This is a genomic window from Citrobacter sp. Cf136 (assembly GCF_030333815.1).
Taxonomy (GTDB): domain Bacteria; phylum Pseudomonadota; class Gammaproteobacteria; order Enterobacterales; family Enterobacteriaceae; genus Citrobacter; species Citrobacter freundii.
This window is the reverse complement of record NZ_JAOWFE010000032.1, coordinates 401,437-515,945: the sequence shown is the minus strand read 5'-3', so window position 1 is coordinate 515,945 and position 114,509 is coordinate 401,437. Positions and strand designations below refer to the sequence as shown.

117 protein-coding genes, 2 tRNA genes, 3 pseudogenes, 1 riboswitch and 1 other annotated feature (2 of these 124 only partly in view) are annotated in these 114,509 nt (G+C 49.8%); of the genes and pseudogenes, 45 read left to right on the top strand and 77 right to left on the bottom strand.

Annotated features, from left to right (window positions below; translation table 11 throughout):
• Positions 1-473, top strand: a pseudogene (gene fliR / locus OGV98_RS06740) (flagellar biosynthetic protein FliR) (it extends 323 nt beyond the left edge of the window).
• A gap of 278 nt (positions 474-751) precedes the next feature.
• Positions 752-1,375 carry a transcriptional regulator RcsA gene (rcsA, locus tag OGV98_RS06735; protein WP_003030421.1) on the top strand — a complete coding sequence of 208 codons (624 nt, stop codon included), beginning with the start codon at positions 752-754 and terminating at the stop codon, positions 1,373-1,375.
• Between the two features lie 54 nt (positions 1,376-1,429).
• Here rcsA and dsrB read toward each other — a convergent pair whose 3' ends face one another.
• Positions 1,430-1,618: a protein DsrB gene (dsrB, locus tag OGV98_RS06730; protein ID WP_003030419.1), complete on the bottom strand. Its 189-nt coding sequence runs from the start codon at positions 1,616-1,618 to the stop codon at positions 1,430-1,432.
• Between the two features lie 163 nt (positions 1,619-1,781).
• On the opposite strand from dsrB, the gene yodD reads away from it, so the two are divergent.
• The gene (yodD, locus tag OGV98_RS06725) at positions 1,782-2,009 is read left to right on the top strand and encodes a YodD family peroxide/acid resistance protein (RefSeq protein WP_003030417.1); all 228 of its coding nucleotides are present in this window, start codon (positions 1,782-1,784) and stop codon (positions 2,007-2,009) included.
• Positions 2,010-2,215: 206 nt separating this feature from the next.
• Here yodD and OGV98_RS06720 read toward each other — a convergent pair whose 3' ends face one another.
• Complete coding sequence (locus OGV98_RS06720) at positions 2,216-2,401, bottom strand: YodC family protein (RefSeq protein WP_003030415.1); 186 nt, start codon at positions 2,399-2,401, stop codon at positions 2,216-2,218.
• A gap of 77 nt (positions 2,402-2,478) precedes the next feature.
• Positions 2,479-3,393: a DUF808 domain-containing protein gene (locus tag OGV98_RS06715; protein WP_102190573.1), complete on the bottom strand. Its 915-nt coding sequence runs from the start codon at positions 3,391-3,393 to the stop codon at positions 2,479-2,481.
• Between the two features lie 175 nt (positions 3,394-3,568).
• Between OGV98_RS06715 and yedA the strand changes: the two genes are divergently transcribed.
• Positions 3,569-4,489, top strand: coding sequence for a drug/metabolite exporter YedA (gene yedA, locus OGV98_RS06710; protein WP_003844217.1), 921 nt, complete (start codon positions 3,569-3,571; stop codon positions 4,487-4,489).
• On the opposite strand, the gene OGV98_RS06705 is transcribed toward yedA, so the two are convergent.
• The 3 genes from OGV98_RS06705 to OGV98_RS06695 all read right to left on the bottom strand — a co-directional run bounded on the left by OGV98_RS06705 (position 4,481) and on the right by OGV98_RS06695 (position 7,128).
• Complete coding sequence (locus OGV98_RS06705) at positions 4,481-4,948, bottom strand: very short patch repair endonuclease (protein WP_003030411.1); 468 nt, start codon at positions 4,946-4,948, stop codon at positions 4,481-4,483. The two genes, yedA and OGV98_RS06705, sit on opposite strands and share 9 nt — an antisense overlap.
• Complete coding sequence (locus OGV98_RS06700) at positions 4,929-6,359, bottom strand: DNA cytosine methyltransferase (protein ID WP_061548899.1); 1,431 nt, start codon at positions 6,357-6,359, stop codon at positions 4,929-4,931. Before OGV98_RS06700 ends, OGV98_RS06705 begins: the two co-directional genes overlap by 20 nt.
• A 76-nt stretch (positions 6,360-6,435) precedes the next feature.
• Positions 6,436-7,128 carry a phosphohydrolase gene (locus tag OGV98_RS06695; RefSeq protein ID WP_003839062.1) on the bottom strand — a complete coding sequence of 231 codons (693 nt, stop codon included), beginning with the start codon at positions 7,126-7,128 and terminating at the stop codon, positions 6,436-6,438.
• A gap of 441 nt (positions 7,129-7,569) precedes the next feature.
• Here OGV98_RS06695 and ompC point away from each other — a divergent pair, with 441 nt between their 5' ends.
• Complete coding sequence (ompC, locus tag OGV98_RS06690) at positions 7,570-8,751, top strand: porin OmpC (RefSeq protein WP_102190420.1); 1,182 nt, start codon at positions 7,570-7,572, stop codon at positions 8,749-8,751.
• Between the two features lie 102 nt (positions 8,752-8,853).
• Here ompC and OGV98_RS06685 read toward each other — a convergent pair whose 3' ends face one another.
• Entirely contained in the window at positions 8,854-9,186 is a 333-nt protein-coding gene (locus tag OGV98_RS06685) for an EmrE family multidrug efflux SMR transporter (RefSeq protein ID WP_003839058.1), read from the bottom strand.
• Between the two features lie 296 nt (positions 9,187-9,482).
• Here OGV98_RS06685 and OGV98_RS06680 point away from each other — a divergent pair.
• A pseudogene (locus OGV98_RS06680) lies at positions 9,483-9,662 on the top strand (hypothetical protein); the annotation flags it as partial.
• A 27-nt stretch (positions 9,663-9,689) separates the two neighbouring features.
• On the opposite strand, the gene OGV98_RS06675 reads toward OGV98_RS06680, so the two are convergent.
• Positions 9,690-9,779, bottom strand: a tRNA-Ser gene (locus OGV98_RS06675).
• A 93-nt stretch (positions 9,780-9,872) separates the two neighbouring features.
• Here OGV98_RS06675 and mtfA point away from each other — a divergent pair.
• From mtfA to OGV98_RS06650, 5 genes are all read left to right on the top strand, one after another.
• Entirely contained in the window at positions 9,873-10,637 is a 765-nt protein-coding gene (mtfA, locus tag OGV98_RS06670) for a DgsA anti-repressor MtfA (RefSeq protein WP_046670002.1), read from the top strand.
• Positions 10,638-10,769: 132 nt separating this feature from the next.
• Positions 10,770-10,845, top strand: a tRNA-Asn gene (locus OGV98_RS06665).
• Positions 10,846-11,104: 259 nt separating this feature from the next.
• Complete coding sequence (locus tag OGV98_RS06660; protein ID WP_003030303.1) at positions 11,105-12,142, top strand: extracellular solute-binding protein; 1,038 nt, start codon at positions 11,105-11,107, stop codon at positions 12,140-12,142.
• Complete coding sequence (locus tag OGV98_RS06655; RefSeq protein WP_003844223.1) at positions 12,126-13,814, top strand: ABC transporter permease; 1,689 nt, start codon at positions 12,126-12,128, stop codon at positions 13,812-13,814. The genes OGV98_RS06660 and OGV98_RS06655 overlap by 17 nt, the downstream gene beginning before the upstream one ends.
• Positions 13,815-13,824: 10 nt before the next feature.
• Complete coding sequence (locus tag OGV98_RS06650) at positions 13,825-14,508, top strand: ABC transporter ATP-binding protein (protein WP_003844224.1); 684 nt, start codon at positions 13,825-13,827, stop codon at positions 14,506-14,508.
• Positions 14,509-14,532: 24 nt separating this feature from the next.
• On the opposite strand, the gene ldtA is transcribed toward OGV98_RS06650, so the two are convergent.
• From ldtA to pduF, 23 genes are all read right to left on the bottom strand, one after another.
• Positions 14,533-15,462: a L,D-transpeptidase gene (gene ldtA / locus OGV98_RS06645; protein ID WP_003839047.1), complete on the bottom strand. Its 930-nt coding sequence runs from the start codon at positions 15,460-15,462 to the stop codon at positions 14,533-14,535.
• Positions 15,463-15,589: 127 nt separating this feature from the next.
• A complete protein-coding gene (gene cobT / locus OGV98_RS06640; protein WP_003839045.1) occupies positions 15,590-16,654 on the bottom strand; it encodes a nicotinate-nucleotide--dimethylbenzimidazole phosphoribosyltransferase in 1,065 nt (354 codons plus the stop codon).
• Between the two features lie 24 nt (positions 16,655-16,678).
• Positions 16,679-17,422, bottom strand: coding sequence for an adenosylcobinamide-GDP ribazoletransferase (gene cobS / locus OGV98_RS06635; protein ID WP_003844226.1), 744 nt, complete (start codon positions 17,420-17,422; stop codon positions 16,679-16,681).
• On the bottom strand, positions 17,419-17,964 hold the full coding sequence (cobU, locus tag OGV98_RS06630; protein ID WP_088903322.1) for a bifunctional adenosylcobinamide kinase/adenosylcobinamide-phosphate guanylyltransferase: 546 nt from the start codon (positions 17,962-17,964) through the stop codon (positions 17,419-17,421). The genes cobS and cobU overlap by 4 nt, the downstream gene beginning before the upstream one ends.
• On the bottom strand, positions 17,961-19,481 hold the full coding sequence (locus OGV98_RS06625; RefSeq protein WP_003844229.1) for a cobyric acid synthase: 1,521 nt from the start codon (positions 19,479-19,481) through the stop codon (positions 17,961-17,963). Before OGV98_RS06625 ends, cobU begins: the two co-directional genes overlap by 4 nt.
• Positions 19,478-20,293, bottom strand: coding sequence for an energy-coupling factor ABC transporter ATP-binding protein (locus OGV98_RS06620; RefSeq protein ID WP_003839037.1), 816 nt, complete (start codon positions 20,291-20,293; stop codon positions 19,478-19,480). Before OGV98_RS06620 ends, OGV98_RS06625 begins: the two co-directional genes overlap by 4 nt.
• Before the next feature lie 8 nt (positions 20,294-20,301).
• Positions 20,302-20,979, bottom strand: coding sequence for an energy-coupling factor ABC transporter transmembrane protein (locus OGV98_RS06615; RefSeq protein ID WP_202581323.1), 678 nt, complete (start codon positions 20,977-20,979; stop codon positions 20,302-20,304).
• Complete coding sequence (locus OGV98_RS06610) at positions 20,966-21,247, bottom strand: energy-coupling factor ABC transporter substrate-binding protein (protein WP_003030289.1); 282 nt, start codon at positions 21,245-21,247, stop codon at positions 20,966-20,968. Before OGV98_RS06610 ends, OGV98_RS06615 begins: the two co-directional genes overlap by 14 nt.
• A gap of 2 nt (positions 21,248-21,249) precedes the next feature.
• A complete protein-coding gene (cbiM, locus tag OGV98_RS06605; protein WP_003834098.1) occupies positions 21,250-21,987 on the bottom strand; it encodes a cobalt ECF transporter S component CbiM in 738 nt (245 codons plus the stop codon).
• Positions 21,984-22,697 (bottom strand): cobalt-factor II C(20)-methyltransferase, encoded by a 714-nt coding sequence (locus tag OGV98_RS06600; protein ID WP_003839034.1) that lies wholly within the window; start codon positions 22,695-22,697, stop codon positions 21,984-21,986. The genes cbiM and OGV98_RS06600 overlap by 4 nt, the downstream gene beginning before the upstream one ends.
• Positions 22,694-23,488 (bottom strand): sirohydrochlorin cobaltochelatase, encoded by a 795-nt coding sequence (gene cbiK, locus OGV98_RS06595; protein WP_003839033.1) that lies wholly within the window; start codon positions 23,486-23,488, stop codon positions 22,694-22,696. The genes OGV98_RS06600 and cbiK overlap by 4 nt, the downstream gene beginning before the upstream one ends.
• Positions 23,489-23,498: 10 nt before the next feature.
• On the bottom strand, positions 23,499-24,284 hold the full coding sequence (locus OGV98_RS06590) for a cobalt-precorrin-6A reductase (protein ID WP_046670006.1): 786 nt from the start codon (positions 24,282-24,284) through the stop codon (positions 23,499-23,501).
• A complete protein-coding gene (locus tag OGV98_RS06585; protein WP_003030278.1) occupies positions 24,281-25,006 on the bottom strand; it encodes a precorrin-3B C(17)-methyltransferase in 726 nt (241 codons plus the stop codon). Before OGV98_RS06585 ends, OGV98_RS06590 begins: the two co-directional genes overlap by 4 nt.
• Complete coding sequence (gene cbiG, locus OGV98_RS06580) at positions 25,006-26,061, bottom strand: cobalt-precorrin 5A hydrolase (protein ID WP_003030276.1); 1,056 nt, start codon at positions 26,059-26,061, stop codon at positions 25,006-25,008. Before cbiG ends, OGV98_RS06585 begins: the two co-directional genes overlap by 1 nt.
• Positions 26,042-26,815: a cobalt-precorrin-4 methyltransferase gene (locus tag OGV98_RS06575; protein ID WP_003030275.1), complete on the bottom strand. Its 774-nt coding sequence runs from the start codon at positions 26,813-26,815 to the stop codon at positions 26,042-26,044. The genes cbiG and OGV98_RS06575 overlap by 20 nt, the downstream gene beginning before the upstream one ends.
• On the bottom strand, positions 26,808-27,377 hold the full coding sequence (locus tag OGV98_RS06570) for a decarboxylating cobalt-precorrin-6B (C(15))-methyltransferase (RefSeq protein ID WP_003030273.1): 570 nt from the start codon (positions 27,375-27,377) through the stop codon (positions 26,808-26,810). The genes OGV98_RS06575 and OGV98_RS06570 overlap by 8 nt, the downstream gene beginning before the upstream one ends.
• A complete protein-coding gene (locus OGV98_RS06565) occupies positions 27,367-27,972 on the bottom strand; it encodes a cobalt-precorrin-7 (C(5))-methyltransferase (protein WP_003844235.1) in 606 nt (201 codons plus the stop codon). The genes OGV98_RS06570 and OGV98_RS06565 overlap by 11 nt, the downstream gene beginning before the upstream one ends.
• Entirely contained in the window at positions 27,966-29,102 is a 1,137-nt protein-coding gene (gene cbiD, locus OGV98_RS06560; RefSeq protein WP_032936768.1) for a cobalt-precorrin-5B (C(1))-methyltransferase CbiD, read from the bottom strand. The genes OGV98_RS06565 and cbiD overlap by 7 nt, the downstream gene beginning before the upstream one ends.
• Positions 29,099-29,731: a cobalt-precorrin-8 methylmutase gene (locus OGV98_RS06555; RefSeq protein WP_003030267.1), complete on the bottom strand. Its 633-nt coding sequence runs from the start codon at positions 29,729-29,731 to the stop codon at positions 29,099-29,101. The genes cbiD and OGV98_RS06555 overlap by 4 nt, the downstream gene beginning before the upstream one ends.
• A 10-nt stretch (positions 29,732-29,741) precedes the next feature.
• Entirely contained in the window at positions 29,742-30,701 is a 960-nt protein-coding gene (gene cbiB / locus OGV98_RS06550) for an adenosylcobinamide-phosphate synthase CbiB (RefSeq protein WP_106107199.1), read from the bottom strand.
• On the bottom strand, positions 30,698-32,077 hold the full coding sequence (locus OGV98_RS06545; RefSeq protein ID WP_138828677.1) for a cobyrinic acid a,c-diamide synthase CobB: 1,380 nt from the start codon (positions 32,075-32,077) through the stop codon (positions 30,698-30,700). Before OGV98_RS06545 ends, cbiB begins: the two co-directional genes overlap by 4 nt.
• An 88-nt stretch (positions 32,078-32,165) precedes the next feature.
• Positions 32,166-32,340: riboswitch (cobalamin riboswitch) on the bottom strand.
• Positions 32,341-32,672: 332 nt separating this feature from the next.
• Positions 32,673-33,584 carry a transcriptional regulator PocR gene (gene pocR, locus OGV98_RS06540; RefSeq protein WP_003030260.1) on the bottom strand — a complete coding sequence of 304 codons (912 nt, stop codon included), beginning with the start codon at positions 33,582-33,584 and terminating at the stop codon, positions 32,673-32,675.
• A 203-nt stretch (positions 33,585-33,787) separates the two neighbouring features.
• Positions 33,788-34,597, bottom strand: a complete 810-nt coding sequence (gene pduF / locus OGV98_RS06535) for a propanediol diffusion facilitator PduF (protein ID WP_003030258.1) — start codon at positions 34,595-34,597, stop codon at positions 33,788-33,790.
• Between the two features lie 525 nt (positions 34,598-35,122).
• Here pduF and pduA point away from each other — a divergent pair.
• The 21 genes from pduA to OGV98_RS06430 all read left to right on the top strand — a co-directional run bounded on the left by pduA (position 35,123) and on the right by OGV98_RS06430 (position 51,883).
• The gene (gene pduA / locus OGV98_RS06530) at positions 35,123-35,404 is read left to right on the top strand and encodes a propanediol utilization microcompartment protein PduA (protein ID WP_003030255.1); all 282 of its coding nucleotides are present in this window, start codon (positions 35,123-35,125) and stop codon (positions 35,402-35,404) included.
• Complete coding sequence (pduB, locus tag OGV98_RS06525) at positions 35,404-36,216, top strand: propanediol utilization microcompartment protein PduB (RefSeq protein WP_003030252.1); 813 nt, start codon at positions 35,404-35,406, stop codon at positions 36,214-36,216. Before pduA ends, pduB begins: the two co-directional genes overlap by 1 nt.
• An 18-nt stretch (positions 36,217-36,234) precedes the next feature.
• The gene (pduC, locus tag OGV98_RS06520) at positions 36,235-37,899 is read left to right on the top strand and encodes a propanediol dehydratase large subunit PduC (RefSeq protein WP_136346068.1); all 1,665 of its coding nucleotides are present in this window, start codon (positions 36,235-36,237) and stop codon (positions 37,897-37,899) included.
• Between the two features lie 10 nt (positions 37,900-37,909).
• Positions 37,910-38,584 carry a propanediol dehydratase medium subunit PduD gene (pduD, locus tag OGV98_RS06515; protein ID WP_032936764.1) on the top strand — a complete coding sequence of 225 codons (675 nt, stop codon included), beginning with the start codon at positions 37,910-37,912 and terminating at the stop codon, positions 38,582-38,584.
• Positions 38,585-38,598: 14 nt separating this feature from the next.
• On the top strand, positions 38,599-39,117 hold the full coding sequence (gene pduE, locus OGV98_RS06510; protein ID WP_003030243.1) for a propanediol dehydratase small subunit PduE: 519 nt from the start codon (positions 38,599-38,601) through the stop codon (positions 39,115-39,117).
• A gap of 15 nt (positions 39,118-39,132) precedes the next feature.
• Positions 39,133-40,965 (top strand): diol dehydratase reactivase subunit alpha, encoded by a 1,833-nt coding sequence (locus OGV98_RS06505; RefSeq protein ID WP_003839013.1) that lies wholly within the window; start codon positions 39,133-39,135, stop codon positions 40,963-40,965.
• Positions 40,955-41,305: a glycerol dehydratase reactivase beta/small subunit family protein gene (locus OGV98_RS06500; protein ID WP_049002268.1), complete on the top strand. Its 351-nt coding sequence runs from the start codon at positions 40,955-40,957 to the stop codon at positions 41,303-41,305. Before OGV98_RS06505 ends, OGV98_RS06500 begins: the two co-directional genes overlap by 11 nt.
• A gap of 19 nt (positions 41,306-41,324) precedes the next feature.
• Positions 41,325-41,600, top strand: a complete 276-nt coding sequence (gene pduJ / locus OGV98_RS06495) for a propanediol utilization microcompartment protein PduJ (RefSeq protein ID WP_001057752.1) — start codon at positions 41,325-41,327, stop codon at positions 41,598-41,600.
• Positions 41,601-41,624: 24 nt separating this feature from the next.
• Positions 41,625-42,089 carry a BMC domain-containing protein gene (locus OGV98_RS06490; protein ID WP_016150574.1) on the top strand — a complete coding sequence of 155 codons (465 nt, stop codon included), beginning with the start codon at positions 41,625-41,627 and terminating at the stop codon, positions 42,087-42,089.
• Entirely contained in the window at positions 42,089-42,721 is a 633-nt protein-coding gene (locus OGV98_RS06485) for a phosphate propanoyltransferase (protein WP_003030214.1), read from the top strand. Before OGV98_RS06490 ends, OGV98_RS06485 begins: the two co-directional genes overlap by 1 nt.
• Complete coding sequence (gene pduM / locus OGV98_RS06480; RefSeq protein WP_044711266.1) at positions 42,718-43,209, top strand: microcompartment protein PduM; 492 nt, start codon at positions 42,718-42,720, stop codon at positions 43,207-43,209. Before OGV98_RS06485 ends, pduM begins: the two co-directional genes overlap by 4 nt.
• Positions 43,210-43,212: 3 nt before the next feature.
• The gene (locus OGV98_RS06475) at positions 43,213-43,488 is read left to right on the top strand and encodes a EutN/CcmL family microcompartment protein (protein ID WP_003030211.1); all 276 of its coding nucleotides are present in this window, start codon (positions 43,213-43,215) and stop codon (positions 43,486-43,488) included.
• Positions 43,489-43,496: 8 nt separating this feature from the next.
• Positions 43,497-44,504 carry a two-domain cob(I)yrinic acid a,c-diamide adenosyltransferase PduO gene (gene pduO / locus OGV98_RS06470; protein ID WP_003839001.1) on the top strand — a complete coding sequence of 336 codons (1,008 nt, stop codon included), beginning with the start codon at positions 43,497-43,499 and terminating at the stop codon, positions 44,502-44,504.
• Positions 44,501-45,886 carry a CoA-acylating propionaldehyde dehydrogenase PduP gene (gene pduP / locus OGV98_RS06465; protein WP_138828678.1) on the top strand — a complete coding sequence of 462 codons (1,386 nt, stop codon included), beginning with the start codon at positions 44,501-44,503 and terminating at the stop codon, positions 45,884-45,886. The genes pduO and pduP overlap by 4 nt, the downstream gene beginning before the upstream one ends.
• Positions 45,887-45,896: 10 nt before the next feature.
• The gene (locus OGV98_RS06460) at positions 45,897-47,009 is read left to right on the top strand and encodes a 1-propanol dehydrogenase PduQ (RefSeq protein WP_138828679.1); all 1,113 of its coding nucleotides are present in this window, start codon (positions 45,897-45,899) and stop codon (positions 47,007-47,009) included.
• The gene (gene pduS / locus OGV98_RS06455; RefSeq protein WP_003838995.1) at positions 47,006-48,361 is read left to right on the top strand and encodes a cobalamin reductase PduS; all 1,356 of its coding nucleotides are present in this window, start codon (positions 47,006-47,008) and stop codon (positions 48,359-48,361) included. The genes OGV98_RS06460 and pduS overlap by 4 nt, the downstream gene beginning before the upstream one ends.
• Positions 48,362-48,363: 2 nt before the next feature.
• Positions 48,364-48,918, top strand: a complete 555-nt coding sequence (gene pduT, locus OGV98_RS06450; protein WP_003030201.1) for a propanediol utilization microcompartment protein PduT — start codon at positions 48,364-48,366, stop codon at positions 48,916-48,918.
• A complete protein-coding gene (gene pduU, locus OGV98_RS06445; protein ID WP_003030198.1) occupies positions 48,918-49,268 on the top strand; it encodes a propanediol utilization microcompartment protein PduU in 351 nt (116 codons plus the stop codon). The genes pduT and pduU overlap by 1 nt, the downstream gene beginning before the upstream one ends.
• A gap of 4 nt (positions 49,269-49,272) precedes the next feature.
• The gene (gene pduV, locus OGV98_RS06440) at positions 49,273-49,725 is read left to right on the top strand and encodes a propanediol utilization protein PduV (RefSeq protein ID WP_003838992.1); all 453 of its coding nucleotides are present in this window, start codon (positions 49,273-49,275) and stop codon (positions 49,723-49,725) included.
• Entirely contained in the window at positions 49,710-50,924 is a 1,215-nt protein-coding gene (locus OGV98_RS06435; RefSeq protein WP_003030191.1) for an acetate/propionate family kinase, read from the top strand. The genes pduV and OGV98_RS06435 overlap by 16 nt, the downstream gene beginning before the upstream one ends.
• 92 nt (positions 50,925-51,016) lie before the next feature.
• Positions 51,017-51,883 carry a GHMP family kinase ATP-binding protein gene (locus tag OGV98_RS06430; RefSeq protein WP_032936756.1) on the top strand — a complete coding sequence of 289 codons (867 nt, stop codon included), beginning with the start codon at positions 51,017-51,019 and terminating at the stop codon, positions 51,881-51,883.
• A 40-nt stretch (positions 51,884-51,923) separates the two neighbouring features.
• Here the strand turns inward: OGV98_RS06430 and OGV98_RS06425 are convergent, their stop codons facing one another.
• From OGV98_RS06425 to phsA, 7 genes are all read right to left on the bottom strand, one after another.
• Entirely contained in the window at positions 51,924-52,259 is a 336-nt protein-coding gene (locus tag OGV98_RS06425; protein WP_003030187.1) for a DUF496 family protein, read from the bottom strand.
• 238 nt (positions 52,260-52,497) lie between these two features.
• The gene (locus OGV98_RS06420) at positions 52,498-53,556 is read right to left on the bottom strand and encodes an FUSC family protein (protein ID WP_202581177.1); all 1,059 of its coding nucleotides are present in this window, start codon (positions 53,554-53,556) and stop codon (positions 52,498-52,500) included.
• Between the two features lie 107 nt (positions 53,557-53,663).
• Complete coding sequence (gene sbmC / locus OGV98_RS06415) at positions 53,664-54,131, bottom strand: DNA gyrase inhibitor SbmC (protein WP_003838984.1); 468 nt, start codon at positions 54,129-54,131, stop codon at positions 53,664-53,666.
• 123 nt (positions 54,132-54,254) lie between these two features.
• Positions 54,255-55,427, bottom strand: coding sequence for a serine-type D-Ala-D-Ala carboxypeptidase DacD (dacD, locus tag OGV98_RS06410; protein WP_032936755.1), 1,173 nt, complete (start codon positions 55,425-55,427; stop codon positions 54,255-54,257).
• Positions 55,428-55,566: 139 nt separating this feature from the next.
• Positions 55,567-56,334, bottom strand: a complete 768-nt coding sequence (gene phsC, locus OGV98_RS06405; RefSeq protein WP_003838979.1) for a thiosulfate reductase cytochrome B subunit — start codon at positions 56,332-56,334, stop codon at positions 55,567-55,569.
• Positions 56,331-56,909: a thiosulfate reductase electron transport protein PhsB gene (phsB, locus tag OGV98_RS06400; RefSeq protein ID WP_003838976.1), complete on the bottom strand. Its 579-nt coding sequence runs from the start codon at positions 56,907-56,909 to the stop codon at positions 56,331-56,333. The genes phsC and phsB overlap by 4 nt, the downstream gene beginning before the upstream one ends.
• A 14-nt stretch (positions 56,910-56,923) precedes the next feature.
• Entirely contained in the window at positions 56,924-59,197 is a 2,274-nt protein-coding gene (gene phsA / locus OGV98_RS06395) for a thiosulfate reductase PhsA (protein WP_138828681.1), read from the bottom strand.
• A 401-nt stretch (positions 59,198-59,598) separates the two neighbouring features.
• Here phsA and sbcB point away from each other — a divergent pair, with 401 nt between their 5' ends.
• The gene (gene sbcB / locus OGV98_RS06390) at positions 59,599-61,023 is read left to right on the top strand and encodes an exodeoxyribonuclease I (protein ID WP_003838973.1); all 1,425 of its coding nucleotides are present in this window, start codon (positions 59,599-59,601) and stop codon (positions 61,021-61,023) included.
• A gap of 59 nt (positions 61,024-61,082) precedes the next feature.
• On the opposite strand, the gene plaP is transcribed toward sbcB, so the two are convergent.
• From plaP to OGV98_RS06375, 4 genes and pseudogenes are all read right to left on the bottom strand, one after another.
• Entirely contained in the window at positions 61,083-62,444 is a 1,362-nt protein-coding gene (plaP, locus tag OGV98_RS06385) for a putrescine/proton symporter PlaP (protein ID WP_003030167.1), read from the bottom strand.
• Complete coding sequence (gene yoeI, locus OGV98_RS23530) at positions 62,434-62,496, bottom strand: membrane protein YoeI (protein WP_099045591.1); 63 nt, start codon at positions 62,494-62,496, stop codon at positions 62,434-62,436. Before yoeI ends, plaP begins: the two co-directional genes overlap by 11 nt.
• Positions 62,497-62,658: 162 nt before the next feature.
• Positions 62,659-63,643 (bottom strand): annotated as a pseudogene (locus OGV98_RS06380) (LysR family transcriptional regulator).
• 41 nt (positions 63,644-63,684) lie between these two features.
• Positions 63,685-64,509 (bottom strand): SDR family oxidoreductase, encoded by an 825-nt coding sequence (locus OGV98_RS06375; protein ID WP_003030163.1) that lies wholly within the window; start codon positions 64,507-64,509, stop codon positions 63,685-63,687.
• Between the two features lie 174 nt (positions 64,510-64,683).
• Between OGV98_RS06375 and hisL the strand changes: the two genes are divergently transcribed.
• The 9 genes from hisL to hisIE all read left to right on the top strand — a co-directional run bounded on the left by hisL (position 64,684) and on the right by hisIE (position 71,914).
• A complete protein-coding gene (gene hisL / locus OGV98_RS06370; RefSeq protein WP_100250077.1) occupies positions 64,684-64,731 on the top strand; it encodes a his operon leader peptide in 48 nt (15 codons plus the stop codon).
• Positions 64,707-64,829 (top strand) — a sequence feature (His leader region). Its footprint overlaps the gene before it by 25 nt.
• A gap of 45 nt (positions 64,830-64,874) precedes the next feature.
• Positions 64,875-65,774 (top strand): ATP phosphoribosyltransferase, encoded by a 900-nt coding sequence (hisG, locus tag OGV98_RS06365; protein WP_003030161.1) that lies wholly within the window; start codon positions 64,875-64,877, stop codon positions 65,772-65,774.
• A 5-nt stretch (positions 65,775-65,779) separates the two neighbouring features.
• A complete protein-coding gene (gene hisD / locus OGV98_RS06360) occupies positions 65,780-67,084 on the top strand; it encodes a histidinol dehydrogenase (protein WP_138828683.1) in 1,305 nt (434 codons plus the stop codon).
• On the top strand, positions 67,081-68,160 hold the full coding sequence (gene hisC / locus OGV98_RS06355) for a histidinol-phosphate transaminase (protein ID WP_138828684.1): 1,080 nt from the start codon (positions 67,081-67,083) through the stop codon (positions 68,158-68,160). Before hisD ends, hisC begins: the two co-directional genes overlap by 4 nt.
• Positions 68,157-69,224 (top strand): bifunctional histidinol-phosphatase/imidazoleglycerol-phosphate dehydratase HisB, encoded by a 1,068-nt coding sequence (gene hisB, locus OGV98_RS06350; protein ID WP_000080054.1) that lies wholly within the window; start codon positions 68,157-68,159, stop codon positions 69,222-69,224. The genes hisC and hisB overlap by 4 nt, the downstream gene beginning before the upstream one ends.
• Positions 69,224-69,814, top strand: a complete 591-nt coding sequence (hisH, locus tag OGV98_RS06345; RefSeq protein ID WP_202581176.1) for an imidazole glycerol phosphate synthase subunit HisH — start codon at positions 69,224-69,226, stop codon at positions 69,812-69,814. Before hisB ends, hisH begins: the two co-directional genes overlap by 1 nt.
• On the top strand, positions 69,814-70,551 hold the full coding sequence (gene hisA, locus OGV98_RS06340; RefSeq protein WP_016153557.1) for a 1-(5-phosphoribosyl)-5-[(5-phosphoribosylamino)methylideneamino]imidazole-4-carboxamide isomerase: 738 nt from the start codon (positions 69,814-69,816) through the stop codon (positions 70,549-70,551). Before hisH ends, hisA begins: the two co-directional genes overlap by 1 nt.
• The gene (gene hisF / locus OGV98_RS06335; RefSeq protein ID WP_049002716.1) at positions 70,533-71,309 is read left to right on the top strand and encodes an imidazole glycerol phosphate synthase subunit HisF; all 777 of its coding nucleotides are present in this window, start codon (positions 70,533-70,535) and stop codon (positions 71,307-71,309) included. The genes hisA and hisF overlap by 19 nt, the downstream gene beginning before the upstream one ends.
• The gene (hisIE, locus tag OGV98_RS06330) at positions 71,303-71,914 is read left to right on the top strand and encodes a bifunctional phosphoribosyl-AMP cyclohydrolase/phosphoribosyl-ATP diphosphatase HisIE (RefSeq protein ID WP_003838954.1); all 612 of its coding nucleotides are present in this window, start codon (positions 71,303-71,305) and stop codon (positions 71,912-71,914) included. The genes hisF and hisIE overlap by 7 nt, the downstream gene beginning before the upstream one ends.
• A gap of 60 nt (positions 71,915-71,974) precedes the next feature.
• On the opposite strand, the gene wzzB is transcribed toward hisIE, so the two are convergent.
• A complete protein-coding gene (wzzB, locus tag OGV98_RS06325; RefSeq protein WP_138828685.1) occupies positions 71,975-72,958 on the bottom strand; it encodes an LPS O-antigen chain length determinant protein WzzB in 984 nt (327 codons plus the stop codon).
• A 398-nt stretch (positions 72,959-73,356) separates the two neighbouring features.
• Between wzzB and OGV98_RS06320 the strand changes: the two genes are divergently transcribed.
• A complete protein-coding gene (locus OGV98_RS06320) occupies positions 73,357-74,361 on the top strand; it encodes an NAD-dependent epimerase (protein WP_202581175.1) in 1,005 nt (334 codons plus the stop codon).
• 58 nt (positions 74,362-74,419) lie between these two features.
• Here OGV98_RS06320 and ugd read toward each other — a convergent pair whose 3' ends face one another.
• Positions 74,420-75,586 carry a UDP-glucose 6-dehydrogenase gene (gene ugd, locus OGV98_RS06315; RefSeq protein WP_138828687.1) on the bottom strand — a complete coding sequence of 389 codons (1,167 nt, stop codon included), beginning with the start codon at positions 75,584-75,586 and terminating at the stop codon, positions 74,420-74,422.
• 695 nt (positions 75,587-76,281) lie between these two features.
• Here ugd and OGV98_RS06310 point away from each other — a divergent pair.
• On the top strand, positions 76,282-77,019 hold the full coding sequence (locus tag OGV98_RS06310) for an acyltransferase (protein ID WP_003838946.1): 738 nt from the start codon (positions 76,282-76,284) through the stop codon (positions 77,017-77,019).
• Complete coding sequence (locus OGV98_RS06305) at positions 77,020-77,433, top strand: MaoC family dehydratase (protein WP_003838945.1); 414 nt, start codon at positions 77,020-77,022, stop codon at positions 77,431-77,433.
• 381 nt (positions 77,434-77,814) lie between these two features.
• Here OGV98_RS06305 and gnd read toward each other — a convergent pair whose 3' ends face one another.
• From gnd to wzc, 33 genes are all read right to left on the bottom strand, one after another.
• Positions 77,815-79,221 carry an NADP-dependent phosphogluconate dehydrogenase gene (gene gnd, locus OGV98_RS06300; RefSeq protein ID WP_032943921.1) on the bottom strand — a complete coding sequence of 469 codons (1,407 nt, stop codon included), beginning with the start codon at positions 79,219-79,221 and terminating at the stop codon, positions 77,815-77,817.
• Positions 79,222-79,341: 120 nt separating this feature from the next.
• Positions 79,342-80,433 (bottom strand): DUF1972 domain-containing protein, encoded by a 1,092-nt coding sequence (locus OGV98_RS06295; RefSeq protein WP_003838940.1) that lies wholly within the window; start codon positions 80,431-80,433, stop codon positions 79,342-79,344.
• A 22-nt stretch (positions 80,434-80,455) separates the two neighbouring features.
• Positions 80,456-81,475 (bottom strand): glycosyltransferase family 4 protein, encoded by a 1,020-nt coding sequence (locus OGV98_RS06290; protein WP_202581173.1) that lies wholly within the window; start codon positions 81,473-81,475, stop codon positions 80,456-80,458.
• A gap of 86 nt (positions 81,476-81,561) precedes the next feature.
• Entirely contained in the window at positions 81,562-82,134 is a 573-nt protein-coding gene (locus OGV98_RS06285) for an acyltransferase (RefSeq protein ID WP_213747798.1), read from the bottom strand.
• 92 nt (positions 82,135-82,226) lie between these two features.
• The gene (locus OGV98_RS06280; RefSeq protein ID WP_138828689.1) at positions 82,227-83,450 is read right to left on the bottom strand and encodes an O-antigen ligase family protein; all 1,224 of its coding nucleotides are present in this window, start codon (positions 83,448-83,450) and stop codon (positions 82,227-82,229) included.
• Positions 83,451-83,473: 23 nt separating this feature from the next.
• Positions 83,474-84,253: a glycosyltransferase family A protein gene (locus tag OGV98_RS06275; protein ID WP_138828690.1), complete on the bottom strand. Its 780-nt coding sequence runs from the start codon at positions 84,251-84,253 to the stop codon at positions 83,474-83,476.
• A 65-nt stretch (positions 84,254-84,318) separates the two neighbouring features.
• Complete coding sequence (locus OGV98_RS06270; RefSeq protein WP_202581172.1) at positions 84,319-85,743, bottom strand: hypothetical protein; 1,425 nt, start codon at positions 85,741-85,743, stop codon at positions 84,319-84,321.
• A 3-nt stretch (positions 85,744-85,746) separates the two neighbouring features.
• Positions 85,747-87,012, bottom strand: coding sequence for an O-antigen translocase (locus OGV98_RS06265; protein ID WP_032941354.1), 1,266 nt, complete (start codon positions 87,010-87,012; stop codon positions 85,747-85,749).
• Entirely contained in the window at positions 87,009-88,112 is a 1,104-nt protein-coding gene (locus OGV98_RS06260) for a DegT/DnrJ/EryC1/StrS family aminotransferase (protein WP_003842215.1), read from the bottom strand. The genes OGV98_RS06265 and OGV98_RS06260 overlap by 4 nt, the downstream gene beginning before the upstream one ends.
• 16 nt (positions 88,113-88,128) lie before the next feature.
• On the bottom strand, positions 88,129-88,524 hold the full coding sequence (locus tag OGV98_RS06255) for a sugar 3,4-ketoisomerase (RefSeq protein WP_003842218.1): 396 nt from the start codon (positions 88,522-88,524) through the stop codon (positions 88,129-88,131).
• Positions 88,521-89,072 carry a dTDP-4-dehydrorhamnose 3,5-epimerase gene (gene rfbC / locus OGV98_RS06250; RefSeq protein WP_032941356.1) on the bottom strand — a complete coding sequence of 184 codons (552 nt, stop codon included), beginning with the start codon at positions 89,070-89,072 and terminating at the stop codon, positions 88,521-88,523. The genes OGV98_RS06255 and rfbC overlap by 4 nt, the downstream gene beginning before the upstream one ends.
• 414 nt (positions 89,073-89,486) lie before the next feature.
• On the bottom strand, positions 89,487-90,365 hold the full coding sequence (gene rfbA, locus OGV98_RS06245) for a glucose-1-phosphate thymidylyltransferase RfbA (RefSeq protein WP_138828692.1): 879 nt from the start codon (positions 90,363-90,365) through the stop codon (positions 89,487-89,489).
• A 53-nt stretch (positions 90,366-90,418) separates the two neighbouring features.
• Positions 90,419-91,318, bottom strand: coding sequence for a dTDP-4-dehydrorhamnose reductase (gene rfbD, locus OGV98_RS06240; protein ID WP_003841822.1), 900 nt, complete (start codon positions 91,316-91,318; stop codon positions 90,419-90,421).
• Positions 91,318-92,403, bottom strand: a complete 1,086-nt coding sequence (gene rfbB / locus OGV98_RS06235; RefSeq protein ID WP_138828693.1) for a dTDP-glucose 4,6-dehydratase — start codon at positions 92,401-92,403, stop codon at positions 91,318-91,320. Before rfbB ends, rfbD begins: the two co-directional genes overlap by 1 nt.
• A gap of 373 nt (positions 92,404-92,776) precedes the next feature.
• Positions 92,777-93,670: a UTP--glucose-1-phosphate uridylyltransferase GalF gene (galF, locus tag OGV98_RS06230; protein WP_138828694.1), complete on the bottom strand. Its 894-nt coding sequence runs from the start codon at positions 93,668-93,670 to the stop codon at positions 92,777-92,779.
• 165 nt (positions 93,671-93,835) lie between these two features.
• Complete coding sequence (wcaM, locus tag OGV98_RS06225; RefSeq protein WP_210943425.1) at positions 93,836-95,230, bottom strand: colanic acid biosynthesis protein WcaM; 1,395 nt, start codon at positions 95,228-95,230, stop codon at positions 93,836-93,838.
• A gap of 11 nt (positions 95,231-95,241) precedes the next feature.
• Positions 95,242-96,462, bottom strand: a complete 1,221-nt coding sequence (gene wcaL, locus OGV98_RS06220; protein ID WP_139935543.1) for a colanic acid biosynthesis glycosyltransferase WcaL — start codon at positions 96,460-96,462, stop codon at positions 95,242-95,244.
• Entirely contained in the window at positions 96,459-97,739 is a 1,281-nt protein-coding gene (gene wcaK / locus OGV98_RS06215) for a colanic acid biosynthesis pyruvyl transferase WcaK (RefSeq protein WP_003841813.1), read from the bottom strand. The genes wcaL and wcaK overlap by 4 nt, the downstream gene beginning before the upstream one ends.
• Before the next feature lie 22 nt (positions 97,740-97,761).
• Positions 97,762-99,240, bottom strand: a complete 1,479-nt coding sequence (gene wzxC / locus OGV98_RS06210) for a colanic acid undecaprenyl disphosphate flippase WzxC (protein WP_044711319.1) — start codon at positions 99,238-99,240, stop codon at positions 97,762-97,764.
• A gap of 1 nt (position 99,241) precedes the next feature.
• Positions 99,242-100,636 carry an undecaprenyl-phosphate glucose phosphotransferase gene (gene wcaJ / locus OGV98_RS06205; protein ID WP_174500786.1) on the bottom strand — a complete coding sequence of 465 codons (1,395 nt, stop codon included), beginning with the start codon at positions 100,634-100,636 and terminating at the stop codon, positions 99,242-99,244.
• Between the two features lie 54 nt (positions 100,637-100,690).
• Positions 100,691-102,061, bottom strand: a complete 1,371-nt coding sequence (gene cpsG, locus OGV98_RS06200) for a colanic acid biosynthesis phosphomannomutase CpsG (protein WP_016150601.1) — start codon at positions 102,059-102,061, stop codon at positions 100,691-100,693.
• A 135-nt stretch (positions 102,062-102,196) separates the two neighbouring features.
• Positions 102,197-103,633 (bottom strand): mannose-1-phosphate guanyltransferase, encoded by a 1,437-nt coding sequence (cpsB, locus tag OGV98_RS06195; protein WP_202581322.1) that lies wholly within the window; start codon positions 103,631-103,633, stop codon positions 102,197-102,199.
• Positions 103,634-103,635: 2 nt separating this feature from the next.
• Entirely contained in the window at positions 103,636-104,859 is a 1,224-nt protein-coding gene (wcaI, locus tag OGV98_RS06190) for a colanic acid biosynthesis fucosyltransferase WcaI (protein ID WP_003844321.1), read from the bottom strand.
• Positions 104,856-105,335 (bottom strand): GDP-mannose mannosyl hydrolase, encoded by a 480-nt coding sequence (locus OGV98_RS06185; RefSeq protein WP_054528560.1) that lies wholly within the window; start codon positions 105,333-105,335, stop codon positions 104,856-104,858. Before OGV98_RS06185 ends, wcaI begins: the two co-directional genes overlap by 4 nt.
• Before the next feature lie 2 nt (positions 105,336-105,337).
• Complete coding sequence (gene fcl, locus OGV98_RS06180; RefSeq protein WP_003841801.1) at positions 105,338-106,303, bottom strand: GDP-L-fucose synthase; 966 nt, start codon at positions 106,301-106,303, stop codon at positions 105,338-105,340.
• A 2-nt stretch (positions 106,304-106,305) separates the two neighbouring features.
• The gene (gene gmd / locus OGV98_RS06175) at positions 106,306-107,427 is read right to left on the bottom strand and encodes a GDP-mannose 4,6-dehydratase (protein ID WP_286551098.1); all 1,122 of its coding nucleotides are present in this window, start codon (positions 107,425-107,427) and stop codon (positions 106,306-106,308) included.
• A 24-nt stretch (positions 107,428-107,451) separates the two neighbouring features.
• A complete protein-coding gene (gene wcaF / locus OGV98_RS06170; protein WP_202581169.1) occupies positions 107,452-108,006 on the bottom strand; it encodes a colanic acid biosynthesis acetyltransferase WcaF in 555 nt (184 codons plus the stop codon).
• A 9-nt stretch (positions 108,007-108,015) separates the two neighbouring features.
• A complete protein-coding gene (gene wcaE / locus OGV98_RS06165) occupies positions 108,016-108,762 on the bottom strand; it encodes a colanic acid biosynthesis glycosyltransferase WcaE (protein WP_121571860.1) in 747 nt (248 codons plus the stop codon).
• A 5-nt stretch (positions 108,763-108,767) separates the two neighbouring features.
• The gene (wcaD, locus tag OGV98_RS06160; RefSeq protein WP_003841796.1) at positions 108,768-109,985 is read right to left on the bottom strand and encodes a colanic acid polymerase WcaD; all 1,218 of its coding nucleotides are present in this window, start codon (positions 109,983-109,985) and stop codon (positions 108,768-108,770) included.
• Positions 109,960-111,177 (bottom strand): colanic acid biosynthesis glycosyltransferase WcaC, encoded by a 1,218-nt coding sequence (gene wcaC / locus OGV98_RS06155; protein ID WP_003841794.1) that lies wholly within the window; start codon positions 111,175-111,177, stop codon positions 109,960-109,962. The genes wcaD and wcaC overlap by 26 nt, the downstream gene beginning before the upstream one ends.
• Entirely contained in the window at positions 111,174-111,662 is a 489-nt protein-coding gene (gene wcaB / locus OGV98_RS06150) for a colanic acid biosynthesis acetyltransferase WcaB (protein ID WP_003844327.1), read from the bottom strand. The genes wcaC and wcaB overlap by 4 nt, the downstream gene beginning before the upstream one ends.
• Positions 111,663-111,664: 2 nt before the next feature.
• Positions 111,665-112,507 (bottom strand): colanic acid biosynthesis glycosyltransferase WcaA, encoded by an 843-nt coding sequence (gene wcaA / locus OGV98_RS06145; RefSeq protein WP_003036760.1) that lies wholly within the window; start codon positions 112,505-112,507, stop codon positions 111,665-111,667.
• A 72-nt stretch (positions 112,508-112,579) separates the two neighbouring features.
• Positions 112,580-114,509, bottom strand: the 3' portion of a protein-coding gene (wzc, locus tag OGV98_RS06140) for a tyrosine-protein kinase Wzc (RefSeq protein ID WP_286551095.1). The gene runs 233 nt beyond the window's last position; only the last 1,930 of its 2,163 coding nucleotides appear in the window; the start codon falls outside the window, past its right edge; the stop codon is at positions 112,580-112,582.

The following is a 114,509-nucleotide window of genomic DNA, read 5'->3' as shown; positions in this document are numbered from 1 at the left end:
TTCCTTCGCGACATTCTTCGATCCCGGTAGCCGTCTGAATATGCCGGTTCTGGCACGACTGATCGACATGCTCGCCATGCTGTTGTTCCTGACCTTTAATGGTCATTTATGGCTGATTTCGCTGCTGGTAGATACTTTTCATACTCTGCCCATCGGTGGCAATCCGGTGAACAGCAATGCGTTTCTCGCGCTGGCACGGGCGGGCAGCCTGATTTTCCTCAACGGGCTAATGCTGGCCCTGCCGGTAATGACGCTGCTACTCACGCTGAACCTCGCACTTGGTTTGTTAAATCGCATGGCGCCACAGCTGTCGGTTTTCGTCATCGGCTTTCCTCTCACTCTGACCGTAGGTATTTCACTGATGGCGGCGCTAATGCCATTAATTGCGCCATTCTGCGAACGATTATTCAGTGAGATTTTTAATTTACTGGCCGATATCGTTAGCGAAATGCCTGGAAAATAATAACCCTTAATTTTTATCCTGTTTTACTAAGGATTGTCCTAATTTTAAAAAGTGACAACATCCACCAGGATATCTCTGTCGCGGCTTATTTGTTTTTGCCTCACTCACATAACGCAACATTCACTTTACTTTAAGATGTTTCCTGGCAAATTATACGCAACTTTACGGGATAGTAAATTCGCCTGAAAAACAGCGAAAGCGTCATCTTGGGTCGTTATTATTCCGTTTAGTTGTGATGAAATAATCAGGTAAGGGGAATTATCGTTACGCATTGAGTGAGGGTATGCCATGTCAACGATTATTATGGATTTATGCAGTTACACCCGACTAGGGTTAACCGGGTATCTGGTAAGTCGGGGAGTGAAAAAAAGGGAAATCAACAACATTTCCAACGTTGATGAACTCAGTCTCGCCTGTGTCTCTCAACAACCCGCTGTGGTGTTTATTAATGAGGACTGCTTTATCCACGATCCTGCTAATAGCCAGCAAATAAAGCAAATCATTAATCAGCATCCCAGCACATTATTTATTGTGTTTATGGCAATTGCCAACGTGCATTTTGATGAATATCTACTCGTCAGAAAAAACTTATTGATTAGTTCTAAATCGATTAAACCTGACTCACTGGATAAACTACTTGGCGATATTCTGAAAAAAGAAGTAGATATTGCTATTGATGTGAATCTGCCGACATTATCATTAAGTCGAACCGAATCCAGCATGCTGCGTATGTGGATGGAGGGTCAGGGAACAATACAGATATCGGATCAAATGAATATCAAAGCCAAGACGGTGTCATCCCATAAGGGGAATATAAAACGAAAGATTAAGACGCATAATAAGCAAGTTATCTATCACGTTGTGAGGCTTACGGATAACGTCACCAATGGTATCTTTGTGAATATGCGCTAAGACGTTCTGACTGGTGGCGACTCCACCAGTCAGAATCAAACAACGGAACTCATCTCACTCCACTTTTTCCACAAAGATACCATCCTGATGACCTGATTCATTAAAGAACCAGATACCGAGCGGGTAGTCTTCCAGCGAAACCAGGTACATGGTGCCTTCACTAAACTCTTCGATTGCCAGTACCACGCCCGGTCGACGAGGACCGCCGTCCGTTTTGACTGTGACCCGATCATTCACCTTCATAGTTTTCCTCCTGTGGCTTTGTGCCAGTGTAGAACAAATTCCTTTTTCTGGCAGCGCTCTGCACGCGCGATTGCGGGTTTTATCGACGGTCTATACTTAAGTTGTGCGTATCTGATGTTTGGGTACGCTCCCCCGGTATCCTTAACGGTTGAGAGGTATGAGGATGAAAACCGCGAAAGAGTACAGCGATACGGCCAAACGTGAAGTCAGCGTCGATGTCGACGCGTTGCTAAAGGCAATCAACGAAATCTGCGAGAGTGAAATTCATCGCAGCCAGGATGACCCGGAGCGCGTTAGCGTCGACGGCCGAGATTACCATACATGGCATGAACTGGCCGACGCGTTCGAGCTTGATATCCATGACTTTAGCGTATCGGAGATCAATCGCTGACTGAGGGCGAAAAAAATCCCGGCCCTTATCGGGTCGGGATCAAGCTTGCTTATGCAAGAAGCACTTGTAAATTCGTTACACCAGAAAATCTGATGTGAACCAAACCTTATCTGCAATTTTTTTGCCTGACAAGTAAATAATTCTCACCAAAATGATAAATATAACTAATGGGTGAGAGATCACCAGGTTACGGTCGAGTCAAATGTTCAGGCATCCTGACAGAGCTGTCTTCGCTCGCCCGGCACCACCAGTTCATCTTCACGGAATGCTTCCCGTTTAACGCCAAAGCCGTCGTACCAGCGACACTCCACCATTCCGCTGGCATACCCGGTAACGATCATACGTGGGCCACCCTCTTTGGAGGTGACTTCCTCACTGACAGAAAAGACCATACCTGCCTCCTGTATCAAGAGAAACCTTTACACCTTAGATGACAAAGAGGCGTTTTGCATAATCAGTCCTGTAACAATTAGTGCGAAACTCCGCGCAGTTTGGTGACAGCTTTCACCAGCAGAACGACAATCCCACCGATGATAAAGCCGAGCACCAGGTTAAGCAGGGTCGGAAGCATTAGCGAAATCAATGTACTTTGCTGTTGAGCAAAATGTTCAATCGCATGATGCAGCGGTGATATTCCGTGTACCACAATACCGCCCCCCACCAAAAACATCGCCAATGTACCGACCACAGAAAGTGTTTTCATCAGCCAGGGGGCAACCACCAGCAACCCTTTCCCCAGCGACTGGGCAAGTTGGCTACGTTTTTCTGCCAGCCAGTACCCGATGTCGTCAAGCTTAACGATAATCCCGACCAGGCCATACACGCCCACGGTCACCACTAACGCGATACCCGATAACACCAACACCTGATTCAGCAAAGGTGCATCCGCTACAATACCCAGCGTAATCGCAACAATCTCGGCAGACAAAATGAAGTCAGTACGTATTGCCCCTTTGATTTTATCTTTCTCAAAGGTGAGTGGATCCTGTGCGGCCAGAGCAGCCAGACGCTGCTGACGCTCTTCCGGGCTTTCTTTGTGCTTACGCGCCTCCAGGGTATGCAGAACCTTTTCTACCCCTTCAAAACAGAGAAACGCCCCACCTACCATTAATAATGGGGTGATCGCCCAGGGAATAAATGCGCTTATCAATAGCGCCAACGGTACAAGGATAACTTTGTTTACAAACGACCCCTTCGCCACGCTCCAGACCACCGGGAGTTCACGGTTCGCCCGCACGCCCGATACCTGCTGCGCATTAAGCGACAGATCATCTCCCAGCACGCCCGCGGTTTTTTTCGCGGCCAATTTTCCCATCACTGATATATCATCCAGCAGCGTGGCGATATCATCGAGTAAGGTTAGTAAGCTACTTCCTGCCAAAATTTTGACCCTCAATATTATTTTTTTGCAGTCATAAGTATGAAGTAAAACACGCCATGCTGAAACTGACCTTTCTGGTCAACAAGTTTTTAACATCGACACGTAATTATAAATCTCGCCAGTAAGATAGTTTTGACGTTTACTATGTTGCACCTTTTTATTTCTACCGTGAGGGATTATGCGTTTCAGGCAATTGTTACCGCTTTTCAGTGCGCTATTCGCGCTGTACATCATTTGGGGTTCCACGTACTTCGTTATTCGCATTGGTGTTGAAAGCTGGCCGCCGTTAATGATGGCAGCCGTACGTTTTCTCTCTGCGGGAATTTTATTAACAAGTTTTTTACTTATTCGCGGGCATAAGCTCCCCCCCTTACGCTTAATCCTGAACGCCGCGTTAATTGGTATCCTGCTGCTGGCTGTGGGTAATGGACTGGTCACCGTCGCAGAACATCAAAATGTCCCTTCCGGTATTGCCGCCGTGGTGGTCGCCACCGTCCCGCTATTTACGCTGTGTTTTAGCCACTTTTTTGGCATCAAAACGCGCAAACTGGAATGGTTGGGGATAGCGATTGGGCTCGCAGGGATCATCATGCTGAACAGCGGAGGCAATTTAAGTGGCAATCCGTGGGGCGCTATTTTAATCCTGATCGGTTCGATAAGCTGGGCGTTTGGCTCGGTGTACGGTTCACGCATTACGCTGCCCGTTGGCATGATGGCCGGAGCCATTGAAATGTTAGCAGCCGGTATTGTGCTGATGTGCGCATCGTTACTCTCCGGGGAAAAACTGACCACCCTGCCAACATTTTCAGGCTTTATGGCGGTGGCTTACCTGGCCCTGTTTGGCTCCATTATTGCCATTAATGCGTATATGTTCTTGATCCGCAATGTCAGCCCGGCGCTAGCCACCAGCTACGCCTACGTCAATCCGGTTGTTGCGGTGCTGTTAGGTACTGGTCTGGGGGGAGAAAGACTGGCCCCTATCGAATGGCTGGCGCTCGGCGTGATCGTGTTTGCTGTGGTGCTGGTAACGTTGGGGAAATACCTGTTCCCTGTTAAAGCGGATGCCGTCGCGAGTTCGTCGGAAAAAACATTACAGTAAATGAATACCGAGAGTGTCGATCTGCGCGGTGTCGCCACCGCCGCAGATCCACTCGATGACACGTTCAGATAACGCTTCATCATCCAGCTTTTCGCGACCACGCAGGGCGCACTCCCAGACAATCAGTACGCGCCAGCCAAGAGCCTGCAATTTTTCACAATCCCGCGCATCGCGTTGGACATTTTTGCCTATTTTTTCCAGCCAGAATTCCGTTCGTGTCGCGGGAACTTTAAATAAATAGCAATTGTGGTGGTGCCAGAAACAACCGTGAGTAAAAATCACACAATGATAATCATCCACCACAAAATCGGGGCGACCGGGTAACGTCGCATCCTGCACGCGAAACGTTACCCCCTGCTCTGTCAGCACGCTGGCAAGGCGTTTTTCAATTGCGGTATCGCGGGTGGCTATCGCCCGCATATTTTTACTGCGTGTTGCTTTATCGTGAACGTCTGCCATGCAGGTTCTCTTTCTCGCGAATAGCAACTGCCTGCCTGATTTTTGGCTCCAGCAGCCTGGCCACCGCCGCAAATGCCGGAACGACCACCGAATTACCAAACTGGCGATAAGCCTGAGTATCTGACACGGGGATCCTGAACTGATAGCCTTGCGGAGATTCAAACCCCATCAGGCGCGCGCACTCTCTGGGCGTAAGTCTGCGAGGGCGGTGTCTCTGATTCTGAGGATCGTCAAAATCTTTTTCACCCAGCGCCATATCCCAGCCACGGTCAATCAGAATCTCCGCCCCATCCTTATAATAACGCGCAGATAATGTGCGCGTTACGCTATCAGGGTTACCGGGATACACCATGCCATAGCCAAATCCATTTCCCCGCGCCTGATGCTTTTTCGCATAGCGGTAGAGGTATTTCCACAGCACCGGCGTCAGCACATATTTCGCATCGACGGTCGGCTCAAGCAGTTCCGCCAGCGTAGTACGCCGCTGCGGATAACGCGTGGCAATATCCCGCAGCGTGAAGTCTGATTTCAAATTCAGATCGCGTCGGAAGCCGACAAGCACGATACGTTCGCGATGTTGAGGCAAAAAATGTTGCCCATCGATAATTTTCGGATCGTCCGGACCGTTATCTGCCGCATCTGCCACGTCATACCCCAGCTCGTCCAGCGTCTGCATAATGATGCGAAACGTTTTGCCTTGATCGTGACTCTTCAGGTTTTTGACGTTTTCGAGCACAAATATTGCAGGTCGACGAGCGTCGATAATGCGCACCACGTCAAAAAAGAGTGTGCCTTGTGTATCACAGGCAAAACCGTGGGCCCGCCCTAACGCATTTTTCTTTGACACCCCGGCCAGGGAGAAGGGCTGGCAAGGAAATCCCGCCAGCAGTACATCATGTTCTGGAATGTGCTGGCGAATATGTTCTGCCGCCTGCTGGTCGCTCACCCCATCCTGATGGCTCAGCGTGACATCACGAATATCTTCATTAAAGTGATGCTGGAAGGGATCGCAATAGTTGTTCGCTTTGTAGGTACGCACCGCATGCTTGTTCCACTCGCTGGTAAACACGCACTGCCCACCAATTGCCTCAAAGCCGCGACGAATCCCGCCAATGCCGGCAAACAGATCGATAAATCGAAAGGCATAATGCGGATGATGCGCAGGTGGCGTCGGCAGCAAGGAATTCAGATAAGTAAACTCATTGTCGCTGAGGCGATGCCATGTTTCGTTCGCCACCACTCGCTTAAAGATGGCCGGACTCCAGCGGTTCTCGCCAACACCGTTCAGATAAGCAACCAGGGTTTTCACGTCATATATTTCAAGCAACTTAGCCAAAATCACCTGCGCGGCGGCCTTGTTATCATCTGTCATCGGGTTCATGGAGCCTGCTACTGAAAAATTATCCTGCATACATTTAACCGGCCGAAATGGATAACCGACAGATTAACATAAAATAGTGTGGTTGACGTTGCGGCTGTACTGGCGACTAACGTGCTTTAAAGGGTTGAATCGCGTCAAGATCCAGCATTTCATACTCTCCTTTTAACTCCGCACTCAGCTTCGCCATATACGTCAGTAAGAAGTCAGCATTATGCTGCGCTAAATGTCGTCCTTGTTCAGTTTGCATCGTCGACGGCAACGTCAATAACTTGGTCTGGAAGTGATCGAGCGCGTACTGTTTGTCATCAAGGCCACGCTGGCGGGCAAACGGATCTTCCGCATCAAATAGCGCCACGCCTAACGCACCAGACACAGCAAATACGCGCGCTAGACCGATAGCCCCCAGCGCCTCAAGCCGGTCCGCATCCTGCACGATTTTCGCTTCAAGGGTTTCTGGTGCAATTTTGGCGCTAAAACTGTGCGCCTCAATGGCATGGCACACGGCAGGTATTCTTTGTTGTGGAAAATCCGGAAAATCGCGCATCAAAATGCGACGCGTTTCCAGAGCTGCCAGTACCGACGAACGATGACGCTCAGGATGGTTCTTTGGCAGGCTGACGAGATCATGGAAGTAGCACGCGGTCAGCACCACTAGCCAGTCTACAGTAGCATCTGTACTCAGCTTTTGCGCCGTCATCCACACACGACGAAAGTGAAAGATGTCATGCGCGGCATCTTGTCCGGAATGGTTATCAGCTAACCAAGCTTCAAATTGCGACTGCCAGTCGTGCAGTTTCATGCTATCTCCCTTTGTAGAAAGAAAATCACCTTAGCAACAATTTTCATTGCAAACCACTACCTGCCCCATTACATAATTAACTTTTATTATCACACCAAAAACAAAATCCACATGAATTTATAGAAACCATAATATCAATATCAACAACTATATTATATGAATAACAAAAACAAATACTCCGCACAAATAAAATTCAAGTTTCAAATAAATAACTAGATATACATAAAATATTGATTAAAAATGATTTATGTGACAAATAACAATTTATCCAACATATATTTTTAGTTATAAAAACACATCAATGAAACATTTAGAAATATTTTAAATACATTTGTTACATGTTATATTTTAAATTAAATGAACTTCATAGATAGTATCCAAATGTAGTTGCTTGGATAGTACTACATATTCATTTTAATTATCATGCAAAGGGAATACATAATGAAAAGAAAAGTATTGGCACTGCTTCTCCCTGCTTTATTAGCTGCAGGCGCAGCAAATGCGGCTGAAATCTATAATAAAAACGGCAATAAACTGGATCTGTACGGAAAAGTCGATGGTCTGCGTTATTTCTCTGATGATGCAGGCAGCGACGGCGACATGACCTATGCGCGTCTGGGCTTTAAGGGCGAAACGCAGATCAACGATATGCTGACTGGCTATGGTCAGTGGGAATATAACATTCAGGCCAACGGTACCGAAGGTGACAAAGGCGATTCATGGACTCGTCTGGCCTTTGCCGGTTTAGGTTTTGGTCAAAACGGTACTTTCGACTACGGTCGTAACTACGGCGTCGTGTACGACGTTGAAGCATGGACCGATATGCTGCCAGAATTCGGTGGTGATACCTACACTCAGACCGACGTTTACATGCTGGGCCGTACCAACGGCGTTGCTACCTATCGTAATAAAGGCTTCTTTGGTCAGGTTGATGGCCTGAACTTTGCCCTGCAATATCAGGGGAATAATGAAGGTAGCAGCGTAGGTCAGGAAGGTTCCGGTAACAGTGAAAACCGCAAACTGGCGAAAGAAAACGGTGACGGTTTCGGTATGTCCACCTCCTATGACTTCGACTTCGGTTTAAGCCTCGGCGCGGCATACTCCAGTTCTGATCGTACAGATGATCAGGTTGCTCGCGGTTACCAGGACGGTATGAACAAGCGCAATAACTACGCAGGCGGCGAAACAGCTGAAGCCTGGACTGTTGGCGCGAAGTATGACGCTAACAACGTTTACCTGGCAGCCATGTATGCAGAAACCCGCAATATGACCTATTACGGCGGCGGCAACGGCGAAGGTAATGGTGGCATTGCTAACCAAACCCAGAACTTTGAAGTTGTGGCTCAGTATCAGTTCGATTTCGGTCTGCGTCCATCCATCGCTTACCTGCAGTCTAAAGGCAAGGATTTAGGTGGTCAGGAAGTGAGCCATGGTAACTGGCGTTACGTCGACAAAGATCTGGTCAAATATGTTGATGTAGGTATGACTTACTACTTCAACAAAAACATGTCCACCTACGTTGATTATAAAATCAACTTGCTGGACGAAGACGACAGCTTCTATGAAAGCAATGGTATCGCAACTGACGACATCGTTGCCGTTGGTTTAGTCTACCAGTTCTAATTACGACAAAAATACGCAAGCCCGCTTCATACCAAGCGGGCTTTTTCACCGCACAGGGATAAGCTCTGCTAACAGCGCCAGATATCCGACATTCTTTTAGAATTAATGCGGGGAAGATTTTGAAAAAATATTGATAACCAGAACCCCAGCGCAAATCAGGAACATGCCTGCGATCGCCGGGAAATCCAGCTTTTGCCCACTTACCAACCAGCCCAAAAGGCTGATTAATACGATTCCAGCACCTGACCAAATTGCGTACGCAATACCCGTTGGAATCGTCGAAAGCGTCTGAGCGAGAAGATAAAAAGCAGTGCAGTAGCACACAATGGTTGCGACAGATGGCCATAGACGTGTAAACCCGTCAGAGAACTTCATCAGGGTTGTACCTATTACTTCAGCTACAATGGCCCCGGCAAGGAAAATGTATGAATTCAAAATCTGGCCCCATGTGACAATCTAAGATAATTATCGTATCACAAAGGGTTAAGTGAGTTTATCCAAAACAAGTCGTGGGCATAACCCCAACAAATATTGCAATCTTGTCACCGTCTTGTGCGCCCGCTCATCGCTCAAAGATAACTGTCAGATTTATTCTCGAGGCTTGTTGCTAATTTCTCTAACGGCCTGGTTTCTGGGGCTATCTTCTTCTAGCATAAAAGCCAAAATAACGTTAGCTACCCTGCCCCTGGTTTAACTTTGAGCCGCAGGAAAAAAACTTGATAGAAACGAGAAAGGACAAACAACTATTCTCAGATCACAAAACTGAACGCCAGGTTGCGGTTTATGACAGAAAAGTGAAAATTTCCCCCACACTGGATCTTCCAGTATTGGGCAAATCAGAACATGATGATGGCGAGCTTTATACTAAGCGAATATACCGACACTATACCAAGTGTGACATGAGTCGTTGAAAGGAATTGAGCTAAGTGTTTGAATAGTGGCGGAGAGAGGGGGATTTGAACCCCCGGTAGAGTTGCCCCTACTCCGGTTTTCGAGACCGGTCCATTCAGCCGCTCTGGCATCTCTCCGTTTTGGCGGTTGCCATGATGCCAGGTAATTTGGCATTTTAACAGACCCCGTTCCGTCAATTTCGTTCAAGTGACGAGTTTGCGAGCAAAACGATGATTAAGTGGCCCTGGAAAGAGCAAGAAACAACCCGGAGTGACGACTGGCCGTGGGACGACGCCCTGGCTATTCCTCTTCTGGTGAATCTCACCGAGCAAGAACAAGCCAGACTTATCGCCCTGGCCGAGCGCTTTTTACAGCAAAAAAGATTGGTAGCGCTTCAGGGGTTTGAACTTGACCCACTGAAAAGTGCGCGCATTGCGCTGCTTTTCTGTTTGCCTGTCCTGGAATTAGGGATCGAATGGCTCGACGGATTTCATGAAGTTCTCATCTACCCTGCCCCGTTTGTCGTTGACGATGAATGGGAAGACGATATTGGGCTGGTGCATAATCAACGGGTTGTACAGTCCGGGCAGAGCTGGCAGCAAGGTCCGATAATCCTTAACTGGCTCGACATTCAGGATTCTTTTGATGCCTCCGGCTTTAATCTGATCATCCATGAAGTGGCACATAAGCTTGATATGCGTAATGGCGACCGCGCCAGCGGTATTCCGGCGATCCCTCTGCGAGATATTGCCGGTTGGGAGCACGACCTGTATGCCGCAATGAATAACATTCAGGATGAAATTGATCTGGTCGGTGAAACCGCGTGCAGTATAGATGCTTACGCAGCAACCGACCCGGCCGAATGCTTTGCCGTTCTTTCGGAGTATTTCTTCAGTGCTCCTGAATTATTTGCGCCACGTTTTCCGGCCTTATGGCAGCGTTTTATTCAGTTTTACCGCCAGAACCCCATGGAGCGGTTACGCGATACCCGCTAAGATGGTCATTATCGCTCAGCAAATGCGCATTAACGCTGAATTTGAAGATTAATTAAGCAATTGAAATGACGCGCTAATTTTACTATTGACACCTCATGGTGAGGTCAGTAATATGCGCCTCGTTCACACGATTCCTCTGTAGTTCAGTCGGTAGAACGGCGGACTGTTAATCCGTATGTCACTGGTTCGAGTCCAGTCAGAGGAGCCAAATTTAAGAAGCCTGCTTAGGAAACTAAGCAGGCTTTTTGCTTTTTCGGTCGCTATAAAATCCCCTCTGATAAGCACCCTGCCTGCTCCGCACCCCGTTACATGCCGCATCACAACGTTGATTAAAGTTATGTAAATGTAAATCGTTTAAACTTTGCAATTATTGTAAGTGCTAGTGATTATCATTTATTGTACGCGAGCCAAAGGAACGAGCCCTCGCTCGGTTCACTGTACGTTCCAATTACTCTGGGATATAAACGATGAATTCTCTGCCTCGCGCCGGACTGCGCCGTATCACACTTGCCTCTTCCCTGGTCTTCTCAGTTAGCCTACCGGCTTTCGCTCAGGAAACGTTAACGCTCTATACAACCCGTGAACCAGGTCTGATCCAGCCTTTGCTTGATAGCTGGACCAAAACCAGCGGCATCAAAGTCAGTACGGTCTATATCAAGGACGGTATGCTTGAGCGCGTTAAAGCTGAAGGTAAAAATTCACCTGCCGACCTGCTGATGACCGTCGATGCCGGTAATCTCATTGATTTAGTGGAAGCGGGTGTAACTCAGCCAGTAGAGTCAGAAGCACTGAAAACCGCTATTCCGGCTAATCTGCGCGGTGCAGATAATCAGTGGTTTGCGCTATCGATGCGTGCCCGCGTGCTGTATGCCGAGAAGTCACTGCCAATCGATAACTGGCATTACGAACAACTCGCCAGCCCTGAGTACAAAGGTAAAGTCTGTATTCGTTCCGGACAGCACCCGTATAACACGGCGCTGATCGCCGCAATGATTGCTCATCACGGCGAAGCAAAGACCGAAGAATGGCTGCGCGGTGTGAAAGCTAACCTGGCGCGTAAAGCTACTGGTGGCGATCGCGATGTTGCTCGCGATATCCTCGGCGGCATTTGCGATATTGGTCTCGCCAACTCCTATTACGTCGGCCATATGAAAAATGCCAAAGAAGGCAGCGATGCGCGTCAATGGGGCGATGCGATTAAAGTCGTTAAACCTACCTTTGAAAATGGCGGTACACACGTCAACATCAGTGGTGCAGCTGTAGCCCGCTATGCGCCAAATAAAGCCGATGCCGTTAAGCTGATGGAATATCTGGTTTCAGCACCTGCCCAGCAGCAGTATGCGAAAGCGAACTTCGAATACCCGGTACTGAAAGGCGTGACGCTTGACCCGGTTATCAACGCAACTATTGGCGAAATCGACGTCGATAAAACACCATTAACCGAAATCGTTAAATATCGTAAACAAGCTAGTCTGCTGGTAGATAAAGTTGGATTCGATCAATAAACCTCTGCAGTTTCCGACGTTACGCGGCCTGGTTTCCGGGCCGCAGTCATTATTAACGCCGCTACATCTTGGCGCACTGTGCGTAGCGCTTGGCGTTCTGACACCGATCATTGCGCTGATTTGGCAGGCTACCCAGGCCGATTTATCTCACTGGGATAATCTCCTGACGTATGTACTACCTGCCGCACTAAAAAATACCGTGCTGTTATTAGCCGGTGTCGCGGTGATGGTCGGCGTGATTGGCGTAGGCAGCGCATGGGCGGTAACGGCATGGGATTTCCCCGGACGTAAAATACTTAGCTGGGCGTTACTGTTGCCGCTGGCGATGCCGACCTACATTGTGGCCTTTGCGTGGCTTGATCTGCTGCATCCGATTGGCCCCCTGCAAACCTTTATCCGTTTTTTACTGGGTTTTGACAGCCCAAGACAGTTCCGTCTGCCAGATTTACGCTCACTTTCCGGCGCAATCATCCTACTCGGATTAGTGCTTTACCCATACGTGTATCTGACAACCCGCGCCATGTTTATTAGCCAACCGGCCCATTTACTGGAAGCCGCACGCACGCTGGGATGCAGCGCAACCGGAACCTTCTTTCGTGTTGCATTGCCCATGGCCCGTCCGGCACTGGCCGTTGGGATCAGCCTTGCACTGCTGGAAACGCTCAACGATATTGGCGCATCGGAGTTTCTCGGGGTACAGACGTTAACCGTTACCGTGTACACCACATGGATCTCGCGTTCTGATTTATCTGCCGCGGCACAAATTGCCTGCATGATGCTGATGTTTATATTCCTTATTCTGACGCTGGAATTTTATGGTCGCAGAAAACAAGGATTCAGCAGTCGCAGCCTACGGGAAATTCAACCTACGCGCGTGCAGGGCTGGCGTGGCTGGCTGCTTGGTGGCGTTATTTCACTGCCTGTCCTGCTGGGTTTTCTGGCTCCGGTTCTGTTTTTAATGTGGGAAAGCGCCAAACGCATAGGTGATGAGAATCCGCTTTCCTCTTCGTTACTATCAGCATTACAAAATACGCTATCGCTGGCGGCGGGAACCACGCTGGTGGTGGTTTGCGTCAGTATGTTAGTGGCCTGGAGCGCGCGTCATAGCGCCGCCGACAACGCCATGCCAGGATTTCGTCGCGGCGTGATGCGTCTGGCTTCTTTAGGCTATGCGGTTCCCGGCACGATTCTGGCAATTGGTTTTTTGACACCCGCCATGGCGGTCGACCGCTGGCTGGCCGATTTACTGGATGTTCGTGGTCTGCCGCTGATGTCCGCCGGGATCCTGCTGGTAATTTGTTGTGCCATGCGATTCCAGGCGATTGCCATTGGCGCACTAGATTCTGGTCTGGGCCGTATCCCCCCCTCGCTGGAACAGGCGTCTCGTCTGTTGGGTGAGAATGGTGCGGGGACGTTTGCACGGGTCCATTTTCCCCTGCTGCGTCCAGCGTTAGTCAGCAGTGCCCTGCTGGTTTTTGCCGATGCCATGAAAGAACTGCCAACAACGTTGCTTTTGCGCCCGGTCAATTTCGAAACGCTGGCAACATTGTTGTATGCGGAAGCCGCCCGTGGAACCTATGAAGAAGGTGCTATCGCCGCGCTAATGATTGTTTTAGCTGGCACGCTACCGGTTATTTTGTTGGTGCGTCACCAAATGACTCGCCGTGGTTAAGAGAGCAACAATGTCAGAAATTGCATTACGACTCCAGGATGTACACGTTACTTATGGCAACAGCCAGCAATCGGTACTGAGCGGATTTTCAATGTCGGTACGTAAAGGTGAAATCGCCTGTCTGCTGGGCGCCTCAGGCTGCGGAAAAACCACGGTGCTACGCGCAGTTGCCGGATTTGAACGCCTGCAAAACGGAGAGATCTATGTGTCACAGCGCCGTGTTGCCGGTCCCGGCATTCATCTGCCACCGGAAAAACGTCATGTCGGCATGGTCTTCCAGGAATATGCGTTATTCCCCCATCTGACCGCGCAGCAAAATGTGGCCTTTGGATTGCGTCGCATGCCGCGTGAGGAACAACAGGCCAGAGTGACTGAACTGTTGAAAATGGTGGAGTTACACAGCCATGCCAACCGCTATCCGCATGAGCTTTCCGGCGGGCAACAACAGCGTATCGCCCTTGCGCGCGCGTTGGCGCCACATCCGGAAATCCTGTTGCTCGATGAACCCTTCTCCAGCCTTGATAAGCGCACGCGTGAACGTCTTGGCAACGAGGTACGGGATATTTTGCGCGCAGCCGGGCAAACGGCGCTGTTGGTTACCCACAGCGAACACGAAGCTCAACTAATGGCAGACCATATTGGCGTGGTAAAAATGGGGCAGTATCAAATAAAAAAAGCGACCCATCCGACCTGAAGGTCACCAGAGTCGCCCTGAAAATTAATAATGTTTCTGTACCAGGCTGATGTTCACCGGCATACCGGAACGTCTTTCCAGTGCCTGGTTCCCACGGCTCACATCCACGTCATTCCCGCTGATAAAGGTACGCAGAGCGGGAGTGACTGGCAAAGGTACCTTTCTGTCAGACTCGTATTCCGAACGATTTCGCGACAACGGCTCATGCACTTCCACCCAACGACTACCGTCCGGCTCTTCGCTGTATTTCACCGGCCGGTCAATTAATTGTACACGGGTCCCTACAGGCACCGTATCAAACAGGTACTTGATGTCGTCATTCCGCAAACGGATACACCCTTGGCTTACCCGCAGACCAATACCGAAATTGGCATTTGTCCCGTGAATGGCATAAAGCCTGCCGATATAAATTGCATACAGGCCCATCGGATTTTCTGGCCCGGCAGGAACAAATGCTGGCAAGCTTTCCCCGCGAGCGGCGTATTCGCGTCGGGTATTTGGCGTCGGTGTCCAGCTTGGTGCTTCCTGCTTACGCTCTACAGCCGTTACCCAGTTGCGCGGCGTTTCTCTACCCGCCTGACCAATGCCAATGGGTAAAACCTCAACCGTATTGCTGCCAGCAGGATAATAGTAAAGCCGCATCTCGGCGACGTTGATGACAATCCCCTCGCGTACGGTATCCGGTAATATCAGTTGCTGCGGCACAACCAGCGTTGAACCCGATTTAGGCAGAAAAACATCGACGCCCGGATTGGCTTCAAGCATATTGCTCAACCCCTGCCCGTACTGAGCGGCAAATGCCTCCAGCGGCTTGGTATTACCTGGTGGAACCGTAATAGTCAAAGGGCTACCCACCAGGCGACTGCCCTCTGGCGGCAGTGGATAACTCACCGCCTGCGCGCCCTGACTCGCAAGCAACATAATGAGTGAACAAAGCAGTTTTACACGACGCATCTTTTTCCTTTCCTTCGTCGCAGCAGATATCCGTTAATTATAGCTTTTATTATCTGTTTTAGTGGGTTACGACATATTTGCGCATAAAAAAACCTCGCCAACAGGCGAGGTTCAGGTTGAGCGGTAACTACGCTTCCTTACCATCCGGAAGCACGATGTTACTGGCGGCTAACTGCCCCATATTGTTGTACATCGCACAAGCAGCCTCAACAATTGGCATCGCCAACGCGGCCCCACTGCCTTCGCCCAAACGCATCCCCATATTCAGATACGGATCCAATTCAAGATGCGCCAGCGCGGTACGGGCGCCCTTCTCAGCGGAGAAATGTGACGGGATTAGGTAGGGTTTAATTTGTGGTGCAATCTGGCAGGCCGCCAGCGCAGCAGAATAAGAAAGAAAACCATCCAGCACGACCGGCAGGCCGCAGGAGGCCGCCCCCAACATTACCCCTGCCATGCCGACAAGATCGAACCCACCAACTTTAGCCAGCACATCGACACCGTCATGGCGATCCGGCTGATTGACGGCAATTGCCCGACGCACAACGTCTACCTTATTCCCCACCCGAGAAAGAGGAAGGTTAGCGCCAATACCCACGACTTCCTCAGCATCACTGCCGGTAAGCACGCTAACAATGGCCGCCGCAGGTGTAGTATTTGCCATACCAAGCTCACCGACACCAAACAGCGTCACACCGTCTTTGGCCAGTTCATGGGTATAGCGAATGACTTCCAGCAACAGCTCCTCGGCCTGCGAACGGCTCATTGCCGGGCCTTCGGCTATATTGCCGCAGCCGCGTGCCACACGCATATTCACCACGCCGGGAATAGGTTCAGCATCAATCCCCACATCTATCACATGGACCTTCGCCCCCGCCTGAGCGGCGAGGACGCAGACGCCGGTCGTTCCACGCGTCATATTGGCAGCCTGTATAGCCGTGACAACTTTAGGTGAAACGGCAACCCCTTCATCCCACACGCCGTGATCGGCGCACATCACCAGCATCGCTTTGCCATTCACATGCGGCACACCCTTCAGGCCAGGCATCCCGGCCAATTGCACGGCGAGAGATTCGAGTCGCCCCAAACTTCCCGGCGGCTTAAGCAAGCCGTCGATATGCTGCTGCGCGCGCAGCATCGCGGCACTGTCAGGTAATGGGATCGCGCGGAGTAAAGAGGTTAAAGTCTGCATAAGGGTTCCAGTATGTGGGCTGACTCAGAGCAGAGCCAGCAAGAAAATCAACTCGCCAAGTTCAATGGCAGCGCCCAGCGTATCGCCGGTTTGCCCACCCAACGTGCGTTTTAATAACTGCCCAAGAATAAAAATCGCCACCATTGTGACAACCAGCGCTGCCACGCCGCGCATGCCGGGAAGCAGCACGGCGGCAAGGATCGCCGCCAATCCCAACGTAACGCAGGTTTGACGCCCGGTGACTTTACCAATAAAAACGTTGCCCAGCCCTTCTTCGCGGGCATAGCGATGCCGATACATCAGCAACACCGCCGTTCCTCGCCCGGCGACACATGCCGCCGCCAGCGCAGCCAGCATCGGCGTGCCACGCAAAGCCAGTTCGCTCACCACCAGCACCTTCGCCAGTAAAACGAAAATTAACGCCAGTCCACCGTGGGTTCCCAGACGACTGTCGCGCATGATTTCCAGCATCCGCTCGCGTCGGCGCGCCGAAAAAATGCCGTCACAGGTATCCGCCAGACCATCCAGATGAAATCCCCCGGTCAATAACGCCAGCGTCAGCACCGCAAAAAGAGCGGCCAACGGTATACCGCACCAGGTCTGGAGCGCCATGAAGACCAGCCCCGTCAACCCTCCCAACACGACGCCAATCAGGGGAAACATCACAATACCGCGGGAATAGTGCTCGAAATCCAGTCCTTGCGACCAGCGAGCAGGAACGGGCAAGCGACTGATAAAAGAGAGCATTGCCCAGAACAACTTACTCATTTAATTTTGACTCCAATTCCTGATACCACCAGCCAGACCTCATCAGCCGCCGCCGCCAGTCGCTGGTTCACGCGTCCTGCAATATCACGAAAATGCCGCGCCAGACGGTTCTCCGGCACAATCCCCATTCCCACTTCGTTAGTGACCAACACGATCTTTGCCGGGCAGCGCTGACAGGCTGCAATCAGCGAACGGATTTCACCTTCGATAGACTGCTCCATCGCCGCGTAATCCCAGTTGTCAGGATCGCTGTCACCGCCCAGAGCAAACAGCAGGTTGGTCACCATCGTAGTGATGCATTCAAGCAGAATGGCTTCCTGAGGATCGTTCGCGGCCGTGATCAGTTCATCAAGATGTTGCCAACGTTCGGCTGTACGCCAGTGCGCAGGACGTCCATCGCGATGATGCTGAATTCGCGCAGCCATCTCCTCATCAAAAATCTGCGAAGTCGCAATATACAAAACGTTTGGGGAATCAGCGATCAGCGCTTCCGCATGCCGACTCTTACCGCTTCGCGCGCCGCCAGTAACCAGAATCATCATACTGGCTCCCGGTGTTGCTGCATGATGGTATAAATTTTCTCAATATCGATGTGTTGCCGCATCGCATCCGCCAGCAGATCAAACTGCTGCGATTTATATTGCGCGTAATGGAAGGTGGAATCCAGCGGAGCTAACCCTTTACGTTCTCGCAGGCCATTGACCAACGCACGGGTGAAATCATCGCTGTCGAAAAGACCGTGAAGATAGGTGCCGAACGCCAGACCATCCGCAGTGACCGCGCCGTCAACCACGTTGCCGCCGTCTTTGTGCAACGTCATCACCGACTGACATTCATCGGTTAATGCTGTTTCGCCCATATGAATTTCATAACCGCGAACGGATAGCCCCGCCGTGCCCGCCAGCCAGTCAGGCAGCGATGAGGACATTTGCCCCTCAACCAGGGTCGTGGTTTTGTGCTGGGCAAAATGGGTTACGGTATTGAGCAAGCCCAGCCCCGGCAGCGTACCGAGTCCTGACTCCACTTCATCAATGATGGTATCGCCGAGCATTTGATAACCGCCGCAAATCCCCACCACCGGTACGTTATTACGATGCAATTGCACGACGCCATGCGCCATCCCGCTTTCACGCAGCCACACCAGATCGCCAAGGGTATTTTTGCTGCCGGGCAAAATCACCAGATCGGCCCCCGCCAGCTCTTCAGGCTGGCGAACATAGCGCACACGCACATCCGGCTGCGCAGCAAGCGCATTGAAATCCGTAAAGTTAGAAATGTGCGGGATTTGCACAACGGCGATGTCGATGTCGCGTTTATCAGTGCGCAAATACTTGCCCTTTTGCAGTGCAACGCCATCTTCATCTTCCAGATCAACATCCAGCCATGGCATCACGCCCAGCACCGGAACACCGGTCAGCGCTTCAATTTGCTCGATACCGGAGTGCAGCAGCGTCACATCACCGCGAAACTTATTGATGATCACCCCTTTTACGCGTGCGCGTTCGTGATCGTGCAACAGCGCCAGCGTGCCGTAAATGGAGGCGAATACCCCACCACGATCGATATCCGCCACCAAAACGACAGGGCACTGCGCCATTTCTGCCATGCCCATATTGACGATATCGCGATCGCGCAGGTTAATCTCTGCCGGACTCCCCGCACCTTCCAGCACCAGCACATCGAACTCCTGCGCCAGGCTGTTATAAACTGACAGGATCTGTTCCCGCAGACGTGGTTTGTACTCGTGGTAACTCACCGCGTCCATATCAGTCGCTACTTTGCCCATCAGCACTACCTGCGCTTTGCGATCGCTGGTCGGTTTAAGCAGAACCGGGTTCATACGCACATCTGGCGTAATACCTGCGGCTTCAGCCTGAAAAATTTGCGCGCGGCCCATTTCTTTTCCCTCTGGCGTAATGCCAGAGTTCAGCGCCATGTTCTGCGATTTGAACGGTGCGGTATGCAGTCCATCCTGATAAAAAATACGACACAGCCCGGCGACCAATACGCTTTTACCCACATCAGATGCCGTTCCCTGCAACATTATTGCCTGCGTCATGACGCCTCCTTCAGTGCGTTCTCTCGCATACAGCTAAAAAATTCAGCCTCTGTTTTACACAGCGGGAAGCCCAACTCGGTATGCAGCTTCACCAGCCAGGGCTGAGTTAATCCCGCTTGTTCAATAAGATCCGTACGGGCGAAAACGTCACCTGGCGTGCCGTGCGTGAGTACTTCGCCCCGGCGTAAAACGTACACCGCATCGCTGACTTCATAGATAAGATCGATATCATGGCTTGAAATTACGACATGGTTTCCTTGCGCTACGATGCGTTTGATAATCTCAATCATCTGCGTGCGGCCTGACGGGTCGAGGCCCGCAGTAGGTTCATCCAGCAGCAAATACTGCGCCTGCAACACTAACGCCCCGGCTATCGCTACGCGTTTTTTTTGCCCATGGCTTAAACACTGAATGGGCTGATGGCGAAAATGCTGGGCGTCGACCAGCGTAAGCGCATCTTCCACGCGTCGGGCGATTTCAGCCTCATCCACCCCGAGATTGCGCAGGCTAAAGGCGATATCGCTGTCGATATCGGTATAAAAGATTTGCTGATCGGGGTCCTGAAATACCGTTGCCACCTGTTGACGCAGCGCCAGCAGGCCGCGTTTACTGTAATCCAGCGGTTTGCCCTGCCACATCACCGCGCCTTGCTGTGGGCGCAATAAGCCACTCAGGTTCATAAACAGCGTGGATTTCCCGCAACCATTAGCGCCTACCAACCCGGTGACTGCATGCGTAGAAAAATCCAGCGTTAGCCCTTTGAGGATCGGGTCATCCTGATAGCGAAACCAAAGCGCTGAGGTGGCAAGCATACTTTTCCTTACAGGTGAAAATCACCCTGATAAAGTTTGATATCCAGTGTGGTGGTCATTTGCTGGTAGCGGATCAACACGCGAGTGAACAGCAATCCCACCAGCATTGCCAGAGAGCGGTAGCCCAACGGCAAGCTACGATAACCAAAACGCAGCGTTTGTGCGCGGTGAATAGCCAGCGCCTCGTCTAACAGAATAAAAATAAACCGCCAGGTCAGCAGGATCTGCTCAGTTAGCAGGCGAGGAACGTGCGCGCGTTTGAGTAGGATAATTAATTGCGGAAACGGCAGATTCAGTACCAGCCAGAAGGTTGCCGCCAGCGCAGCAAGGCTGCGCCAGAATGTTTCATTCGCTGTCACCAGACCTGGTGCGCTGATCCCCAACCAGTAACTTCCCACAGGTATGCTGGCCAACAGCGTCTGTGGATCGCGGCTGATGCTAAACAGGATGGTCACTACGCCAACCGCCAGAAAACCAAACGGTAATGCCATCCAACGGCACCAGCGCCAGAAGGAAATACGCAGCAGCCAGCAGCTCAGCACGGCAATCAATAACAGCTCAATACCCTGCCCCAACGGGGGCAGGGTAAACGCCAGAATCATCATCACCAGCCAGAGCAGAAATTTCCGCACTGGCGAGACATGAACCCAACGGCTTTGATAGCTAAGCCTGTCAAGCCCGGTCATCACGGCGTTGCCTGCCCTTGGTATAACCCAGAATATAGAAAATCACGGCTGCGCCCAGCGATCCCTGAAGTGTAAACAGCAGACTTTCAATTTCACCGCTTGCCGGTTCATACAGCGGCTGGAACCAGGGTTCATAATGCGGGGCAATAGCCTGAATCTGACTCTCCGCCTCACCGTCTGAACCGCCGTACTCTCCACCGTGGTTGATAAAGAACGGCAGGATCACCAGCGCCACTACCATGCCCAATATAATCAGCGTCTTTTTCATCGTTAATGTCCTTGTGCGGTTATTAACTGGCGTTTGGTTAGCTGATCGTAAATCAGCACGGTGAGTAACCCTTCCGCAATCGCGATTGGGATCTGCGTCAGACAGAAAATCCCCATGAACTTAATGATTGAACCGGTAGCGCCAGCAGAGGGATCCGGGAACGCCACGCCCAGCTGTACCGACGTCACGAAATAGGTGACGAGATCCGCCAGCATCGCGCACAAGAAGACGCAAACATCACGACGCAGCCCTGCACGGCAGGCCATTTTCCACACCATGTAACCCACTACCGGGCCAATTACCGCCATCGACATGCCGTTCGCGCCAAGCGTCGTTAAACCACCGTGTGCCAGCAGCAGTGCCTGGAACAGCAGAACGATCGCCCCGAGGATGGCCACTACGCCAGGTCCAAACAGGATAACTGCCAGGCCTACGCCGGTAGGGTGTGAACAACTTCCGGTAACGGAAGGAATTTTCAGCGCCGACAGCACAAAAATAAAGGCGCCGCACAGTGCCAGTAAAACTTTCTGGTGGTTATCTTCCTGCACGATTTGGCGCAAGCGCACCAGACCGTACCACAGGCAGGGTAAAAACAGCAGCCACCATGCCAGCGCCCACATCGGCGGCAAGAAGCCTTCCATAATGTGCATGGCGAACGCTTGCTCAGGAACAATCATCAGTAATAGCGCCGCAGCCAACCCGCTGAAAGACAGCTGTTTTAGCTGTTGTTCAAGCTTCATTGTGCATACTCCCACTGTTTGTTGACCAGAATGGTCGAGAAATAAGGCAGCGGCTGATCGTCGCTCACCTCATCGAGATGACGCCAGCACTGTTCACCTGGCAGCGTGGCTTCAGACATCATTAATGCGCAGCCCAACAAACCTTCTTGTTGCAGCAGCGCTTTGATACGCGCAAAACGACCGTACACTTTCATCAACACCAGACTGTCATGCTGCTTTAACGCCTGCTGAATTTCAGCTTCCGGCGCGGTACAGGAGACCACTGCCAGCGATTGTTGCTCCATAGCGAGCGGGGTTTTCGAACGCGCGGCAATCGCAGCGAAAGAAGTCACGCCCGGGACGATTTCTAACCAGTCAGGCGAACCAATGCGCTGCAGTAAAAAGACCCAGGTACTGAACAGCATGGCGTCGCCGAGCGTAATAAAGCCTACTTTTTTTCCAGCTTCGACTTCCTGAACCAGCGCGGTTGCAACCTCATCCCAGACGGCCTCTTTTTCCGCGCTGTCGGCACTCATGGGAAAATGGCAGCAGCGGACCTCGGTCTGCTCGCCGATATACTCCCGTACAATCGACAGCGCCAGGCTATCGCCGCCTTTACGCCCGGCAGGCGCATAGAGAATATCCAGCATGCCCAGCGTACGTGCAGCACGTACGGTGATCAGATCGGAAGCGCCAGGTCCGGTGCTTAATGCGTACAGTTTCCCGCTCATGCTGCTTCCTCCAGCGCCACATTAAGCGCCTGCTGTAAATGTGCCACGAACATGGCGCGAACCGCCGGATTCTCACCCAGTCCACTGAGCCATGGCGTAGCCGTTATCCCGGCCGCATTGAACAATGTTTTCCACGAATCATCTTCGTCAGAGGCCATATCATTGATGGCATGGTCACCAGCAACTAACATCAGCGGCATCAGATGCACCGCCGTCACCCCTTCCTGGGATAAACTTTCAATCAGCACATCCACTTCCGGATAGCTTTCCACCGCCCCAACCCGCGCCGGAAAGCGCTGCGCCGTCATCATATGGTCGAGACAGGCATAGGCGGCAAAGGCATGATGGCTGGCGCCGTGTCCCATAAACACCACTTTTTCATTTTCTCTAAGCGTCGGCATTTGCTGTTGCAGCGCCAGCATCAGCTGGGCGTAATCTTCATGGCTGCTCAGTAGCGGTACACCCAGCGTCAGGCGTGAAAACAGCGGACGCATACTTTGCACTTCGCGGACAATTTTTTCGTATTCGTCGCCATTGATAATGTGCAGCGACTGAATAGCCACATCCTGATACCCCTGCTCCGCCAGTTTTTGCAGCGCCTGCAGCGGTGTGTCGATTTCAATGCCGTCACGCTGCTTGAGCTTGCGGATAATCATCCCGGAGGTAAACGCCCGGAACAGGTCGCGGTCAGGGCAACTGGCTGCAAGATCGCGCTCACAGGCCACAATATTTTTCTCACAGGTGTCGTGATAGCTGGTGCCAAAGCTGACCACCAGAAGCGCCTTTTTCATCTTTAACTCCTTAAGCCGCGGCCAGCCAGCGCGTTAAACGCGCCGCAAAGGCGGCCTGACTTTCCAGTAACTCGTCTCCCGTCACCAGCGGTGCCGGACGTGTAATCACGATGCAGGGGATACCGGCATCCAGACAGGGTTGAACTTTTTCCTGATAACCACCTTCAGCGCCTGAAGCCTTAGTGATCACCACATCAGCCTGACACTGGCGATAAAACGCGGCGTTGAACTCGGCGCTAAACGGCCCACACAGTGCGAAGATTTCACCGACGCCAAATCCCAGATCCGCGCATTGCTGAATGACCTCAGGTACAGGCAGAACGCGCGCCAGCAGCGTTTTTTCAGGCAACCCTTCGCGCCAGATGGACAGATCTTTACTGCCAGTCGTCAACAGCACGCGATCGCCGAAGCGTCGCGCCACCTCACAGGCTTGCGGAATACTTTGTACGGTATAAAGCTGCGGGTGAGTTAATCCGCTCAACTGCTCAGGGCGCTGGTAGCGGCTCAGCAGTACGCCCGCCGCTTCGCAGGCATTCATGATGTTGCGACTCACCACCTCGGCGTACGGATGCGAGGCATCGATCACCCAGCGCGTCTGATTTTCCTGTAGCCAGGCAATCATTTGTTCACGTTCCAGACGCCCGCAGCGCACCTGGCCTTTGATGTCTCCCGCCAGCTGCTTTCCCGTCGGGGTCGCAACGGACAGGGTGTAGGCCACGTTTGCCGCATCCAGTTGCTGGCACAGCATGCGCGCGTCGCTGGTGCCGCCCATGACCAGCACATCACCATAATTCACAGCACATAACCTCGTGGCGTGATCATCAGGCCGTCCTGAACATAGGTTGTTTTATTGCCCACGATCACAAGACTGGTCATATCAACCGGCTCAAAGTCCATTTCACCCAGCGTGGTCAGCCATTTTTCCTGCTTTTTACGTCCGGCTGACTTCACAATACCAACCGGCGTTTGTGCGCTCTTGCTGGCAGATAACAGCTCAAATGCGCGCGCCAGATGTCCTTCGCGACCCCGACTGCGTGGGTTGTAGAAACAGATAACAAAATCGGCCTCACCGGCGGCAACGATGCGTTTTTCGATCACCGGCCACGGCGTTAACAGATCGCTTAAGCTGATGTGGCAGAAATCGTGCATCAACGGCGCACCCAGCAAAGAGGCGGCGGCAATGCTGGCGGTCATCCCTGGGATTAGCCTGACCTCAACGTCCAGCTTTTGCTTACTGACCAGCTCGAGCACCAGCCCGGCCATACCGTAAATCCCCGCATCACCGCTGCTGATCAGCGCCACGTTGTGCCCCGCCTGCGCCAGTTCGATCGCCGCCTGACAGCGTTCAATCTCTTTGCACATCCCGGTTTTGATCACCTGCTTGTCGCCAGTGAACGCTTTTACCAGATGGGTGTAGGTTTTATAGCCAACGATGATTTCCGCTGCCTGCAGTGCTTCAACGGCTTCCATGGTCATCATTGCCTGCGAGCCAGGGCCAATTCCAATTACGCTTAACATCAGTGTGAAACTCCCAAAGTGATAGTGACGCCCTGTTCTCGCAGGGTCTCGCCTAACAGTTGTCCGTGGCTCAACAGCCAGGCTGCAGGACCAGAAACGCTTCCTGTACCCACCGTTTTGCGAACAAACGATGAGGCCGGAAAACGGTGCTCATGCTCACGCAGCGCGTCAGCAGTAAAGGTTTCGAAAGGAACGCGGCAGCATGAAGCCAGTTGGATAAGTCCCTGTTCATCTTTTTTCAGCGTGATGCTGCCAATCGCTTTTAGCGCCAGCGGATCGAGCTGTTGGGCTTCGAGTTGGCGGGCAAGCAGCGCAGCCAGCAGCGGGAACGGCGTATCACGGCGACAACCAATTCCGGCCACAACCCGCTGCGGCACCAGCTTCCAGTGCGGAACAGGCAGCTCAGGTAAATTGGTGCGTAAGGTGATGCACACCAAAGCATCCAGTTCAGGGAGTTGGTTGAGATCGGTGACCGTAATAAATCCGCGCCGGTCGCAATGGCTGACATCCTGCGTCAGTTCGTCATCCCACCACAGCCCAACCCGCTTATTGCTGACCAACATCTGATTGACGATCTTCACCGCCGAACGGAAATCACTCATTCGGGCATTCAGTTGAAATGCCAGCGTATCCAGTGCCGCCATATCGTTCACATCCGTCGCGGTGGTGATAACCGGGTCGGCACCCAACATGCCCGCCAGATAACGAGCCAACGCATTAGCACCGCCCGCATGACCGGAGAGCAGGCTGATGACATGCTGGGCACGTTCATCAATGACCACCACCGCCGGATCGCAAAACTTGTCGTTGACCAGCGGGGCCAGTACGCGCACCGCAATGCCGGTCGCCCCGATAAAAATCAGCGCCGAATAATTCGTAAACGCTTCGCGAGCGGTATTCGCAAAGCCGTTTTCGAAGGGAATAAACCCCTCCTCCAGCAGCTTTTCACTGGTAAAACAGGTAACCGGCAGCATAGCTGCCAGACGTTTCGCCAGCACAACGCCGCCAGGAGTCAGGCAAAAAAGCGCAATTGACTCAGGCTTTACGGTATTCATGGCTAAAGTCCGCCGCATAGAGTTTGGAGTAGTGATACTCCGAGCCCAGGAAATTACCGACCAGAATAAGGGCCGTTTTACGGATGCCAGCATCGCGAACCTTGTCGCCAATATCCGCCAGGGTCCCGCGCACGGTCTGGCTTTCCGGCCAGGTCGCTTTATAGATCACCGCTACGGGCGTGGTCGCCGGATAGCCGCCTTCAATCAGACGCTCAGCCACCCGATGAATACGCTGGACGGAAAGATATATCGCCATTGATGTCTGGTGGCTGGCAAAAGACTCCAGCTGTTCACGCTCTGGTACCGGGGTGCGGCCTTCCAGGCGCGTAATGATCAGGCTCTGTGACACTTCGGGCACGGTATACTCAACACCCAGCTCCGCCGCCGCGCCGAGGAACGCGCTGACGCCGGGCACCACCTGCCAGTCAATCCCGCGTTTGGTCAGCTCCTCGCCCTGCTCGCGCACGGAGCCATACAATGAGACATCGCCGGTTTGCAGACGCACAACGGTCTTACCCGCTTTCACTCCGGCTTCCATCAGATCAAGGATCTGCTCCAGATGCAGTTCGGCACTGTCGTGACATTCAGCACCAGCAGGGCAATACTCCAGCAGTTCGGTGTTAATCAGCGATCCGGCGTAGATAACAACCTGCGCCTGTTGCAGCAACCGGTAACCTTTGAGGGTAATCAGCTCGCGATCGCCAGGACCTGCGCCAACAAACCACACGCTACGGGGATCAAAAATCTCAGACATGGTTTCCTTCCTTCTGACAGGCGATAACAAATACGGGGTTATTCGGTTTAAAATAGTGACCACTGCCAAGCGCGGTAAGCGAGGAAACCTGTAGCTGCAGGCAATCCACTCCCTGTACGCCAAGATGGTCCAGATGTGTTAGGGCGGTGTTGAGGTTTTCCTGGAGGATAAATGTCATCACCAAACGCCCTGCGGGATGCAATTGACGCATCGACCAGTCAATCAGGTCGGTCAGATGACCCCCGCTGCCGCCCATAAAAATGGCATCGGCTTTTTCCGCGATGGTCATGGGAGCAACGCCGGGAAAAATATCGATATTTGCGCAGGCAAAATGCTGGCGGTTTTCGTCCAGCAACCTGAGCGCCGCCGGGTTACGTTCGATGGCCGTGACACGTAATCCGGGATATTGCAACGCCGCCTCTATCGACACGCTGCCGGTTCCGGCGCCTATATCAATCAGGTGGCTGGCGCGGTGTAATTCAAGTTTTGAGAGGGCAAGTGCGCGTACCGCTTCTTTGGTCATCGGCACTTTCTCTCCACGCAGAAACAGCTCATCTTTCATCGAGGATCACCACTGCATTCATGTCATAGTCGGCGTTAACTTCACGCACAGGCAGGAAATGGATCTTTTCGTTTTCCATCGCCAGGTTTTCGCCAATCACCATCCAGCGATGCCCCTTGCCTCGGGCAATGAGCTGCTGCGCGATTTCACGCGGGCCACACAGCGCATCAGTCACCATCGCTACCTTGTTATGTCGCGCCAGCTCATCAAAACAGACGCTGCGGCCATGGCTACTGGTCAGCCACATATCGTTCATATCAATACCGGACTGCGCGCACAGGTACTGCACCGCACTAATGCCGGGAATAATCCGCACATTCTCAATACCAAAATGCACCACCATGCGCGTCCCGATGCCGTAAAACAGCGGATCGCCAGATGCCAGTACCACAACATGCTTCTCCTGGTGCGCGCTAATCCAACTCAGGAGTTCCGGGATATTGGCGCCAAGAGCAAACTGTTCACCGGCAAAATCCGGGAATTGCTGCAAATGCCGCTTTCCACCGACCAGAACATCCGCCACCGCGACCGCTTCACGTGCCGCAGGCGTCATCAAATGCAAACCGGCGGGGCCCATCCCTACAACGGTTAACATTGCATCTCCTCAGCAATCTCTGCGACCGGACGATTACTGCCAAGAACCTGATTATCAAAGGAAAACATGATTGCATCGCAGATCGGCGGATTTTTGGTAAAGCGCAATGTTTGCAGAACACGCATACAAATGCGCTGAGCCAGATGGTCATAAATGTGCTGGAAACCGTATGCGTCGATATGCTCCATCGCCGCTTCGGTGGTATCGCACTCGCTGACCAGCGTCAGCAGCTCCAGCGGTGCGCCAAGTAGCGCGAGGTGAGCCACCAGCGTTTCCATGCGGGCATCGGCAATATGGCTATGGGTGTGGAAGATCCCCGCCGCGATTTTGACGAGCTTACCGGGGTGTCCCACCAGTACGATTTGCCGGAATCCAAGACGTACGGCTTCTTCAATCATGTAGCCGACAAAGTTGCTCATGGTGACCACAACCTGGGTGTCGATACCCATCTGCTCGCGCACAAAACGCTCGCCGTGGTTTCCCGGCACCAGTACGACACGCTCCAGCCCAGCCGCCCGCTTAATTTCCAGCTCCAGCGACAGCGAACGTTTCCAGCTCTCTTCCGACATCGGCGTGACAATACCCGTGGTGCCGATAATCGAAATACCGCCCAGAATGCCAAGGCGGGAGTTGTAGGTTTTTTGCGCCCGTTCTTCGCCTTCTGGCGCGAAGATTTCAATCTGCGCCCCACGATTTGGGCCAATCGCTTCGCGGACGGCAGATTCAATGGTCTGGCGAGGTGTACGGTTAATCGCCGAACTGCCGACCGGTAGGCCAATCCCTTTGCGGGTTACCGTACCAACCCCTTCACCGCCCTGTAAGGCAATCACGCCACTATCGTCTAACGTCACGCGCGCAAAAATCAGCATCCCATGTGTGGCGTCCACATCATCACCACCGTCTTTGCGGATGGCGGCTATCGCCTGCTGCCCTTCGATATGTGGCGACTCAACGTTCAGGCACAACGTCACCCCGGAAGGCGTGACGATGGAAACCTGATGGATGAGGTGTTGGCGCAATACCATCAACGCTGCCACTTTTGCCGCCGCCGTGGCGCACGATCCCGTGGTATATCCTTTACGCAGCGCTTTACCGTTGTGCCACACCGGCGTATCGAAGGCCTCGCTCATCGCGCCCCCTGCATGTGATAAAGCATGGCGTTGACGATAGCGGCAGCGACATTACTCCCCCCTTTACGGCCTAACGCGGCAATGGCGGGCAACTTGCTTTGGGTCAATGCATCTTTCGACTCTTCTGCACCAACGAACCCGACCGGTACGCCAACCACACCGCTGACAGCGACATCATGCTCAAGCAGGCGAAACAGCGCTGTTGGCGCGTTGCCAAAGACAAACAGCTTTTCCCCCTCTTCCTTCACCGCAATGTCGACAGCAGCCATGGACCGGGTAATCCCCTGCTCTTTTGCCGTACGCACAACTCTCGGGTCACTGATGTAACAGCGGCATTCACCGCCGAATTTTGCCAGCAGCGTTTTATTGATCCCGGAAAGCGCCATCGTGGTGTCGGTATAAATCACGCTCGAACGGCTAAGCGCCGCACAAAACTGCTCCAGCACATCACTGGAAAACCACAGAATGTCCAGCCAGTCGAAATCTGCCGTCGTGTGAATGACCCGCTTGATAATGGCTTCATGTAACGGACTGGCAAACTGATAGTCCGGACGGGTTTCACGGATGATCTCGCCAATAATGTCGAAACTTTTGGCTTCAATCGCCTGGGGTTGCTGGATATATTGCATTATGTTGTCCTCAGGCTACACCGGCCCACAGCCACCGCAGCGCAATAAACAGCGCCAGTGCCAGCGTCGATGCCACCCACATCAGTCGAATCGTATGGGAAATGTCGTCTACCGAAATGTCGCGTTGCGCATCACCGATCCACGGTTTCTCAACGCGCTCGCCAAAGTAGTCATTAGGACCACCCAGACGAATGCCTAATGCCCCGGCTACGGATGCCTCTGACCACGCACAGTTTGGGCTGCTGTGGTTGTAGCGATCGCGCCAGCCAATCTGTAAAGCTCGCGAGCCGTCTTTACGGCATAAAAATGCCGCCACGCCCAGCAGCAGCCAGCTCAGTCTTGCAGGAATAAAGTTCGCGACATCGTCCAGACGCGCGCTGACCATACCGATAGCGCGGTATTTTTCATGTTTGTAGCCCACCATGGAGTCAAGGGTGTTTACCGCTTTGTAGGCCATCGCAAGGGGCGCACCGCCGAGAAGGAGAAAAAACAGCGGCGCGATAATGCCGTCTACGGTGTTTTCAGCCACGGTTTCCACCACCGCACGATTGATCTGTTGCGGTTGCAGTTGCGAGGTATCACGCCCCACTATCCACGACAGTTTTTCCCGACTCGCAGCAAGGTCACCGGCCCGTAGAGGACGTTCGACATCCTGTGCGGCATTCGCCAGGCATCGCCCGGCCAGCACGGTAAAGATCATCCATACCTCTACCACCCAACCCAACCAGGGATGAACAGATTTTGCCAGTACCAGCACGCCCCAGGACGCAGCCCAGGTCAGACCAACCACCACAATCCACATCACCGCGCCACCAATGCGCAGCGCACGGTCGCTATGACAATAACGCCGAATAACTCGCTGCACGGCAGAAATCAGATTGCCAATCCAGCGCACCGGATGCGGCCAGTTCTGCGGATCACCGATGATAAAATCAAGCAGCCAGGCAACACACCACGCAAGGATCGTCATAGCGCGCTCCTCGCGGCTGTCAGCCAGTGGCTAAGCATCTGCGGACGTTGAGCAAAATGAACGTGTAGATAGCTGGCGAAGGTGTTTCCGACCTGCCAGCCGCCAGACCAGGCTTGCAGCGTTTTACCATCGCGCACTTTGCGACAGTTCATCACCGCTGGTGTTTCAGGGGTAAAATCGGAATAGTGGAATTCATGCCCGCGCAGCACTTCGCCTTCTGCTGCTAACAATGTTTGTTGTGCGGCCTGCGCTTCGCAGTAGCCAAATCGGCTCAGACGTTTTCCCATTTTGCTGTGGCCGGGAATGATATCCGCCATCAGCCAGGTATCGCCGTTACTGTCCTCAAGCGAACTGCCGAGATACATCAGCCCCCCACACTCTGCGTAAATCGCGACGCCACGTTGATGCGCCGCTCGCAGTTGCTTCAGCATCGAGACATTGCGAGCCAGCGCCGCAGCGTGTAGCTCAGGATATCCACCACCTAACCAGATCATCTGACAGTCGGGTAAGCAGGTGTCGTGCAACGGGCTAAAACGAACAATATTAAGCCCCGTACGTTCCAGCAGCGTAATGTTGTCCGGGTAGTAGAAGTTGAAGGCTTCGTCATCGGCAATTGCAAGCGTTAGCCCTGCTCCAGCATCTGCGGCAGGCAGCGCGGGCCATTCGCCAGCAGGAAGATTGGTTGACTGGCTTAATGTCAGCAGTGCGTCAATATCAAGGGTTTGCTCCAGCGTGGCAGCAAACTCCTGCCACGGTTGCTGATTGATAACCGACTCACGTGCGGTGACTAAACCCAAATGTCGTTCGGGAAGGGCAACCCCATCCATACGGGGTACGTAACCTAAGACGGGTACATCGCAGTAACGTTCGATTGCGACTTTCAGTAACTGGTAATGCGTTTCGCTGTTAACCCGATTAACAATAACGCCAGCGATGTTCAGGGTGAGATCAAAATGCTGAAAACCCATTACCGTTGCGGCGATTGAGGTGGAAACGGCTTTGCCATCAACCAGTAAGATGACCGGACAGCCTAACTGTTTAGCCATCGCGGCGGTGCTGCAGTAGTTTGGGTCGGTACCATAGCCGTCATACAGCCCCATCACACCTTCAATAACAGCGATATCCGCATGTTGCATCTGCTCATTGAATAGAGCGTTCAGCGTGGGGACGGGAAGCATAAAGCTATCAAGATTGCGGGAAGCAGTACCGCATACCGCTGTATGCCAGCCGGTATCAAGGTAATCAGGACCCACTTTGCAAGGCTGGACGCGCAAACCGCGTTTTTTCAACAAGCTCAACAAGCCCAGCGTCACCGTGGTTTTACCACAGCCGCTTCCGGTACCTGCAAGAACAAATGCGTGAAAATTGGCCGCCATACCCTGATCCTGTTCAGGGTGGTAGGGGTGTAGAGATACCCAGTCTCTCGACTGTATGCATCTGAACCACCCACTTCCCACCGAAGTTGTTGGTAGTCACTGACAGGCAGGTCTTCTGGCTTAGCGTCATCCTCACCCGTCCTTCCCAATCTTGCGATCAGTGGTCCATACGGGGTCGTCAGCATCACAGCAGCGGGGGCTGCGGGGGATTCTCACCCCCTTCCCTACCACATATGTGGCAAACCTGTCAGTTCAAGAGCCTGGTTAATTAAGCTCTCTGTTATGAGGTAAATTCACGACCTCATGACAATAATTCAGTTTAATATCTTTCCGAATTCATTCAGCCAATTTCCTGGCCTTTTCCCACATATTCATACGTTCACTTTTTGAATGAAAGTATCAGCTAAGAATAAAGAAAGTCATTCACACAGACACTGTATCTCATCACAAAAATAAAAACTGGTGCAGTTTATCCCTCTAATACCATTATTTTGTTGCGCTATGACAATTTATTGGCAGCTGTCATTATTTTTCATTTTATAATGACGGACATAGCACCACATATCAAAAATCGGCAATAGCAAAATATTGCTATTTAAGCGGACTCTCCGCGTGAAATGACATTAATTTGCTGGCGAAATGCCTGCGGCGTAACCTGATACGTTTGACGGAACACTTTGCAAAAATAGCTGGTTTGCGAAAAGCCTAAATTACGCGCAATGCTGGCTATGCTCCAGTCACTGTGGCAAAGCAACTCTTTGGCACTTGCCATTCTCTGTTGGTTTACCCATGCGTTAAAACCGATACCCTGGTATTTTTTGAACAATTTGCTGAAATAGTACGGGCTAAGGAAAACATGAGAGGCAACATCTTCCAGACGCAACTCGTCTGATAAATGTGCATCAATGTAGCGCAGGGCTTTTTTCATTTTACTGTCATGGGGGTTGGTACTGCGGTTAGCGCGTACCGGCTCTGACTGCTGCGGGTTATCTTTGATAACAACAAAATTGAGTTGTTTCTTAAGGCAATTTTCGACGATGAGCTTGAGTAAATCCGCTGAGGCAATGACTCGAGAATAGTCCATCTCAGGAACATTACGGAACTCGTTGACCAGCTCTGGATCGGCTTGCCAGCGGTCATCGACGTTCAGAATATCAACGAGGCCTACATCGTTACTTAAGCGTACTTGTCCACAAAGCACAAACCCTACCAGGTGTCCCGCGATGACCAGCGGAATTGAGAAATCGGTAAGCCCGGCATGGCAGCGATAAATGCAGGGTTGATCGGACTTAGAGGCTTCCAACCCGCCACAGCGGTCGCTCATACGACAACGCGTACTATGCTGAGGATGCTGGCGCATCAACTGGCAAAAAGGAGTGAAATTAAAAAGCTCAGAAATTTCATCACCGTGAATATTGACAACCACAACAGCCAGACTGGTGGCCTGTGCAAAATCCTGTGCGATTTTATTAATGAGTTCTGAGTTCAGGGCACTCGCAGAAATCATGATAAAACCTCTCAGTTAATTTATTGTTATAAATAAAACATATTATTCACACATTCATTTTCATCTCGCGATCCAGCGCTCTGATGAAAGTCAGCATTGAACATAACAAAAGTCTCCCATTCTTGGGAGACTTTTTAAGCCGTTCAGGAAACCGGATCACGAAAACAGTTTTTACCTTTCAATAATAAACATCTTTCATGAAGCTAGCTCTCGTTTTCCTCCAACTTACACGAATTACACGGTAAATTTTTGCCAATAAAATAACGATAAATTGCTGCGCCCGCACAGGCGCCGATGATGGGAGCCACAATCGGCACGATGAAATAAGGGATATCGCGCCCGCCGGTCATCGCAACATCACCCCACCCGGCCATCCAGGCAAACAATTTAGGACCAAAATCACGTGCCGGATTCATCGCAAAGCCGGTAAGTGGACCGGTTGATGCGCCGATAACAGCAACCAGAATACCAATCAACAGTGGTGCCAGAGGGCCTTTGGGAACGCCGTTACCGTCGTCCGTTAGCGCCATAATCATCCCCATCAGAATGGAGGTAATCACCACTTCGACTAGTGCGGCCTGCCAGACACTCAGTGCGGCGGCAGGATACGTGCTAAAAATACTGGCAAGTTGCAGGCTTTCGAGACTGCCGCGTACCATTTGGTGGGCTGATTCATACTCAATAAATAAACTGCCGTACAACAAATAGGCCAGCATAGCGCCACCAAAGGCACCCGCTATCTGAGCGACAGAATAAGGTAGTACTTTACGACCAGGAAAACAGGCAAACAACCAAAGTGCGATGGTAATAGCGGGATTGAGATGGGCCCCAGAAATCCCGGCTGTCAGGTAAACTGCAAGCGAGATCCCCAAGCCCCATATGATGCAGATCTCCCACAATCCCAAACTGGCACCCGCGACCTTCAGGGCGCTCAGGCACCCAATACCAAAAAACAAAAATAGCCCGGTACCCAAAAACTCAGCAATACATTGCGCTCTTAGTGAATCGTTCATTGTGACACCTTCTAAGCAGAGTTCGTGTCTTTACCAGCGGACTCCTTGCTGGCAGGAAGATTACTTCAAGACTTACTATAAAAATCTGTATCGGCAAATTGTTGGCAATCTGCAAGCGACATACCCTTAAAAATCGTGTTGTGATAGCAAAATTTTGCTATCACCTTTATTAAAACAGGTGACAAAACGAGGATTCACCCTATTAAAAGTACATTTTCAAAATAATAAAATATTGCGAAAAGCAGAATTCCATTTTCAAACGATCATCACAATTTCATTTTTCTCGCATAGCAAATGATATTTAAACTGTCACTCAGAAAAGTGTAAATATGGAATTAACATAACCAAATAGTCATATCGATAAAGCTTAAAATAACTAACAAAAACAGGGCATTACAATAACTAACAGCAATTTTATCTCACCGTAACCCCACTATTTTTTCACTCTTACTTTCAACTCAGCCATTCTTTTTCCTCGCTTCTTTTTATAGTCATGAAAATCGGGACAACCCAGGCGAGGTCTTTATGCAACAAGAAGCGTTAGGAATGGTAGAAACCAAAGGCTTAACTGCAGCCATAGAGGCCGCAGATGCAATGGTGAAGTCAGCCAATGTAATGCTGGTCGGCTACGAAAAAATTGGTTCGGGGCTGGTAACAGTTATTGTCCGCGGCGATGTCGGCGCAGTCAAAGCAGCAACAGATGCCGGTGCCGCCGCAGCCCGTAATGTGGGAGAAGTGAAAGCCGTACACGTTATCCCACGCCCGCATACCGATGTAGAAAAAATCTTACCGAAGGGAATTAGCTAATGAGCAGCAATGAACTGGTTGAACAGATCATGGCGCAGGTGATTGCTCGCGTGGCAACGCCGGAACAGCAGGCTATCCCAGAAAATAATCACCCAACACGAGAAACGGCTATGGCAGAGAAAAGCTGCAGTTTAACGGAGTTTGTCGGTACCGCGATTGGCGACACCGTCGGTCTGGTAATCGCCAACGTAGACAGTGCCCTCTTGGACGCAATGAAACTTGAAAAACGCTATCGCTCCATTGGCATCCTTGGCGCCCGTACTGGTGCGGGTCCACACATCATGGCCGCTGATGAAGCGGTGAAAGCCACCAATACTGAAGTCGTCAGTATTGAGTTACCACGTGATACCAAAGGCGGCGCAGGTCATGGCTCGCTGATTATTCTTGGCGGCAACGATGTTTCCGACGTGAAACGCGGCATTGAAGTTGCACTGAAAGAACTGGATCGCACCTTTGGCGACGTTTATGCCAACGAAGCCGGTCACATCGAAATGCAGTACACCGCACGCGCCAGCTACGCGCTGGAAAAAGCCTTTGGCGCACCGATTGGTCGTGCCTGTGGCGTCATCGTCGGCGCACCAGCATCCGTTGGTGTCCTGATGGCTGATACTGCCCTGAAATCCGCCAACGTGGAAGTTGTGGCTTACAGCTCCCCTGCTCATGGCACCAGCTTCAGTAACGAAGCCATTCTGGTTATTTCGGGTGACTCTGGCGCTGTTCGTCAGGCTGTTATCTCCGCCCGTGAAATCGGTAAAACCGTACTCGGGACCCTCGGCTCAGAGCCGAAAAACGATCGTCCGTCCTACATCTGATATCAGTGAGGCTGATTCATGAGATCGAAAAGATTTGAAGCACTGGCGAAGCGCCCTGTGAATCAGGATGGCTTCGTTAAGGAGTGGATCGAAGAAGGCTTCATTGCGATGGAAAGCCCGAACGACCCCAAACCGTCGATTAAAATCGTCAACGGTACAGTCACTGAACTGGACGGTAAATCCGCTAGTGAATTTGACTTAATCGACCATTTTATTGCCCGCTATGGCATTAACCTGGCGCGCGCTGAAGAAGTCATGGCGATGGATTCGGTCAAACTGGCCAATATGCTTTGCGATCCTAACGTGAAGCGCAAAGACATTGTGCCGCTGACCACCGCAATGACGCCGGCAAAAATTGTCGAAGTCGTGTCCAATATGAACGTCGTTGAGATGATGATGGCCATGCAGAAAATGCGTGCTCGTCGTACACCATCTCAACAAGCGCACGTCACTAATGTCAAAGATAACCCCGTGCAAATTGCCGCTGATGCCGCTGAAGGCGCATGGCGTGGATTTGACGAACAGGAAACGACCGTTGCCGTTGCGCGTTATGCGCCATTTAACGCCATTGCGCTGTTAGTCGGCTCACAGGTTGGACGCCCGGGCGTGTTAACTCAGTGTTCTCTGGAAGAAGCAACCGAACTCAAACTCGGGATGCTAGGCCACACCTGCTACGCTGAAACCATCTCCGTCTATGGTACTGAACCCGTATTTACCGACGGCGATGACACGCCATGGTCTAAAGGCTTCCTCGCCTCATCCTACGCATCCCGTGGTCTGAAAATGCGCTTTACCTCCGGCTCTGGCTCAGAAGTTCAGATGGGTTACGCCGAAGGCAAATCGATGCTTTATCTGGAAGCCCGCTGTATTTACATCACCAAAGCTGCTGGCGTACAGGGTCTGCAAAACGGTTCCGTAAGCTGCATCGGAGTCCCTTCCGCCGTGCCGTCAGGAATTCGTGCAGTGCTGGCTGAAAACCTGATCTGCTCCTCTCTGGATCTGGAATGCGCCTCCAGCAACGACCAAACCTTTACCCACTCGGATATGCGTCGTACTGCGCGTCTACTGATGCAGTTCCTGCCGGGTACTGACTTCATTTCTTCTGGTTATTCCGCGGTGCCGAACTACGACAACATGTTTGCGGGTTCGAACGAGGATGCTGAAGATTTTGACGACTACAACGTTCTCCAGCGTGACCTGAAAGTAGACGGTGGTCTGCGCCCGGTTCGTGAAGAAGACGTTATCGCCATTCGTAACAAAGCGGCGCGTGCGCTGCAGGCCGTCTTTGCCGGGATGGGATTACCGCCAATCACTGATGAAGAAGTGGAAGCGGCGACCTACGCCCACGGTTCGAAAGATATGCCGGAACGTAACATCGTTGAAGATATCAAGTTTGCACAAGAGATCATCAACAAAAACCGTAACGGTCTGGAAGTGGTGAAAGCCCTTGCTCAGGGCGGATTTACCGATGTCGCTCAGGACATGCTCAACATCCAGAAAGCCAAGTTAACCGGGGATTACCTGCATACCTCCGCCATTATCGTTGGCGACGGACAGGTGCTATCCGCTGTCAATGATGTTAACGACTATGCCGGTCCGGCAACAGGTTATCGCCTGCAAGGCGAACGCTGGGAAGAGATCAAAAACATCCCTGGCGCACTTGATCCCAACGAGCTTGGCTAAGGGGTGAAAAATGGAAATTAATGAAAAACTGCTGCGTCAGATAATTGAAGATGTGTTGTCTGAAATGCAGACCAGCGACAAACCCGTCTCTTTCCGTGCATCTACAGCGGCAAGCGCACCTCAGGCTGCTACGGCACAGGGCGACAGCTTTCTGACCGAGATTGGTGAAGCCAAACAAGGCCAGCAACAGGACGAAGTGATTATTGCCGTAGGGCCGGCGTTTGGCCTGTCACAAACCGTCAATATTGTAGGGATCCCGCATAAGAATATCTTGCGCGAAGTGATTGCCGGTATTGAAGAAGAAGGCATTAAAGCGCGCGTTATCCGCTGCTTTAAATCCTCCGATGTGGCGTTTGTTGCCGTTGAGGGTAACCGTCTGAGCGGTTCCGGGATCTCTATTGGTATCCAGTCAAAAGGCACGACGGTTATCCACCAGCAGGGGTTACCGCCGCTTTCAAACCTGGAGCTGTTCCCTCAGGCACCGCTTCTGACGCTGGAAACCTATCGTCAGATCGGTAAAAACGCCGCGCGTTATGCCAAGCGTGAATCTCCGCAACCGGTCCCGACTCTGAATGACCAGATGGCTCGTCCTAAGTACCAGGCGAAATCAGCCATTCTGCACATTAAAGAGACCAAATACGTTGTGACAGGCAAAAACCCGCAGGAACTGCGCGTGGCGCTTTGATAAAGGATACCTCCATGAATACCGACGCAATTGAATCGATGGTTCGGGATGTGTTGAGCCGGATGAACAGCCTGCAAGGCGAGTCCGCGACTCCGCCCGCGGCGAGTTCATCAGCACATACCGCGAAAGTCACGGATTACCCTCTCGCGAATAAACATCCTGAGTGGGTAAAAACTGCGACCAACAAAACGCTGGACGACTTCACGCTTGAAAATGTTCTGAGCAACAAAGTGACCGCGCAGGACATGCGCATCACCCCTGAAACACTGCGCCTCCAGGCGGAAATCGCCAAAGATGCCGGACGTGACAGGCTGGCGATGAACTTTGAGCGCGCTGCCGAGCTAACCGCTGTTCCTGACGATCGCATTCTTGAGATCTACAACGCGCTGCGCCCGTACCGCTCAACAAAAGATGAGCTGATGGCTATCGCCGACGATCTCGAAAATCGTTATCAGGCAAAAATCTGTGCAGCTTTCGTTCGTGAAGCGGCAGCGCTGTACGTTGAGCGTAAAAAACTCAAAGGCGACGACTAACTCAGGGACAGGATCATGCGATATATAGCTGGCATTGACATAGGCAACTCATCAACGGAAGTCGCTCTGGCTACTCTGGATGAGTCTGGCGTGCTGAGCATCACCGGCAGCGCGCTGGCAGAAACCACCGGAATTAAGGGCACATTACGTAATGTGTTTGGCATTCAGGAGGCCCTTACGCTGGCGGCAAAAAACGCCGGTATCAATGTCAGCGATATTTCGCTCATCCGTATTAACGAAGCCACCCCGGTCATTGGCGACGTGGCGATGGAAACAATAACCGAAACCATCATCACTGAATCCACCATGATCGGCCATAACCCTAAAACACCGGGCGGTGTCGGGTTAGGCGTGGGCGTCACTATTACGCCGGAAGACCTTCTCAGTCGCCCGGCGGATACGCCCTATATTCTGGTGGTGTCATCGGCATTTGATTTCGCCGATGTTGCTACGATGATTAATGCCTCCGTCCGTGCCGGATACCAGTTGACTGGTGTTATTTTGCAGCAGGACGATGGTGTGTTGGTCAGTAATCGTCTGACTCATCCCCTGCCCATCGTCGATGAAGTCCTTCATATTGACCGTATCCCGTTGGGGATGCTGGCTGCCATTGAGGTCGCCGTACCAGGAAAGGTTATTGAAACGCTTTCTAACCCCTACGGTATTGCAACTGTCTTTGGCCTCAATGCCGATGAGACTAAAAACATTGTTCCGATGGCACGGGCGCTGATCGGCAACCGTTCAGCCGTGGTGGTGAAAACGCCGTCAGGTGATGTGAAAGCGCGAGCGATTCCTGCCGGAAATCTGGAGCTACAGTCTCAGGGTCGTACAGTACGGGTCGACGTTGCAGCGGGCGCCGAAGCGATTATGAAAGCGGTTGGTGAATGCCCGAAACTGGATAACGTTACTGGAGAAGCTGGCACCAATATTGGCGGCATGCTGGAGCATGTGCGCCAGACGATGGCTGAATTAACCAATAAACCCAGTCATGAAATTTTTATTCAGGATCTGCTGGCGGTCGATACCTCGGTTCCTGTCAGCGTGACGGGTGGACTTGCCGGTGAGTTCTCGCTGGAACAGGCTGTCGGCATAGCCTCCATGGTGAAATCAGACCGCCTGCAAATGGCGATGATTGCCCAGGAGATCACGCAAAAGCTCAACATTGACGTCCAGGTTGGCGGGGCCGAAGCCGAAGCTGCCATTCTGGGGGCCTTAACTACTCCGGGCACCACGCGACCACTGGCTATTCTGGACCTCGGCGCGGGTTCAACCGACGCTTCTATCATCAATCCTAAGGGCGAAATTATTGCCACGCACCTGGCGGGTGCAGGCGATATGGTCACGATGATCATTGCCCGTGAACTGGGTCTGGATGACCGTTACCTCGCGGAAGAGATTAAAAAGTATCCGTTGGCGAAAGTTGAGAGCTTGTTCCATCTTCGCCACGAAGACGGCAGCGTTCAGTTCTTCCCTACGCCTCTCCCGCCAACGGTTTTTGCGCGCGTGTGCGTAGTGAAGCCCGATGAACTGGTGCCACTGCCGGGTGAACTGGCGCTGGAGAAAGTACGAGCCATTCGTCGAAGTGCTAAGGAACGCGTTTTCGTTACTAACGCACTCAGAGCGCTACGTCAGGTGAGTCCGACCGGGAACATTCGGGATATTCCCTTTGTGGTACTGGTTGGCGGCTCATCCCTGGATTTTGAAGTTCCGCAGCTAGTCACCGATGCTCTGGCGCATTATCGACTGGTTGCCGGGCGCGGCAATATTCGTGGTACCGAAGGTCCGCGCAATGCGGTTGCGACAGGGCTGATTCTCTCCTGGCATAAGGCATTCGCTCATGGAAAGTAATCTCACCACGCCAGCCATCGTTATCTTCATCAGTGCTGACTGCGCTGACGTCTGGAACGACGTACTGCTGGGTATTGAAGAAGAAGGGATCCCCTTTGTGATTCAGGAGAGTGACTCAACTGACGTTATCCACAACGCATGGTTGGCCGCCTGCCAATCACCATTGCTGGTTGGTATTGGCTGTAGCCGTGAAAAACTGGTCGTGCATTACAAAAACTTACCCTCATCAGCACCGCTTTTTACGCTGACGTATCAACAAAATAGCCACGATCGCCGCAGCATTGGTAACAACGCTGCGCGGCTGGTTAAAGGCATTCCGTTCCGGGAATGCCACTCATAACCCACAGGAGAAAAGCAGTATGAATAACGCACTGGGACTGGTTGAAACAAAAGGGCTTGTCGGCGCTATTGAAGCCGCTGATGCCATGGTGAAATCCGCAAACGTGCAGTTGGTTGGTTACGAAAAAATCGGCTCTGGCCTCATCACCGTGATGGTTCGCGGTGATGTCGGTGCGGTGAAAGCAGCCGTAGATGCTGGAAGCGCAGCCGCAAGCGCCGTTGGTGAGGTGAAATCCTGCCACGTTATCCCGCGTCCGCACAGCGACGTTGAAGCCATTTTACCTAAATCCGCATAAGTCGTTGCAACCAAGGAGCACAGCGTGAAGCAATCACTGGGATTACTTGAAGTTAGTGGTCTGGCATTAGCCATCAGTTGCGCGGACGTCATGGCGAAAGCCGCCTCCATCACGCTGGTGGGCCTCGAAAAAACCAACGGCTCAGGCTGGACGGTGATCAAGATAATCGGGGATGTGGCCTCCGTCCAGGCGGCCATTTCCACCGGTGTCAGTTTCGCTGACCAGCGAGATGGACTGGTGGCCCACAAAGTCATTTCCAGACCCGGGGACGGGATCCTGTCGCATAGCGTTGTCCTGGAGCCTGAACCAACACCCGAACCCATACCAGCCATACCGCATGAAGAGATATTTGTAGACCATGCGGCACCCGAAGCACCGCAAGATGCAGAATTGATTAGCTGCAATTTGTGTCTTGATCCTGCCTGCCCTCGCCAAAAAGGTGAGCCGCGCACACTTTGTCTTCACTCCGGCAAACGAGGTGAAGCGTGATGGATAAACAGCAACTGGAAACCACTGTCGCTAAGGTTCTGGATGAAATGCGCGAGCGCCCGATTCCGCTGGGGATCTCTAATCGGCATATTCATCTGTGCGCTGAAGATTACGGTCGCTTGTTTCCCAATCACCCAATTAGTGAGAAAAAAGAGCTGCTGCAGCCAGGGCAATATGCAGCAGAGCAGACTGTCACGCTGGTGGGGCCAAAAGGTCAGTTAAAAAATGTGCGTTTACTCGGCCCGCTGCGCAATACCAGCCAGGTCGAAATTTCTCGTACCGACGCCCGCACGTTGGGAATTGCTGCTCCGCTGCGGATGTCGGGCAATATTCAGGGCACACCCGGTGTTCGTCTTGTCAGCCCATTTGCTGAACTGGAGTTAGCATCCGGGGTGATCGTTGCCCAACGGCATATCCATATGTCGCCGCTCGATGCTCTGATTCTGCGAGTTTCCCATGGTGATAAAGTCTCGGTCGCCATTAATGGCGATGAACGTCGACTGATTTTCGATAACGTCGCCGTACGCGTTTCGCCGGATATGCGCCTCGAAATGCATATCGATACAGACGAAGCCAATGCTGCAGGCGCTGATAATCCCCAGGCATTCGCCACACTGGTGACCTCACGATGAACAACGAACTGCTGCAACGCATTATCGAGGAGGTTGTTTCCCGATTAAAAAAACGCGCGGAAAGCACGCTCACTCTTAGCGTCGCGCAGTTACGGGAAATCGATTCACGGACAGTATGCTGCCAGTACTCATCGCTCCTTCTCCAGCAAGTGGACCTGCCATTACTGGAGCAAATTGCCGAAGGCTGCCCAGTCAACATGTCGGTGGTAACGATTCACGACGCGCTGGCATGCGGAGTCCGCGTGAAGATTTCACTACAACACCGATTGTTACCCGCAATCCCCGTGAAAAAACTCGCGCGTCTGCCGCTGGAATTCAGTGACGAACTGGGGCGAATCATCTTTTTGCATCCTGAGAAGCTTCTCAGCTATGCCGACGTCGCCCAATTGAGGGATGGCGTACTGGTGCTACGCCGTCGATGTGTCGTGACGGCTCTGGCTCAGGAAGCTGTCAGTCTGCGAAATGTCCAACTAATTAAGCAGGAGTGAGCTATGCATCTGGCACGGGTTACAGGCGTTGTGGTTTCCACGCAAAAATCTCCATCACTGGTGGGAAAAAAACTGTTGCTGGTACGTCGGGTAAGTGCTGACGGAGAGCTTCCTGCGTCCCCAGTGAGTGGAGATGAAGTCGCTGTTGATTCTGTCGGCGCGGGGACCGGCGAACTGGTATTACTCAGCAGCGGGTCAAGCGCCAGACACGTTTTTTCCGGCCCTAATGAGGCCATCGATCTGGCTATCGTCGGCATTGTCGACACGCTTTCTCGTTAGGAGGAACTATGGCGATTTATACCCGCACAGGTGATGCCGGAACCACAGCCCTATTTACCGGACAGCGCGTGAGCAAAACGCATCCGCGCGTGGAAGCCTACGGTACGCTGGACGAACTGAATGCGGCGCTTAGCCTGTGCGTTTGCGTGGCGAAAAACCCTCAGCACCGGCAGTTACTTGAAAATATCCAGCTGCAGCTTTTTTGGTTCAGCGCCGAACTGGCAAGCGAAAGCGAAGAACCGACGCCAGAGCAGCGCTACATCAGCTCAGAAGAAATTGCGGCACTGGAAGGTGCCATCGATATCGCAATGGGAAGAGTACCGCCCCTGCGCAGCTTTATTTTACCAGGCCGCAGCGAAGCCGCCAGCCGACTGCACTTTGCCCGAACTCTGGCACGCCGCGCAGAGAGACGACTGGTCGAGCTGTCCACCGAGATCTCCGTCAGACACGTGCTGATGCGTTATATCAACCGCCTGTCCGACTGCTTATATGCGCTTGCACGAGCAGAAGATCATGACGCCCATCAAAACGAAATCATTGAGAAAGTGGCTGAGCGCTATCTCGCTGCCGTTCAACCACCAGCCACAAAGGAGCCGACTATGTCTCTGTCTTTTCAGGAGCTCCACCAACTCACTCGTGCTGCGGTGACGAGAGCAGAAGAACTTCAGGTTCCGGTCGTCATTAGCATTGTTGATGCGAACGGGACCCAAACGGTGGCCTGGCGCATGCCTGACGCATTACTCGTGAGTAGCGAACTGGCACCGAAAAAAGCCTGGACTGCCGTGGCGATGAAAACCGCCACTCATGAGCTGACATCAGTAGTACAACCAGGCGCCGCGCTTTACGGTCTGGAAAGCCATATGCAGGGAAAAGTCGTCACCTTCGGTGGCGGGTACGCATTATGGCGTGAGGGTTTACTCCTCGGGGGTCTTGGCATCAGCGGAGGAAGCGTTGAACAGGATATGGACATTGCAGAAACGGCCATTGCGGCGATTAACGTGAGAACACATCAATGAATACTTCAGAACTTGAAACCCTTATTCGTAACATTTTGAGTGAGCAACTCGCCCCGGCAAAAGCAGAAGTTAAGGGTAACGGTATTTTTCCGTCCGTTGGCGAAGCGATCGATGCCGCTCATCAGGCTTTTCTGCGTTACCAGCAATGTCCATTGAAAACCCGCAGCGCCATCATAAACGCCCTACGCGAAGAACTGACGCCTCATCTTGCTTCACTGGCCTCTGAGAGCGCTGCCGAAACGGGTATGGGCAACAAAGAGGATAAGTTCCTTAAAAATAAAGCCGCGCTGGACAACACTCCGGGTATCGAAGATCTCACCACAACTGCGCTAACCGGCGATGGCGGCATGGTGTTATTCGAGTATTCACCGTTTGGCGTGATTGGTTCTGTCGCCCCCAGTACTAATCCGACAGAGACCATTATTAACAACAGCATCAGCATGCTGGCGGCAGGGAATAGCGTTTACTTCAGTCCGCATCCGGGTGCTAAAAAGGTTTCACTCAAGCTGATTGCCATGATTGAAGATATTGCTTTCCGTTGCTGCGGAATTCGTAATCTTGTCGTCACTGTCACAGAACCCACTTTTGAGGCTACCCAGCAGATGATGGCGCACCCTAAAATCGCAGTTCTGGCGATTACCGGTGGCCCAGGCATTGTTGCTATGGGCATGAAAAGCGGGAAAAAAGTCATCGGCGCAGGCGCAGGAAATCCACCCTGCATTGTTGATGAAACGGCCGACCTGGTTAAGGCGGCGGAAGATATCATCAATGGCGCATCCTTTGATTACAACCTCCCCTGCATTGCTGAGAAGAGCCTGATTGTTGTTGATGCCGTTGCCGAACGACTGGTTCAACAGATGCAGTCTTTTGGTGCGATGCTTCTCAATAGAGAAGAGGTAGACAAACTGCGAGCCATCTGCCTACCAGAAGGCATAGCCAATAAAAAACTGGTGGGTAAAAGCCCGGCAACCTTACTGGAAGCAGCAAGAATACCGGTTCCGGCAAAAGCACCTCGATTACTGATAGGCATCGTCCAGGCGGACGACCCGTGGGTTACCAGCGAGCAACTGATGCCAATGCTCCCCGTCGTAACGGTGAGCGATTTTGATAGTGCATTAACGTTGGCCCTGAAGGTTGAAGAGGGATTGCATCACACGGCCATTATGCATTCGCAAAATGTGTCACGTTTGAACCTTGCCGCGCGCACGCTTCAGACCTCCATCTTTGTGAAAAATGGCCCCTCTTACGCCGGGATCGGCGTTGGTGGTGAAGGCTTTACAACCTTCACTATTGCGACGCCAACCGGTGAAGGAACAACATCTGCGCGCACTTTCGCACGCTCTCGTCGTTGCGTGCTGACAAACGGTTTTTCTATTCGTTAATGGGGCCGTTATGAATAGCTTTTCACTGCAAACTCGATTGTACAGCGGCCAGGGAAGTCTGGATGTGCTCAAGCGCTTCACGAATAAGCATATCTGGATTATTTGCGATGGTTTTCTCGCGCGTTCTCCCCTGATTGAAAAGCTGCGCAACGCTCTGCCAGCGGATAACCGCATCAGCATTTTCAGCGATATCACCCCCGATCCCACCATCAGCACTGTAGTTCAAGGGATTGCACAAATGCAGTCCCTGCGACCGGACATCGTGATGGGTTTTGGTGGCGGCTCAGCATTGGACGCCGCAAAGGCCATCGTCTGGTTCAGCCGACAGTTCGGTATTGAAATTGAAACCTGTGTCGCAATTCCCACTACCAGCGGTACGGGCTCCGAGGTAACCAGCGCCTGCGTGATTAGCGATCCGGATAAAGGCATTAAATATCCATTGTTTAATAATGCGCTTTATCCAGACATGGCCATCCTTGATCCAACGCTGGTCGTCAGCGTACCGCCAGCCATAACCGCGAATACCGGCATGGACGTGTTAACGCATGCGTTGGAGGCATACGTGTCCACGAAGGCCAGCGACTTCACCGATGCACTAGCTGAAAAAGCGGCTCAAATCGTCTTCCAGTATCTGCCTGTCGCCGTCAGCAAAGGCGAATGCCTGGCAACCAGAGGGAAAATGCACAATGCGTCAACGCTCGCGGGAATGGCATTTAGTCAGGCTGGACTGGGGATCAATCATGCGATTGCCCATCAGTTGGGCGGTCAGTTTCATCTGCCACACGGACTTGCCAATGCGCTGCTGCTGACCCATGTCATTCATTTTAATGCTCGCGATCCGCGGGCTGCGAAGCGCTATGCGCGTTTCGCTAAAGCCTGCCATTTATGCCCGGATAACGCGAACGATACAGCGGCATTGAATGCGCTCATTCATCATATCGAGCTACTCAAAAAACAGTGTGCGTTGCCTTCTTTAGTTGACGCGCTTAAAGACGGAAAGCAAGCCTGGTCGCAACGTATCCCGATGATGGTTCAGGCCGCGCTGGCTGATGTCACGCTGCAAACCAATCCTCGTGTTGCCGACGCCAGTGCCATGCAGGAACTGCTTGAGGAATTATTATGAAGACAGCCATGACGGCAGAGTCCACGCTCTATGATGCGCAGACAATTCGCGAACGCGTTCGCGCAGCGGGTGTTGTCGGAGCCGGAGGCGCAGGCTTTCCTGCTCACGTAAAATTACAGGCGCAGGTCGATACTTTTCTGGTCAATGCGGCTGAATGTGAGCCAATGCTGAAAGTTGACCAGCAGTTGATGGCCGTCCAGGCTGAGCGACTTATCCACGGCGTTCAATATGCCATGACGGCTACCGGAGCCAGTTCCGGAATTATTGCGCTCAAAGAGAAATACCAACAGGCTATCAATGCATTAACGCCCCTTCTGCCTGCCGGGATCCGCTTACATATTTTGCCCGATGTCTACCCGGCAGGTGACGAGGTTCTGACCATCTGGATGGCAACAGGCCGGAGAGTTCCGCCTGCCGCGCTGCCTGTCAGCGTCGGCGTAGTGGTCAATAACGTCCAGACCGTACTCAACATCGCGAGAGCAGTTGAGCAGCAGTACCCGGTTACGCGTCGTACCTTGACCGTTAACGGCGCAGTCGCCAGTCCCATCACACTCACAGTCCCTATCGGAATGTCTTTACGTGACGTTCTGGCGCTGGCCGGGGGTGCAACCGTTGACGATCCCGGCTTTATTAACGGTGGTCCGATGATGGGCGGCCTGATTACTTCACTGGATACCCCAGTCAGCAAGACCACCGGGGGCCTGCTGGTTTTGCCTAAGTCTCATGCGTTGATTCAGCGGCGGATGCAGGATGAACGCACTGTGCTTTCTGTTGCAAAAACCGTTTGCGAGCAGTGCCGTTTGTGTACGGATTTGTGCCCAAGGCATTTGATCGGTCATGAATTATCCCCGCATCTGCTGGTTCGTGCGGTTAATTATCAGCAGGCAGCCACGCCGCAATTGCTGCTCACGGCCCTGACCTGCTCAGAATGCAATGTGTGTGAAAGCGTTGCCTGTCCAGTTGGGATTTCGCCGATGCGAATCAACCGCATGCTTAAACGCGAGCTGCGGGCGCTCAACCATCGTTATGAAGGGCCGCTAAATCCTGAGGATGAAATGGCGAAGTACCGGCTGATCCCGGTTAAGCGCCTTATTACCAAACTGGGCCTTAGCGACTGGTATCACGATGCGCCACTGGCTGAGACTGACTACTCCACAGATAAAACGACGCTGTTGTTACGCCAGCATATAGGTGCCAGCGCTATCCCATGTGTAGAACAAGGCGAACGCGTTGTTCGCGGTCAATGCGTTGCCGATGTGCCGTCCGGTGCATTAGGCGCGCCTGTTCACGCCAGTATTGACGGTATTGTCAGCGAAATCACTGAGCAATCCATCACGGTAATAAGAGGTTAATCATGTCTCAGGCTATAGGGATTTTAGAACTCACCAGCATTGCCAAAGGAATGGAAGCTGGCGATGCCATGTTAAAAAGCGCGAATGTGAATTTACTGGTCAGCAAGACCATCTGCCCGGGAAAATTTCTACTCATGCTCGGTGGTGACGTAGGTGCCGTACAACAGGCGATTGCCACTGGAACATCTCTTGCTGGTGATATGCTCGTTGATAGTCTGGTACTCCCCAACATTCATGCCAGCGTACTCCCCGCAATCAGCGGACTAAACAGCGTAGATAAGCGTCAGGCAGTTGGTATTGTCGAAACATGGAGCGTTGCTGCCTGCATCTGCGCCGCCGACAGGGCGGTTAAAGCCTCCAACGTCACGCTGGTCCGCGTCCATATGGCATTTGGTATTGGCGGCAAGTGCTACATGGTCGTTGCCGGCGATGTATCCGATGTGAATAACGCGGTGACGGTTGCCAGTGAAAGTGCGGGTGAAAAAGGCCTGCTGGTTTACCGCTCGGTCATTCCTCGCCCGCATGAAAGCATGTGGCGACAGATGGTGGAGGGATAATGGAAAGGCAACCCACCACGGATCGAATGATTCAGGAATATGTACCTGGCAAACAGGTCACATTAGCGCATCTTATCGCTAATCCGGGTAAGGATTTGTTCAAGAAACTGGGATTACCAGATTCGGTTTCTGCGATCGGTATTCTGACCATTACTCCTAGCGAAGCCTCAATCATCGCCTGTGATATCGCCACGAAATCAGGGGCGGTAGAGATTGGTTTTCTCGACCGGTTTACCGGCGCGGTGGTACTGACGGGCGATGTTTCAGCCGTTGAGTACGCGTTGAAACAGGTAACCCGAACGCTGGGCGAAATGATGCGTTTTACCGCGTGTCCCATCACCCGGACGTAATCTCATGAAACGTATCATGCTAATTGGCCCCAGCCAGTGCGGTAAAACGTCGCTCACGCAGTGCATGCGCGGAGAGGTGCTTCACTATCAGAAGACCCAGGCCATAGTCTGGTCACCTACGACAATAGACACACCGGGTGAATATCTTGAGAACCGCTGCCTGTACAGTGCGCTGCTGGCCAGCGCCTGTGAAGCGGACATTATTGCGCTGGTACTCAATGCTGACGCGCCGTGGTCACCATTTTCTCCCGGTTTTACCGGACCAATGAACCGACCCGTTATTGGCCTCGTTACCAAAGCCGATTTAGCCAACCCGCAGCGTATTTCTCTTGTGGAGAGTTGGTTAGCTCAGGCTGGTGCGCAAAAAGTATTTGTCACCAGCGCGCTGGAGAATACCGGGGTCGATGAGATGTTCATTTTTCTGAATGCAAAGGAACCTTCATGTCTCACAAAATAATGGCCATTAACGCAGGTAGTTCCTCGCTTAAGTTTCAACTACTGGCGATGCCGCAGGGTGAAATGATCTGCCAGGGCTTGATAGAACGTATCGGTTTGTCTGATGCACAGGTCACCCTAAAAACGCCAGCGCAGAAATGGCAGGAAACTTTGCCCGTAGCCGATCACCGTGAAGCCGTAACGTTGCTTCTGGAAAAACTGCTCAACCACCACATTATCAGCAGTCTGGAAGAGATCGACGGCGTTGGCCACCGCGTCGCACACGGCGGGGAATCCTTTAAAGACTCCGCGCTGGTAACTGATGAAACGCTGGCAGAAATCGAGCGACTCGCGGAACTGGCTCCTCTGCATAACCCGGTAAATGCGTTGGGGATCGCGGTATTCCGCCAGCTATTGCCCAAAACGCCAGCCGTTGCGGTGTTCGACACCGCGTTTCATCAAACGCTTGATGAGCCTTCTTTCATCTATCCCCTGCCCTGGCGTTACTATGTCGAGTTGGGTATTCGTCGTTACGGTTTTCATGGTACCAGCCACAAATACGTTAGCTCACAGCTTGCTGAAAAACTGGGTGTGCCACTCAGCGCCCTGCGCGTTGTTTGTTGTCATCTGGGCAACGGAAGCAGCATCTGCGCCATCAAAGGCGGACAATCGGTGAATACGTCAATGGGCTTTACACCACAATCTGGCGTGATGATGGGCACGCGAAGTGGCGATATTGATCCATCTATTTTGCCCTGGATAGCCCTGCGAGAAGGCAAAACACCGCAGCAGCTCAACCAATTGCTCAACAATGAGTCCGGATTGCTCGGTGTTTCTGGCATCTCACCTGACTACCGCGACGTTGAACATGCCGCAGATACGGGCAATCACCAGGCTGCGCTGGCGTTGACGCTTTTTGCTGAGCGCATTCGTGCCACCATTGGTAGCTATATTATGCAGATGGGCGGTCTGGATGCCCTGGTGTTTACCGGTGGTATTGGCGAAAACTCCGCACGGGCGCGCGCTGCGATTTGTCGCAATCTGAATTTCCTGGGTCTGGCCGTTGATGAGGAAAAAAATCAGCGTAATGCCACCTTCATTCAAACGGAAAATGCGATGGTCAAAGTAGCAGTGATTAATACCAATGAAGAGCTAATGATTGCGCAAGACGTTATGCGTTTAGCGATATCTGAAACTGTGACATTGGGCATTCCTGCATAATACTGCAGCACCGCAAATTGCGGCAAATCATGGTAATAGCGCGATCGCCATGACACTATGCGCCGAGGATTGCTGATCACATAGGTGAAGACGTGGCTGTTGCGCAATGTCCCGCATCGTGCGGAGAACTTATCCAGGGCTGGATTCTGGGCAGTGAGAAATTGGTCTCCTGCCCGGTTGAATGGTATAGCACCGTTGAGGTCACTTCAGGTTCACCGCTGACAGATGAACGTCCACTTTCGCGGGCAATGGTTGAGAGGTTATTGCTGCACTGGCAATACCCGGCACACATGAGTCAGGATATCCGAATAGATGTCCAGTCAACCATTCCTGTCGCTAAAGGGATGGCCAGCAGCACAGCGGATATCGCCGCCACGGCAATCGCCACGGCACAGTATCTGGGGCATCAGCTAGACGAATCCACTCTGGCTCAGCTTTGCGTTTCGCTGGAACCTACCGACAGCACCGTTTTCCGCCAGCTTACGCTGTTCGATCATAACGACGCCTCCACGCAAATTGCCTGTGAATCCCAGCCTCAACTCGATCTGCTGGTTCTCGAAAGTCCGGAAACCTTGCTTACTGCTGATTATCACCGTACTCCACGTCAGTCAGGGTTACTGGCGGGCGCCCCAGCCCTGAAACGCGCATGGGAAAAGTTACAGGAAGCCTGTATCAGTCAAAACCCTTATCGGATGGGCGAAGCCGCCACGCTGAGCGCGATCGCCAGCCAGTTGCTGTTACCTAAACCAGATTTTGATTCACTATTAGCACTGGTAGAAGAATGTGATTTATATGGCGTCAACGTCGCGCACAGCGGCAGCGTCGTCGGTCTGATGCTCGACAGAAGGCGTCATGATGTGGACTACATAAAATGGATGCTGACACAGAAAAAATTAACATTGCACTGGCCGGAACAACATTTGTTGCGGATGGTAACTGGCGGGGTCGAACTGCAATAAGGGCCGCCGCTAAGCAGCGACCCAAACGAGCATAAAATCGTTACTCAGCTTTCGCATCGGCGTTTTTCACTTCGCCCATCGCTTTCAGCTTTTTAGAGATGTCGCGGCGCTCTTTAGAGATCTCAGCGTTTTTGATGATGTAATCATCAACACGATCTTCATAATCGCTTTTCATGCTGGCGATAATGCCCTGAATCGCTTCCACGCTCATTCCAGGCTTGATGTAGTCGCTCAGGTTGTCCAACAGCAGAACGCGTTTCTGGTTGTCACGGATCTTTTTCTCAACGTCCTGAATTTCACGTTGCAGTTTGTTTTTACGACGGAACAGACGAACAAATTCCAGCACGTCCTGGAAAGAAGGCTTGGTAGTTTCCATTTTTACACCCCTGATAATGTGAGATTCGGATTCGTTAAAACAACGGCTAAAGTGGGTCAACATTACTTTCATGCCCGCCATACTTCAAGTTGCATCTGCATCGACAATGCATGGTTGAAACCTGAATTATCGAGGGTAAAGCCATTGCAGTTACCAATGGTTTTAGCCTTTTTCAGTATCATACCTCTAATCTTTGCTGAATCGAAGCAGCAGTAGAACCTATCGCCTCATCTGCTCTTTATTTGCGCAGCGCGCGACAGATTAAATGTGAGAGCAACTCCAGCTGTCGCGCCATTTCCATGTTCAACCAAATGTAGCCGTGAATGGGCGTTTCTGCGACATTATCGCCTTTATGCTCAGCAATGAGCTGACGCAACTCCGCCACGGTGTCATTGAGCTTTTCCGTATTGGCAAGCACCGGCTGCGGATTCCCTTCGTACAAGGCGTGGGTTATCGTCAGTAGCGCCTGCTGCGTCCTGAGCTGAGTTTCACGCAAAGTTTGTGCATTCAGCATGACAAAGTGGCTGGTGCGGCTGGCCCAAAGCGCATTAATTTGCAGCTCAAGCATGCAGACCAGATTGCGGTTAACCGTTTGAATAGCCTCAAAAATGGATTTTTGAATACGGGTTTCTTTACTGGCGGGAACGATGAGTCCGCGCATTTTGACAACGTCGCTTAAGAGCTGCTGTAAATGCTTCTCAAGCCGCGGTTGCTCAAGCAAATTAGGGGATAGCGCGGCCTGATACACCCGATTGTATCCCGTCACACAATGTGCCAATTGGATACGCCAGTGTATAAATGCCCGCTGCGGCCAGATGCCAGTAAACAGCATCGCCAGTAACGAACCCAAAATAACGTCGCCACCGCGCCATAACGCGGTATTCATATCTCCGGCAGGCGCCCCCACGACCACGGCAAGCGTAATGCCAATCAGCAGCGCCTGATACGGCCTTTTACCCAACGCCAACCAGCCACAGAGGAACATCGCCACCGCGCACCAGATCAGCATTAGCGGAAGCGAAAAGAGTTCCAGACGCAGGGCAATCAATCCAAGCACCGAGCCCAGGATCGTTCCGCCTATACGCTCAAACGCTCTGGGAACAACGTTACCCCAAAAAGAAATTGGCCCCATAATCACCACCAGCGTGATCAGAGGCCATGTACCTTCGGGAATGTTTAACAGGCGTACCAACAGAAAAGTAAGAAGAAACGCCAGCGCAATGCGAATGCCATGCACCACACGATAATGACGATACAAACGAATTTCAAAAGGACTCAGCGACTTATCTGCACGCACTCATGCACTCCGTCAGGGAATAGCAAAGAAGCGAATTGTACCTGTTTTTACGGTGAAAACATCATCCTGATGACCAGGACATTCATCCTGATTTACACCAAAAACAGTTACTTCAACTGTACCGGCACGTACATTTCAATGTCCCAGTAACCGTCCTCCATGCCGTTGTTCAGATAAACTTCAAAACAGGGTTTAGCGGCTATCGCATACGTCGAATCCTGCATCAGGCGCTCAAAAAACTGATACCACGGCGTCGCGAAGTCATGATTTTCAACGCGCGCAACGGCTATAGCATAGTCGCCACCTGCCAGCTCGGTCTGGATCACCCCTTCACTGTTTTCCGGGATCTCAAAACCTTCAGGCACAGACACCACGGTATCACAACGCAGTTTTTCCGCCGGAACAACGTCAGGATTGTCGTAATAAACGGCTATCCATTCCAGCGGTACGATCTGCTTACCGTCGACCCACATCATTAACTGTTCGAAACCTTGCTTTACCGTTTGTTCCCACGGTCCAACCATATGGAAACCGGCAATTATGCGTTTCTCGACCTGCTTTATCTCGTACTCCATATAACCTCCGTTATTACACTGTATTTATATACAGTGTAATTTTTAGGTATGACGGCCACAAGGAATCAGTGATTATTATGTGAGCAGATTCGCACTCTTGCCAGTCAGGCACATCAGGAAAAACTACGCCTTATGGCGGAAGTAATCGCTCAGACGCGAGAAGACGCCACCTTCGTTGACAGACTCCAGCGTAACCAGAGGCCAGTGCGCCACCAGTTTATCCCGATCGTAGAGTTCAATTTCCCCCACACGTTGATGGGCAGCGATGGGGGCGACCAGTTCTTTCTTATCAAGAACATATTTTGCCTTGATATTCGCGACTTCGGCTTTAGGCAGGGCCATCCAGAAATCCTGCTCTGTGCCAAGGCTAATTTTTTCTTTATCGCCATACCAGATCCGTTCAATACCGACCTGCTTACCGCTACGTAAAACCTGCACGGTATCGAAGTTCTTTTGTCCCCATTGCAGCAATTTTCTCGCCTGGTCTTCACGTCCTTTCGCACTCTCCGCCCCCATCACAACCGCAATCAGGCGGCGCTGCCCATCAACAGCAGAAGCAATCAGGTTGAATCCAGCGCCGGAGGTATGCCCAGTCTTCAGACCGTCGACGTTCATGGTTTTATCCCACAACAAACCGTTACGGTTTTGCTGCGTGATTCCGTTCCAGGTAAGGCTTTTTTCACTGTACATATGGTAGAAATCCGGCTCTCCATGGATGATAGCTCGCGACAGCACGGCCAGATCGTAAGCTGAGCTATGCTGACCTGGCGCATCCAGACCATGTACCGTTTCAAAATGCGTGTCACGCAGGTTCAGCTTTTGCACATAGTTGTTCATCATCGCGACAAACTGTGGCTGCCCTCCGGCGATGTAATCCGCCAGCGCCACACAGGCATCATTACCGGAATCAACAATTAACCCGCGACTCAGGTCGCGCACAGAAACGCGATCCCCTTCTTTCAGGAACATTAAGGATGAACCGACGAATACCGGATTATCTTTCGCCCAGGCGTCGCGCCCAACGGTGACAATATCTGTCGGACTAATACGCTTGCTGTCGATTGCGCGATCGACAACATAACCAGTCATCAGCTTGGTCAGGCTGGCAGGGTTGCGCTGCTGGTGTTCATTTCCGGCTGTCAGGATTTGGCCCGTGGTGTAATCCATTAATACCCACGCTCCGGCATTAATCGCAGGTGGCTGTGGGGAAAAGCTTACGACCTCGGTCGCGTACGCGGGCGAAAAACTCATCGCAAAGAGTGAAGCGGCAATAAACAAACGGCGTTTCAACAGCATGTCCTCAGGAAATGGAAAAATAGCCGTTCTTTTTACGGAAGTTCTGGCGAACAAACATGGATAAATTGCAAGAAAATGTGACATAAGGCACATTTTCTTGCTGTAAGGAAAGGTTTTCAGATATCAACCGCGGCGGGCATTAGCCTTTGCGCGGTGCTGTCTCTGCGTGATGGCTGCGATGACGATGATAGCCATCTATCATGCTGCGGAAAATTTGCCCCGGTGTGTCACCCAGCGTGCACAGGTAAATATGTGCACAGATGAACAGTAAGCCGACAATCGCCAACACCATATGCAGCACCAGCATCACAGGCCCTGCCCCTATTACCTGCGGGTAGAGACATAACAACCCGGTAATGATCAACAGCGGAACCAGCGCATACATGATGGCCAGATAAGCCAACTGTTGTAGCGGGTTAAATTTACTCTCTGCCGTTGCTGCAAACGGGTGCGGCTCACCTTTCATGATGCCATACAGATAAAAGCGCGTTTGCAACAAGCAGCGTGATATCAACCCGTTAAACTTCACCCGATAATGACAACCGTTGCCGCTGGTTGCGTTGATTAGCACAAAACCAACCCAGAAGGCCAACAGGGCGAAACCGCACCAGGTATGTACCTGCACCATCAATGCCACCGGTCCGACAGAGAAGTGCCCAAACAGGCCACTCAGCAGAAGCAGGATAAAAAGCAGCGCATTACCCCAGTGCCAGCGGCGAACTGCCAGCGAATAGAGGTAATCCCGATGTTCTTCTCCAGTAGCTGTTTTGGGTGACAACATCCGACGTAACAGCGCGTGTATAACCAGGCCCGCAATCATCAGCACAATAACAACGCCTGCATAAATGAGCCACAGCGGCCAGTAGTCCGGCGCATAGTTAAGCTCTGCTCCCCAGATAGAATTCATGCTTTACCCTCCTGATGGATCTCTTTACGCCGATAAACACTCACCGGGCCGCTACGCGTATCCTGCTGGCGATAAACCTCTTTTTGATTTATCCAGTGCTGAATTTCCGGGTCGTCACGACGACCAAATTTCAGCGCATCTGTCGGGCAAACGGAAACGCAGGCGGGCGATTGTCCAGTCTCCAGTCGGGTATCTGCACAGAAGTTACATTTGTCGGCAATTCCCGTTTGCGGATTGAGATAACGGACGTGGAACGGACAAGCGGCAACGCAATAGTCACAGCCAATACAGCGAGACTTATCCACTTGCACAATGCCATTTTCGTCGCGAAATGACGCACCGGTCGGACAAACGCTGACACACGGCGCATCTTCACAATGCTGACAGGAAACGCGAACAAACTGGAAGTGGGATAGCACCTCGGGTTCATGTTCGGGTGAACGGATCTGCACCTGTAGACGGCTAAATCCCTCGGGCACGTCATTCAAAACTTTGCAGGCAACCGTACATGCCTGACAGCCGATACAGCGTTTCTCGTCATGCAGCATGACATAAGGGTTTGTTGCTTGATTCATGATGTTCTCCTTTCTCATGCCCGACGAAGCGTAACGCCAGCGGTGTGCACCACTGTACCGGAAACCGGACTGGTAACATGCGGAAGCAAATTACCGCAATGGATACCGTGCGTTGTCGCTGCGGTTTTGGCTCCCGCCTTGGCGCCAAATCCCATATAAACAAACAGCGTATCGGGCCGAATTCCGGCGGTGACCAGCGCTTTGCCTTTTTCCTTGCCGGTCGAATTTTCCAGCCAGATGTCATCGCCGCTTTTGATGCCTTTTTCACGGGCTGTTTGCGGGTGGATCCACACCGCGTTGTCCCACATCAACTCGCTAAGCAGTGGCACGTATTGCGTCGCACCGTTGGTATGAACCGCCACTTTTCCCTGGATAAAATAGAGCTCACTATCGCCTTTGAGCGCAAAATTGCGCGCGCGCGGAATACCGTAGCCAGGCAGGAGCGTCTCCAGCTCTTCAGAATAAAGCTCTATTTTTCCTGAAGGGGATTTAAAGCGCAGTTGCTCGCCATAGGTACCGTCGCTGTCAACCGCCACCGCGCCCGGATAGCGCTCCACAAACTGACGCACCGCTTCAGGTTCACGCAGCAGTAACGGAACACCCCACTCCCGATACCCTTTCTCACGCAGTTCAGCAGACAGCGCATGATCGCCATTAAGCTGGTATAACTGACGCGTTTGCATATCCTGCCATGGGTAGAATTGCCCAAGGCCTAACTGCACGGCCAGCTCTTTCCAGATTTGCCAGCTTGGACGCGCATCACCAATAGGTTCTACTACCTGCTGGCGCAGGGCATAGGCTGGATTCAGACCCGACATGTCTGAAACTTCTTCATCGCGCTCAAGGTAAGTACATTCAGGCAAAAGGTAGTCGGCATACGCCGCGCTTTCGCTTAGATAAACATCACAACTGACCACAAGGTCGAGCTGTTCAACGGTTTTGACCAGATCCGGTCGGCAGGTAACGGTTTGGAAAGGGTTGTGTCGGGACATAATCCATCCCTTCACCGGATAAGGCGTCTGGTTTAACACAGCATCAATGATGCTTTGCACCACACCACCGCCCGCCGCGATGTACTTAAACTGCGGGGCTACCAGATCGATACGCTGCGCCGTTGGCTTGGGTAATTTGACATCGGGTTTTGCCAGCACCGGAGCGACCTTCTCTCCGGCCAGCTTATTATAAGTTGCCGCCGCTTTTTTCTGGTATAAACCGCCTTCACGCTCAATATTGCCAAGCAGCACATTGAGGGTAAAAATCATGCGCCGCATATCAATTTCTTCTTGCGAGAACGTCGCACGATGGCCCGGGCTGACGATAGCATGAGGCGCGCAGGCGGCCATTTCTCGGGTGACCCGAACAATGACATCAGCAGGCACATCAGCTTGCTGTTGCGCCCATTCTGGCGTGGTCTCTTGTACTGCTTCTGCCAGTTGGTCAAACCCTGTGGTGTAGCGCGCAACGAAGTCCGCGTCATACAATTTTTCATTGATCATGACGTGACACATGGCCATCAACACCGGCAAGTCGCCGCCCGGTTTGAGCGCATGCCATTCATCCGCCTTGCTGGAGAAGACGGACAGACGGGGGTCGAAGCTGACCATTTTTGCGCCCTTTTCCTGCGCCGTCATCAGTTCATGCGTTTCGGCAACCTCAATCCCTTCATAAAGGTTGTGACCAAAAGAGACCATATAACGGGTATTGGCGATATCCATGGCCAAATCGCCGCCCATCATAACTTTGGCGGCAATCGATTTTCCGGCCGGGCATGTCGACGCGTGCGTAAAGGTGTTTGGCGATCCGAAAGCCGTCGCCAGTTGAAATAAATGCCCTGAAAGCGAACCGGATTTAGAAGAAAACACGACGCCCTGAGGACCATGCTGCGTTTTGATTGCCGTCATTTTTTCGGCAATTTCTTTATACGCTTGTTCCCAGCTAATAACCTGCCATTCTCCGCTCCCGCGAGGTCCTGTGCGTTTCATGGGTTTAACAATGCGATGAGGGTCGTTGACCAGGCTAACGCCGCTGCCGCCACGAGCGCAGACACGCGTGCCTTGTTGAGGCGCATTAGGGTTCCCTTGAATAAAAACCGTTTTGTTATTAATTACCTGCGCCTGTATCGGGCAACGATAAGAACACATTTCACACAAACTTGGCGTCAGGGATGTCTTCCCTTTGATACTCTCAGGAGAATTTCGTGCCAGTGCCCCAGGCGGGAAACTGCCTATCGCACAGGCTGAACAGCCTATACCCACTCCTCGCAAAAAATTACGCCGACTAATGCTCATATAACCTCCTGTTATTAGATATATCCAATAATTATATGGCGTTTAGAATATTTATTTTTTACATCAATCACATTTCATTACAATGCATGACAGCGAATTGACACAAATAAAAACCCTTTGTTTATAAAAGACTTTTAAAGTTTCCAGAACACAATAAAAGAAGAAGAAAATAACAATAATGGTTATCAATTAGATTGTTTACAAATCCGCAACTCCAAGATATTTTATTCCCGTAATTTATTTTAACAGTGCGGAATTTATTTATTAATTCTATAAAAAGTCCTGTTTATCTCAACTTTATTGCGTACACAATCCAGCTTCGATAATACCATAGCTGATTATCTCACTATTTTTTGGTATTCTTGGACGAGCGCTAAATTGATCCCGGACATAACTGAACAATGAATGACGGCAAGCAGCAACCTGGTTTTCTCTTCCACGATTACGAGACCTTTGGTACCCATCCGGCGCTGGACAGACCCGCGCAATTTGCGGCTATCCGCACAGATAATGATTTCAACATCATCGGTGAACCAGAAGTCTTTTATTGCAAACCCGCGGACGATTATCTGCCGCAGCCTGAGGCGGTGTTGATTACGGGTATCACACCGCAGGAAGCACGTGAAAAGGGAGAGAATGAAGCCGCTTTTGCTGCGCGCATCCACGCCCTGTTCACCGTGCCGAAAACCTGTATCCTGGGCTATAACAACGTGCGCTTCGATGATGAGGTGACGCGCAACATCCTGTATCGCAATTTCTACGATCCCTATGCCTGGAGTTGGCAGAACGATAATTCGCGTTGGGATCTGCTGGATGTGATGCGCGCCTGCTATGCCCTGCGCCCTGAAGGCATTAACTGGCCGGAAAACGACGACGGCTTACCCAGCTTCCGCCTGGAGCATTTGACTAAAGCCAACGGTATTGAGCATGCCAATGCTCACGATGCGATGGCGGACGTATACGCCACGATCGCAATGGCGCAATTAGTGAAGTCGCGCCAGCCGCGTCTGTTTGATTATCTCTACAGCCATCGTAATAAGCACAAGCTGGCCGCGCTGGTTGATGTCCCGCAAATGAAACCTCTGGTCCATGTCTCTGGTATGTTCGGCGCATGGCGCGGTAACACCAGTTGGGTGGCGCCATTGGCGTGGCATCCGGAGAATCGTAACGCGGTTATTATGGTCGACTTAGCTGGTGATATTTCGCCGCTGCTCGAACTCGACAGCGACGCCCTGCGCGAGCGGCTCTACACGTCTAAAGCGGATCTGGGTGATAACCCGGCCGTACCGGTTAAATTGGTGCACATCAACAAATGCCCGGTACTGGCACAGGCGAATACCCTGCGTCCGGAAGACGCCGACCGTCTTGGCATTAACCGCCAGCATTGTCTGGATAATCTCAAAGTTCTGCGCGAAAACCCGCAGATACGCGACAAAGTAGTCGCGATCTTTGCCGATGCGGAACCCTTTACTCCATCAGATAACGTGGATGCCCAACTGTACAACGGCTTTTTCAGCGATGCTGACCGTGCGGCGATGAAAATCGTTCTGGAAACCGAACCACGCAATTTACCGGCGCTGGATATCTCCTTTGTCGATAAGCGCATTGAAAAACTGTTGTTTAATTACCGTGCACGTAACTTCCCGGGAACGCTGGACGAAGCTGAACAGCAGCGCTGGCTGGACCATCGTCGCCAGGTATTCACACCGGAGTTTTTGCAAAATTACGCCAATGAATTGCAGCTATTGAGCCAGCAATATGCGGATAACAAAGAAAAGTTGATGCTGCTGAAATCACTCTGGCAGTATGCCGAAGAGATTGTATAAATCCCACGTATAAAAAAACGGAGAACATGTCTCCGTTTTTTTTCAGCTAAATGCAGTTATTACGCGATATCTTCGTCGTACTGTGGGACCGGGTTGCGGAAGCTTTTGGTCACGCAAGCAAGGTAGATCAGACCGATACCCGCCCAGATCAGGCCCAGAACCATTGAGCTTTCTTCCAGGTTCACCCACAGCGCGCCAACGGTCAGCGCACCGCACATTGGCAGGAACAGGTACTGGAAGTGATCTTTCAGCGTCTTGTTACGCTTCTCACGGATCCAGAACTGGGAGATTACCGACAGGTTAACGAAGGTAAATGCCACCAGCGCACCAAAGTTAATCAGCGCCGTCGCCATCACCAGGTCGAAGTTGATTGCCAACAGAGCAATCGCCCCAACCAGAATGATGTTCATGGACGGAGTACGCCATTTCGGGTGTACATAACCGAAGAAGCTTTTCGGGAATACGCCGTCACGACCCATCACGTACATCAGACGCGCAACGCCTGCATGCGCCGCCATACCGGACGCCAGTACGGTAATGGTAGAGAAAATCAGCGCGCCGACCTGGAAGAACTTACCGGCAACATACAGCATGATTTCCGGCTGCGAAGCATCTGGATCCTTAAAGCGCGAAATATCCGGGAAGTACAACTGCAGCAGATAGGTGGAGACGATAAAGATCAGGCCACCAATCAGCGCAGTCAGGAAAATCGCACGCGGGATCACGCGCTCAGCGTCTTTGGTTTCTTCTGACAGGTTGCTGATACCGTCAAAACCGGTGAACGAGAAGCACAGGATGGTCGCACCGGTGATCATCGGGATCACGTGCGCATCACCGGACCAGAATGGACGACTGCTCGCCAGCGTACCGGCACCTTCCCCTTCGAACACGCCATAAACGACCATGCCGAGGATCACCGCAATCAGCACCACCTGCAACAACACGATCACGGTGTTGAAATTCGCAACGGATTTAAGGCTGCGCAGGTTGAAGGCTGTCATAAAGGCCACCAGCGCCACCACGAACATCCAGGATGGAATCGAGGGCACCAGCGCTTCAAAATAAATTTTCGCTAACAGAATGTTGATCATCGGGGCGAACAGGTAGTCCAGCAGTGATGACCAACCCACCATAAAGCCAACTGTCGGGCTAATGGATTTCTGGGCGTAAGTGTAGGCAGAGCCTGCAGACGGATAGCGGCGTACCAGTTTACCGTAGCTCAGTGCGGTAAAAAGGATGGCGATCAGTGCAAAGGCGTAAGCTGTCGGGACGTGACCATCGGTCATTCCTGATACGATACCGAATGTATCGAACAGCGTCATCGGCTGCATATAGGCAAGGCCCATCATGACAACCGGAACCAGCGTAAGCGTTTTACGTAATTCCACGCGAGAGGTGTTTGGAGTAGCGTTATGCGACATGGTTATCCCCCATTACGGCGAAAACCGTCGCGTAAGCAAAAAATTGCCCCATTTTTTGTTAATCCTCAGCGACAACAACTGTCGATTTTTAAGTAAGTATCTATCCGGTACGAAGCCCGGCCTCTTTTATGAATGATTGGTTTGATGCAAAAAAATAACCGACGCGTATTAAAACGTCGGTTAATGTCATTTTTTGCAAGCGGCGTATTTTGCACTAAATTGGGGAGAAATAACAAGAGATTGAAGTGGCCACAAAAGAATATTTTTTCTTAACTGATTGATTTGTCAGCAGCCGTTTTAACATACACCCCCGCAATAGCACTATTTGCTAAAATTTCATCTCGCCACCAGGCACTGGCCAACCCGGCGGTCTGTTCATTCCAGCCTATCCACACGGGTTCAAGGACAATTTGCGCAACCACTTTTTTCTCAATCAGTGCGCCGCTCTCCAGAAATCGCTGCGCCAGATAGCGCGGAATATAGCCACATCCCAGGCCGCTGATTTGTAGTTCCAGCTTGGTTTTGAAGTCAAAAACGGTAATGGCTTCCTGATCGTCAAGCACCTGAGAACCTGAGACGTTGGCATGCTGCGCATTGTCGCCCACCACAATGGCGCGAAAACGGCGAATAGTGCGACGATTCAACGGTTCCTGTTCCTGCGCCAGCGGGTGATGCGGCGCAACCACGAATACCTGTTCCAGAACCCCTAGCCGCGCAAAACCAAATTCGCTCGCTGCAGGGGGGTCATGCATGGCACCGACAATAATATCCGCCCGGCCCTGAATTAGGGCATCCCATGAGCCGCCCAGCACGCCATTGATAAATTTCAGACGCGTCACGCTGTGGTGTTGATAGAAAGACTCGATGAGTGGGGCCAGCAATGAAAAGGGAAAGGTATCATCTACGCCAATAACCAGTTCATTCTCCCAGCCTTCGTGTAGTTTAATGGCCTGCTTTTCGAGTTCACGGACGGTATGCAGCACCTCCCGCCCCTTTTCCAGCAGCATCTGTCCGGTGCGGGTGAACTTAGCCCGGTGCCCGCTGCGATCGAGTATCTGAATATTAAGATCGCTTTCCAGCTTATGGACGGTGTAGCTAAGCGCAGACGGCGTCTTAAATAATTTTGCCGACGCCGCCGCGAAACTGCCCTCTTTTTCTAAGGCATCGAGGATGATAAGAACGTCCAGCAGTGGTTTCATACTCGCCCCCTGGCGGTATACAGCGGCACTCTGCTGGCTTGTCACTCCATCGGCATCACCAGCGGATCAGGATACTGGTACTCAAACCCAAGCTCATTACAAATACGGTTGCCATCAATGACTTTACCTTTACCGTTATCCGTACCGTCGCGAAATTCCGGCGGCTCCATCCCCAACTGGCGGGCCATCTGCGGATAGAACACGTTACGCGCCGGATGCATAGGCGCACATATATTATAGATGTGTCCCCCTTTAGGCGCTTGCAGCAGTAACGTGATGGCAGAAACCACATCGTCCAGATGCACCAGATTGACGCCATGATGTCCGTCTGGCGCCGTCTTGCCGGCAAAGAAGCGACCAGGATGTCTTCCCGGACCAACTAACCCGGCCAGACGCAAAATATCCACCGACGTGCCAGGTAAATTGTGCAACCAGTCTTCAAGTTCTTTCAGAACACGACCACTTGCCGTGACCGGATTACGCGGCGTCCCCTCTTTCACTGTTCCTTGAACGTCACCATAGACTGACGTCGAACTGGTAAAAATAATCCGAGGGATCCGATACGCCAGCGCGCTGTCGACCAGTTCCTGCATTGCCTGCAGGTAAAATGCTTCCCCAGGACCGCTACGGCGTGCAGGCAGCGTAATAACCAACGCATCGGCGTCCATCAGTGCGTCTAGATCGTCAGCCTCACAGACCAGTTCAGGTTCCAGGCGCAGCGAGTAACTCTCGATACCGCTCATGCGGGCCGCTTCCACCCCATCCAATGTGGTTTTGCTGCCGGTAACCTGCCAGCCTCTCGCCGCCAGCGACATGGCTAACGGCATGCCTAACCAACCTAATCCGACAATTGCGACCTTTTTCATGCCTTCTCTCCTGACTTTTGGCCTATAACGCAAGGCTACGCCAGCCCACGGTGGCTGACAATTCATAGTATCAATATGAAATGAATTAATGATCAAAAAAAGCCCTTGCTTTCCGTAGCTAAAGTGGTTTAGGTTAAAAGACATCAAATGAATAAACATTCATCGAGAAAATTTATGACACGCGCTCAATTCAAACACCATCATCACCATCATCCTGACTAGTCTTTCAGGCGATGTGTGCTGGGAGACATTTAAATCTTCCAGCGGTGCATGAGCGTATGAGAAAGCCCCCGGAAGATTTCTTCCGGGGGCTTTTTTTTGTGCGTGACCCAAACTGATTCAGACAGGATAACGAGGAATAAAGAATGTTAGACAACACCCGTTTACGCATAGCTATGCAGAAATCTGGCCGTTTAAGCGATGATTCACGCGAATTGCTGGCCCGTTGCGGTATTAAAATTAATCTTCACACCCAGCGCCTGATTGCAATGGCAGAGAATATGCCTATCGATATTCTGCGCGTACGTGATGACGATATCCCGGGTCTGGTGATGGATGGCGTTGTTGACCTCGGCATCATCGGGGAAAACGTTCTGGAAGAGGAACTGCTCAACCGCCGGGCACAGGGTGAAGACCCTCGCTATTTTACCCTGCGTCGTCTGGACTTCGGCGGCTGCCGTCTTTCGCTGGCAACCCCGGTTGATGAAGCCTGGGATGGCCCGGCAGCGCTGAACGGTAAGCGTATCGCTACCTCTTACCCACACCTGCTCAAACGTTATCTCGATCAAAAAGGGGTGTCGTTTAAATCCTGTCTGTTAAACGGCTCTGTAGAAGTCGCTCCCCGTGCGGGTCTGGCCGACGCGATTTGTGATCTGGTGTCCACCGGCGCAACGCTTGAAGCCAACGGTCTGCGTGAAGTGGAAGTCATTTACCGCTCTAAAGCCTGCCTGATTCAGCGCGACGGCGAAATGGCCGACGCCAAGCAACAACTGATCGACAAATTGCTGACCCGTATTCAGGGCGTTATTCAGGCTCGTGAATCCAAATACATTATGATGCACGCGCCGAGCGAGCGTCTGGACGAAGTTATCGCCCTGCTGCCTGGCGCTGAGCGTCCGACCATTCTGCCGCTGGCCGGCGACCAGCAGCGTGTTGCCATGCACATGGTCAGCAGCGAAACCCTGTTCTGGGAAACAATGGAAAAACTGAAAGCGCTCGGTGCCAGCTCAATTCTGGTGCTGCCAATTGAGAAGATGATGGAGTGATAGCCATGAGCTTCAATACCCTGATTGACTGGAATAGCTGTAGCCCCGAGCAGCAACGCGAACTGCTGATGCGCCCGGCTATTTCCGCCTCGGAAAGCATCAGCCGTACGGTGGCCGAGATTCTTGAGAACGTCAAAAATAACGGCGACCGGGCGCTGCGTGAATACAGCGCGAAGTTTGATAAAACCGAGGTCGGCGCGCTGCGCGTCACCGAGGAAGAAATCCAGCAAGCCAGTAGTCGCCTGAGCGACGAACTGAAACAAGCTATGCAGGTGGCGGTGCGTAATATTGATACTTTCCACACCGCGCAGATCCTGCCACCGGTGGATATCGAAACTCAGCCGGGTGTGCGCTGCCAGCAGGTTACCCGCCCTATCGCTTCCGTGGGCCTGTATATTCCTGGAGGTTCGGCGCCGCTGTTCTCTACCGTATTAATGCTGGCGACCCCGGCGCGTATCGCCGGCTGCAAAAAAGTGGTGTTGTGCTCACCGCCGCCGATTGCCGATGAAATTCTCTACGCCGCGCAGCTGTGTGGTGTAAAAGAGGTGTTTAATGTGGGCGGCGCGCAGGCTATTGCCGCGCTGGCGTTGGGCACCGAATCCATTCCTAAGGTCGATAAAATCTTCGGGCCGGGCAATGCGTATGTGACCGAAGCCAAACGTCAGGTCAGCCAGCGTCTTGACGGCGCGGCCATCGACATGCCTGCTGGCCCGTCCGAAGTGCTGGTTATCGCCGACAGCGGCGCGACGCCGGACTTTGTTGCCTCTGACCTGCTTTCTCAGGCAGAACACGGCCCCGACTCGCAGGTTATCCTACTGACGCCAGACGCTACGCTTGCCGAAGGCGTTGCCAAAGCCGTTGAACGCCAGCTCGCTGAGCTTTCCCGCGCCGACACCGCCCGCCAGGCGCTCGCCGCCAGCCGACTGATTATCGCCAAAGATCTTGAACAGTGCGTGGCCATTTCTAACGCCTACGGCCCGGAGCACCTGATTATTCAGACCCGCAACGCACGTGAGCTGGTTGACGGCATCACCAGCGCCGGTTCGGTGTTCCTCGGCGACTGGTCGCCGGAATCGGCAGGCGACTACGCTTCTGGCACCAACCACGTTCTTCCGACCTACGGCTATACCGCGACCTGCTCAAGCCTTGGGCTGGCTGACTTCCAGAAACGGATGACTGTACAGGAATTAACCCCGCAAGGTTTCTCTGCCCTGGCCTCAACTATTGAAACACTGGCCGCTGCTGAACGACTGACTGCCCACAAAAATGCCGTTACCCTGCGCGTTAACGCCCTGAAGGAGCAAGCATGAGTACTGACAACTTTCTCAGCGTCACTGATTTAGCCCGGAAGAATGTTCGCGAGTTAACGCCCTATCAGTCTGCCCGTCGTCTCGGCGGTAACGGCGATGTCTGGCTCAACGCGAATGAATATCCCACCGCCGTGGAGTTCCAGCTCAGTCAACAAACGCTGAACCGCTACCCGGAGTGTCAGCCGAAAGCGGTGATTGAGAATTACGCGCAGTATGCTGGCGTCAAACCGGAGCAGGTGCTGGTCAGCCGCGGCGCAGATGAAGGAATCGAGCTGCTGGTGCGCGCGTTTTGCGAACCCGGTAAAGATGCCATTCTCTACTGCCCGCCGACTTACGGCATGTACAGCGTCAGCGCCGAAACGATTGGCGTCGTATGCCGCACCGTTCCAACCCTTGATAACTGGCAGCTGGATTTGCAAGGCATCGCGGACAAGATTGATGGCGTGAAGGTGGTCTACGTTTGCAGCCCTAATAACCCAACCGGCCAGTTGATTAACCCGCAGGATCTGCGTTCACTGCTCGAAATGACGCAGGGTAAAGCTATTGTGGTCGCTGATGAGGCCTATATTGAGTTTTGTCCGCAAGCCACGCTGGCAGGCTGGCTGTCTGAGTATCCGCATCTGGTGATATTACGCACGTTGTCAAAAGCGTTTGCTCTCGCCGGTTTACGCTGCGGGTTTACGCTGGCGAATGCAGAGGTTATCAATCTGTTGTTAAAGGTGATTGCCCCCTACCCGCTCTCTACGCCAGTAGCGGATATCGCCGCCCAGGCCCTGACGCCGCAAGGGATTTCCGCCATGCGCCAACGCGTAGAACAGATCCTGAAAGAACGTCAGTACCTGGTGGAAAACCTGAAAACAATTCGCTGTGTAGAGCAGGTTTTCGAGTCTGAAACCAACTATGTTCTGGCGCGCTTCACCGCATCAAGTAGCGTATTTAAATCTTTGTGGGATCAGGGCATTATCTTACGAGATCAGAATAAACAACCTTCGTTAAGCGGCTGCCTGCGAATTACTGTCGGAACCCGTGAAGAGAGCCAGCGCGTCATTGACGCCTTACGTGCGGAGCAAGTATGAGCCAGAAGTATCTTTTTATTGACCGTGATGGAACCCTGATTTCCGAACCGCCAAGTGACTTTCAGGTCGATCGCTTTGACAAACTCGCCTTCGAGCCGGAAGTTGTTCCCGTTTTGCTGAAACTGCAAAAAGCAGGTTTTAAGCTGGTTATGATCACTAACCAGGATGGGCTCGGAACGCAGAGTTTCCCCCAGGCTGATTTTGACGGTCCGCATAACCTGATGATGCAAATTTTCACCTCTCAGGGTGTGACATTTGATGAGGTACTGATTTGCCCGCACCTGCCAGCGGACGAGTGCGATTGCCGTAAGCCAAAAGTGAAGCTGGTTGAACAGTATCTGGTTGAACAGGCCATGGATATGGCGAACAGCTACGTCATTGGCGATCGGGCAACCGATATTCAGCTCGCTGAAAACATGGGCATTAGCGGATTGCGTTACCATCGCGACACCCTGAACTGGGCAATGATCGGCGAGCAGTTGACCAAACGTGACCGCTACGCACACGTTGAGCGTAATACTAAAGAAACGCAGATTGACGTCAAAGTCTGGCTGGACCGCGAAGGCCGCAGCAAAATTAATACCGGCGTTGGCTTCTTTGACCACATGCTGGATCAAATCGCCACCCACGGCGGTTTTCGCATGGAGATTGCCGTCAAGGGCGATCTGTATATAGACGATCACCACACCGTTGAAGATACCGGTCTGGCGCTGGGCGAAGCCTTAAAGCTGGCGTTAGGCGATAAACGCGGCATCAATCGTTTTGGTTTTGTACTGCCGATGGATGAGTGCCTGGCGCGTTGCGCGCTGGATATCTCCGGCCGCCCACACCTGGAATACCGCGCGGAGTTTACCTACCAGCGCGTTGGCGATCTGAGCACGGAGATGATTGAACACTTCTTCCGTTCGCTCTCCTATACCATGGGCGTCACCTTACACCTGAAAACCAAAGGGAAAAATGACCACCACCGTGTGGAGAGCCTGTTTAAAGCCTTTGGTCGTACGCTGCGTCAGGCGATTCGTGTAGAAGGCGACACGCTGCCCTCCTCAAAAGGAGTGCTGTAATGAACGTGGTGATCCTTGATACCGGTTGCGCCAACCTGCACTCGGTAAAATCCGCCGTCGCACGCCATGGATACGACCCAGTTGTCAGCCGTGACCCGGACGTAGTGCTGCGTGCCGATAAACTGTTTCTGCCAGGCGTCGGTACCGCCCAGGCGGCTATGGACCAGTTGCACGAGCGCGATCTGATTGAACTGATTAAAGCCTGTACGCAACCGGTACTGGGGATCTGCTTAGGCATGCAACTGCTTGGCCGTCGTAGCGAAGAGAGTAACGGTGTTTCCCTGCTGGGCATTATTGAGCAGGACGTTCCGAAGATGACCGATTTCGGTCTGCCTCTGCCGCATATGGGCTGGAATCGCATCTATCCGCAGGCGGGAAATCGTCTGTTCCAGGGCATTGAAGATGGCGCGTATTTCTACTTTGTACACAGCTACGCTATGCCGGTAAACCCGTGGACCATCGCCCAGTGTCATTACGGCGAACCGTTTACCGCGGCAGTACAAAAGGACAATTTCTTTGGCGTGCAGTTTCACCCGGAACGTTCGGGCGCGGCTGGGGCGCAGTTGCTGAAAAACTTTCTGGAGATGTAATGATTATTCCGGCATTAGATTTAATCGACGGCACGGTGGTGCGTCTTCATCAGGGCGATTACGCAACGCAACGTGATTACGGCAACGATCCGCTCCCCCGTTTGCAAGATTACGCCGCTCAGGGGGCCGAAGTACTGCACCTGGTTGATTTAACCGGCGCGAAAGACCCGGCGCAGCGCCAGATCCCGCTGATTAAAACGCTGGTCGCTGGCGTCAATGTTCCGGTACAGGTTGGCGGCGGCGTGCGTACGGAAGCAGACGTGGCGGCGCTGCTTGACGCTGGCGTGGCGCGCGTGGTGGTGGGGTCGACGGCGGTAAAATCTCCCGAAGTCGTCAAGAGCTGGTTTGCTCGTTTTGGTGCCGACGCGCTGGTGCTGGCACTGGACGTTCGTATTGACGAGCGTGGGAACAAACAGGTAGCGGTTAGCGGCTGGCAGGAAGATTCCGGGGTTTCACTGGAAGAACTGGTTGAGACCTATTTACCCGTCGGCCTGAAGCACGTGCTGTGCACCGATATTTCCCGCGACGGTACGCTGGCAGGTTCAAACGTCGCGCTTTATGAAGAAGTGTGCGCCAAATATCCGCAAGTGGCGTTTCAGTCATCTGGTGGTATTGGTGGAATCGAGGACGTAGCGGCCCTGCGCGGGACCGGTGTTCGTGGAGTTATCGTCGGACGAGCCTTGCTGGAAGGTAAGTTCACCGTTGAGGAGGCCATTCAATGCTGGCAAAACGCATAATTCCTTGTCTGGACGTCCGCGATGGGCAGGTAGTAAAAGGCGTTCAGTTCCGCAATCACGAGATTATTGGCGACATTGTCCCACTGGCAAAACGCTATGCCGATGAAGGCGCAGATGAACTGGTGTTCTACGATATCACCGCTTCCAGCGATGGCCGCGTAGTGGATAAAAGCTGGGTATCACGCGTGGCGGAAGTGATCGATATTCCGTTCTGTGTTGCCGGTGGCATTAAATCCATCGACGATGCGGCACGTATCCTCTCTTTCGGGGCGGACAAAATCTCCATCAACTCCCCGGCGCTGGCCGAACCGGAACTTATCACCCGTCTGGCAGATCGCTTTGGCGTGCAGTGCATCGTGGTGGGCATTGATACCTGGTATGACGCCGACAGCGGCAAATATCACGTTAATCAGTATACCGGGGATGAAAGCCGTACCCGCGTCACGCAGTGGGAAACACTGGACTGGGTGCAGGAAGTCCAAAAACGCGGCGCGGGCGAAATCGTCCTGAACATGATGAATCAGGACGGCGTACGTAACGGTTATGACCTGGAACAGTTGAAAAAAGTGCGCGACGTCTGCCATGTACCGCTGATTGCCTCCGGCGGCGCGGGCACTATGGAACATTTCCTGGAAGCTTTCCGGGACGCCGACGTTGACGGCGCGCTTGCCGCCTCCGTCTTCCACAAACAAATTATCAATATTGGCGAATTAAAAGCGTACCTGGCAACACAGGGCGTGGAGATCAGGATATGTTAACGAAGCAACAATGCCGCGAGCTGGACTGGGAAAAAACCGACGGGCTGATGCCAGTCGTCGTGCAGCATGCGGTTTCCGGTGAGGTGCTGATGCTGGGTTATATGAACCCGGAAGCGCTGGATAAAACGCTCGAAAGCGGCAAAGTGACCTTTTTCTCGCGGACCAAGCAGCGCCTGTGGACCAAAGGAGAGACCTCAGGTCACTTCCTGAATGTGGTGAGCATTGCGCCTGACTGCGACAACGACACTCTGCTAGTGCTGGTTAACCCGATTGGCCCGACCTGCCATAAAGGGACTTCAAGCTGCTTTGGCGACGCCAGCCACCAGTGGCTGTTCCTGTATCAGCTTGAGCAACTGCTGGCCGAACGTAAAACCGCTGACCCAGCCAGTTCCTACACCGCGAAACTGTATGCCAGCGGCACCAAACGCATCGCACAGAAAGTGGGTGAAGAAGGCGTAGAAACCGCGCTGGCTGCGACGGTGAACGACCGCTTTGAGCTGACAAACGAAGCCTCTGATCTGATGTATCACCTGCTGGTGCTGCTGCAGGATCAGGACCTTGACCTGACGACGGTGATTGAGAATTTACGTAAGCGTCATCAGTAAGTTGCAGAGCAGATATGAAAAAACCGGGCACTGCCCGGTTTTTTGTTGTCAGGTTCAGGTTTACTCTGCTTTTGCGTTGTAACCACGCAGAGCATTTCGCCCCAGCACCACACCGGCACCAATCATCCCACCAAGCAGAACCGCCAGCACGAGGGTAATCGCTTTTTTCGGGCTGTCACGACGAATCGGTAACGTTGGTTTCATCACATAGCGATAGGCGTGTAACTCGGCCCCCTCAAGCTTAAGATTTTCGATATCCAACAGCTTTTGCTTAGTCTGAAAGTAGTTGTCAGATAATATCAACGGACGCGTAGATTCGTGTTCAATCATGGACTTCAGGGCATCACTTCCCAACAGGAACATACTGTCCTGCGTAACATCCTGAGTTTGCTGAATCTGCGGCTTGGTCACACCCGCCTGCAGTGCATAACGCAGCGCTTCCTGGATTTGCTTGATTCGCAGATCTTTTTGCTCCTGAGCGACCACTTCCTGAGTTTTCAGAGAGTCTTGCAACGTAGTTGTTTGCAATTTGATGTTATCAACCAGGTCAAGTTCCAGCTCTTTGGCAACCTTTTCATCTGTTTGTTGAATGTATTCGGCGAGCTGACGCTGAGCGTCTTCTGGTGAACCACCCACATAAGAAACCGCCAACGGTAATGGTTGCCCTTTTACAGACTGCTCAATCGATAGTTTTTCAGGCTTTTCCTGATTATCCAGCATTTCCGCCAATGCGGATAAAGAGGTGCTGAAACGACCGATCACATTTTCCTGAAGTTCAGTAGCCTTAGGCGCACTGGCACCATACAACACATTGAGGGCGTTGTTATATGTGGCTATCTGTCCGACATCAGGTTGAGTGATAATGGCTGTTGAAGTCCATTTCTCCTTAGCAACTGCCAGGTAGCCCACAGCAAGCACTATGGCAATAACAATCGCAATAACGATTGTTACTTTCCCGCGCCACAACTGTACCAGTAAATCAATCAGATCAATCTGTTCCGGATTATGACTGCGCCCGGACATGTTATTATCACTTACAGACATAGAAACCCTAGATAAGGAAAGTCTTAAACTGGGATTAGTTTAGCTATAAATTGAAGCAATGCCATAGGATTAATGATAAAAAATCAAATTGTTTGAGGGATTTTGATTGGTATTTCAATCACTACTGAAAATCAATACGATTAAACAAAAGTGTAATTACTCAAAGAACACTTTCATGAGCAAAAAAACAGCAACAATCAGATTTCATGTCCGCCAATCGTTGCCCTTTACAATTCATTTTAATGAATCCATGTCATGAATATTTACCGTCTGACCAGTAAAAATGGTAAGCGTAAAAAATATAACAATTAGCTTTTTTACCATCTAACGGTATCATTCCACTTTTTAGTAGCACCTGTTGGTGCCTGGCTATTATTTAGCCAAAAAGAGGAATAAACATGAAATACCTGGTTACGGGTGCCGCTGGTTTCATCGGCTTCCACGTTAGCAAACGCCTCCTTGAGGCTGGCCATCAAGTAGTCGGTATTGATAATCTGAACGATTACTACGACGTCAGTCTTAAACAAGCTCGTCTGGAATTACTGGCACAGCCTGGTTTCCATTTTCATAAAATTGATTTAGCCGACCGCGAAGGCATGGCTGAACTCTTCACATCCGGGCATTTTGAACGTGTCATTCATCTTGCCGCACAGGCTGGCGTACGTTATTCACTCGAAAACCCGCATGCCTATGCAGACTCAAATCTCACAGGCTTTCTGAACATACTGGAAGGGTGTCGCCATAATAAAATTCAGCATTTACTCTATGCCTCATCCAGTTCAGTTTACGGCCTGAATCGCAAAATGCCTTTCTCTACGGATGATTCCGTCGATCATCCCGTGTCGCTGTATGCAGCAACCAAAAAAGCCAACGAGCTGATGGCTCATACTTATTCCCACCTGTACGGATTGCCCACCACTGGGTTGCGTTTTTTCACCGTGTACGGTCCATGGGGTCGACCGGATATGGCGCTGTTCAAGTTCACCAAAGCGATGCTGGAAGGGAAAAGTATTGACGTCTATAACTACGGAAAAATGAAGCGTGACTTTACCTATATCGATGATATCGCAGAAGCAATCATTCGCCTGCAGGATGTCATTCCACACGCAGACACACAGTGGACGGTTGAGACAGGTACGCCAGCAGCCAGCATTGCGCCCTGGCGCGTCTACAATATCGGCAATAGTTCACCGGTTGAGCTAATGGACTATATCCAGGCTTTGGAAGATGCTCTGGGTATTGAAGCGAAGAAAAACATGCTACCACTACAGCCAGGTGATGTACTGGAAACCAGCGCAGACACTAAAGCACTGTATGAGGTAATTGGTTTTAAACCTGAAACCACGGTAAAAGATGGGGTGAAGAACTTTGTTGACTGGTACCGTAATTTCTACAAAGTTTAATTACTGACCTGATTAAAATAAAAAGGCCTTCTATAAGGCCTTTTTTATGGAGACGAGATTAATCACTACCAAACAAATCGCGGGTATAAACTTTATCGGCAACATCAGCTAATTCTGACGTCATGCGGTTAGAAATAATAATATCCGCTTCATTTTTGAACGAATTAAGATCACGCACTACCCGAGAGTGGAAAAATTCATCTTCCTCCATCACGGGTTCATAAATAATAACGGGCACACCCTTGGCTTTAATGCGCTTCATGATGCCCTGAATAGATGATGCCCGAAAATTATCGGAACCACTTTTCATGATCAAACGGTACACGCCGACCACCTTAGGCTTACGCGCAAGAATAGAATCTGCAATGAAGTCCTTACGCGTACGGTTCGCATCAACAATCGCGCCAATAATGTTATTCGGTACAGACGCGTAGTTAGCCAGCAACTGCTTAGTATCTTTCGGCAGACAGTAGCCGCCATAGCCGAATGACGGATTGTTGTAGTGATTACCTATACGCGGATCCAGGCATACACCTTCAATGATCTGTCGGGAGTTCAGACCAAGACTTTCAGCGTAGCTGTCCAGTTCGTTAAAGTAGGCCACGCGTAACGCCAGGTAAGTATTAGCGAAAAGCTTAATGGCTTCGGCTTCGGTCGAGTCGGTAAATAATGTCGGGATATCTTTCTTTACCGCCCCTTCCTGCAGCAATCTCGCAAAACGCTCGGCTCGTTCTGAACGTTCACCAATAACGATACGGGACGGATGCAGGTTGTCGTATAGCGCACGACCTTCACGCAGGAATTCTGGCGAGAAAATAATATTATTAGAGTTGAATTTTTTACACATTTTCTCAGTAAAACCAACTGGAACTGTCGATTTAATAACCATTGTTGCAGATTTATTTAATTCAATAACATCTTGAATAACAGACTCCACAGAAGATGTATTAAAATAGTTTGTCTTCGGATCATAATCAGTAGGTGTTGCAATTATTACATAATCAGCATCAGTGTAAGCTTTGCATTTATCTAGAGTAGCATTGAAGTTAATTTTTTCAGATTGTAAAAACTGCTGAATCTCATTATCAACTATAGGTGATATTCTTCTATTTAAAGCATCAACACGTGATGGCACAATGTCCAACGCAACAACCTGATGATGCTGTGCAATGAGCAGAGCATTGGATAAACCAACATATCCAGTACCGGAAACAGCTATTTTCATTTTATGCCTCAGAATAAAATCAACCATCAATAATATAGCATTCACTTCCTAACAAAAGCAAACAATGCTAACTCAAAAATAAAAACAAAGCCAATAAAAGCTGAATAAATCAGATAATACTTATCACAAAAAAAGATATCAGAGTAATGGGCAGTTGAAAAATACGTAAAACAAGTATTGAAATTCAAGAGCATTTATTCGTCCTTGAAAAATAGACTTCACTTATCAAGCGATTATTAAAAATCAATAAATCAATATAAATATCCCAAAAGCCCTAGGGGTTCCATAGGTTAAGAGGTAGGTTAAGCACATCTAATTTACGAGAGGGAAAACGCCTAAATTATTTTAATAAATCTGCATAACATTCCTCAAAAGTCCATCATGAACACAATTAAATCGACAAACCCTACAAAGTGTGGTAACCGCTTAGAAAGAATACAATCTCACTTTTCTTGTAAGCATAATTAAGATCATAATCGTAACCATTTTAAGCCTTAGACTCACTAATCCGTAGGCAAAAACTGCTATAGTAAGACGACTGTTAAAAATATTTTTTGATGCTAAAATATCTATACTGCCTCTTCTATTTTCTGTTTTGTGCTGAACATCAAGCTAGCGAATCGGAGAGTGGCTAAAATAATAGTTGTTTTCCTGATGAAAATAGAAGCCTAGTAAAAATTGAGCGGAGAAATAAAATGGGACAATTTTCAATCATATCAAAAAAAGCACAAATAGGAATAAATGTTACAATTGGTGATTTTGTAACCATACATGACAATGTCGTTATTGGTGACAATTGCATCATCGAATCCTACACTGAATTAGGTGTTCCAAACCATCTTTCAAATGGTGACAACTTAATCATAGGTAAAAACTCGCATATTAGGTCTCACAGCATTTTTTATGAAGGCTCCATATTTGGTGATGGATTAATTACTGGTCACCGGGTAACTGTTAGAGAAAAGACTAGGGCCGGAAAAGGATTTCAAATAGGAACACTCTCAGACATACAGGGCCATTGTAATATTGGTGATTATGTAAGGACCCACAGTAATGTACATATTGGACAACATAGTGAAATAGGTAATTTCGTATGGATTTTTCCCTATGTAGTTTTAACTAATGACCCACATCCACCGAGTAATGTTATGCTCGGAGTTACGCTAGATGATTTTTCAGTTATAGCAACAATGTCTGTAATATTACCTGGGGCACATATTGCCAAGGGTGTGTTAGTAGGTGCCCACTCATCAATATCTGGTAAAACAGAAGAAGATATGATCTATTCTGGTAGTCCCGCCAAATGTATAGGACCAACCAGTAAGCTAAAATTACGTGATGGCTCTAGAAAACCAGCATATCCTTGGCGTAAACATTTCACGAGAGGTTACCCAGAACACGTCGTCGATTCATGGAATAAAGAGGAATTTTAAATGTATAAAATAGAAGATATTTCAATTGGTATGTCTGCATCATATTCACAAACAATAACCGATGCTGATATAAAGGCTTTTGCTGGGATATCAGGAGATAGAAATCCAGTACATTTAGATGAAAAATATGCCGAATCCTCTCGTTTCAAAAAAAGAATTGCACATGGCATGATAAGTGCGGGTTTCTTCTCTGCGCTTTTTGGAACTAAAATACCAGGAGAAGGCTGTGTATATGTTTCACAAAACCTTAAATTTAGAAAACCTGTTTATATAGGCGATACGGTAGTTGCTACCATTGAAGTTAAAAGCATAGACATTAGTAAAAGACGTGTTTTTTTTGATACTTATTGTAAGGTCGGAAAATCAAAGGTAATAACGGGAGAGGCTGAAATATATATACCAGAACAAGAATAGGATAATCCCTAATATCTAGAGAAAAGATTATTAAACCCTTTTTGTCAGTTGCCGGCATTTATACCTGGCAACTGACAAATTACAATACCAACAATTCAAAATATTATATTAAATGCTCTATGATATGTCTGTTTGACAATGATATAAAAATACAAGGCGTTGATTAGACTTTAGAATACACAAACGTTGGAACAGTTTCAAAAACTCGTTAAAATCATTCTTATAAACTTCATAATAGAGCATACATTTAATTATATAAATTAAGAATTAGATAAATAATCACTATCGCCAAAATTAACTTGATGACCGATAAAAAAACGTATCCAAGAGTAGAATAAACTTGGATACGCTGACTAGCTAAAACTGCTACTAGTTAATAAATTAATCCAGCCATTCAGTGTGGAACACGCCTTCTTTATCGGTGCGTTTATACGTATGTGCACCAAAGTAGTCGCGCTGGGCCTGGATCAGGTTAGCCGGCAGTACCGCAGAGCGGTAGCTGTCGTAGTAGGCTACCGCTGCAGAGAAGGTCGGTACCGGAATACCGTTCTGCACAGCATAAGCCACTACGTCACGCAGTGCTTGCTGATATTCGTCAGCGATATTTTTGAAATACGGAGCCAGCAGCAGGTTCGCGATGCCTTTGTTTTCAGCATAGGCGTCGGTGATTTTCTGCAGGAACTGCGCACGAATGATGCAGCCCGCGCGGAAGATCTTCGCGATTTCGCCGTAGTTCAGATCCCAGTTGTATTCGTCAGATGCGGCACGCAGTTGAGAGAAGCCCTGGGCATAAGAGACGATTTTGCCCAAATACAGCGCGCGGCGTACTTTCTCAACGAACTCGGCTTTATCGCCAGCCAGTTGAGCCTGCGGGCCGGACAGTACTTTAGATGCCGCAACGCGCTGGTCTTTCAGAGAAGAGATATAGCGAGCGAATACGGATTCAGTGATCAGCGACAGCGGTTCGCCCAGATCCAGAGAGCTCTGGCTGGTCCATTTACCGGTACCTTTGTTCGCCGCTTCGTCCAGGATCACATCAACCAGGTATTTACCCTCTTCATCTTTTTTGGTAAAGATGTCTTTAGTGATGTCGATCAGATAGCTGCTCAGCTCGCCTTCATTCCACTCGGTGAAAGTAGTTGCCAGCTCTTCGTTAGACAGGTTCAAACCGCCTTTCAGCAGAGAATAGGCTTCAGCAATCAGCTGCATGTCTCCGTATTCAATACCGTTATGCACCATCTTCACATAATGGCCTGCGCCATCAGCGCCGATGTAAGTTACGCACGGTTCACCATCTTCGGCAACAGCGGCAATCTTGGTCAGGATAGGGGCAACCAGCTCATACGCTTCTTTCTGGCCACCAGGCATGATAGATGGGCCTTTCAGGGCGCCCTCTTCACCACCGGACACGCCGGTACCGATGAAGTTAAAACCTTCTGCGGACAGTTCACGGTTACGACGGATAGTGTCCTGGAAGAAGGTGTTACCACCATCAATGATGATGTCGCCTTTATCCAGATACGGTTTCAGGGAATCAATGGCAGCATCGGTGCCAGCACCCGCTTTCACCATTAACAGGATACGACGTGGGGTTTCAAGAGACTCGACAAACTCTTTCACCGTGTAATAAGGAACCAGTTTCTTACCCGGGTTCTCGGCAACAACTTCTTCAGTTTTCTCGCGGGAGCGGTTGAAGATGGAGACGGTATAACCACGGCTTTCGATGTTGAGCGCCAGGTTGCGCCCCATCACTGCCATACCGACGACGCCGATCTGTTGCTTGGACATTACATACTCCTGTCAGGTGTGGTCACCGCGGCAGAGCGCGGTTCAAAAGTCGTGTTATAATAACCCATGTAAATACATCATAGAAAGTAGCTTCTGCGCTCTTTAATCAGCGATTGATTTTTATCTTTCCTGGCTATCTCTCGCGAAGTATACATCCTCATACTTCATAGCTATTTTATCCCAACAGTACAGCTCATCAGCTATAAGCTTCATATTAACTGCACATTTTTCATCATCCAAGACACCTGATTCAGCATCTGACAACAAGCCAAGTAGCTGTACAGAATTAGCGAAATAAAATGCGCGTTCGTCAGTGGTATATCGGTTGAAGGTACAATCGAATGCAAAAACTGGCTTGGCAAAATGCATAATCTCTACCAGCGAAGGGTTTGTTCCTCCCGCTGAGTGACCATGAATATATGCACGGCAATTACTTCTGAGCTTAAAAAGTTCATCCAACTCATATACTGGTTTAATCATTTCAATATTACTAAAAGACGAATACTTGCTCAGAAGATTTTTCCCGTATTCACTAGCTTCCCAGTTACCGATAAACTTGAGTCTCTTATTTGAACCAGAAAATGCTTCAAGTATCATATCAATATTATTTTCTGGTTCAATCCGACACAAAGATAAGTAATATTCATCAGTCGAAGGAGTATCGTTATAATTTGTCGTTTCTACACAAAGTACATGATCTCCCCCATAGGCTATTGTTTTTGCCTCAACGCCATAACATTGTTTAACATATTTAGTAATTTGCATGTTATCAGCAATAACAACATCTGAAAATTTTACTGCAAACCATTCAGATAACTTCAAGAATCTTTTTACATTGGTTGACCATTTATTTCGTTTCCACTCCATCCCGTCAATGTTAGTTATAATTTTTGCTTTTGTAAAAAATTTCAGTATTGGTAAAATCGTACAGCCAGAAACACCCAAGATTAATATTACATCTGATTTACGCGCCTTGAATAAAGAAATAATATCATATGGAATGCTTTGCAAGCCATTTGCGCGCAGGTTAACATATTTTAATGATGCATTATTATAAGTTTTCTTTTGAACTTCGTATAATGGCGAAGAACAGTAAACAACATAATTGCATTCAGGAGAAGCATGTTTAGTAAGATTTTCCACTAATGTTTCAAATCCACCATAACATGCCGGAATTCCAGCTGCGCCAACTACTGACACTGTTTTCTTCATGAGTAAAAGTACTCTTCCTATTTTATTTTAAAATGCACTGTAAATTTTCCCGGTACTGCTCAAAAAAGTACCTTTCACTCGCATCCCGAGCATTACGAGAAAACGCATAAAAATTTTCACGATCATTAAGTAAAGTAATTATTTTATTAAGAATTTCGTCATGTCTATCATGAGATATAGTATAACCAAATGCTGATTTAATAATTTCTGCAGGGCCACCTGTAACGGGACCAATTGGGATCGCGCCGTTGGCCATCCCCTCTACCAATGTTAACCCAAACGTTTCTATCCACTCAGGTGTAGATAAATTTAATACAAAAGACGACATTTGATATAGTCCCCTTAAATTTTTTGGTCGATTATACATAGTCACATTTCGCGGTATCTCCCTCTCTTTCAAAAAAGAGTTGAACTGTGTTACAGAACAATTCAAAACCATATGAAAATTAATATCTTGACTCTTAACAATTGCCATTTTTGCAATTGCAAGGAAATCATCTAATCCTTTATAGGGAACGAGAGAGGACAAAAACAATACATTGCGCCCATGGTATTTCGCATCAATATCCAATTCATCTATAGGAGTAATAAGTGAGTTGCTTAGTGGATTATAGATCACATATTGATTAGTAATATTTTCTAATTTTTCTGTTTCAAAAAGATAGTTTGAAACAAAAATAGTTTCGCTAGCACATTTATTGATACAAAAACGAAGGAACTTTTTAAGTAATATCGGTTTTATAGATGTTTCATGAATATATACTGTTGTTCTGACTTTCATTATTCGCGCAGCAAACATTGCCCCAAATGGCAGCATTGTATTTACTATCACATGTTGTTCCTGAGCTTTATTAGCCTTTAAGAGGCGATAAAGCATATGAAAAATGATAATATTTGCAACTACAAACTGGTAAAGCTTAACAAATTTATTGCTGTTCGGTATATAACGAAATTGATGATATTCCACACCATCAATATCTGATAGCACACCTTCGCCATCGCTGGTAATCAAGTGTTTTTCAGAGGAAACAGTGCTGATCATCTCCCTCAATACTCGAGGGCTACCACTGAAGTCATTGTACAAGTGAACAAAATAGTAAAGAACAGGATTTTCTATACATTGAGCCATTAGCGATCTCTAATCAGTTTTGCTGGCACTCCGCCAATTAAAGAAAATGGAGGAAAAGACTTATGAACGACGGCTCCTGCAGCAACAACAGAACCCGTACCAATTGTGACATTACTTAGAATCGTAACGTTGCAGCCGATCCAAACATTATCTTCAATCGTTACATTACCTCTTACAACTCCTTGTTCTTTAATATTACGGGTTTTATCGGTGAAAATATGATTTTCACCGATAATTGTTAGATGAGGGCCAATAATAACATCATCCCCAATATGAATATACCCAGAGCAACCAATAAATGAGTTAATCCCTATAGCACTTCGATTACCAACCCAAAGCCCTTCTCCCTTCATTCCTCCATAATAGCCAGAAGGACGAATACTAGTTCCAGAACCAATAGTGCATTTCTCACCAATATTGATCCCTTTAGTACAGTCACACTGGATTATGACATTCTCCTCTATCTTTGTCATTTTACCAATTGATAGTTTTTTTCTATCACCAATAATTTTCACTCTGGAATGGAAAAATAAAGGATATGAATAGCGACCTCTGCGGCAAAATGTTTTCATGAATGCTCGAGAAAACATCATTAAAATTCGATATAATACTCGAAAATTATATGACTCATCGTTATACGCTAAAGATCTCAAAAATGTACGCATTATTTACACCGTTCTATATTATCTACCCTACTTTTAACCGACATTGCTATTATTGGCAACATGATAACAGCACTGACATTTTGAAAAAGCGCAACATACAGTATCAGTAACAAAAATATATATGATTGATTTCCATCTTTTGAAAGCACCGCAGAAATCTTGATGAGAAAATATAGTGCAATAACAAGACCAATATAGCCAGCCATATATATATACGCAATAACATTTGAATCAGGCCATTTTTCTAAACCAACCCCGGCAAAGCCAACTCCATGACCAAGTGGATTACTTTTAAGATCAGTTAAAACATCTGTCCATTGGGTTACTCTACCTAATGATGATAAGTCGCCGCTTAAATTAACAATGACAAATAATGTCCCAATAAAACCGATCAAAACGAGCAGTATGTAACTATAAGTTTTTAATTTATAATGCATTCTGATTTTGTATAAAAAAAGCAAACAGAAGAATAATACAGCAACAAGGAAGATGGTCCGGGTTCCTGATAGTAGTGCAGGGATAAGGGAAATCAACATCACTAGTATTTTGGAATTTTTAGAATAAACGCTAGAACCAACGAAAATGAAGAAACAAAAAAAAGCCAAAGATAGGGTATTACTAAAAAATCCAAACGGTCTTACAAAGCCTTCACGAAAATAGTCCCACTCATTCAACGCTAAATCCATATTCATGAATGAATCATAGAACCAAAAATCCTTTATCATATGATAATTATAATATTGATATAATGCGAATATAGCGTTTGGCAGAACAATCAATATAAAACAAGCATTAATATAGTTTTTTTTATTAACAAAAGCATCCGTCTGACAAATTGCGATGAGAAGAAGTAACATCGGCACATATGAATTAAAACCAATAAAATAATTGCTTAACCCATTATTCATTATGCCTAATACAGAGATAACTATCAGAATGGAAAGCGTCAGCAGGACTTGTTGATATTTATTATGATTCAAGAATAATCTTCCCATATAAATCATACACAATAAATACACTGCTATCTCTTTTGCATATCCAGATATAAGAACAATACTATGATTAACATAGTCTTTTGCTAATAAATAGATCCAATCATAGTAGCCATATAAACATGTTAACAGAACAAAAAACAGGGTAGTGTCTCGCTTGAGACCACTCAGTAACAAAGTAATTAATATGATTAAAAAGAAAACCACATCGAATATTTGTATTACTAGCATATATTATTTTCTCAATCTCAATGCTAAGCTTTTAAACGTTCGTACAAAAAATAATAAACCTTAGCTAAATAACCATGGATTATAGAACGTTTAAAGTTTATATAAATCGTTGCTTTTTTGCTATTAACATATCTAAAATTACTAAGTTTTTCTCTTTTACTTAATACAATGCCATCATCATACATTGACATATCATGCTCAAGTTTAGTATTAAGCACATTTACTGGGATATTTAGCTTGGATAAGTTAATAAAAAAATCAGTATCAATACCATATAAATTAAGCGACTCATCAAACAATGGACTGAATATATCACAAAGCTTTCGATTTATAACCATTCCACTAGTAATAGCCAATAGTTTCGGATGCAATCCAGGGTTTATGGAGTTAAGATGCTTACCAACAACAATACCCATCCTTGCAGGGCTCTTCAGTGCCCCATTAACATATATCTGAGGGATATGAACTAAATAATCCCTTTGAAGTTCTTGCTCCAACTCAGCGAAGTAAACTCTATTATATACAGTATCATCATCTGATATAATAATAAAATCTAATTTATTTTCATTAATAATCTTATTATAAACATAGCTTAACGGACAGTTCTTTTTTTCTGTGCGATAGGTGATGTTGTTATTAGTCGCATAATTTTGATTTTGTTCTAGTATCTTCTCATCATCGCTATTATCCCATACAATAACGTCAAAATTCTCAAATGTTCTCTGTGACTCTTTCACACTATTGACTGCAACATTAACTTCTAGCTTTTTATTGTATATGACAACAAGTAGTTTTAATATCATTTAATTTACCGTAAATATATTTACAATAGTGCAATAAAGACAACACCACCCTTTTATATTTTTTCTCAATGACCTACTAAGAACTTTACTTGATTAACAATTTTTGCTGTAATGAATTTTACCATTGCCCACGAAGTCGAAAATCTCAGCAATATACCATAGGGAGCATCAAATAAAGTTAAATGGTTGGGAATATTAGCAATGTGCTTATTTTCTAGAAAATGTTCATCTCCACTCCATTTTATAAAACTCTGACAAAGATTTTTTTTGCAAATAGTACCATCTAATGCCAAGAGAAAACGCTCTTTAACTTTATCGCTTGAATGAACCTCAATAGCCATATCCAGAACACGTCTAAATTCTCTATTATCAGATTTATGAAACCCCGTGAATTTTCTCATTTTAAATACTTCAATCGGTGTATAACCCTGAACTGGACTATGTAAACCAATGCAAAATTTCCCTTTAAAAAACTGTTCGGCGAAAGCCGAACCACCAGGCAAAGGATGACTATCGATATATCCCTTCGCTGAGTTAGTTAGGGATAGATACTCTTCATAACTAAGAGTTGAGTGAAGTACGATTCGACTTCTATATTTGAGTTTTGTTGCCCACCACCAATAGTCTCTATATTTACTAACACCTATGACATAAATTTTAGATTTACTATATTTATCAAGTATAGGGTGAATTATTTTTGTTATAGTCTCATTTCTAATAGGTTTATACTTAAAGCCAGCGGCAGCAGTTACTAACAAATCACCATTTGAAATCCCAGATGTCTGAAGATGTTTTTCGTTATCAATAATTGCAATATCAAGTGGGATACCTAGAAACGATTTTTCCGTTTTTAAATTCCTTAAGACATCAATCCGCCTACCAAATTCGCTGAGCTCAAACCAAAGATCAGCAATAGTTTGCCCAAAAGAAAAAGTATGATCTGCGTGATTCACGAAAAACACTTTCAACTTTGGATTATTTTTCTTTGCAATACCACATGAAATAACCGCACTGATATCATCAGGATGTATATTTAGTACAACTTTATTGTAATGTTGTATTTTTTCAACCAACCGATAAACATGCATCAAATAATTGTTTTTTGACACATATATACCTGTGATTTTATTAAAAAAAGTCTCCATTCTCGCTACCACGTCTGTATTATGTGGCATTCTGGTTATCAGTAAATCAGGTTTGTTTTCGCAGTATTGAGATAATCTCTCCATTAGTCGAGTGTGCCCACCGGTTAGGTAAGGTTCACTGACAACAAACAATTCGTTGGGGCTACAGCCTATGGTTTCATGCCATTTTTTAGAGTTATAGCATAAATCACACAATTCACTCTCAATATCAGCTAAACCATAAATTCCAACATTGTTAAACCACAGCAATGAACCGATTTTCTGAGCATTTTTAATAGACAGATTTAACTCTTTATCATCAAAAATATACTCATTTACTTTTGTTAACAAGAGATTTTTATTCATATTCTAGTTTTTACAAAGAAAGTTTTTAGAAAAAACAAACATAAACATCATCACAATCAAATATAGTGAATAGTTTGTCAAATATGCGTAATTAGCCCCTTGCACACCGAGTTGTCTCACAAAATATTGAGTAAATAAAACTAATGTTAAAGAGAAAAAAATTTCCGAAAAGATATATAGCTTTGTTTTAGCATTAGAAAGCATTGGATATGCAATAACCCAACTTATAATTTTTACGACATCTCCACAAAGTTGAACTAAAAACAAATCCCTTGCACCTTTGAACTCATCGGTGAAAAGAATCTTAATAACTAAATCACGAAAAAAAAATACAGCACCAGCACTCAATATCGCAAACGGAATTACGACCTTCAAAGTATTAATAATTTCCATCTGCATTTCGCTTCGTGAAGTCAAGGTAGCCAGTTTAGGCAAATAATAAGTTCCAAGCGCGATGGTCAATACTGAAAGATATGTTTCTGAAATACGCCATACAGCCTGCCATTGTCCTGCATCAACCCAACTTGTATTTGCAATAATTTCGTTACGCACAAAAATGAATGATATAGGTACAGTTAAAGCAGTTGTTACTGCCATGAGAATATAATTTCCCAAGCCGGACAAGTATTTTCGCTCTACTCTTCCCCAAAAATTATTAAAGTTAAACCATGGTTGCCTGAAGTTTAACGCCAACATAGCAATACCCACAATGGCATTCTGAAGAGCCGCAGCGACTAATGCTCCCTGAATACCATATCTAATAACCATGTAAACCATGACACCTGCAGTAACCAGTGTCGAAAACATACCTACCTTTATATATTGTCGATATTGCTGTTTTCCATTGATGATTGATGTTAGCAATGTACCTAAGGTCACTAAAGGCAATGAGCAAGCACAAAGAATAAGCAACCAGGCATACTCAGTATTGTCAAATAACCATCCCGATAGCATCGTTGAAAAACTAATGGTAATGGCAATCGCAAGTATGCTTATAACCAGAGCCCAGTGTACTGCGGCTCTCCACCATGGGGCACATGCTTCTGTGCCCTTAGGTGAAAATTCAGCTGTATACTTGATAATGCCATTACTCGTTGGGGCATTTACCAGACCATTAAGACTGGTAACCACACTTTGAATTTGCCCCAGCATGGCCATTCCTGATGGGCCAGTATAGATCGCAACTACTTTAGCAATTATGAAACCCATTAACATTTTGACTAATGTTAATGAACCAGTCATAGCTGTAACCTTTAGCAATTTCTTCATACAGAAAATTCATTCAAGGCTTCAATTACTTTTTCCACATCAAGATTGGACATTGTTGGATCCAGCGGTATTGACAATACCATATTGTGAAGGCTTTCAGTTGTTGGTAAATCAATATCATTCATCCACTCATAGGCCTTCTGTTTATGTGGCGGGATAGGATAATGAATTAAAGACTGGATATTATTTTTTGCTAACCAGGACTGTAACAAATCTCTGTATTCACATTTTACAACAAATAGATGCCATACATGTGCTGAGTCAATTGTAACAGCAGGAAGATGGATTAAAGGATTACTAATACCTTTAATATAAAGATTTGCTATCTCTTGTCTGCGAAGAGTTTCTTGGGGAAGATATTTTAATTTTACAGTTAACATTGCAGCTTGGATTTCATCTAGACGACTATTAACGCCTGCATATATATTTTCATATTTTTTTTGTGAGCCATAGTTTCTCAAGGCATAAAGCACATCAGCTAATTGATCATCATTGGTTGTAATTGCCCCTGCATCCCCCAATGCACCAAGATTCTTTCCCGGATAAAAACTAAATCCTGATGCAATCCCCCAATTACCCGACATTTTGCCATTAATATTTGCACCATGTGATTGAGCGCTATCCTCGACTACAAGCAAATTGAATTCATCTGCGATTTCCATAATCTCAGGCATTGGAGATAACTGACCATATAAATGCACTGGTAAAATAAGCTTAGTCTTATTTGTTATTGCTAACCTAACATTCTGAGGTGAAAGATTGTAAGTACTGGGGTCTGGCTCGACAAGTACAGGTTTCAAATTATTTGCAGTTATCGCAAGAATAGATGCGATGTATGTATTAGCCTGTACAATAACCTCATCGCCATCATTTATTTTACCCATCTCCTTCAGGGCTCGAAATATTAAAATTAGTGCATCCAATCCATTCGCAACGCCTATTACATGCTTAACGCCACAGTAATCAGAAAAATTTCTTTCAAATTTTTGTAACTCCTCGCCCATAATGTACCAACCTGAATCGATTACCTTCGAACAAGCATTTTTGAGTTCTTCATTGTACCTGGCATTTACTTCTTTCAAATTTAGAAAATTAATCATAATTAACCTGTCGTATTTAATTTGCTTTCTTTAAAAAATCATCATAATCACGAATGTAATCTTTCTCATCATAATGACTGTTGGCTAATATCATAAGGACACAATCACTCGAAAAATCATACATTTCACGCCATATGTACGATTCAATAAGAAGACCTTGAGCTGGATTATCAAGCACAACCTCTATGCGCTCTGTACCATCATCCAACAGAAAACGACAGGACCCCTTGACTGCAATTGCAACTTGCTTTAATTCTTTGTGAGCGTGAAAGCCCCTACGAACACCTTCTTTGGTATCAAAAATGTAGTAAACTCTTTTAATACTAAATGGTATATTATTTTCTTCTTCTAAAGCGACTAATGAACCGCGATCATCACCATGTTTCTGAAGTGGGATAAGATTTATTTTCATACTCCTTCCTTAGTATTTAATGAAGAAAAAGTTGAGCCGCGCTGATCTTTTTCTGAAATGATATAATCCATGGAAGGCCATTCTATTTTTAAATCTACATCATCCCATTTAATACAACGTTCATGATCCGGTGAGTAATACTCTGTAGTCTTATATAGAAATTCGGCATGCTCGCTAAGAGTAAGAAAACCATGAGCAAATCCAGGAGGGATCCAAAGCTGCTTATTATTCTCTCCTGATAGCACCACACCGAACCACTCGCCATAAGTAGGTGATTCTGTACGTATGTCAACAGCTACATCAAATACTTCCCCACTCACACACCTGACGAGCTTCCCTTGCTCAAACGGAGCTTCCTGATAGTGTAAACCTCGTAAGACACCTTTACTAGATTTGGACTGATTATCTTGCTTAAAACTAACGTCTGAGCTTATATATTTTTTGAATTCTTTATCATTATAACTTTCAAAGAAATATCCCCTCTCATCATGGAATACTCGAGGTTCAATAACCATAACGCCACTAAGTGGAGTGTTAATTATATTCATCAGTTCCTCTACTTTATTCTAGCAATACATAAAGTCATTTTCTCGATATTTTACGGAGCTATCTACTAATGCCTTACCAAGGTCATTTCGGATCTTAGCAAATAAACAACACTTAAAGTTAACTCATTCGAGAAAATTTTATCTAAAAAAACATGCCAATATAAGCATTGTCTGCGTTAATATGTCAACTTGATAATTTAATCAACTTAAACTATTTCTTTTCCCTATATTTTATCATGCTACTGTCACTTCCAATCATCTTGAAGTATTTACATAGCATTTTTTCGAGCATTTAGCCTAACATTAAAAGTTTCATATAAAATTATGTCTAATATTCGTAAAACACAAAGAACTAATGAAGCCTATCCCGAAGATTTATGTAACACATAATTATGAAAATGCTAAAATAGATTATTATTTATTCTCAATCATCTTTAAAAGATATTTCCCATAATTATTTTTCGCTAAAGGTTTAGCCAATTGAGCTATTTTCTCTGCATCAATAAACCCTTTGCGATATGCGATTTCTTCCGGACAAGAAACTTTCAATCCCTGACGCTCTTCAATTGTCGCAATAAAGTTACTTGCTTCGATTAAGCTCTGATGAGTACCTGTATCCAGCCATGCATAGCCACGTCCCATCATTGCAACAGATAACCGCCCCTGCTCCATGTAAATTCGGTTAATGTCTGTAATTTCCAACTCGCCACGTGCTGAAGGTTTTAAGTTCTTTGCCATTTCAACAACATCGTTGTCATAGAAATACAGCCCTGTCACCGCATAATTACTTTTTGGCTCAAGTGGTTTTTCTTCCAGGCTAATCGCTGTGCCATCCTTGTCGAACTCTACAACACCGTAACGTTCAGGGTCGTTTACATGATAGGCAAATACAGTTGCGCCACTTTCTTTATTTACGGCTGTTTCCATTAATCTAGGAAGATCATGGCCGTAAAAAATATTGTCGCCAAGCACTAAAGCACAATCATCATTACCGATAAACTCTTCACCAATAATAAATGCCTGAGCAAGGCCATCCGGCGTCGGTTGTACTTTATATTGCAGATTTAGTCCCCACTGACTACCGTCACCCAGTAACTGCTCAAATCGAGGGGTATCCTGTGGAGTACTAATAATCAGAATGTCACGAATCCCAGCTAACATCAGCGTGGACAGCGGATAATAGATCATTGGTTTATCATAGATCGGAAGCAATTGTTTACTAACAGCCATTGTCACCGGATAAAGACGTGTTCCAGAGCCACCAGCTAATATAATGCCTTTACGCGTTTTCATTTCATGATCTCTTTATATGTCAAAATGCCCATTAAAGGGCATTTAAAATAATTTTAAGCTGTCGTAGTTGTAAATAATTCAGCCAGCATACGTCTTACACCACTCTCCCACTCGGGTAATACCAGATCAAATTTGTTCTGGAATTTATCAGTGTTTAGCCGAGAGTTATTTGGTCGTCGCGCAGGGGTAGGATATGCACTGGTAGGAACGGCATTGAGCTTGTTAATAGCCAGTTTTATTCCCGCTTTACGTGCTTCATCGAATACCAGTGCTGCATAGTCATGCCATGTGGTCGTGCCACTAGCCACCAAGTGATACAGTCCTGCAACCTCAGGTTGTTTAAGCGCTACACGTATTGCATGAGCCGTACAGTCCGCTAGCAATTCAGCTCCTGTGGGCGCACCATACTGATCGTTAATCACCGACATTTCTTCGCGCTCTTTTGCGAAACGTAGCATGGTTTTTGCAAAGTTATTACCTTTACCCGCGTAAACCCAACTGGTGCGGAAAATTAAATGCCGGACACAATTATCCTGAAGCGCTTTCTCACCCGCCAATTTTGTTTCACCATAAACATTCAACGGTGCAGTAGCATCATCTTCACGCCATGGAGTTTCCCCAGTACCAGGAAAGACATAATCAGTCGAATAATGCACGACCCATGCCCCTGTTTCTGAAGCAGCTTTGGCGATAGCTTCGACACTTCGCGCATTGAGCAGTGTTGCAAACTCAACTTCTGACTCAGCTTTATCTACTGCCGTGTGCGCAGCCGCATTCACGATCACATCTGGGCGGATTCGACGTACGGTTTCCGCAACGCCCTCTGGGTTACTGAAATCGCCGCAATAATCTTTCGAGTGGACATCAAGCGCAATAATTTTTCCAAGAGGTGCTAATGCGCGTTGAAGTTCCCAACCCACCTGTCCATTTTTGCCAAAGAGGAGAATATTCATTACTGACGCTCTCCGTAATTCTGTTCAATCCAGGTTTTATAAGCGCCACTCTTCACATTCTCAACCCACTGGGTATTATTCAAATACCACTCCACCGTTTTACGGATACCGCTTTCGAATGTTTCCTGCGGTTTCCAGCCCAGCTCATCGCTGATTTTTGCTGCATCAATTGCATAACGACGATCGTGTCCAGGGCGGTCTGTGACGTAGGTCAGTTGATCGCGGTAAGACCCTTCTTTAGGCACAATCTCATCGAGCAGTTCGCAAATAGTATGTACTACATCCAGGTTTTTCTTCTCGTTATGCCCACCGATATTGTAGGTTTCACCGACTACACCCTGGGTCACCACGGTATACAGTGCTCGGGCATGATCTTCAACATAGAGCCAGTCGCGAATCTGATCGCCTTTACCATAGATTGGCAATGCCTTACCTTCCAGCGCATTAAGAATCACCAGCGGGATCAGCTTTTCAGGGAAATGATATGGCCCGTAGTTATTGGAGCAGTTGGTGACAATTGTTGGGAAACCATAGGTACGTAACCATGCACGAACCAGGTGATCGCTGGATGCCTTAGAAGCAGAATACGGGCTACTCGGCGCATATGCTGTCTTTTCCGTAAACAGAGGCAACACGCTACCGGCAGATACTTCGTCTGGGTGTGGCAGGTCGCCGTATACTTCATCCGTAGAGATATGATGGAAACGGAACGCCGCTTTCTTATCCGCATCCAGGGTGTTCCAGTAACTACGAGCGGCTTCCAGTAACACATAAGTACCGACGATATTCGTTTCAATAAACGCTGCCGGCCCCGTTATAGAGCGATCAACATGACTTTCTGCCGCCAGATGCATCACCGCATCTGGTTGATGAGTGGCAAAAATGCGCTCCATTGCCGCTTTATCACAGATATCCGCATGCTCGAAGTGATAGCGATGACTTTCGCTGACTTCAGAAAGGGACTCAAGGTTACCGGCATAGGTTAGTTTATCGACATTAATAACAGTATCCTGAGTATCTTTAATAATATGACGAACTACTGCAGATCCAATGAAACCCGCCCCACCAGTAACAAGTATTTTCACGTTTTAATTCCGAATATCGTTTATATGACTACTATTTAAATGCTGGTATACAATGCCTGCGTCTGGGTATTTACGCACGCTACCGCCCCTGGCCTTACAGCAACCAGAGCACCACTTGATGGATAAAGATGTAACCAGCCCCGCCAGCTTTCGCAAAGCACGCTAAATTCAAACGCTAATTGTCTTACCAAATGCAGTCGGAAACAAGGAAAAATCCAATCAAAAGAAGATTAAACTTAGTAGGTTAACTTCTTGTTATCCATTGTTTTTAAAATAAAAAGCGACAGTAACACCCCACAGCATAAAGCATAGACACAGGGATGTTAGCTGCCGCTATTTTTTCTGGCTTTCCGTAACAAAAGCTTGTAAATATCTACTCGCTAAGAAGCTTCTCAATGCTCTTACGGAACTTCGCGCCTTCTTTAAGGTTGCGCAGCCCGTACTTCACAAACGCCTGCATGTAACCCATTTTTTTACCGCAATCGTAGCTGTCACCGGTCATCAGCATGGCATCAACAGACTGTTTTTTAGCCAACTCTGCAATGGCATCAGTCAGTTGAATACGTCCCCAGGCACCTGGTTCAGTTTTTTCCAGTTCTGCCCAGATATCAGCAGAAAGTACGTAGCGGCCTACAGCCATCAGATCGGAATCCAGCGTCTGCGGTTGATCAGGTTTTTCAATGAATTCAACGATACGGCTGACTTTACCTTCGTTATCCAAAGCCTCTTTGGTTTGAATAACAGAGTATTCAGACAGATCGCCCTCCATACGCTTAGCCAGCACCTGACTGCGCCCGGTTTCATTAAAACGAGCAACCATAGCAGCGAGGTTGTAGCGCAGCGGATCCGCACTCGCGGTATCCAGAACAACGTCAGGTAATACCACGACGAACGGGTTATCACCAATGATAGGGCGAGCACAAAGAATGGAGTGACCCAGACCCAGTAATTGAGCCTGACGGACGTTCATGATAGTCACGCCCGGTGGACAGATAGACTGCACCTCGGCTAATAACTGGCGCTTAACACGCTGCTCAAGCAACGATTCGAGTTCGTAAGAGGTGTCGAAGTGGTTCTCAACCGCGTTCTTAGACGCATGAGTTACCAGAACGATTTCTTTGATACCTGCAGCTACAATTTCGTCGACAATGTATTGAATCATCGGCTTGTCTACGATCGGCAGCATCTCTTTAGGGATTGCCTTAGTGGCTGGCAACATGTGCATCCCCAGACCCGCTACCGGAATAACTGCTTTCAAATTAATCATTAAGTCATTCACCTATTCATTAGTTGCTGAATTATAGCTTTTTAGCTTGTTTTAGCCAGTATGAATTACATTGTACAGTTGCCGCGTATGTTACGCCGCTTATCTGTAGAATGCAGTAATCTTAAGCTCAAGTATGTGCGACTTGAGCCAGGAATGGTCGCAAAGTTACCTCCCCTGCCCCGGTAGTCGAAAATTCACCGCTTCTACATTCACTACCTGATGGTTTATACGGTCGATGTCAACTGAACTTTGCCCAGCTTCGTTTACTGCATGTACGTTGGCCAGTGAGAGTAATGTGTCCTGCCTGGCCATAAACTTACCGCGTACGTCCTGGCGCAGATCGAAGTGCATCTTAAGTGCGGGACCCGTAGCCGATTGCTGCATCACCCTGATGTTACGTAAAAAAAGGTGCTGCGGTTGGTTGTGCAACTCAAGCGTAGCACGCTTCATCTCCACGTTGGTGATGGCCACGAATGACGTTGCATTACCAGAGGAGATCTGAATTCCGCGTAATTTGTATTCACGTTTGGTGTTATCGAGATGGATATTATTTAGCTTAAAGTTTTGTGGAATGGATAAATATCGACCTTTGATAACGCCATAACCAATGAGCATACCTGCGCTGTTCTCCATATTGATATTATCGATCACGAAGTTATCACATCCATAAATAGCAACCGTCGCATTATCAATGCCAGCTTTCTTACTGAAATCCGGGGTGATATTTCGCGCGGTAATATTACGAATGATAAAATGCTTGCCGTTCTCCACATGAACTAACTGCCGACAGTCGGTACCGGTGATGTTCGCCACCACGAAGTTTTTTACCGCCAGTTCATCGGGATAGCTATTGTCATAGGTACTGCCCGCCAGCCCGATACCGATGCCCCAGTTCACATTGCCATTGGTACAGTTAATACGTTCAATGACATGGTCAGAAATGAGGATGTTGCTGTCGTTGATAGCCACATTCCACTCAATGGCATCTCCCTGTAGATCGCTAAAACGGCAGTTTGTAATCTTTACGCCATCCATTCGGTTATGAAAACCCTGACGCAAAATCCCATAGTTAGCGCGTGTGACAGTAATATCATCGATAATCAGATTACGCATCAGCCTTGAAGTTTTACCGCCGATATAGATTTGCGTCACCGGACCGAAACCGCTCATGGCAATCCTTTTTATTACACAGTCCGAACCACGCACATCCAGGGTAACGTTCTTCAGGCTCCCGCCCTGCTCGCCCACAACGTTGCATCCATCCTGCAGAATAAAGCGCCCACGACCATTGCCACTTATTCGCCCTTGTATGAAGAGCGTTTTGCCTGGCGGAATAACAATAGCAGTATTGAGATCCTTACATTCCAGGCCTTTTGGTACGACGACCATTTGCCCTTCTTTGAACGCCTGCCTGAAAGAGGCCACCCAATCCTGTGGGTTGTAATCCTGAATGTTGACGCTGCCCGATGATTCAAGCGCGCGAACAACGGGAGAATGCAGCATGACAAGCGCAGAGCCCGCCGTCAGAAAAGTTCGGCGTGAGAGTTTGTTCTCTGACATACAACCTCGATTTACATCGTTTGCAGCAGACTGGCTAACTGTTTATTGATAGCTAACTGATTAAATTCATTTTCAATTTTTTCACGCGCACACTGAACAATCGACTGTACCTGCTCACTGTCGAGCAGGCTAAATGCCGCTAAACGCTCTGCCAGTGCCTGCGCGTCGTTTTCCGGTGCCAGCCAGCCTGATTTACCCGACTCGACCAGCTCCGGGATCCCGCTGTGAACGGTGGAAATCACCGGAATACCCACCGCCATTGCCTCCATCAGTGCCACCGGGATCCCTTCCATATCGCCGTCTCTTCCGGTGATCGAAGGCAGCAAAAATACATCCGCCTGTTCAAGCATCTCCTTTACCTGATGACTGGGCTTAAAGCCGGGCATCTCAATAACGTCATCGAGTTGATATTGCTCGATCAGCGTACGTAAACGACGCTCCCAAGGGCCGATACCCAGAATTCGATAACGAAATGAAACGCCCTGCTCTTTTAACTGACGACAAGCTTCGATGGCGAGGTGCAGTCCTTTTTTCTCGGTTAACCGGGCAACAGAGATAATCTCCAGCGGTGTAGTTGGCGATTTCAACTGGCGTGGCGTAAAGCGTGTCATATCGATTCCCATACGCGAGACGGCAATTTTTTGCGGCGGGCATCCCATGTTTTTTAAACGTCCGGCCCAGAGATTGCTGATGGGCAACATTAAATCACCGCGTTGAAACAGCTGCTGATACTCGGGGGTATAGCGGGCCAAAACGCCCCGGTGCGAAACATCAACCCCATGAAATACCGTGGCGATTTTTCCGCGGATCATCCCAAGCTCACGCAGCTTGGCGGCCGTTACGCCTGCGGGCCCAAAATGAGCAATAAAGACATCCGCCTCAAACGCTTGCGGATTCCCGCCGCAAATAGCTGCCAAAATCAGATTGCGCGCCTCATCGCCATAGCGTGCAACATTGAGCGCTTTCCAGGTCGCTGCGCGGGTAATACCGTGCAGAGCCGCCGCTGCCCTATATTTCAGTTTCGCCAGTTTGCTTTCCGGTTCATTCAGCAACCAGCGAGTTTTTTCACCCAGACGGTAGGTATTAAAGGAGGCATGAGTATTTTCAAGATCGCCCTTCTGCAAAGCGACAATCTCCACGTCGTAGCCCATATCGATAAATGCGGTTATCTGATTGAGTACAAATGTCTCGGAGGAGAGCGGAAATTTAAGCAGGAAAAAACCAATCTTCATTTATCCCCCTCAATACGCGTTAAAACCGACTGCACCATACGTACCCCACGTTCGCGTTCGCGCATAACCGCGTCGCCGAGACGTATGCGCAGCTCAGGTAACTGTCCGAGAGTATCGGCAACCTTCCCTTCGAGACCGCCATCGAGAAGATGACGAATATCAACAGCCATCTCCGGTAACCCCAGTTGTTGCATGATCCCGGCCGATTTGTGCTCGTAGTTAATGGCGATGGCAGGCGTCATAAAATTCATCGAGATGATGGCAGAATGCAAGCGAGTCCCCACCGTCAGATCGCAGGCGCCCAGAATCTTCCCCATCTCCAGATCGTTAAGTTCATCCATCACCACGTGATATCGGGCCGGATCGTTAACATACTGGCGCAGGTTTAACGCCACCATGCGGTCATCTTTGTTGTAACTATCAATACCGGTGCAAGTTGACAGCGCTATCACCTGGTAACCTTCGTCGAGGATGCGGTTCACCACCCCGGAAAAGGCTTGCTCATAGGCCTGCTGCGTTGTCCCCAGACGCTTATCAAAAGGAGCCAGCTCACGCAATGTAATGGCAACGGTCTTCTGTTTAGCCGCCATGTCTAACCAGTGCTGTACCGCATAACCTGGTTCAAAATCCTCATGATGGTTGTCAACCAGCCAGGCCGTATCCACGCCAGTTTCGACTTTATCCGTGGTAATTGCGCTGCGCTTCATCAGATCCAGACTGACGGATTCACGTAAAATCAGCGCATTACAGTGACCAAACACGTAGTTCGCCAGTTGATTAAACTGCTCATCCTGGAATGGCCCCACGCTGTGACCAATCATGTACAGCGGTTTTTTCGCCATAAACGAACACAGGGCATGTTCAAACTGCGGCACGCCATACAGATCGACAAAGAACGATCCGCCGACCTGGATGATGGCGTCATAGCGCGACAGCAGACGGACAAAATCGGTAAAGCCCTGAGCGATAGCGATATTGCGCAGATTACCGGAATCGGTAACACGCGAGAGCAGTACCTGATGCTGATAGCGACGACGCAGCACTTTCTTCACGCGCCCCATAACCCCTGCTGCGTTGTTATGTTGCTTCATCTGCAAATACAGCGGGTCGCCCATCACCGGGCGGTTTAGCAACCACGAAGAGCTCACCGGGTAACGGCTCATCACATCCACTTCGGTCTCGGGACGCAACGCGTTAATGGCATCCAGCAAACCGCGCAGGATCGCGCTATCCCCTCGGTTCCCGCAGGTATGGTTGCCTAAAATTAGTAATTTCATTATGACCTCTTAAAACGTTGTCTTATCCCGCACGGAGCAAGGTTTTCATTTTTTCACTGCGACAGAGTTGGCGTTTTATTTCCACCACCAGCGGATGGCGCGACAGCACAATCATTAGCGCAAACACCAGTGCTCCTGCCGCTATCTGGATCCCCAGCAGCGCGCTTAATGGCACCAGGTTACGCAGGGTTAAGCCCAACGCATAGCTCACCACAAGGGTTGGTAAGGAGAGATACAACGGCAGCCACAGGCTGAGCATGTACTGACGGTAGCTGGAGCCAAGAACAGGTTTGATCATCACGAAGTAGCTGAGGATCGTGTTAATCACCTGGACCAACAGAAAGCCCAGCGTCACGCCAATCGCCCCCGCCAGATGACCGCCAATGAAAATGGCAGGAATAAACAGAAAGGTTTTGAACACATTGAATTTGAAGCTGATATCGACCCGGGCTTTCGCCATCAAAAGCGATCCTATTGGATTCCCCACGGATCGCAGCAAACCCACAATGCACAATAGTTGCAGGACCGGAATAATGCCGTTCCACTTATCGCCGAATACCAGCGGCACCACGTTATTCGACACCACCATCAGTCCCAGTAGCGCCGGGAAGTTGATAATCCCAACCACTGACAGCAACTTGTAAAAATTCACTCGTAGTTTTTCGCTGTCGTCCTGGATTTTGGCAAACGCCGGAAACAGCACGCGGGTGATAATCGGGTTCAGTTTGATCGGCGGGACAACCGCCACGTTCCAGGCGAGATTGAATCCGCCCGCCACGCCAGCTCCCAACGTGCGAGCTAAAACCAGCGTGGAAAGGTTGGTATTGATGTAATTGATGATGCTGTCTGCCGTCAGCCATGCGCCAAAACGCAGGTTCGACGAAACGGATGCCAGCGAAAAATGCAGCCCGGGTCGGTAAATCCGGCGGCCAAAATAGCCGAACAGCAGCGTACGTAGCGTACTATTCACCAGATACCCAAGAATGGCCGTCAGCGCGAGCGGCCAGAAATGGGCGCTGACCACGGTAAAGGTAAATCCAGCCAGCACCGAACTGGTTTCAATCATGCCAATTTTGTTGAAGGCCAGCTCTTTTTGCATCAGCGCGCGAAACTGCTGCCCGTGCGGTATCACCACAAACGCCAGTGATAAGGTTTTGATGAGCGGAGCCAGTTCTGGGTTATTGAGCACATGGGCAATCGTCTCGCTCAGCAGAAACATCGCCACGCATACCGCGATACCCAGCCCAACGTTTAGCCAGTACAGCGTCGTCAGCTCCAGATAACCAATCTCTTTGCGTTGAATAATTGAGTTGGCGATACCGAAATCCGACAGCGTATCGGCCAGCGCTATGATCACCAGCGACACGGTTAACAACCCGAACTGGTGGTTATCAATAATTCGCGCCAGGACAGTCATCTGAATAAGTCCGAGCCCAATAATGATCACCGTGGCAATCGCCGACCACTTTGCGCCATTAAGCGTTTTTTCTCGTAAGCTCATGTTAATACGCCGCTTTGTTAACAAAGCCTTTGAATATCGTCAGAAAAACAATTTTGATATCGAACCACACGCTCCACTCGCGAATGTATTCGAGGTCAAACTCCACACGTTTCTCCATTTTTTCCAGCGTATCGGTTTCACCGCGCCAGCCGTTGATTTGCGCCCAGCCGGTAATACCCGGTTTCACCTTATGGCGTAACATGTATCCCTCAATCAGTTGGCGGTACTGTTCGTTATGCGCCACCGCATGCGGACGTGGTCCGACGATAGACATCCCCCCGGTGAGCACGTTAATAAACTGCGGCAGTTCATCAAGCGACGTCCGACGCAGGAAATTTCCCACAGGGGTAACGCGCGGATCGTTTTGCGTGGCCTGCGTCACCACCGCATCGTTTTCCATCACTTTCATTGAGCGAAACTTCCAGACTTTGATCGGCTTCCCATCCATGCCATAGCGAGTCTGGCGGAAAATCACCGGTCCTTTGGAGGTCAGTTTTACCAGTAGTGCTATGCCACACAGCACCGGGGAAATAAGTAGCAGGATCAGTGAAGCCAGCACGATATCTTCCGCGCGTTTTAACAGACGATTAATCCCCGAGAGTGGCGTGTCATACAGCGGCACCACCGGAATGCCGTTCATCTCTTCAATCCGGGAATGCAGAATGTTGAAGGTAAAGACATCAGGAATAAGGATCACTGAACAGGTGGTATCGGCCAGCTCGCGCACCAATTTTTTGACGCTGGCACCATCGCTCATCGACATGGCGATATAAACGTTATGAATGCGTGAGGCTTTGGCGTCATCCACCAGTTGTTGCAGATTACCGGCCCAGTCGCGGGAGTTTTTTCCAGGGATAGGGTCGTGATAGACCCCCGCTACTTCAAACCCCAGCCACGGTTCATGGCGAAAACTGTCCAGCAGCATTTGTCCAGCTGGCAGGTCCCCTGCCACCGCCACCCGACGAGTGTTGTACCCGCGATTACGCAGCCATCCCGCGCCGTAGCGAATAAACGAACGACTCAACACCAGGCCAACGCTGGATAGCAGATACCACGCCAGCCAGACGGCGAGACGGTTATCAAAATCGTCATTAAAGGCGATCAGACCTGCGCAAAAAATCAGGCTCAGCGTCCAGTTTTGCAGCAACAGCACCAGCTCAGTGGTCATTTTGACACCACGCCAGGATCGATAAAAATCCGTTATGCCACCGAGCATCTGAAAAACGACCAGCGTGATCAACGCCACCAGCAGGTGCATGTACAGGAAAGGCAAACCGCTTAATTCGCAGATTACCCACAACCCGCCAAACATGATGGTGATATCTGAAAAGCGTTGCACCATCGAAATTAACGACGCATTGGTTTTGGCGCGCTCGCGCTTCTTTAGATGTGTCATCGTGGTTCCTGTTAGTCACCCTTTGCCCAGAATCGGGCAAAGGAAGCACCAGCATTACTGATTCAGTAACGCCAGAAGAGTGCGCGTTCGCGCTTCCATCAACGGAATATCTCCGCGCGATTCCACGTTCAGGCGCACCACCGGTTCGGTATTGGAAGAGCGTAAATTGAAGCGCCAGTCGACAAACGACATGCTGATACCGTCCGTTCTGTCTACCGTCAGTGCCTCACGGGAAAAATGCTGCTCCACGCGCGCAATCGCTGCCGCCGGCTCAGCCAGCGTACTGTTTATTTCACCACTCGCCGGGTAGGCCACCATCCGGTCGCGGACCAGTTCGCCCAGCGACTGTCCTTTCAGACACAGCAGTTCCGCCACCAGCAGCCACGGGATCATTCCGCTGTCGCAATAGGCAAAATCGCGGAAATAGTGGTGCGCGCTCATTTCGCCACCATAAATGGCATCTTCGTGGCGCATCCGCTCTTTGATAAACGCGTGCCCGGTTTTTGACATCACCGGTTTACCGCCTGCCGCCGTCACCACGTCCACGGTGTTCCAGGACAGGCGCGGATCGTGGATAATCTTCGCCCCCGGATTCTTCTCCAGAAACGCCTCCGCCAGCAGGCCGACAATGTAGTAGCCCTCAATGAACTGACCTTTTTCATCGAACAGGAAGCAGCGGTCAAAATCACCGTCGAAGGCAATCCCCATATCCGCGCCGTGTTCAATAACCGCGTTGCGCGTGTCAGCCCGACATTCCGGCAGCAGAGGATTGGGAATACCGTTGGGGAAGTTGCCATCCGGCGTATTGTGGATTTTGATAAACTCGACCGGCACGCCCAATGTTTTAAAACGGGCTTCAATGGCGTCCACTACAGGGCCTGCCGCGCCGTTACCGGAATTGAGCACCAGCTTCATCGGTTTCAGATTGGCGGGATTGATGTAACCCAGCAGGTGGTCAATGTAGGCATCACGGGTAGTAATACGCTGGTAGCGGCCACGTTTTGTCTCATCAACCGCCGGGAAGTCGTTGGCTTCCGCCAGGCGCTGTACGTCGCGCAGACCGGTATCACCGCTGATGGGCCGTGCCCCTTCCCGCACCAGCTTCATGCCGTTGTAATCCATCGGATTATGGCTGGCGGTCACTTCAATACCGCCGTCAATACCCAGGTGGAAGGTGGCGAAATAAATCTCTTCGGTACCCGACATGCCAATATCCAGCACATCCACCCCCGCATCCTGTAGTCCTTTCGCCAGCGCCAGCTTTAGCGTCTTGCTGGTCAGGCGCACATCACCGCCGAGGACAATCGTTTTTGGCTTCAGGAACTCACCGTAAGCGCGGCCAATACGCCACGCGATATCTTCATTCAGCTCTTCGCCCAGCCTGCCGCGAATATCGTAGGCTTTGAAACAGGTTAATTTCGTCATGATTTACCCTTCTTCAGGCAACAGGAGGCCCTGACTCTTAATGAGCCTTTTAATGAGTGTTAAATGCATTTCCCGCCGTGCTTCGCTTACCGGGCCTACGGTGCTGTAGGCTGGATAAGCGCAGCGCATCCGGCATCAGGTACGCCCGTATCTGTCCGCAAACCGCACCACATCATCCTCATCGAGGTAAGATCCGGAGCGCACTTCAATCAGATCGAGCGGGATTTTCCCGGGATTCTCCAGACAATGGGTCGCCCCAAGCGGAATATAGACAGACTCGTTTTCAGCGAGCAGTTTGATGTCATCATTGATCGTCACTTTCGCGGTACCGGCCACCACTACCCAGTGTTCAGCCCGGTGATGATGCATCTGCACGGACAATCCCTCACCGGGTTTAACGGTAATTCGCTTCACCTGGTAACGGTCTCCGGCATCAATGGAGTCGTACTTGCCCCACGGACGGTAAACTTCACGGTGAATATGGTGTTCATGTCGTCCGTCAGCTTTAATTTGCTCCACCACTTTTTTGACGTCCTGCACCGCGTTGCGATCGGCGATCAGCACCGCATCTTTGGTCTGCACCACCACCAGATCCTTCACCCCGACGGTCGTCACCAGGCCAGATTCGGCATACACGTAGCTGTTCTCCGTTTTGTGGCTAATGACGTCGCCATGATGCACATTGCCTTCGGCGGTATGGGCGCTGATTTCCCACAGCGATGACCAGGAGCCAACATCGCTCCAGCCTGCGTTCATGGGCATTACCACCGCATCGGCCGTACGTTCCATTACCGCATAGTCCACAGACTCTTCCGGACAGTCGAGAAACGCCTGTTCATCAACGCGGATAAAATCGAGATCGGGGTCGACCGTACTCATGGCATTCGCACAAGCCTCAAGAATGTCGGGGCGGTACTTTTCCAGTTCTTCCAGGTAACGTCCGGCGCGGAACAAGAACATGCCGCTGTTCCAGTAGTAATCGCCGTTCGCCACATAAGCCTGCGCGGTTTCCAGATTGGGTTTTTCAACAAACTGCGCCACTTCGAACGCCACGGCGTCGGTATTCGTTGGCGAAACCACGCCACGGCGGATATAGCCATAGCCCGTTTCCGGCTGGTCCGGCACGATACCAAACGTCACCAGCTTACCCGCACTGGCATAGGGCATAGCATTTCGAACCGCCTCGCGAAATGCCTCTTCGTCGGCAATCATGTGATCGGCCGCCAATACCAGCAGCAGCGGATCTTCCTCCGGGCTTTGACGTTTTGCCGCCAGTGCGGCCAGCGCTATCGCCGGTGCCGTGTTACGTCCGGCGGGTTCGAGAATAATGTTCTCAGTCAGCTTGTGCAGTTGCCGTAGCTGTTCCGCGACGATGAAACGGTGTTGTTCATTACAGATAACCACCGGGCTTTCACACTCCACGCCATTCAGACGACAGATCGTTGTCTGCAGCATGGTGAGATCGCCTTTCAGGCACAGGAACTGCTTTGGATACAATACGCGGGACAGAGGCCATAAACGGCTACCCGAGCCACCGGCCATCACTACCGGAAAGAGTTTGCTTTGACTCATCATTAACCCCGAATATCAGCAATAAATTGGCTAAGCACGTTATCTTTATCCAGCGTGCGTTCGGCATAGTCACGTGCCACCGTATTGACTTTTGGCATCCTCAACGCTTGTTGGATACCGCAAACCAGCGCATTTACCGATTCCGGCTCCACGCATACAGCGATGCCTGGAACAATGTTACAGAGCTGCCCCAGCTCGGTTTCCGGCTCGGCGGTAATCACAGCGTTACCACCAACGGCGAGGATATTGGTCAGTTTGGAGGGCAGTACGGCATCCGCCGCACCGCGCTTTTGTACCACCAGATGACAGTCCGCCATTTTGAGCAGTGCAGGCAGCGCGTCATAAGATTGCAGCGGAAAGAACATCACATTGTTCAGGCCGCGTTCGCTGGTCATGTTCTCCAGCCGCGCTTTACCCCCGCCCTGCCCGACAATCACAAACAGCCAGGGCCGCTCGCTCAACAGGGCCGCTGCGTCGATCACACTCTCCAGTCCTTGCTTTTCACCAATATTGCCAGAGTAGAGAATGATTTTTTTTCCATCAGGCAAGCCCAGCTGCTGGCGCAACGCCAGAGCATCGGCGGCGTCCACATCGCGAAAACGCGCTACTTCTGACCAGTTCGGAAAGAAAATAACCTTCTGTGCATCAACGCCCTTTTCCTGTGCTTTATTCATCATTGAGCGAGAAATGGTCGAAATATGATCCATATTCAACAGCCCACTGCGCTCAAAAGCGCTGGCCAGTTTTGCCACCATACCGCGCTTGCCTTTGCCCGCCATGCCAAGTCCCAACATGGCATCAACTTCGTAATCCTGAATATGCAGCAGCGTGCGCGCCCCGGACAGCTTCGCCAGCAGGCGCATTCCCGGCGTACAAAACAGCGTCGGTACTACCCCAATGATGCGATCCGGCTTCCAGCGGCGCTGCGCCAGCAGCGGGAAGAAACTGCTCAGGGCGAAACTGCCTAAATGCAGTAGACGCTTGAGCGTGGAGGGCTGCTCAGGCACATACAGCGGGCAACGCCAGACGATGGCATCGCCCTCTTCACGACGGTAGCGCCAGGATGAATAGCGACCGTTGACTTTCCACTGCGGATAATAAGGCGGCGCAGTGATCACCCGTACGTCATGCCCCTGTTGCGCCATCCACGCCACCATTTCACCGGTGTATTTACCGATACCGGTCAACTCCGGCGAATAGTTGATGCCATACACAAGGATCTTCATAGCCCGGGTGCTCCGGCCTGACTCTTCTCACAGAAGTAAGCCCGGCTGTTGTCGTGCACGTGGTCACTGACCAGAATCTCTTCAATTGCCAACCAGCGGTACGCGTCATGTTGAACGTCAGGCAGTTGCAGGTCGTTTTCCGACACCCGCAGACGAAATCCCAGCACGATGTAATGCGTTGAGAAATCTTCCCCGGAAAAGTTGTCGTCATAGAAGTGCTGCCAGACACCGTAAAACTGCGCAGCGGACAGCGGTAAACGTAATCCCAGCTCAGCTTCAGTAAGCCGCTCAAAGGCCGCGTGCAACGGTTCATCTTTTTGCACCCGACCGCCGGGCACAAACCAGTACCCCTGCGCAGGACGATTGAGGCGCTTGCCAAGCAGAAATTCACCGTGGGCGTTTTCCACGATCAAATCGATGGAAATCAGCGGAGTTGAACGTACAACGGTGGCAAAATCCTCATGACGTAAAAACATGCTTACCCCCGGTAACGCTGCTGGTTTTCAAGGAACCACTGATATGTACTGGCAAGCCCCGCTTGCAGAGATATCTCGTGATACCAGCCCAACTGATGCAGACGCGTAACGTCGAGCAATTTGCGCGGCGTGCCGTCCGGTTTGCTGGCGTCAAACACCACACGCCCCTTGTAGCCCACGACCTCCGCAATAGTCTGCGCCAGTTCACGGATGGTGCAGTCCACGCCGGTCCCCACGTTGATATGCGACAGCATCGGCTGGGTATATTCCTGCAACACTTCCTGAGCCAGCTCCATCACGTGGATACTGGCCGCCGCCATATCGTCGACATGCAGAAATTCACGCATTGGCGTCCCGCTGCCCCATACCACCACATCCGGCGCATTTTGCCCGCGAGCTTCATGAAAGCGGCGCAGCAGCGCCGGGATCACATGCGAATTACTCGGATGAAAGTTGTCATGCGGCCCATACAGATTGGTCGGCATCACCGAGCGATAATCACGGCCATACTGTCGGTTATACGATTCACACAGCTTGATACCGGCAATTTTGGCAATCGCATACGGCTCATTGGTCGGTTCAAGTGTCCCCTGCAACAGTTCACTCTCGGCGATTGGCTGGGTAGCTTGCTTGGGATAAATACAGGATGACCCGAGAAACAACAGTTTATTCACGTTATGCAGATGTGCAGCATGAATAATGTTGCTCTCAATCATCATGTTTTCATAAATAAAATCAGCAGGATAAGTATTGTTTGCCACAATCCCTCCTACTTTTGCCGCCGCCAGATAAACCTGGTCAATACGTTCAGCGGCAAAAAACGCCTGCACCGCACTGGCGTCCAGCAGATTAAGCTGGTCGCGGGTACGCAGCACCAGCTCCACATTATTTCGCTGCGACAATTGTCTGACGATGGCGGACCCCACCATCCCGCGATGGCCCGCCACAAAAATACGTTGTGTCTTCATCCTCAGTACTCCAGCGCGATGGCAACCTCGTAACCGTGCGACTTGAGCAGGGAATGTTTCTTCGCCGCAGCAAGATCGTTAGCAACCATTTCCGAGATCATCTGGCGCAGCGTGATTTCCGGTTTCCAGCCCAGTTTTTCATGTGCTTTGGCCGGATCGCCCAGCAGCGTTTCCACCTCAGCCGGACGGAAGTAGCGCGGGTCAACGGCAATCATGACATCGCCTGGCTTCACGCCCGGCGCATCATGTCCGGTCACGGAAACCACGATGCCTTTTTCATTCACGCCCTCACCTTCAAAGCGCAATTTAATCCCCAGTTGAGCTGCCGCCATTTCTACAAACTGGCGCACGGAATACTGCACGCCGGTGGCAATCACGAAATCTTCTGGCTTATCCTGCTGCAGCATCATCCACTGCATCCTGACGTAATCTTTGGCATGCCCCCAGTCGCGCAGTGAATCCATGTTGCCCAGGTGCAGGCAAGACTCCAGCCCCTGAGCGATGTTGGCGATCGCCCGGGTAATTTTGCGAGTGACAAAGGTTTCGCCGCGGCGCGGAGACTCGTGGTTAAACAGAATGCCGTTACAGGCATACATCCCGTAAGACTCACGGTAGTTGACGGTTATCCAGTAGGCATACAGCTTAGCAACGGCATACGGTGAACGCGGATAGAACGGCGTGCTCTCTTTCTGCGGAATTTCCTGAACCAGACCGTACAGCTCAGAGGTGGACGCCTGATAAAAACGGGTCTTTTTTTCCAGACCAAGGAAGCGGATCGCCTCCAGCAAGCGCAAGGTGCCGATCGCATCAACGTCTGCGGTGTATTCCGGTGAATCAAACGACACCGCAACGTGGCTCATGGCACCCAGGTTATAGACTTCATCCGGTTGGACTTCCTGTAAAATACGGGTCAGATTGGAGGAGTCCGTCAAATCGCCATAGTGCAGATGAAATTTGGGATTGCCTGAATGCGGATCCTGGTAGATGTGGTCCACACGTTCGGTGTTGAATGATGAAGCGCGACGCTTAATACCGTGTACTTCGTACCCTTTTTCCAGCAGGAGTTCTGCCAGGTAAGAACCATCCTGCCCGGTTACGCCAGTAATGAGAGCGACTTTTGACATGTTATAACCTCTTCAGTGATCCCCTCAGGGAGTAACTTTCTCGACGCGTTCGCGCGTGACTACTGCGGGATTTCCCCGACAAATGACATTTGCTGGCAGCGATTTAAATACGCTGCTTCGTGCTCCGACGACGGTGCCATCGCCAATCGTTACGCCAGGCGCGACAAAGACATCTGTCGCCAGCCAGCATTTATCGCCAACCACTATCGGTGTGGCGTTAATATCAAAATGTTGGCTGGCATAATCATGACTCCCGGTGCATAAATAACTTTTTTGCGAAATAACTGCGTGGGCCCCAATCGTAATATCACCTAACGTATATAAAACCGCGTCATCACCCACCCAGGCATAATCTCCCAGAGTTAGTTTCCACGGATAAGTAATTTTTACTGAAGGCCGAATGACTACGTTTTTTCCTATTTTTGCGCCAAATATCCGTAATAAAAATGCACGCCAGCGATACATGACCTGTGGAGACCAGCGAAATAATGTTGCTTGCACCGCCCACCATAATTGCACTTTAATAGCGCCGCCGCCGCGAAAACCGCCAGGCACTTTAAATCCGCTTAAGTTTTGCATATTGTGCTCTTACGTTTTTCCATATAAGGTTTTTGCTTTATCGGTTGTGCGCAGACGTAAATATTCTGACAAACCGGTCCAAAAACCAGGCATATGTAATATCTGGCGCTGTACTTTTTTGGCATCCCGGCACAATTCCAGATTATTCGTCGTTGACACTCCGCCCATAGAAAATTCCGACACCAACCCGCGCAGCTTTTTAAAAGCGTAACCGGATTTGTATAATTTGGCTGCCAACGCGTAATCTGACGATATTTTATATTGCAAATCATAATGCCAGACATTCAGTCCTGAGAGAGGAAAGAATATTGCCTGATGGCTGGCTGGCAGGCTGTGATAAATATACCAACCCGGTTTTGCCCGACGCTTAATTTTGTTGCCATTGCCGAAATCCAGCAACGCATCGCCAATGACCATAGTTTGGTCACTCTGCATTTTTAGCTGGCGGATAAAACAAGCCGCATTCTCATGCAGAATATCCCCGGAGTTGAGGAACAGTGCAAACCGCCCGCGCGCCATGGCGATGCCTTTGTTCATCGCATCATAGATACCGTTATCCGGCTCGCTGACAAACCGTAACCGGTGTTCTCCACTGAGTCCTTCAAGAAACGCCGACGTACCATCCGAGGAGCCGCCATCAACAACAATCCACTCAAAACTGATATCACCCGCTTGCGCCAGATGTGCCAGCGACGCGTGAGTTTTGACGATCCCTTCCAGATTGCGAAAGGCGACGGTAATGATACTGAGCAGCATGTGAGTTACCTCGCGATATTCAGCGCCTTGCGCAAAATAAACGGACACACAATTAAAAATGCGTATTCCGGACTAAATACTGAACCTGTAAAAAACAGTGACAATGGTGTAAAAAGATAAAGCTGCACCCGATAATTCTGATTATCGCCAAACGCATTGATCATCATTTTCATGACCTTCCCCATGTACCATAGGGCTAATATCACCGCAAACCATGAAAAATAAATAATCAGCAGATACAAGCCATTGTCTATTGTTTTACCGACATCTGCACCGTTAAAAATTCCGAATGACGCGACGTATTCATAAAGTGAGCCAAATCTCACTACGCCATCAACGTTCAGTAACGAATAACCGACCATCACTAATGGCCCTACGATACGATAATACGATGACGAACCCTCAGTTCCTAAATCACCAAGCCGCGTTGCGATGTACGGAAAAGCAAATATCACACCAACTAAAAACACGCTCAATGAGATTATCGCCAGAGGTAGCTTCTTTTTTATCGCATCCTTATTTAGGTACTGAAACGCCCATTCCAAGAGGTAAAACAAAATAAACGTCATTACTCCTGAAAACGACCCAGATAATATTATCCCTACCAGAATCATAGCATCGGACTTAGGTGTTTTGATACCAAACTGTTTGATACTGAGCCAAATTGAGATTAATGCCAGAGCGAAGAATGCCGGTTCGAAATAGAGCGCCGTGGTTCGTTTCCCACCAAACTTAATAAAGTTCAGAACATAGCTGTTACTGTAAATAAGATATTTCGAAATAACTTCCATTAAACTGCTGCCGCCGCTGAGAATTATCTGCGCCATTTCAGCTGCAGCTAACCCCACCACCAGTCCCACAACCAGCCAGAAAAAGCGCAAGATTTTAATGTAGTTATGCGATGAAATGGTTTTGAAGCGAATACTCCATACCATGCCAATAATCACCACGGTATAGATAAACAACATGGCGGACGTCACGTACTTGCTGGCATCCAGTGACTGACCGAACAGATAGTTAAATGCCGTCAGTCCGCCCCCTACGCCCAGCGCGATCATTAATTTTTTGATATTGATGCGCTCGATAAACAGCAACAGCAGAACGGGTAAAAAGGTGACAATAGTTATCGGGAAGCTCTCGCCAAGCTGGGCGAGTTTGACGTTTACCAGCAGATAAAGCAGCGGTAGCACCAGATAGCTACAGATTCTGATAGAACGAGACATATTCCTCCAGCATCTGTTGTCCACTGTATGCCAACCGGCTGCGCTGGCTAAATGCGGCAAGCGACGTGTCAAAAACCGCCTGCGCAATGTCTGATTTTTTCAGCTGCACCAGTTGCAACACTTCAGCTTCGCTGAACGTTTTTCCGCCTGATTTAGCCAGCACTTCCTGCGCGGCATCGCTGTGCGTGGCTATTACCGGTACGCCGATGGACAGCGCTTCGCACAGAATCAGCGGGTAGTTATCGACACGGGAGCTGAACACCAATCCATCCATCTGATTAAGCGCACTCATCAACGTGCGCTTATCGCTCTCAAAACCGTGATTGATGACGTTATCTCCCGCAAATGGCGAAAATTTGCCGAAGGTATGCAACTCAATTTTGTCTCCGAGCGCGGTAATCGCTCGCACCAGTTGCTGACTGGTTTTGCCGTCATAGCGCAGGTCATGAGCCACCACGGCAATTTTCGGCCGACCGCTCTCCTCAGGCATCGCGGGTAGTTCGGCAAGAATGGCTTCAGTTGCCACATCAATGCCATTATTGATAATGCGGCAACGTCCCGCGCCATAAAGGCTGTTGAACGCGTCGGCCACATGCTGACTGGGCGAGATAAACTGGCAACCCAGCGCCAGCATCGCACGAAACATCTGCCGCTTAACGGGCAACTGCTGATGGGCTTTATCGATTTTTACCGGCGGATAGTTGCTCAGCGTTGGGCATTGCAGACAGCCCGTTTTCCAGCCTTCGCAGCCATCGGTAAAGGCACAGCGCCCGGTCACACTCCAGTGATCGTGCAGCGTCCAGACGAAGGTGATATCCGGTTTATGCGCTTTCACTTTTTGGCAAAAGGAGACTACCTCTTCCAGGTTCAACCAGTAGCTGTGCAACACATGAAAATGCAGTACCAGCGGGCCGTTAGTGCGGGTAACCGTACGATATAGCTTGTCGAGATTGCCGAACATGTCGCGGTTCGCGAAACGAAACAGCGCAATGTTCGCCGCCGACGTCAGGCGCGGCGTATATTTGATAACCTGCGGGTATTTCGCATGGCTGGCGCTTTTTTTACCGCCTTTGCCATAGCCATAGACAAAACGCGACGACAGTCCTTTTTCCAGCGACCTCAGATGCAAATCTAACGCCACGCCTGCCGCCCCACCTTCTGCGAGTCGCACATTAAATTGTAATATCTTCATTTTATTACCTTCACCCGAGCCTTCTCGCCCACGACCAGCGCATTGTCCGGAACGCTATCCACCACGACGCTCCCGGCACCAATCGTCACGTTATCGCCAATAGCAACGTCGCCAAGCAGAGTGACATTGGCCCCCAGCTCAACGCTGTTACCGATTACCGGGCAGGACAAATCGTTGGTGCCAAGATTGCCGATGGTGACGCCGTGACGTAGGGTAAAATCATCCCCCACAACCACGTGTTTATTGATAACCACCCCATAGCCATGATGGATGGTGAAACGACGACCGATTGATGCAGCGGCCTGAATTTCATAGCCAAACAGGCATTCGGTGATAAGGCGGTACATCACCAGTACCGGTGCGGCCCACAGGTTGTTTAAGATGTTTTTTTTACGCCAGACGGAGCAAAAATGGGCAATCCGATAGGCCACCACCATGCAGCAGGGGCGCAGACTCCAGCCGTTCACGCGTAAATCTTCCAGCATAATTAGCGTCCTCGCAGTCCGTCGGCCAGACGCTTACTGTTGCGAACAGAAAGCAGCGTCAGCAGCGTGCGCCAGTTCATCCGTTTGTTGCGGATCTGATAGAGGGTAAACAACTGATACTTCTTGCTGGCCCGGTCAAATTTGCCTTTGTGCTTGCGGTAAAACTGAAAGTAGCCGGAGAATTTATTCGGCGATGAGGTAATGCGCATCTCACCGTGATTTACATGCAGGATCTGCGTCGCCTCTTTGACCTTCCACGGTTTGCCATACGCCACCACCATGCGCAGGAAGATGTCGTAATCCTGCGCCGCTTTCAGCGTGGTATCGAACAGACATGCTTTAAACCGCCATGCCCAGGTAAATACCTGGTTACCAATGATGTTGCGCTTATAAAACCTGCGGCGTGAATAAACGGACTTAGGATAGAGCGGCAGACTGGTCGGCTGCGAATACACTTCGCCCTCACAGACATAGTCATTGGCATACAGAAACGCCCGCGTGACCAAATGATGGCGATAGTTGAGAAATACACTCAGTCGGTTCGGCGTCCATTCATCATCATCATCAATCCCCGTAATGTATTGTCCGTTGGCCTGCATAATGGCCTGATTACGCACCGCGCAGGCCCCGGAGTTGGTGGAATTATGCGTATACGACACGCGCGGATCGTTGAGTTCCTCAACAAACTGCTGCAACTGCTCATATGAGGAAGAGCAATCATCCACAATGATCATCTCCCAGTGAGGATAGTCCTGGCGCAACACCGATTTAATCGCCCGAATGGCCAACTGCTGGCGGTTCCAGGTTGGCATGTAAATTGAAATTAGCGGGTTTTCTGTGGTCATTTTCGTTTCCAAAAAAAGTTGCCTGATGGCACTACGCTTATCAGGCCTACATTCGATATGCGTTGCTGTTAGTTATTTCGAATCCGACGTGTATTCGTATTCGTAGTAGCCGTAATCCTGATACCCGCTCGCGCGGCGGAAGATCGAGTTGAGGATCACCCCTTTCACCTGAATGCCATTTTGCTCGAAGCGGCCCAGGCTGGTTTCCACCTCTTTCAACGTGTTGACCGCATAACGCGCTACCATCAGCGTGGTTCCGACGTGGCGCCCTACGATAGCCGCATCGGTCACCGCCAGAATTGGTGGGGTGTCAATCAACACCAGGTCATAGTGCGAACTGGCCCAGGCAATCAGTTCGCCGAAGCGCTCGCTCATCAACAGTTCGGAAGGATTGGGAGGAATTTGACCGCGAGGGATCAGATCAAAATGCGGAATCGGTGTCGGTTTAGCGCTGGATGAAATATCCCCTTTGCCAATGAGGATCTCAGACAGGCCGTTAACATTATTGGTCCCCAGCAGTTCGTGGGTATAGCCTTTGCGCATGTCGCAGTCGATCAATAGCACGCGTTTGTTAGTCTGGCTAATAACTGCCGCCAGGTTAGCGCAGACAAACGTTTTCCCAATCGACGGACTGACGCCGGTCAGCATCAATACGTTGTTACGCGCCTGCATCATGGCAAAGTGCAGGCTGGTACGCAGGCTACGGACCGCTTCTATGGCGAGATCCGTTGGATTCCCCACGGCCAGCAGTTGGCTTTGCTTGTAGCGTTTCACACCTTTAATGGTCTGAACGTTATCACGCGCTTTTTGCCATTCAGACAGCGGAATACTGGCATACACGCTGATACCATGCTCTTCCAGCGCCTGGGGGCTTTCAATACCGCGATTAAACAGAGAACGCAGCAGTACGCCCACCACCGAAAGCATTAAACCGAGAATGATACTGCCGAGAATAATCAGCGCCGTTTTCGGCTTCAGCACGCCAGGCTGGGCAATCGCGGGATCGACAATGCGCACATCACCGACCGTACTGGCCTCGGTAATCTTCAGTTCCTGTTGCTTGTTCAGCAACTGCATATAGACCTGCTGACCGGACTCCACATCACGCGTCAGGCGAACAATTTCCTGCTGTGTTTTCGGCATCGCCGTTACACGCCCGTTCAGCTTACTTTTCTCATCTTCCAGCGCCTGGCGTTTTTCCAGCAGCGTGCGGTACGCCGGGTGCGCTTTGGTGAACAGCTTGGAAATCTCCGCTTCTTTAAAGGTCAGTTCATTCAGTTGCGCGTCGATATTCACCATCGAATCCAGCACCGCTTTGGCTTCCAGCGGCAAATCCACGGAGTCTTTATCCTGACGGAAGGCGTTCAGCTTGTTTTCAGCAACATCCAGGTGGTTACGCACTTCGGGCAACTGCTTGGCCAGAAACGCCAGACTTTTGGCGGCCTCTTCGGATTTACGTTCCACGTTTTGTTGCAGATAGTTACGGGTAATACTGTCGAGGATCTGGCGGATTTGCTCGCGGTCTTCACCGGTAAAAGTCAGGCTCAATACACCGGTATCTTTGCCTGTTTCCGTCACCATCAGGTTATTTTGCAGGGTGTTTATCATGCCCAGCGTGGAGAATTTACGGACGGTAAATTGGCTCTCCGGGCTGGCATGAATCGCCTCAACCAGCATCGTCACGCCATCGTGTTCCAACACCTTGCCGACTTGCCCCCGAACGCTAAAACCCCCGTCACTCACCAGTTGATAGCTTTTGTCATTCAGCACATTGAGCGTGAAGGTCTGTTCATTCATTGCCTTTGGCAGCGTGAAGGTAGTCACATTAACCGTTTCGTTCTGACGGCCCATCAGCCGGTCCCAGCCCGCGCCAAAAATAGGGAACGTATCTTTGGTAACGCCGATATCGAGGTTGAGATCGTCTACCGTTTTCCCTAATACCAGTCGTGACTGAATGAGCTGAATTTCCGCTTCCGAGGCCGGGGGTTTGTTCGACAACGCC

What these genes read in the sequence shown, in the direction of transcription:
- rcsA (WP_003030421.1), top strand. Translation starts at nt 752, where the DNA reads ATGTCAACGATTATTATGGATTTATGCAGTTACACCCGACTAGGGTTA.
- dsrB (WP_003030419.1), bottom strand. Translation starts at nt 1,618, where the DNA reads ATGAAGGTGAATGATCGGGTCACAGTCAAAACGGACGGCGGTCCTCGT.
- yodD (WP_003030417.1), top strand. Translation starts at nt 1,782, where the DNA reads ATGAAAACCGCGAAAGAGTACAGCGATACGGCCAAACGTGAAGTCAGC.
- OGV98_RS06720 (WP_003030415.1), bottom strand. Translation starts at nt 2,401, where the DNA reads ATGGTCTTTTCTGTCAGTGAGGAAGTCACCTCCAAAGAGGGTGGCCCA.
- yedA (WP_003844217.1), top strand. Translation starts at nt 3,569, where the DNA reads ATGCGTTTCAGGCAATTGTTACCGCTTTTCAGTGCGCTATTCGCGCTG.
- OGV98_RS06705 (WP_003030411.1), bottom strand. Translation starts at nt 4,948, where the DNA reads ATGGCAGACGTTCACGATAAAGCAACACGCAGTAAAAATATGCGGGCG.
- OGV98_RS06700 (WP_061548899.1), bottom strand. Translation starts at nt 6,359, where the DNA reads ATGCAGGATAATTTTTCAGTAGCAGGCTCCATGAACCCGATGACAGAT.
- OGV98_RS06695 (WP_003839062.1), bottom strand. Translation starts at nt 7,128, where the DNA reads ATGAAACTGCACGACTGGCAGTCGCAATTTGAAGCTTGGTTAGCTGAT.
- ompC (WP_102190420.1), top strand. Translation starts at nt 7,570, where the DNA reads ATGAAAAGAAAAGTATTGGCACTGCTTCTCCCTGCTTTATTAGCTGCA.
- mtfA (WP_046670002.1), top strand. Translation starts at nt 9,873, where the DNA reads ATGATTAAGTGGCCCTGGAAAGAGCAAGAAACAACCCGGAGTGACGAC.
- OGV98_RS06660 (WP_003030303.1), top strand. Translation starts at nt 11,105, where the DNA reads ATGAATTCTCTGCCTCGCGCCGGACTGCGCCGTATCACACTTGCCTCT.
- OGV98_RS06650 (WP_003844224.1), top strand. Translation starts at nt 13,825, where the DNA reads ATGTCAGAAATTGCATTACGACTCCAGGATGTACACGTTACTTATGGC.
- ldtA (WP_003839047.1), bottom strand. Translation starts at nt 15,462, where the DNA reads ATGCGTCGTGTAAAACTGCTTTGTTCACTCATTATGTTGCTTGCGAGT.
- cobT (WP_003839045.1), bottom strand. Translation starts at nt 16,654, where the DNA reads ATGCAGACTTTAACCTCTTTACTCCGCGCGATCCCATTACCTGACAGT.
- cobS (WP_003844226.1), bottom strand. Translation starts at nt 17,422, where the DNA reads ATGAGTAAGTTGTTCTGGGCAATGCTCTCTTTTATCAGTCGCTTGCCC.
- cobU (WP_088903322.1), bottom strand. Translation starts at nt 17,964, where the DNA reads ATGATGATTCTGGTTACTGGCGGCGCGCGAAGCGGTAAGAGTCGGCAT.
- OGV98_RS06625 (WP_003844229.1), bottom strand. Translation starts at nt 19,481, where the DNA reads ATGACGCAGGCAATAATGTTGCAGGGAACGGCATCTGATGTGGGTAAA.
- OGV98_RS06620 (WP_003839037.1), bottom strand. Translation starts at nt 20,293, where the DNA reads ATGCTTGCCACCTCAGCGCTTTGGTTTCGCTATCAGGATGACCCGATC.
- OGV98_RS06615 (WP_202581323.1), bottom strand. Translation starts at nt 20,979, where the DNA reads ATGACCGGGCTTGACAGGCTTAGCTATCAAAGCCGTTGGGTTCATGTC.
- OGV98_RS06610 (WP_003030289.1), bottom strand. Translation starts at nt 21,247, where the DNA reads ATGAAAAAGACGCTGATTATATTGGGCATGGTAGTGGCGCTGGTGATC.
- cbiM (WP_003834098.1), bottom strand. Translation starts at nt 21,987, where the DNA reads ATGAAGCTTGAACAACAGCTAAAACAGCTGTCTTTCAGCGGGTTGGCT.
- OGV98_RS06600 (WP_003839034.1), bottom strand. Translation starts at nt 22,697, where the DNA reads ATGAGCGGGAAACTGTACGCATTAAGCACCGGACCTGGCGCTTCCGAT.
- cbiK (WP_003839033.1), bottom strand. Translation starts at nt 23,488, where the DNA reads ATGAAAAAGGCGCTTCTGGTGGTCAGCTTTGGCACCAGCTATCACGAC.
- OGV98_RS06585 (WP_003030278.1), bottom strand. Translation starts at nt 25,006, where the DNA reads ATGTTAAGCGTAATTGGAATTGGCCCTGGCTCGCAGGCAATGATGACC.
- cbiG (WP_003030276.1), bottom strand. Translation starts at nt 26,061, where the DNA reads ATGAATACCGTAAAGCCTGAGTCAATTGCGCTTTTTTGCCTGACTCCT.
- OGV98_RS06575 (WP_003030275.1), bottom strand. Translation starts at nt 26,815, where the DNA reads ATGTCTGAGATTTTTGATCCCCGTAGCGTGTGGTTTGTTGGCGCAGGT.
- OGV98_RS06570 (WP_003030273.1), bottom strand. Translation starts at nt 27,377, where the DNA reads ATGAAAGATGAGCTGTTTCTGCGTGGAGAGAAAGTGCCGATGACCAAA.
- OGV98_RS06565 (WP_003844235.1), bottom strand. Translation starts at nt 27,972, where the DNA reads ATGTTAACCGTTGTAGGGATGGGCCCCGCCGGTTTGCATTTGATGACG.
- cbiD (WP_032936768.1), bottom strand. Translation starts at nt 29,102, where the DNA reads ATGAGCGAGGCCTTCGATACGCCGGTGTGGCACAACGGTAAAGCGCTG.
- OGV98_RS06555 (WP_003030267.1), bottom strand. Translation starts at nt 29,731, where the DNA reads ATGCAATATATCCAGCAACCCCAGGCGATTGAAGCCAAAAGTTTCGAC.
- cbiB (WP_106107199.1), bottom strand. Translation starts at nt 30,701, where the DNA reads ATGACGATCCTTGCGTGGTGTGTTGCCTGGCTGCTTGATTTTATCATC.
- OGV98_RS06545 (WP_138828677.1), bottom strand. Translation starts at nt 32,077, where the DNA reads ATGGCGGCCAATTTTCACGCATTTGTTCTTGCAGGTACCGGAAGCGGC.
- pocR (WP_003030260.1), bottom strand. Translation starts at nt 33,584, where the DNA reads ATGATTTCTGCGAGTGCCCTGAACTCAGAACTCATTAATAAAATCGCA.
- pduF (WP_003030258.1), bottom strand. Translation starts at nt 34,597, where the DNA reads ATGAACGATTCACTAAGAGCGCAATGTATTGCTGAGTTTTTGGGTACC.
- pduA (WP_003030255.1), top strand. Translation starts at nt 35,123, where the DNA reads ATGCAACAAGAAGCGTTAGGAATGGTAGAAACCAAAGGCTTAACTGCA.
- pduB (WP_003030252.1), top strand. Translation starts at nt 35,404, where the DNA reads ATGAGCAGCAATGAACTGGTTGAACAGATCATGGCGCAGGTGATTGCT.
- pduC (WP_136346068.1), top strand. Translation starts at nt 36,235, where the DNA reads ATGAGATCGAAAAGATTTGAAGCACTGGCGAAGCGCCCTGTGAATCAG.
- pduD (WP_032936764.1), top strand. Translation starts at nt 37,910, where the DNA reads ATGGAAATTAATGAAAAACTGCTGCGTCAGATAATTGAAGATGTGTTG.
- pduE (WP_003030243.1), top strand. Translation starts at nt 38,599, where the DNA reads ATGAATACCGACGCAATTGAATCGATGGTTCGGGATGTGTTGAGCCGG.
- OGV98_RS06505 (WP_003839013.1), top strand. Translation starts at nt 39,133, where the DNA reads ATGCGATATATAGCTGGCATTGACATAGGCAACTCATCAACGGAAGTC.
- OGV98_RS06500 (WP_049002268.1), top strand. Translation starts at nt 40,955, where the DNA reads ATGGAAAGTAATCTCACCACGCCAGCCATCGTTATCTTCATCAGTGCT.
- pduJ (WP_001057752.1), top strand. Translation starts at nt 41,325, where the DNA reads ATGAATAACGCACTGGGACTGGTTGAAACAAAAGGGCTTGTCGGCGCT.
- OGV98_RS06485 (WP_003030214.1), top strand. Translation starts at nt 42,089, where the DNA reads ATGGATAAACAGCAACTGGAAACCACTGTCGCTAAGGTTCTGGATGAA.
- pduM (WP_044711266.1), top strand. Translation starts at nt 42,718, where the DNA reads ATGAACAACGAACTGCTGCAACGCATTATCGAGGAGGTTGTTTCCCGA.
- OGV98_RS06475 (WP_003030211.1), top strand. Translation starts at nt 43,213, where the DNA reads ATGCATCTGGCACGGGTTACAGGCGTTGTGGTTTCCACGCAAAAATCT.
- pduO (WP_003839001.1), top strand. Translation starts at nt 43,497, where the DNA reads ATGGCGATTTATACCCGCACAGGTGATGCCGGAACCACAGCCCTATTT.
- pduP (WP_138828678.1), top strand. Translation starts at nt 44,501, where the DNA reads ATGAATACTTCAGAACTTGAAACCCTTATTCGTAACATTTTGAGTGAG.
- OGV98_RS06460 (WP_138828679.1), top strand. Translation starts at nt 45,897, where the DNA reads ATGAATAGCTTTTCACTGCAAACTCGATTGTACAGCGGCCAGGGAAGT.
- pduS (WP_003838995.1), top strand. Translation starts at nt 47,006, where the DNA reads ATGAAGACAGCCATGACGGCAGAGTCCACGCTCTATGATGCGCAGACA.
- pduT (WP_003030201.1), top strand. Translation starts at nt 48,364, where the DNA reads ATGTCTCAGGCTATAGGGATTTTAGAACTCACCAGCATTGCCAAAGGA.
- pduU (WP_003030198.1), top strand. Translation starts at nt 48,918, where the DNA reads ATGGAAAGGCAACCCACCACGGATCGAATGATTCAGGAATATGTACCT.
- pduV (WP_003838992.1), top strand. Translation starts at nt 49,273, where the DNA reads ATGAAACGTATCATGCTAATTGGCCCCAGCCAGTGCGGTAAAACGTCG.
- OGV98_RS06435 (WP_003030191.1), top strand. Translation starts at nt 49,710, where the DNA reads ATGTCTCACAAAATAATGGCCATTAACGCAGGTAGTTCCTCGCTTAAG.
- OGV98_RS06425 (WP_003030187.1), bottom strand. Translation starts at nt 52,259, where the DNA reads ATGGAAACTACCAAGCCTTCTTTCCAGGACGTGCTGGAATTTGTTCGT.
- sbmC (WP_003838984.1), bottom strand. Translation starts at nt 54,131, where the DNA reads ATGGAGTACGAGATAAAGCAGGTCGAGAAACGCATAATTGCCGGTTTC.
- dacD (WP_032936755.1), bottom strand. Translation starts at nt 55,427, where the DNA reads ATGCTGTTGAAACGCCGTTTGTTTATTGCCGCTTCACTCTTTGCGATG.
- phsC (WP_003838979.1), bottom strand. Translation starts at nt 56,334, where the DNA reads ATGAATTCTATCTGGGGAGCAGAGCTTAACTATGCGCCGGACTACTGG.
- phsB (WP_003838976.1), bottom strand. Translation starts at nt 56,909, where the DNA reads ATGAATCAAGCAACAAACCCTTATGTCATGCTGCATGACGAGAAACGC.
- phsA (WP_138828681.1), bottom strand. Translation starts at nt 59,197, where the DNA reads ATGAGCATTAGTCGGCGTAATTTTTTGCGAGGAGTGGGTATAGGCTGT.
- sbcB (WP_003838973.1), top strand. Translation starts at nt 59,599, where the DNA reads ATGAATGACGGCAAGCAGCAACCTGGTTTTCTCTTCCACGATTACGAG.
- plaP (WP_003030167.1), bottom strand. Translation starts at nt 62,444, where the DNA reads ATGTCGCATAACGCTACTCCAAACACCTCTCGCGTGGAATTACGTAAA.
- OGV98_RS06375 (WP_003030163.1), bottom strand. Translation starts at nt 64,509, where the DNA reads ATGAAAAAGGTCGCAATTGTCGGATTAGGTTGGTTAGGCATGCCGTTA.
- hisG (WP_003030161.1), top strand. Translation starts at nt 64,875, where the DNA reads ATGTTAGACAACACCCGTTTACGCATAGCTATGCAGAAATCTGGCCGT.
- hisD (WP_138828683.1), top strand. Translation starts at nt 65,780, where the DNA reads ATGAGCTTCAATACCCTGATTGACTGGAATAGCTGTAGCCCCGAGCAG.
- hisC (WP_138828684.1), top strand. Translation starts at nt 67,081, where the DNA reads ATGAGTACTGACAACTTTCTCAGCGTCACTGATTTAGCCCGGAAGAAT.
- hisB (WP_000080054.1), top strand. Translation starts at nt 68,157, where the DNA reads ATGAGCCAGAAGTATCTTTTTATTGACCGTGATGGAACCCTGATTTCC.
- hisH (WP_202581176.1), top strand. Translation starts at nt 69,224, where the DNA reads ATGAACGTGGTGATCCTTGATACCGGTTGCGCCAACCTGCACTCGGTA.
- hisA (WP_016153557.1), top strand. Translation starts at nt 69,814, where the DNA reads ATGATTATTCCGGCATTAGATTTAATCGACGGCACGGTGGTGCGTCTT.
- hisF (WP_049002716.1), top strand. Translation starts at nt 70,533, where the DNA reads ATGCTGGCAAAACGCATAATTCCTTGTCTGGACGTCCGCGATGGGCAG.
- hisIE (WP_003838954.1), top strand. Translation starts at nt 71,303, where the DNA reads ATGTTAACGAAGCAACAATGCCGCGAGCTGGACTGGGAAAAAACCGAC.
- wzzB (WP_138828685.1), bottom strand. Translation starts at nt 72,958, where the DNA reads ATGTCTGTAAGTGATAATAACATGTCCGGGCGCAGTCATAATCCGGAA.
- OGV98_RS06320 (WP_202581175.1), top strand. Translation starts at nt 73,357, where the DNA reads ATGAAATACCTGGTTACGGGTGCCGCTGGTTTCATCGGCTTCCACGTT.
- ugd (WP_138828687.1), bottom strand. Translation starts at nt 75,586, where the DNA reads ATGAAAATAGCTGTTTCCGGTACTGGATATGTTGGTTTATCCAATGCT.
- OGV98_RS06310 (WP_003838946.1), top strand. Translation starts at nt 76,282, where the DNA reads ATGGGACAATTTTCAATCATATCAAAAAAAGCACAAATAGGAATAAAT.
- OGV98_RS06305 (WP_003838945.1), top strand. Translation starts at nt 77,020, where the DNA reads ATGTATAAAATAGAAGATATTTCAATTGGTATGTCTGCATCATATTCA.
- gnd (WP_032943921.1), bottom strand. Translation starts at nt 79,221, where the DNA reads ATGTCCAAGCAACAGATCGGCGTCGTCGGTATGGCAGTGATGGGGCGC.
- OGV98_RS06295 (WP_003838940.1), bottom strand. Translation starts at nt 80,433, where the DNA reads ATGAAGAAAACAGTGTCAGTAGTTGGCGCAGCTGGAATTCCGGCATGT.
- OGV98_RS06290 (WP_202581173.1), bottom strand. Translation starts at nt 81,475, where the DNA reads ATGATCAGCACTGTTTCCTCTGAAAAACACTTGATTACCAGCGATGGC.
- OGV98_RS06285 (WP_213747798.1), bottom strand. Translation starts at nt 82,134, where the DNA reads ATGAAAACATTTTGCCGCAGAGGTCGCTATTCATATCCTTTATTTTTC.
- OGV98_RS06280 (WP_138828689.1), bottom strand. Translation starts at nt 83,450, where the DNA reads ATGCTAGTAATACAAATATTCGATGTGGTTTTCTTTTTAATCATATTA.
- OGV98_RS06275 (WP_138828690.1), bottom strand. Translation starts at nt 84,253, where the DNA reads ATGATATTAAAACTACTTGTTGTCATATACAATAAAAAGCTAGAAGTT.
- OGV98_RS06270 (WP_202581172.1), bottom strand. Translation starts at nt 85,743, where the DNA reads ATGAATAAAAATCTCTTGTTAACAAAAGTAAATGAGTATATTTTTGAT.
- OGV98_RS06265 (WP_032941354.1), bottom strand. Translation starts at nt 87,012, where the DNA reads ATGAAGAAATTGCTAAAGGTTACAGCTATGACTGGTTCATTAACATTA.
- OGV98_RS06260 (WP_003842215.1), bottom strand. Translation starts at nt 88,112, where the DNA reads ATGATTAATTTTCTAAATTTGAAAGAAGTAAATGCCAGGTACAATGAA.
- OGV98_RS06255 (WP_003842218.1), bottom strand. Translation starts at nt 88,524, where the DNA reads ATGAAAATAAATCTTATCCCACTTCAGAAACATGGTGATGATCGCGGT.
- rfbC (WP_032941356.1), bottom strand. Translation starts at nt 89,072, where the DNA reads ATGAATATAATTAACACTCCACTTAGTGGCGTTATGGTTATTGAACCT.
- rfbA (WP_138828692.1), bottom strand. Translation starts at nt 90,365, where the DNA reads ATGAAAACGCGTAAAGGCATTATATTAGCTGGTGGCTCTGGAACACGT.
- rfbD (WP_003841822.1), bottom strand. Translation starts at nt 91,318, where the DNA reads ATGAATATTCTCCTCTTTGGCAAAAATGGACAGGTGGGTTGGGAACTT.
- galF (WP_138828694.1), bottom strand. Translation starts at nt 93,670, where the DNA reads ATGATTAATTTGAAAGCAGTTATTCCGGTAGCGGGTCTGGGGATGCAC.
- wcaM (WP_210943425.1), bottom strand. Translation starts at nt 95,230, where the DNA reads ATGTCAGAGAACAAACTCTCACGCCGAACTTTTCTGACGGCGGGCTCT.
- wcaL (WP_139935543.1), bottom strand. Translation starts at nt 96,462, where the DNA reads ATGAAGATTGGTTTTTTCCTGCTTAAATTTCCGCTCTCCTCCGAGACA.
- wcaK (WP_003841813.1), bottom strand. Translation starts at nt 97,739, where the DNA reads ATGAAATTACTAATTTTAGGCAACCATACCTGCGGGAACCGAGGGGAT.
- wzxC (WP_044711319.1), bottom strand. Translation starts at nt 99,240, where the DNA reads ATGAGCTTACGAGAAAAAACGCTTAATGGCGCAAAGTGGTCGGCGATT.
- wcaJ (WP_174500786.1), bottom strand. Translation starts at nt 100,636, where the DNA reads ATGACACATCTAAAGAAGCGCGAGCGCGCCAAAACCAATGCGTCGTTA.
- cpsG (WP_016150601.1), bottom strand. Translation starts at nt 102,061, where the DNA reads ATGACGAAATTAACCTGTTTCAAAGCCTACGATATTCGCGGCAGGCTG.
- cpsB (WP_202581322.1), bottom strand. Translation starts at nt 103,633, where the DNA reads ATGAGTCAAAGCAAACTCTTTCCGGTAGTGATGGCCGGTGGCTCGGGT.
- wcaI (WP_003844321.1), bottom strand. Translation starts at nt 104,859, where the DNA reads ATGAAGATCCTTGTGTATGGCATCAACTATTCGCCGGAGTTGACCGGT.
- OGV98_RS06185 (WP_054528560.1), bottom strand. Translation starts at nt 105,335, where the DNA reads ATGTTTTTACGTCATGAGGATTTTGCCACCGTTGTACGTTCAACTCCG.
- fcl (WP_003841801.1), bottom strand. Translation starts at nt 106,303, where the DNA reads ATGAAGACACAACGTATTTTTGTGGCGGGCCATCGCGGGATGGTGGGG.
- gmd (WP_286551098.1), bottom strand. Translation starts at nt 107,427, where the DNA reads ATGTCAAAAGTCGCTCTCATTACTGGCGTAACCGGGCAGGATGGTTCT.
- wcaF (WP_202581169.1), bottom strand. Translation starts at nt 108,006, where the DNA reads ATGCAAAACTTAAGCGGATTTAAAGTGCCTGGCGGTTTTCGCGGCGGC.
- wcaE (WP_121571860.1), bottom strand. Translation starts at nt 108,762, where the DNA reads ATGCTGCTCAGTATCATTACCGTCGCCTTTCGCAATCTGGAAGGGATC.
- wcaD (WP_003841796.1), bottom strand. Translation starts at nt 109,985, where the DNA reads ATGTCTCGTTCTATCAGAATCTGTAGCTATCTGGTGCTACCGCTGCTT.
- wcaC (WP_003841794.1), bottom strand. Translation starts at nt 111,177, where the DNA reads ATGAAGATATTACAATTTAATGTGCGACTCGCAGAAGGTGGGGCGGCA.
- wcaB (WP_003844327.1), bottom strand. Translation starts at nt 111,662, where the DNA reads ATGCTGGAAGATTTACGCGTGAACGGCTGGAGTCTGCGCCCCTGCTGC.
- wcaA (WP_003036760.1), bottom strand. Translation starts at nt 112,507, where the DNA reads ATGACCACAGAAAACCCGCTAATTTCAATTTACATGCCAACCTGGAAC.